97 protein-coding genes and 1 pseudogene (1 of these 98 running past the window's edge) are annotated in these 115,343 nt (G+C 60.4%); 36 read left to right on the top strand and 62 right to left on the bottom strand.

The genetic code is table 11. The features are described 5' to 3' along the window. The 6 genes from ACLBKR_RS23160 to ACLBKR_RS23135 all read left to right on the top strand — a co-directional run. Nucleotides 1-551, top strand: the final stretch of a protein-coding gene (locus tag ACLBKR_RS23160; RefSeq protein WP_113486001.1) for an isovaleryl-CoA dehydrogenase. Its footprint begins 1,114 nt before the window's first position; only the last 551 of its 1,665 coding nucleotides appear in the window; its start codon lies beyond the left edge, outside the window; its stop codon occupies nucleotides 549-551. Between the two features lie 279 nt (nucleotides 552-830). Then, nucleotides 831-1,877 (top strand): NAD-dependent epimerase, encoded by a 1,047-nt coding sequence (locus ACLBKR_RS23155; RefSeq protein ID WP_113448153.1) that lies wholly within the window; start codon nucleotides 831-833, stop codon nucleotides 1,875-1,877. Nucleotides 1,878-1,978: 101 nt separating this feature from the next. Beyond that, complete coding sequence (locus ACLBKR_RS23150; RefSeq protein ID WP_113448152.1) at nucleotides 1,979-4,702, top strand: ABC transporter ATP-binding protein; 2,724 nt, start codon at nucleotides 1,979-1,981, stop codon at nucleotides 4,700-4,702. A gap of 41 nt (nucleotides 4,703-4,743) precedes the next feature. Further along, the gene (locus ACLBKR_RS23145) at nucleotides 4,744-5,202 is read left to right on the top strand and encodes a cyclic nucleotide-binding domain-containing protein (protein WP_112827900.1); all 459 of its coding nucleotides are present in this window, start codon (nucleotides 4,744-4,746) and stop codon (nucleotides 5,200-5,202) included. Between the two features lie 284 nt (nucleotides 5,203-5,486). After that, nucleotides 5,487-7,190: an adenylate/guanylate cyclase domain-containing protein gene (locus ACLBKR_RS23140; protein ID WP_113448151.1), complete on the top strand. Its 1,704-nt coding sequence runs from the start codon at nucleotides 5,487-5,489 to the stop codon at nucleotides 7,188-7,190. Between the two features lie 168 nt (nucleotides 7,191-7,358). Then, nucleotides 7,359-8,327 carry a polysaccharide lyase gene (locus tag ACLBKR_RS23135; protein WP_414902260.1) on the top strand — a complete coding sequence of 323 codons (969 nt, stop codon included), beginning with the start codon at nucleotides 7,359-7,361 and terminating at the stop codon, nucleotides 8,325-8,327. An 11-nt stretch (nucleotides 8,328-8,338) separates the two neighbouring features. Here the strand turns inward: ACLBKR_RS23135 and ACLBKR_RS23130 are convergent, their stop codons facing one another. From ACLBKR_RS23130 to ACLBKR_RS23100, 7 genes are all read right to left on the bottom strand, one after another. Then, a complete protein-coding gene (locus ACLBKR_RS23130; protein ID WP_113448150.1) occupies nucleotides 8,339-9,478 on the bottom strand; it encodes a glycosyltransferase in 1,140 nt (379 codons plus the stop codon). 29 nt (nucleotides 9,479-9,507) lie between these two features. Beyond that, entirely contained in the window at nucleotides 9,508-10,758 is a 1,251-nt protein-coding gene (locus ACLBKR_RS23125; RefSeq protein WP_113448149.1) for a glycosyltransferase family 4 protein, read from the bottom strand. 3 nt (nucleotides 10,759-10,761) lie between these two features. Beyond that, nucleotides 10,762-11,961 carry a glycosyltransferase family protein gene (locus tag ACLBKR_RS23120; protein ID WP_113337957.1) on the bottom strand — a complete coding sequence of 400 codons (1,200 nt, stop codon included), beginning with the start codon at nucleotides 11,959-11,961 and terminating at the stop codon, nucleotides 10,762-10,764. A gap of 65 nt (nucleotides 11,962-12,026) precedes the next feature. Beyond that, on the bottom strand, nucleotides 12,027-13,193 hold the full coding sequence (locus ACLBKR_RS23115) for an ABC transporter permease (protein WP_113486005.1): 1,167 nt from the start codon (nucleotides 13,191-13,193) through the stop codon (nucleotides 12,027-12,029). Next, nucleotides 13,190-14,188, bottom strand: coding sequence for an ABC transporter permease (locus tag ACLBKR_RS23110; protein WP_112827905.1), 999 nt, complete (start codon nucleotides 14,186-14,188; stop codon nucleotides 13,190-13,192). Before ACLBKR_RS23110 ends, ACLBKR_RS23115 begins: the two co-directional genes overlap by 4 nt. 1 nt (nucleotide 14,189) lies before the next feature. After that, nucleotides 14,190-16,100 carry an ABC transporter substrate-binding protein gene (locus ACLBKR_RS23105; RefSeq protein WP_113448147.1) on the bottom strand — a complete coding sequence of 637 codons (1,911 nt, stop codon included), beginning with the start codon at nucleotides 16,098-16,100 and terminating at the stop codon, nucleotides 14,190-14,192. Then, entirely contained in the window at nucleotides 16,097-17,986 is a 1,890-nt protein-coding gene (locus ACLBKR_RS23100; protein WP_113448146.1) for an ABC transporter ATP-binding protein, read from the bottom strand. Before ACLBKR_RS23100 ends, ACLBKR_RS23105 begins: the two co-directional genes overlap by 4 nt. Nucleotides 17,987-18,180: 194 nt before the next feature. On the opposite strand from ACLBKR_RS23100, the gene ACLBKR_RS23095 reads away from it, so the two are divergent. Further along, nucleotides 18,181-19,164, top strand: coding sequence for a glycosyltransferase family 32 protein (locus tag ACLBKR_RS23095; protein WP_414902255.1), 984 nt, complete (start codon nucleotides 18,181-18,183; stop codon nucleotides 19,162-19,164). Nucleotides 19,165-19,167: 3 nt separating this feature from the next. Here the strand turns inward: ACLBKR_RS23095 and ACLBKR_RS23090 are convergent, their stop codons facing one another. Both ACLBKR_RS23090 and ACLBKR_RS23085 read right to left on the bottom strand, forming a co-directional pair. After that, nucleotides 19,168-19,896, bottom strand: coding sequence for a polysaccharide deacetylase family protein (locus tag ACLBKR_RS23090; RefSeq protein ID WP_113448145.1), 729 nt, complete (start codon nucleotides 19,894-19,896; stop codon nucleotides 19,168-19,170). Next, entirely contained in the window at nucleotides 19,893-20,984 is a 1,092-nt protein-coding gene (locus ACLBKR_RS23085; RefSeq protein WP_113448144.1) for a glycosyltransferase family 4 protein, read from the bottom strand. Before ACLBKR_RS23085 ends, ACLBKR_RS23090 begins: the two co-directional genes overlap by 4 nt. A gap of 184 nt (nucleotides 20,985-21,168) precedes the next feature. Between ACLBKR_RS23085 and ACLBKR_RS23080 the strand changes: the two genes are divergently transcribed. The 4 genes from ACLBKR_RS23080 to ACLBKR_RS23065 all read left to right on the top strand — a co-directional run bounded on the left by ACLBKR_RS23080 (nucleotide 21,169) and on the right by ACLBKR_RS23065 (nucleotide 25,076). Then, nucleotides 21,169-22,509, top strand: a complete 1,341-nt coding sequence (locus tag ACLBKR_RS23080) for a nucleotide sugar dehydrogenase (RefSeq protein ID WP_113448143.1) — start codon at nucleotides 21,169-21,171, stop codon at nucleotides 22,507-22,509. A 2-nt stretch (nucleotides 22,510-22,511) separates the two neighbouring features. Beyond that, the gene (locus ACLBKR_RS23075) at nucleotides 22,512-22,991 is read left to right on the top strand and encodes a class I SAM-dependent methyltransferase (RefSeq protein ID WP_113448142.1); all 480 of its coding nucleotides are present in this window, start codon (nucleotides 22,512-22,514) and stop codon (nucleotides 22,989-22,991) included. Between the two features lie 312 nt (nucleotides 22,992-23,303). After that, nucleotides 23,304-24,350, top strand: a complete 1,047-nt coding sequence (locus ACLBKR_RS23070; protein ID WP_113448141.1) for a four-carbon acid sugar kinase family protein — start codon at nucleotides 23,304-23,306, stop codon at nucleotides 24,348-24,350. Between the two features lie 9 nt (nucleotides 24,351-24,359). Then, a complete protein-coding gene (locus ACLBKR_RS23065) occupies nucleotides 24,360-25,076 on the top strand; it encodes a FadR/GntR family transcriptional regulator (protein ID WP_112827912.1) in 717 nt (238 codons plus the stop codon). 84 nt (nucleotides 25,077-25,160) lie between these two features. On the opposite strand, the gene ACLBKR_RS23060 is transcribed toward ACLBKR_RS23065, so the two are convergent. Genes ACLBKR_RS23060 through ACLBKR_RS23045 form a run of 4 tightly spaced genes read right to left on the bottom strand, consistent with a single transcriptional unit; the run spans nucleotide 25,161 to nucleotide 29,348 of the window. Then, a complete protein-coding gene (locus ACLBKR_RS23060) occupies nucleotides 25,161-26,282 on the bottom strand; it encodes an iron-containing alcohol dehydrogenase (RefSeq protein ID WP_113337949.1) in 1,122 nt (373 codons plus the stop codon). A 14-nt stretch (nucleotides 26,283-26,296) separates the two neighbouring features. Further along, nucleotides 26,297-27,205, bottom strand: a complete 909-nt coding sequence (locus ACLBKR_RS23055; RefSeq protein ID WP_113337948.1) for a dihydrodipicolinate synthase family protein — start codon at nucleotides 27,203-27,205, stop codon at nucleotides 26,297-26,299. Then, nucleotides 27,202-28,152 carry a 4-hydroxythreonine-4-phosphate dehydrogenase PdxA gene (pdxA, locus tag ACLBKR_RS23050; protein ID WP_113337947.1) on the bottom strand — a complete coding sequence of 317 codons (951 nt, stop codon included), beginning with the start codon at nucleotides 28,150-28,152 and terminating at the stop codon, nucleotides 27,202-27,204. The genes ACLBKR_RS23055 and pdxA overlap by 4 nt, the downstream gene beginning before the upstream one ends. A gap of 2 nt (nucleotides 28,153-28,154) precedes the next feature. Then, nucleotides 28,155-29,348 carry an exo-alpha-sialidase gene (locus ACLBKR_RS23045; RefSeq protein ID WP_113337946.1) on the bottom strand — a complete coding sequence of 398 codons (1,194 nt, stop codon included), beginning with the start codon at nucleotides 29,346-29,348 and terminating at the stop codon, nucleotides 28,155-28,157. 240 nt (nucleotides 29,349-29,588) lie between these two features. On the opposite strand from ACLBKR_RS23045, the gene ACLBKR_RS23040 reads away from it, so the two are divergent. The 6 genes from ACLBKR_RS23040 to ACLBKR_RS23015 all read left to right on the top strand — a co-directional run bounded on the left by ACLBKR_RS23040 (nucleotide 29,589) and on the right by ACLBKR_RS23015 (nucleotide 36,296). Next, entirely contained in the window at nucleotides 29,589-30,470 is an 882-nt protein-coding gene (locus ACLBKR_RS23040; protein WP_113337945.1) for a DMT family transporter, read from the top strand. Between the two features lie 32 nt (nucleotides 30,471-30,502). Beyond that, the gene (locus ACLBKR_RS23035) at nucleotides 30,503-32,005 is read left to right on the top strand and encodes an ABC transporter substrate-binding protein (RefSeq protein WP_414902249.1); all 1,503 of its coding nucleotides are present in this window, start codon (nucleotides 30,503-30,505) and stop codon (nucleotides 32,003-32,005) included. A gap of 59 nt (nucleotides 32,006-32,064) precedes the next feature. Further along, nucleotides 32,065-32,979 carry an ABC transporter permease gene (locus tag ACLBKR_RS23030; RefSeq protein WP_113486007.1) on the top strand — a complete coding sequence of 305 codons (915 nt, stop codon included), beginning with the start codon at nucleotides 32,065-32,067 and terminating at the stop codon, nucleotides 32,977-32,979. A 7-nt stretch (nucleotides 32,980-32,986) separates the two neighbouring features. Beyond that, a complete protein-coding gene (locus ACLBKR_RS23025) occupies nucleotides 32,987-33,901 on the top strand; it encodes an ABC transporter permease (RefSeq protein WP_113486009.1) in 915 nt (304 codons plus the stop codon). Further along, nucleotides 33,894-35,522 (top strand): ABC transporter ATP-binding protein, encoded by a 1,629-nt coding sequence (locus ACLBKR_RS23020; protein WP_113486011.1) that lies wholly within the window; start codon nucleotides 33,894-33,896, stop codon nucleotides 35,520-35,522. Before ACLBKR_RS23025 ends, ACLBKR_RS23020 begins: the two co-directional genes overlap by 8 nt. 207 nt (nucleotides 35,523-35,729) lie before the next feature. After that, nucleotides 35,730-36,296: an NADPH-dependent FMN reductase gene (locus ACLBKR_RS23015; RefSeq protein WP_113486013.1), complete on the top strand. Its 567-nt coding sequence runs from the start codon at nucleotides 35,730-35,732 to the stop codon at nucleotides 36,294-36,296. Nucleotides 36,297-36,324: 28 nt separating this feature from the next. Here the strand turns inward: ACLBKR_RS23015 and ACLBKR_RS23010 are convergent, their stop codons facing one another. Beyond that, a complete protein-coding gene (locus ACLBKR_RS23010) occupies nucleotides 36,325-37,083 on the bottom strand; it encodes a sulfite exporter TauE/SafE family protein (RefSeq protein ID WP_113448135.1) in 759 nt (252 codons plus the stop codon). A 46-nt stretch (nucleotides 37,084-37,129) separates the two neighbouring features. Beyond that, complete coding sequence (gene iolG, locus ACLBKR_RS23005) at nucleotides 37,130-38,122, bottom strand: inositol 2-dehydrogenase (protein WP_113448134.1); 993 nt, start codon at nucleotides 38,120-38,122, stop codon at nucleotides 37,130-37,132. A 155-nt stretch (nucleotides 38,123-38,277) separates the two neighbouring features. Here iolG and ACLBKR_RS23000 point away from each other — a divergent pair, with 155 nt between their 5' ends. The 8 genes from ACLBKR_RS23000 to ACLBKR_RS22965 all read left to right on the top strand — a co-directional run bounded on the left by ACLBKR_RS23000 (nucleotide 38,278) and on the right by ACLBKR_RS22965 (nucleotide 46,740). Further along, nucleotides 38,278-39,090, top strand: coding sequence for a MurR/RpiR family transcriptional regulator (locus ACLBKR_RS23000; protein ID WP_112827924.1), 813 nt, complete (start codon nucleotides 38,278-38,280; stop codon nucleotides 39,088-39,090). Nucleotides 39,091-39,280: 190 nt separating this feature from the next. Then, nucleotides 39,281-41,245, top strand: a complete 1,965-nt coding sequence (locus ACLBKR_RS22995) for a bifunctional 5-dehydro-2-deoxygluconokinase/5-dehydro-2-deoxyphosphogluconate aldolase (RefSeq protein ID WP_113448133.1) — start codon at nucleotides 39,281-39,283, stop codon at nucleotides 41,243-41,245. 50 nt (nucleotides 41,246-41,295) lie between these two features. Further along, complete coding sequence (gene iolD / locus ACLBKR_RS22990; protein ID WP_113448132.1) at nucleotides 41,296-43,116, top strand: 3D-(3,5/4)-trihydroxycyclohexane-1,2-dione acylhydrolase (decyclizing); 1,821 nt, start codon at nucleotides 41,296-41,298, stop codon at nucleotides 43,114-43,116. Between the two features lie 2 nt (nucleotides 43,117-43,118). Next, entirely contained in the window at nucleotides 43,119-44,027 is a 909-nt protein-coding gene (gene iolE, locus ACLBKR_RS22985) for a myo-inosose-2 dehydratase (protein ID WP_113448131.1), read from the top strand. Between the two features lie 75 nt (nucleotides 44,028-44,102). After that, on the top strand, nucleotides 44,103-44,912 hold the full coding sequence (gene iolB, locus ACLBKR_RS22980; protein WP_113448130.1) for a 5-deoxy-glucuronate isomerase: 810 nt from the start codon (nucleotides 44,103-44,105) through the stop codon (nucleotides 44,910-44,912). Between the two features lie 48 nt (nucleotides 44,913-44,960). Beyond that, entirely contained in the window at nucleotides 44,961-46,082 is a 1,122-nt protein-coding gene (locus ACLBKR_RS22975) for a Gfo/Idh/MocA family protein (protein ID WP_113448129.1), read from the top strand. An 87-nt stretch (nucleotides 46,083-46,169) separates the two neighbouring features. Beyond that, on the top strand, nucleotides 46,170-46,466 hold the full coding sequence (locus ACLBKR_RS22970) for a type II toxin-antitoxin system RelB/DinJ family antitoxin (protein ID WP_113443680.1): 297 nt from the start codon (nucleotides 46,170-46,172) through the stop codon (nucleotides 46,464-46,466). After that, nucleotides 46,453-46,740, top strand: coding sequence for a type II toxin-antitoxin system RelE/ParE family toxin (locus ACLBKR_RS22965; RefSeq protein ID WP_113448128.1), 288 nt, complete (start codon nucleotides 46,453-46,455; stop codon nucleotides 46,738-46,740). Before ACLBKR_RS22970 ends, ACLBKR_RS22965 begins: the two co-directional genes overlap by 14 nt. Nucleotides 46,741-46,746: 6 nt before the next feature. On the opposite strand, the gene ACLBKR_RS22960 is transcribed toward ACLBKR_RS22965, so the two are convergent. The 7 genes from ACLBKR_RS22960 to ACLBKR_RS22930 all read right to left on the bottom strand — a co-directional run bounded on the left by ACLBKR_RS22960 (nucleotide 46,747) and on the right by ACLBKR_RS22930 (nucleotide 55,152). Then, nucleotides 46,747-47,559, bottom strand: coding sequence for a TIM barrel protein (locus tag ACLBKR_RS22960; RefSeq protein WP_113448127.1), 813 nt, complete (start codon nucleotides 47,557-47,559; stop codon nucleotides 46,747-46,749). Nucleotides 47,560-47,621: 62 nt separating this feature from the next. Then, the gene (locus tag ACLBKR_RS22955; RefSeq protein ID WP_113338007.1) at nucleotides 47,622-48,653 is read right to left on the bottom strand and encodes an ABC transporter permease; all 1,032 of its coding nucleotides are present in this window, start codon (nucleotides 48,651-48,653) and stop codon (nucleotides 47,622-47,624) included. Between the two features lie 30 nt (nucleotides 48,654-48,683). Further along, nucleotides 48,684-50,222, bottom strand: coding sequence for a sugar ABC transporter ATP-binding protein (locus tag ACLBKR_RS22950; protein WP_113448126.1), 1,539 nt, complete (start codon nucleotides 50,220-50,222; stop codon nucleotides 48,684-48,686). An 80-nt stretch (nucleotides 50,223-50,302) separates the two neighbouring features. Continuing rightward, entirely contained in the window at nucleotides 50,303-51,232 is a 930-nt protein-coding gene (locus ACLBKR_RS22945; RefSeq protein ID WP_113438195.1) for a sugar ABC transporter substrate-binding protein, read from the bottom strand. 407 nt (nucleotides 51,233-51,639) lie between these two features. Continuing rightward, on the bottom strand, nucleotides 51,640-53,142 hold the full coding sequence (locus ACLBKR_RS22940) for an HAL/PAL/TAL family ammonia-lyase (protein ID WP_113448125.1): 1,503 nt from the start codon (nucleotides 53,140-53,142) through the stop codon (nucleotides 51,640-51,642). 80 nt (nucleotides 53,143-53,222) lie between these two features. Further along, nucleotides 53,223-54,149 carry a fatty acid desaturase gene (locus ACLBKR_RS22935; protein WP_113448124.1) on the bottom strand — a complete coding sequence of 309 codons (927 nt, stop codon included), beginning with the start codon at nucleotides 54,147-54,149 and terminating at the stop codon, nucleotides 53,223-53,225. Nucleotides 54,150-54,234: 85 nt separating this feature from the next. Beyond that, complete coding sequence (locus tag ACLBKR_RS22930) at nucleotides 54,235-55,152, bottom strand: phosphate/phosphite/phosphonate ABC transporter substrate-binding protein (protein ID WP_414902297.1); 918 nt, start codon at nucleotides 55,150-55,152, stop codon at nucleotides 54,235-54,237. Between the two features lie 191 nt (nucleotides 55,153-55,343). On the opposite strand from ACLBKR_RS22930, the gene ppaT reads away from it, so the two are divergent. Further along, nucleotides 55,344-56,522: a pyridoxamine--pyruvate transaminase gene (gene ppaT, locus ACLBKR_RS22925; RefSeq protein WP_113337927.1), complete on the top strand. Its 1,179-nt coding sequence runs from the start codon at nucleotides 55,344-55,346 to the stop codon at nucleotides 56,520-56,522. Between the two features lie 230 nt (nucleotides 56,523-56,752). Here ppaT and scpB read toward each other — a convergent pair whose 3' ends face one another. Both scpB and ACLBKR_RS22915 read right to left on the bottom strand, forming a co-directional pair. Further along, entirely contained in the window at nucleotides 56,753-57,463 is a 711-nt protein-coding gene (gene scpB, locus ACLBKR_RS22920; protein WP_414901964.1) for an SMC-Scp complex subunit ScpB, read from the bottom strand. Nucleotides 57,464-57,492: 29 nt separating this feature from the next. Further along, nucleotides 57,493-58,446 (bottom strand): DUF1403 family protein, encoded by a 954-nt coding sequence (locus tag ACLBKR_RS22915; protein ID WP_113448914.1) that lies wholly within the window; start codon nucleotides 58,444-58,446, stop codon nucleotides 57,493-57,495. Nucleotides 58,447-59,160: 714 nt separating this feature from the next. On the opposite strand from ACLBKR_RS22915, the gene ACLBKR_RS22910 reads away from it, so the two are divergent. Further along, nucleotides 59,161-60,270, top strand: coding sequence for a tyrosine-type recombinase/integrase (locus tag ACLBKR_RS22910; RefSeq protein WP_113488182.1), 1,110 nt, complete (start codon nucleotides 59,161-59,163; stop codon nucleotides 60,268-60,270). A 44-nt stretch (nucleotides 60,271-60,314) separates the two neighbouring features. Here ACLBKR_RS22910 and repC read toward each other — a convergent pair whose 3' ends face one another. From repC to ACLBKR_RS22890, 4 genes are all read right to left on the bottom strand, one after another. Beyond that, nucleotides 60,315-61,529, bottom strand: coding sequence for a plasmid replication protein RepC (repC, locus tag ACLBKR_RS22905; protein ID WP_414902294.1), 1,215 nt, complete (start codon nucleotides 61,527-61,529; stop codon nucleotides 60,315-60,317). A 151-nt stretch (nucleotides 61,530-61,680) separates the two neighbouring features. Next, nucleotides 61,681-62,661, bottom strand: a complete 981-nt coding sequence (gene repB / locus ACLBKR_RS22900; RefSeq protein WP_113448179.1) for a plasmid partitioning protein RepB — start codon at nucleotides 62,659-62,661, stop codon at nucleotides 61,681-61,683. Nucleotides 62,662-62,717: 56 nt separating this feature from the next. Next, nucleotides 62,718-63,938 carry a plasmid partitioning protein RepA gene (repA, locus tag ACLBKR_RS22895; protein WP_113338003.1) on the bottom strand — a complete coding sequence of 407 codons (1,221 nt, stop codon included), beginning with the start codon at nucleotides 63,936-63,938 and terminating at the stop codon, nucleotides 62,718-62,720. A 450-nt stretch (nucleotides 63,939-64,388) separates the two neighbouring features. Continuing rightward, on the bottom strand, nucleotides 64,389-65,348 hold the full coding sequence (locus ACLBKR_RS22890) for a LysR family transcriptional regulator (protein ID WP_112827849.1): 960 nt from the start codon (nucleotides 65,346-65,348) through the stop codon (nucleotides 64,389-64,391). 155 nt (nucleotides 65,349-65,503) lie between these two features. Between ACLBKR_RS22890 and ACLBKR_RS22885 the strand changes: the two genes are divergently transcribed. The 3 genes from ACLBKR_RS22885 to ACLBKR_RS22875 all read left to right on the top strand — a co-directional run bounded on the left by ACLBKR_RS22885 (nucleotide 65,504) and on the right by ACLBKR_RS22875 (nucleotide 70,857). Further along, on the top strand, nucleotides 65,504-66,301 hold the full coding sequence (locus ACLBKR_RS22885; RefSeq protein WP_112827850.1) for an alpha/beta hydrolase: 798 nt from the start codon (nucleotides 65,504-65,506) through the stop codon (nucleotides 66,299-66,301). Between the two features lie 49 nt (nucleotides 66,302-66,350). Continuing rightward, nucleotides 66,351-67,532 carry an efflux RND transporter periplasmic adaptor subunit gene (locus tag ACLBKR_RS22880; RefSeq protein WP_112827851.1) on the top strand — a complete coding sequence of 394 codons (1,182 nt, stop codon included), beginning with the start codon at nucleotides 66,351-66,353 and terminating at the stop codon, nucleotides 67,530-67,532. Between the two features lie 118 nt (nucleotides 67,533-67,650). Continuing rightward, entirely contained in the window at nucleotides 67,651-70,857 is a 3,207-nt protein-coding gene (locus tag ACLBKR_RS22875) for an efflux RND transporter permease subunit (protein WP_113438171.1), read from the top strand. 62 nt (nucleotides 70,858-70,919) lie between these two features. On the opposite strand, the gene ACLBKR_RS22870 is transcribed toward ACLBKR_RS22875, so the two are convergent. From ACLBKR_RS22870 to ACLBKR_RS22830, 9 genes are all read right to left on the bottom strand, one after another. Further along, on the bottom strand, nucleotides 70,920-72,209 hold the full coding sequence (locus ACLBKR_RS22870; protein ID WP_414902290.1) for a glycerate kinase type-2 family protein: 1,290 nt from the start codon (nucleotides 72,207-72,209) through the stop codon (nucleotides 70,920-70,922). Next, a complete protein-coding gene (locus ACLBKR_RS22865) occupies nucleotides 72,184-72,504 on the bottom strand; it encodes a Dabb family protein (protein WP_113467584.1) in 321 nt (106 codons plus the stop codon). Before ACLBKR_RS22865 ends, ACLBKR_RS22870 begins: the two co-directional genes overlap by 26 nt. Before the next feature lies 1 nt (nucleotide 72,505). Beyond that, nucleotides 72,506-74,161 carry a GMC family oxidoreductase gene (locus ACLBKR_RS22860; protein ID WP_414902287.1) on the bottom strand — a complete coding sequence of 552 codons (1,656 nt, stop codon included), beginning with the start codon at nucleotides 74,159-74,161 and terminating at the stop codon, nucleotides 72,506-72,508. Nucleotides 74,162-74,211: 50 nt separating this feature from the next. Next, nucleotides 74,212-74,985 (bottom strand): 3-ketoacyl-ACP reductase, encoded by a 774-nt coding sequence (locus ACLBKR_RS22855; protein ID WP_112827856.1) that lies wholly within the window; start codon nucleotides 74,983-74,985, stop codon nucleotides 74,212-74,214. Then, the gene (locus tag ACLBKR_RS22850; protein WP_113448174.1) at nucleotides 74,982-76,490 is read right to left on the bottom strand and encodes a GMC family oxidoreductase; all 1,509 of its coding nucleotides are present in this window, start codon (nucleotides 76,488-76,490) and stop codon (nucleotides 74,982-74,984) included. Before ACLBKR_RS22850 ends, ACLBKR_RS22855 begins: the two co-directional genes overlap by 4 nt. Before the next feature lie 22 nt (nucleotides 76,491-76,512). Next, nucleotides 76,513-77,628, bottom strand: coding sequence for an ABC transporter ATP-binding protein (locus tag ACLBKR_RS22845; RefSeq protein ID WP_113448173.1), 1,116 nt, complete (start codon nucleotides 77,626-77,628; stop codon nucleotides 76,513-76,515). Nucleotides 77,629-77,633: 5 nt separating this feature from the next. After that, on the bottom strand, nucleotides 77,634-78,518 hold the full coding sequence (locus ACLBKR_RS22840; protein WP_113426549.1) for a carbohydrate ABC transporter permease: 885 nt from the start codon (nucleotides 78,516-78,518) through the stop codon (nucleotides 77,634-77,636). Continuing rightward, entirely contained in the window at nucleotides 78,518-79,396 is an 879-nt protein-coding gene (locus ACLBKR_RS22835) for a carbohydrate ABC transporter permease (RefSeq protein ID WP_113448172.1), read from the bottom strand. Before ACLBKR_RS22835 ends, ACLBKR_RS22840 begins: the two co-directional genes overlap by 1 nt. Before the next feature lie 156 nt (nucleotides 79,397-79,552). Next, nucleotides 79,553-80,794 (bottom strand): ABC transporter substrate-binding protein, encoded by a 1,242-nt coding sequence (locus ACLBKR_RS22830; protein WP_113337991.1) that lies wholly within the window; start codon nucleotides 80,792-80,794, stop codon nucleotides 79,553-79,555. A 323-nt stretch (nucleotides 80,795-81,117) separates the two neighbouring features. On the opposite strand from ACLBKR_RS22830, the gene ACLBKR_RS22825 reads away from it, so the two are divergent. Then, nucleotides 81,118-82,170 (top strand): LacI family transcriptional regulator, encoded by a 1,053-nt coding sequence (locus tag ACLBKR_RS22825; RefSeq protein WP_112827862.1) that lies wholly within the window; start codon nucleotides 81,118-81,120, stop codon nucleotides 82,168-82,170. A 58-nt stretch (nucleotides 82,171-82,228) separates the two neighbouring features. Here ACLBKR_RS22825 and ACLBKR_RS22820 read toward each other — a convergent pair whose 3' ends face one another. Genes ACLBKR_RS22820 through ACLBKR_RS22800 form a run of 5 tightly spaced genes read right to left on the bottom strand, consistent with a single transcriptional unit; the run spans nucleotide 82,229 to nucleotide 88,174 of the window. Continuing rightward, nucleotides 82,229-83,737: an aldehyde dehydrogenase family protein gene (locus ACLBKR_RS22820; RefSeq protein WP_113448171.1), complete on the bottom strand. Its 1,509-nt coding sequence runs from the start codon at nucleotides 83,735-83,737 to the stop codon at nucleotides 82,229-82,231. Next, nucleotides 83,737-84,510 carry an enoyl-CoA hydratase/isomerase family protein gene (locus ACLBKR_RS22815; protein WP_113448170.1) on the bottom strand — a complete coding sequence of 258 codons (774 nt, stop codon included), beginning with the start codon at nucleotides 84,508-84,510 and terminating at the stop codon, nucleotides 83,737-83,739. Before ACLBKR_RS22815 ends, ACLBKR_RS22820 begins: the two co-directional genes overlap by 1 nt. Then, nucleotides 84,503-86,116, bottom strand: coding sequence for an acyl CoA:acetate/3-ketoacid CoA transferase (locus ACLBKR_RS22810; RefSeq protein WP_113448169.1), 1,614 nt, complete (start codon nucleotides 86,114-86,116; stop codon nucleotides 84,503-84,505). Before ACLBKR_RS22810 ends, ACLBKR_RS22815 begins: the two co-directional genes overlap by 8 nt. Before the next feature lie 10 nt (nucleotides 86,117-86,126). After that, nucleotides 86,127-87,131 carry a Gfo/Idh/MocA family protein gene (locus ACLBKR_RS22805; protein ID WP_113448168.1) on the bottom strand — a complete coding sequence of 335 codons (1,005 nt, stop codon included), beginning with the start codon at nucleotides 87,129-87,131 and terminating at the stop codon, nucleotides 86,127-86,129. Further along, a complete protein-coding gene (locus ACLBKR_RS22800; RefSeq protein ID WP_113337985.1) occupies nucleotides 87,128-88,174 on the bottom strand; it encodes a LacI family DNA-binding transcriptional regulator in 1,047 nt (348 codons plus the stop codon). Before ACLBKR_RS22800 ends, ACLBKR_RS22805 begins: the two co-directional genes overlap by 4 nt. A 248-nt stretch (nucleotides 88,175-88,422) precedes the next feature. On the opposite strand from ACLBKR_RS22800, the gene ACLBKR_RS22795 reads away from it, so the two are divergent. Beyond that, nucleotides 88,423-89,589, top strand: a complete 1,167-nt coding sequence (locus ACLBKR_RS22795) for a dihydrodipicolinate synthase family protein (protein WP_162748221.1) — start codon at nucleotides 88,423-88,425, stop codon at nucleotides 89,587-89,589. A gap of 52 nt (nucleotides 89,590-89,641) precedes the next feature. Here the strand turns inward: ACLBKR_RS22795 and ACLBKR_RS22790 are convergent, their stop codons facing one another. The 5 genes from ACLBKR_RS22790 to ACLBKR_RS22770 form a co-directional block, all read right to left on the bottom strand. Beyond that, nucleotides 89,642-90,394, bottom strand: a complete 753-nt coding sequence (locus tag ACLBKR_RS22790; RefSeq protein ID WP_113337983.1) for an ABC transporter ATP-binding protein — start codon at nucleotides 90,392-90,394, stop codon at nucleotides 89,642-89,644. After that, complete coding sequence (locus tag ACLBKR_RS22785) at nucleotides 90,391-91,200, bottom strand: ABC transporter ATP-binding protein (RefSeq protein ID WP_113337982.1); 810 nt, start codon at nucleotides 91,198-91,200, stop codon at nucleotides 90,391-90,393. Before ACLBKR_RS22785 ends, ACLBKR_RS22790 begins: the two co-directional genes overlap by 4 nt. Next, a complete protein-coding gene (locus ACLBKR_RS22780; protein WP_414902302.1) occupies nucleotides 91,197-91,991 on the bottom strand; it encodes an ABC transporter permease in 795 nt (264 codons plus the stop codon). Before ACLBKR_RS22780 ends, ACLBKR_RS22785 begins: the two co-directional genes overlap by 4 nt. A 65-nt stretch (nucleotides 91,992-92,056) precedes the next feature. Then, entirely contained in the window at nucleotides 92,057-93,022 is a 966-nt protein-coding gene (locus ACLBKR_RS22775; RefSeq protein WP_113338012.1) for an ABC transporter permease, read from the bottom strand. 205 nt (nucleotides 93,023-93,227) lie between these two features. Continuing rightward, nucleotides 93,228-94,754 (bottom strand): ABC transporter substrate-binding protein, encoded by a 1,527-nt coding sequence (locus ACLBKR_RS22770; RefSeq protein ID WP_113467575.1) that lies wholly within the window; start codon nucleotides 94,752-94,754, stop codon nucleotides 93,228-93,230. 253 nt (nucleotides 94,755-95,007) lie between these two features. Here ACLBKR_RS22770 and ACLBKR_RS22765 point away from each other — a divergent pair, with 253 nt between their 5' ends. Beyond that, nucleotides 95,008-96,234, top strand: a complete 1,227-nt coding sequence (locus ACLBKR_RS22765) for a M24 family metallopeptidase (RefSeq protein WP_112827873.1) — start codon at nucleotides 95,008-95,010, stop codon at nucleotides 96,232-96,234. A gap of 152 nt (nucleotides 96,235-96,386) precedes the next feature. Here ACLBKR_RS22765 and ACLBKR_RS22760 read toward each other — a convergent pair whose 3' ends face one another. From ACLBKR_RS22760 to ytfQ, 11 genes and pseudogenes are all read right to left on the bottom strand, one after another. Continuing rightward, nucleotides 96,387-97,466, bottom strand: coding sequence for a GH25 family lysozyme (locus ACLBKR_RS22760; RefSeq protein WP_112827874.1), 1,080 nt, complete (start codon nucleotides 97,464-97,466; stop codon nucleotides 96,387-96,389). A gap of 358 nt (nucleotides 97,467-97,824) precedes the next feature. Beyond that, nucleotides 97,825-98,358: a DUF992 domain-containing protein gene (locus ACLBKR_RS22755; RefSeq protein ID WP_414902275.1), complete on the bottom strand. Its 534-nt coding sequence runs from the start codon at nucleotides 98,356-98,358 to the stop codon at nucleotides 97,825-97,827. Between the two features lie 304 nt (nucleotides 98,359-98,662). Beyond that, nucleotides 98,663-99,345: pseudogene (locus ACLBKR_RS22750) on the bottom strand (IS6 family transposase); the annotation flags it as partial. 139 nt (nucleotides 99,346-99,484) lie between these two features. Continuing rightward, nucleotides 99,485-99,745 carry a cell division topological specificity factor MinE gene (gene minE, locus ACLBKR_RS22745; protein WP_112827876.1) on the bottom strand — a complete coding sequence of 87 codons (261 nt, stop codon included), beginning with the start codon at nucleotides 99,743-99,745 and terminating at the stop codon, nucleotides 99,485-99,487. Further along, on the bottom strand, nucleotides 99,742-100,557 hold the full coding sequence (gene minD / locus ACLBKR_RS22740) for a septum site-determining protein MinD (protein ID WP_112827877.1): 816 nt from the start codon (nucleotides 100,555-100,557) through the stop codon (nucleotides 99,742-99,744). The genes minE and minD overlap by 4 nt, the downstream gene beginning before the upstream one ends. Nucleotides 100,558-100,587: 30 nt before the next feature. Continuing rightward, nucleotides 100,588-101,340: a septum site-determining protein MinC gene (gene minC / locus ACLBKR_RS22735; protein ID WP_113337976.1), complete on the bottom strand. Its 753-nt coding sequence runs from the start codon at nucleotides 101,338-101,340 to the stop codon at nucleotides 100,588-100,590. Nucleotides 101,341-101,464: 124 nt separating this feature from the next. After that, nucleotides 101,465-102,229, bottom strand: a complete 765-nt coding sequence (locus ACLBKR_RS22730; RefSeq protein ID WP_113448164.1) for a FadR/GntR family transcriptional regulator — start codon at nucleotides 102,227-102,229, stop codon at nucleotides 101,465-101,467. Next, nucleotides 102,222-103,208: a galactofuranose ABC transporter, permease protein YjfF gene (gene yjfF / locus ACLBKR_RS22725; protein ID WP_113337974.1), complete on the bottom strand. Its 987-nt coding sequence runs from the start codon at nucleotides 103,206-103,208 to the stop codon at nucleotides 102,222-102,224. The genes ACLBKR_RS22730 and yjfF overlap by 8 nt, the downstream gene beginning before the upstream one ends. Beyond that, the gene (locus ACLBKR_RS22720) at nucleotides 103,205-104,212 is read right to left on the bottom strand and encodes an ABC transporter permease (protein WP_112827881.1); all 1,008 of its coding nucleotides are present in this window, start codon (nucleotides 104,210-104,212) and stop codon (nucleotides 103,205-103,207) included. Before ACLBKR_RS22720 ends, yjfF begins: the two co-directional genes overlap by 4 nt. Next, nucleotides 104,209-105,738: a sugar ABC transporter ATP-binding protein gene (locus ACLBKR_RS22715; protein WP_414902270.1), complete on the bottom strand. Its 1,530-nt coding sequence runs from the start codon at nucleotides 105,736-105,738 to the stop codon at nucleotides 104,209-104,211. Before ACLBKR_RS22715 ends, ACLBKR_RS22720 begins: the two co-directional genes overlap by 4 nt. A 96-nt stretch (nucleotides 105,739-105,834) precedes the next feature. Next, complete coding sequence (ytfQ, locus tag ACLBKR_RS22710) at nucleotides 105,835-106,797, bottom strand: galactofuranose ABC transporter, galactofuranose-binding protein YtfQ (RefSeq protein WP_112827883.1); 963 nt, start codon at nucleotides 106,795-106,797, stop codon at nucleotides 105,835-105,837. A gap of 419 nt (nucleotides 106,798-107,216) precedes the next feature. Between ytfQ and ACLBKR_RS22705 the strand changes: the two genes are divergently transcribed. Next, a complete protein-coding gene (locus tag ACLBKR_RS22705; protein ID WP_414902299.1) occupies nucleotides 107,217-108,413 on the top strand; it encodes an AI-2E family transporter in 1,197 nt (398 codons plus the stop codon). Between the two features lie 13 nt (nucleotides 108,414-108,426). Here the strand turns inward: ACLBKR_RS22705 and ACLBKR_RS22700 are convergent, their stop codons facing one another. Next, nucleotides 108,427-108,912, bottom strand: coding sequence for an Lrp/AsnC family transcriptional regulator (locus ACLBKR_RS22700; protein ID WP_113448163.1), 486 nt, complete (start codon nucleotides 108,910-108,912; stop codon nucleotides 108,427-108,429). A 126-nt stretch (nucleotides 108,913-109,038) separates the two neighbouring features. Here ACLBKR_RS22700 and alr point away from each other — a divergent pair, with 126 nt between their 5' ends. Continuing rightward, on the top strand, nucleotides 109,039-110,172 hold the full coding sequence (alr, locus tag ACLBKR_RS22695; protein ID WP_113448162.1) for an alanine racemase: 1,134 nt from the start codon (nucleotides 109,039-109,041) through the stop codon (nucleotides 110,170-110,172). A 27-nt stretch (nucleotides 110,173-110,199) separates the two neighbouring features. Further along, nucleotides 110,200-111,450 carry a D-amino acid dehydrogenase gene (locus ACLBKR_RS22690; protein ID WP_113448161.1) on the top strand — a complete coding sequence of 417 codons (1,251 nt, stop codon included), beginning with the start codon at nucleotides 110,200-110,202 and terminating at the stop codon, nucleotides 111,448-111,450. A 3-nt stretch (nucleotides 111,451-111,453) separates the two neighbouring features. Here ACLBKR_RS22690 and ACLBKR_RS22685 read toward each other — a convergent pair whose 3' ends face one another. The 3 genes from ACLBKR_RS22685 to ACLBKR_RS22675 are packed head-to-tail and all read right to left on the bottom strand — an operon-like array spanning nucleotide 111,454 to nucleotide 115,343. Further along, a complete protein-coding gene (locus ACLBKR_RS22685; protein ID WP_162757814.1) occupies nucleotides 111,454-111,918 on the bottom strand; it encodes a PTS sugar transporter subunit IIA in 465 nt (154 codons plus the stop codon). Nucleotides 111,919-111,948: 30 nt separating this feature from the next. Then, nucleotides 111,949-112,641 (bottom strand): response regulator transcription factor, encoded by a 693-nt coding sequence (locus tag ACLBKR_RS22680; protein ID WP_113448159.1) that lies wholly within the window; start codon nucleotides 112,639-112,641, stop codon nucleotides 111,949-111,951. Beyond that, nucleotides 112,638-115,343 (bottom strand): sensor histidine kinase, encoded by a 2,706-nt coding sequence (locus ACLBKR_RS22675; protein WP_113485989.1) that lies wholly within the window; start codon nucleotides 115,341-115,343, stop codon nucleotides 112,638-112,640. The genes ACLBKR_RS22680 and ACLBKR_RS22675 overlap by 4 nt, the downstream gene beginning before the upstream one ends.

Raw genomic sequence — 115,343 nt, 5'->3', positions numbered from 1 at the left:
GCGAGGCCGTCTTTGCCCGCATCGCCACGGCGATCGGCAAATACTGGATCTGCAAGCGCGCTCCTCCACACATCAATGAAGCGCAGGAATGCCTCGGTGGCATCGGTTACGTGGAAGAGACAATGATGCCACGTCTTTACCGGCAGGCTCCGCTGAACTCGATCTGGGAAGGCAGCGGCAATGTCCAGTGCCTCGACGTGCTGAGAGCCTTGCGCAAGGAACCCGCGTCGCGCGACGCCCTCTTCGGCGAACTTGCCGGCGCAAAAGGTCTCGACCGTAGCTACGATGCCGAGTTCGATGCGCTCGCCGGCTCTTTCGCCGATGCGGAAACACTCGAATATCGCAGCCGCGCGGTCGTGGAACGCGTCGCACTCCTGCTGCAGGCTTCCCTTCTTCTGAAATCGGCGGACCAGGCCATCGCAGCATGTTTCTGCCGCTCCCGTCTCGCAAAGGAACACGGGCTCGCCTTCGGCACACTTGGCCCCGATGCCCCGGTCGCTACGCTCATCGAGCGTGCAATGGTGAAGACCTCAGTCGCACCGATTTCCTGAACATGAAATCCTCCCAGACAATGCCATCGCCGAAGACCTCGGGTTAGGGAAGCTATCCGGGAGGCCCGACATCCTGACCGCAGATCCGAACTGCACCGGTGCCCATCACTCTCCGATCACGCCAATTCATGTCTATTCTCACGGAATTGACCGGAATTTACGAGAGAATCCGGTTGTCGTCCTTCGCTGGAAGCTCTAGGACCGCGACATGGCGACGGCAACGAGCCGCGCCCAGGAGACTTCGAACATCGAAGTAACGACGCGGAACGAAGGCAGACCATGCGTTATCTGATTACCGGGACGGCAGGCTTCATCGGCTTTCATCTGGCCCGAAGGCTTCTGGAGGCCGGCCACAGCGTGACCGGCTTCGACGGCATGACACCTTATTACGACGTCTCCCTGAAACGTCGGCGTCATGGAATCCTCGAAAGCTATCCGAATTTCGATCCGATCATCGGCATGCTCGAGGATACGGCAGCGCTCGACCGCGCAGCCGCCATAGAACAACCCGACGCGATCGTTCATCTCGCGGCCCAGGCCGGCGTGCGCTACAGCCTCGAAAATCCGCAGGCCTATGTAACCTCCAACCTCACCGGCTCCTGGACCGTGCTGGAACTGGCGAAACGCATCCGGCCGAAGCATCTCCTGCTCGCCTCCAGTTCCTCGATCTACGGCGCGAACGAGAAGGTGCCATTCGCCGAAACCGACCATGCTGACGAGCCGCTCACGCTTTATGCCGCGACCAAGAAGGCGATGGAGGCCATGGGCCATTCCTATGCCCATCTTTACAAGATACCGACCACCGCTTTCCGTTTCTTCACCGTGTACGGTCCATGGGGACGTCCCGACATGGCCCTTTTCAAATTCACCGACGCCATACTCAACGGCCGTCCCTTGGATATTTACGGCGAAGGGAAGATGAGCCGCGACTTCACCTATATCGACGATCTGGTGGAAGCTATCATACGGTTGATCGCTGTCGTTCCGGATGAGGAAAACCGTGTCACGGCGCCTGGAGTGGAAGATACACTTTCCCGGCATGCCCCTTTCCGCATCGTCAATATCGGCGGCGGCCAGCCGGTGGAACTGATCCGCTTCGTGGAAACGGTCGAGGCCGCTATCGGACAACCGGCCATTCGTCGCATGTTGCCGATGCAGAAGGGCGACGTGCCGCGCACCTACGCACTTCCCGATCTCCTTCAGGCGCTAACGGGCTTCGTACCGCAGATGCCCGTCGAACGCGGCGTTCTCGAATTCGTCGAATGGTACAAGACGTGGAAACGGGAAGAGGCGCCGCAAAAACTCGTCACTAGCGCAGTCTCCTGATCCCCCGACATATGCCGGCGAGCCGCTTGCAGCGGCTTTTGACAATACATAAGTACGGGGCTAAAAATCCGATTTGTGCTCGATCAGGCCAGTCCCGCCCCATGGAAAAAAGTCTTTCCCGCTACATCTGGAAGCACACCTGGCGTCAGCAAGTCATCATTCTCATGATCGTCGCTTTGTCGATGATCCCGTATTTCATATCGCTGGATCTGCCCAAGCAGATCATCAACGGCCCCATCCAGGGTGAGGGTTTTTCGACGCCGGAAGCCTTGCAGCCTTTTTTCGAACTCGGCTTCGACATGCCGCTCGTCGGCTATGTGCAGATCTACGCGGGATATCCGCTCGATCGCCTGTCCATGCTGATGGCGCTCAGTGTCGAGTTCCTGGCGCTGGTTGTTATCAACAACGCCTTCAAATATGTCATCAATACCTACAAAGGCCGCCTGGGCGAGCGGTTGCTGCGTCGCATCCGTTTCCAGCTCATCGACCACCTTCTCCGTTTCCCGCCGGCCTACTTCAAACGAACCAAGGGCGCGGAAATCGCCAGCATGATTAAGGACGAGGTGGAGCCGCTGGGCGGCTTTGCCGGCGATTCCTTCGTTCAGCCGGCATTGCTTGGCGGTCAGGTGATCGCAGCGCTGTCGTTCATCCTGGCGCAGAACTTCTGGCTCGGTCTGATAGCAGCCTTCATGGCGCTTCTGCAGATAGGGATCATTCCCAGAATGCGTCGACGACTGATCCGTCTCGGTCGGGAACGGCAGATCACCGCACGTCGGCTTGCAGGTCGGGTAAGCGAAATGGTCGAGGGCATGCCGACGATCCATGCCTATGATACTTCAAACTACGAGCGCGCCGACATGGCCCGTCGGCTGGGGGAGATCTTCGCGATCCGCTACGATCTCTACCAATGGAAGTTCATGGTGAAGTTCATCAACAACTTCCTGGCCCAGGTCACGCCGTTCCTCTTCTACAGTATCGGCGGCTATTTGACCCTGCGCGGCAATCTCGACGTTGGCCAGCTGGTCGCCGTCATCAACGCTTACAAGGAGTTGCCGAGCCCGCTCAAGGATCTGATCGACTGGGATCAGGCGCGGCAGGATGTGCAGGTAAAGTTCGAGCAGGTGGTCGAGCAGTTCCAGTCCGACAGCATACTTCAGCCGGAAATCCAGTCTATTTACACCGGCGTACCCGCACCGCTGCCCGGCCCCCTCGCCGCCGTCAATCTCGCGATAGACGACGACAGCGGCGGCCGTATGGTCGACCACGTCTCCCTGCATGTCGAGCCTGGCCAGACCATTGCGTTCCTCGATGCAAACGGCAGCGCCGGCAGCCTCATCGCCGATGCCATAGGTCGCGCGGTCTGGCCGAGCGCCGGCAGGGTCGCCGCAGGCGATATCGACATTCGCGATCTGCCGGAATCCATCACCGGTCGCCGCATCAGCTATGTCTCGGCGGAAACCTATTTCTTCCACGGGAGCCTGAAAGACAACCTGCTTTACGGCCTGAAACACGCCCCGCTGCAGCCTATGGAGAGGGAAGGCAACGCGGCTATCCGACGAAAATGGGAAATCAAGGAAGCCCGGCTGGCCGGAAACGTCGATTTCGATATCGAAGGGGAGTGGATCAGCACCGGGGCGGCGCCAGACAATGCCATAACCAGGGAAACGCTCGACGCCTGGATGCTCGGCGTTCTCGACACCGTGTTGCTCACCGAAGACGTTCTCGACCTCGCCTTGCGCAGCCCGGTCGATCCGCAAACGAACGAGGATATAGCCCGCTTCGCCATCGCTGCCCGACAGACATTGCGCGACGAACTGGCCAGCCTCAACCTGCCGGAACTCGTCGTACCCTTCGATTTCGAGGCTTACAATACCGAGGCGACCGTAGCCGAAAACCTGCTGTTCGGGTCTCTTGTCGACGGAGAAACCGCGGCCCAGCGGATCATTGCCAGCAACTACTTCCGGTCGGTTATCCGGCAGGACGGATTGGCCGATCTACTGTTTGAAATGGGGCGTTCGGTCGCGAGCACAATCGTTGAACTGTTCGGCGACATGCAGCAGAACAACCCGCTATTGCCCGAACTTCCCTTCATGGAAGGTCATGAAATCCCCGATTACGCCCGCATCCTGAAAGAGATCGAGGGGCGGGGCATCGACGAAACGAACGACGAGCAGCGTCGTGTCATCTTCCTGACCGCCTTCGCCTACGTCGAAAGCCGCTATCGCTTCGGCCTGCTGACCGATGAAATCATGCGCAAGATCGTGGCCGCGCGCCAGAAGTTCCATGCCAATCTACCGGCGGAACTCGGAGGTCTCATTGCGCGTTACGAACCAGACAAGTTCCAGCCATCGTCCTCGTTGATCGAGAACATTTTGTTCGGCAAGATCAGCCGAGGCCATGCGGATGCCCAAAACCGCATCGCCCCATTGATCAGGCAACTGGCCGAGAAGGAGGGAGTGTATACGGAAATGCTCGCAGTCGGTCTCGATTACGATCTTGGTCCGGGCGGCAAGCGGCTGACGCTGTTGCAGCGCCAGAAACTCAACGTTGCGCGCGCACTGATCCGCGGTACGGAATATTGCATCCTCAACCAGCCGCTGCCGGGCCTTAATCCGCGCCTGCAGACCCAGTTGGTGAAGAATGTCATCTCCTTCTTGCGCAGCAAGTCCGAAAAGTGCACTATTATATGGGTTCTATCCAATCCGCGGCTGTGCAAGCTCTTCGAACGGATCATGGTATTCGACAAAGGCGGGCTGGTCGCTGATGGAACCTACGAGACTCTGGTGGAAGAAAACGGTATGGTGAAAGAGCTGGTAACGAGGTAGTTTCAGGAGAGACCCTCTCCGGCTCAGTTTGGAGGTATGCGATGGTCCTTATGGATGAGGTTCAATGCCTGCGTGCCCTGCCGTTCTTCGCGTCTGCGGATCCGGCCAAGCTGAAGTTGCTGGCTTTTACATCCGACCGTATGAAATTCGCGCCGGGTCAGGAATTGTTCCATGAGGGCGATGTAGGCGATTCCGCCTTTGTTATCCTCGGGGGTACCGCGGATATAGTCGTGGATACTCCCGCCGGCGAGATCAAGGTTGCAGAGGCCGGAAAGAACTCCATCGTCGGCGAAATCGCTATACTCTGCGACGGCTACCGCACTGCTACCGTCCGGGCAAGCACGCCAATGGACACCTTGCGCATCAGCAAGGAGGCTTTCCGCAAGCTGATGGCCGATTGCCCGTCGATGATGCTTGGCGTGATGCGTGTGCTCGCCACCCGTCTCCAAACAACGACATCAGAGCTTGCAGCCCAGAAGAGCCACGAGGAATACGCCTGAGGCTAGCGGTTCCGAGCTACACCCGCGCCGTAAATGTGTCTCAGGTGACGATCGAGTCGCATATTTTGGCGATTGTCGATTTCCTCGATCCATAATTCCCTCTATGAACCGGACCACTGACGGGATGCCCCGCGCGACCATTCGTTTTCCGGTTGGTCCATGCGACGACATCCAAACAAAGCTGGAATTTTGACGACGACGCTGCAGAATGGTGGGGCCTCTTTTTGGCCGCTTTCATGCCCCAGAGGCACTGCGCCGCGTTCATTCCCACAGGGTCGCTCTTGATGCTGCAGCCTGCACGCCCTTTCTTGCCAGACAAGGCCGCACATCAACTGGGTATCGCATCCGGAGTGATCCTCTTTGCGTTCATTTCGACGCATCTTCTCAATCACGCGCTGACACTGGTATCGATTGCCTTTGCTGACGAGGTCCTGAAGATCTTCAAGATCCTCTGGCGCAATCCGCTCGGAACCCTCCTCCTGTACGGTTCGTTTCTGGTTCATTTCCTGCTCGCGCTTCGAACGCTTTACCTGCGTCGGCACATGCGCCTGCCGGCCCGTATGATGATCCAGGTCATCTTCGGTCTTTCCATCCCCGTCCTCATCGCCCAGCATGTGGTCTCCGCGCGGGTACCCGCCCTCTATGGCGGCTTCGACAGCACCTATGAGAGCGTCATAAGAGCCATATGGAACGGCAGCGGTCTGTTCGGACTGAAAATGGCTCTGGCCGTCATCGTGGTCTGGGTGCACGGCTGCATCGGCCTTTATGCCGCCCTTCGCTTCAGGGAGTGGTTTCCGCGCGTGTCGCAGTGGCTCTTCGCATTTGCGATCCTGCTGCCGACGCTTGCGCTCGTCGGCATACTGACCAGTGGCCGACAGATGGAGGCTTCGGCCACGACCAGGGGATCTGTTCAATCATCCGGCTCGGGCGCCGAGATGTTGCGGCTGCAAGCCGCGAGACCCCAACTCGACCTCGCTGCGATCGAGCAACGTATCTACGTCGCCTTCGGTCTGGGGCTGGGACTTGTCGTGATGCTGCGCTCCGTCCGTTCATTGCGTCGCAACGTCCCCGAAATCAGCATTACCTACGCACATGGTGCACAGGTTCGCGTGCCGCGAGGAACATCGATCCTTGAAGCCAGCCGGATGGGCCGGATCGATCACTATTCGATCTGCGGCGGCAAAGGACGCTGTTCGACCTGTCGTGTACGCATCGTCGACAGCGCCGGTCCGCTGCCACCCGCAACCGCCATGGAACAGGCGACGTTATCGCGAATCCGAGCGGCCCCCGATACGCGGCTAAGCTGCCAGACCCGGCCTGATTACGACCTGACCGTCGCACTATTGCTGGAGCCGCCGGCCGGCGGCGATGTCTATTCCGCCAGGCCGCTTAGACAAGCCGGCCGGGAAAAGGAAATCGTCGTGCTTTTCTGCGATATCCGCAATTTCACCACCATTTCGGAAAGCAGGCTGCCCTATGACATCGTCTTCCTTCTGAACCGTTATTTCGCGGTCGTCGGTCGAGCGGTAGAAGAAGCCAAGGGACAGGTGGACAAGTTCATCGGCGACGGCGTGATGGCGCTCTTCGGTATCGATGCCACCGAACCGAGCGAGGCGTGCCGACAGGCGCTGAAAGCTGCAGCAACGATCGTCGCGGAGACAGAGAAGCTCAACCAGGAAATGATGCAGGAATTCGGTGTCGACCTCAGGATCGCAATCGGCATTCACTTCGGCCCTGCGATCGTCGGCGTGATCGGTTACGGCAAGGTGTCGGGCCTCACCGCGATCGGCGACACCGTCAACGTGGCAAGCCGGCTCGAGGCGGTCGCAAAGCAGTTCAACGTCGCGATTGCCGCGTCCGAACCCATCATGCTGCTTGCTCACCTGCCCTATGACGGGCTTTCCAACCGCTCCGTCTCGCTGAAGGGGCGCCGGACGGACATGCGTGTCTATCTGCTCTCGACAGAGGACGCCAGACGCTACGCTTGATCTCGACGCGCGCCTCTCTTTCCGAGGAACCGGAAAACGGCAGGGATCTCCTCGCGAGGAATTGACCCGCTCCGTCTTCTGCCTACTAGCCTGCGACATTCTGTGAAGGTAAATCTAGACTGCAGAAAGCCGTCACCAGCCATTCGCATATGCAACGGGAGGATATCGTTGAAACCCTATCGTCTTTTGGGCATTGCTCTTCTTGCCGGCTGTTTTATTGCAGCACCGGCGCTCGGCAATAGGCCGACCAGCCAGAAATTGTTCGACGGTTTCGACGGCCAGGACTTTTCCCCCGAAGGCGGACTTTACTACCGCATGAACGAGGAGCAGAAAGCTGGCAGCTATGTGTTTCAGAGCGAGGTTAAACGTAACGGCGCAGGCGCGCTGAAACTCAGCGTGCGGAGCCAATGTCCGGCCACCGACGATCTGTGCAGTGAACGCGCCGAGATCTGGGAAAAGACCCCGCTGCGCGTCCCCTATGACGAACCGGTCTGGTTCGGTTTCGCCATGAAACTTGCCGATCCCGTTCCACAGGACGACCATCGCTACCTGATGGCCCAGTGGAAACGGGAAATCGGGCCTGAGGCCGAGGGGGATTTCAGCCCCTTCCTCGCGCTCCGGCTCGACCGTGGCAAGATGTTCTTCTCGGTGGAAACCAATTATGTCGAAGGTGGCCCTCAGCCGATCGATGGCGTTGCCGGTCGTTGCCCGGAAGGCAGCACACCCGTCTGGTTCCGCCCTGAAGTCAACCAGATGCGCGCCCTTGCCGCTTCAGGCCCCGACTGGAGCGCCGAGGATGCTGCTACATTCCCATCCTGCACGGACAAGATTTCCGTCGTGCAGCACAATCCGCTACCCAAAGCATCAACGGACTGGATCGACTTTGCGATTTTCTCCCGTCCGGACCCTAATGGAGACGGCCGGATCGAAATCTTCGCCGACCGCGTCTGGGTCGCTACCGTGACGGGATATGTGGGCCACGGCGATGCGGGCCTCGGAAAGAATCAGTATTTCAAATTCGGCCCCTACCGGGCCGGAGCTGAGGATATATGGACCGTCTATTATGACGATTTCCGGCGCTCTCCCGATTGCATCGATGTGCTGGAAGACTCGAAGGCCTGTTCTGTCCTGCAGTAAGTCGCGAGGTCTCAGCACCGATAGGGCTGAGCGCCAAGCATTCCCGCAATCACCCGGGCCGTTCCGGCGGCGCCGTCAAGTGAAATCGGAAGCTCCGGCGGGAAACTGAGCTCGCGTGCGGCGGTGATTGCCTCGGCCATCGCCGTCCCAGTCAGACCTTGCTCGGTGACGACCTTCGCCAGGCCCAGCGCGACCAGCTTTTCGGCCCGGACGGATTGCTCTGTCTCACCACCGGCAGCAAAGGGTACGAACAGGGCGCGGCAACGCGCCCGCAAGAGATCGCAGACCGTGTTGTAGCCCGCCTGAGAAATCGACAGGCCGGCCTGCGGCAAGAGGCTCGGGAAGTCCGGACGAAAGCGAAAGAGGGAAACACCCCTCGAAACGCGGGCCGCGAAACGATCGTAATCCGTCTGCGCCAAGTTGGGACCGGTAATCACACACCATTCCTCGCGATCATCGAGAATATCGCGGGCGTCGAGTGCAGCCTCGATCAGCGCTCCACCCACGGCACCACCGCCGGCGGAAATCACCACGCCAAAACGATCAGCGGATGGCGGAGCTTCAACCGGCGCAACAAGGCCGGTGTAATGAATCTTGTCCGCAAGCTCACCCGCGAGCGGAAACGTCTCTTCGAGCCGCACGAAATGCGGATCACCGTGCACGAGGATACCGTCGAAATAACGGGCGACGAGATCGGCAGTCTCGCGGTCTCGCCCAGGCTTGCGGTTCTCCTGCAGGATGTCCCTGATCGAGCTGAAGAGCAGCGGACGGTTGTTGGCATTCTCGATGGCCTCGAGCAAGGGCAGAAGCTCGAAGCGCATCTGACGTCGGCCGAAGGGGAAAGCCTCTATGATGACGACATGCGGTTCGACTCTCGCAAAAGTCTCAAGAAGAATAGCCGTCCGTCTCTGCTCGAAGTCCGTATCGACAGGATTACCCTCAATATCGGCAAGGCTTGAGAATCCGCTCTTGGCCGCAACGACGGCCGGAAGCTGGACGTGTTCGACGCCCTTTCCCGGAAAACCGTTCACAGTCGCCCCGCCTGTCACCAGCGTCACCGAGAAGCCGGCCTCGACCAGAGCCTCAGCGATCCGGCTGGCACGCGCCAGATGCCCGATACCAAGCAGGTGCTGGACATAGAAAAGAACCATTCTCTTCGAGGGGGACGCTTGCGGCGTACTCAAATCCCTCTCCTCTCCCACGCTTCTGTAAAGAGCCGGTCAAGATCGTGAATACTGTTATGGTGGTCGAAGTCCTTCCGCACCCTCGCCTCAGCAGCGACTCCGAGCCTCTCCCGCAGATCGGGATCGGTCATCACGCGCTGCAGTGTGATCGAGAGAGCCTCCGCGTCTTCGGACTCGACCAGCAATGCGTTTTCGCCGTCGACAAACAGTTCCGAGATGCCTGAAACGGTCGTGGAGACGGCCATGAGCCGCTGGCTTGCCGCCTCGACGAGGACGTTCGGCAGACCGTCGCGGTCACCATCCGCTGTAATCCGGCAGGCGAGTGCGAAGAGATCGCTATCGCGATAATGAGCGAGCACATCGCGCTGGTCCATCGAGCCCTTCCAGACAATCCGGTCGGAAATACCAAGTTCGCCGGCGAGCGCTTTCAGACTGCCCAGTTCATCGCCACCGCCAATGTGAGTAAACTGCCAGTGAAGGTTCGCCGGAAGCTTGGCGAACGCCTTCAGCAGCACGTCATACCCCTTCTTCTTGACGGCGCGGCCAACGCTCAACACACGGAGAGGATCAGTTGGATCGGATCCGTCACGGCGAGGCCGCTGACCGTCGAAGTGCGGGAACCGCTCGAGGTCGAGACCGTGATAGCTGAGATGCATGACATCGCGTCCACCTGAAAGCGATGACAGCTTTTCATAGCCCACCCGCGTGCAGGTCACGCCCCAGTCGGCACTCTGGAGCTTTTCTGCCAGATCCCAGTCCTCGGAAGTCCAGATGTCCTTGGCGTGAGCGGAAATCGACCACGGGATACCGCTGATCTCGCTGGCGTAGCGCGCGACCGACGCGGGCGTATGGATGAAATGCGCATGCAGCCATTTGCCTCCCTGCGGCCATTCCGCAACGAGCACCGCCGCCTGACCGAAGCGGCGAAACCGGTTGCGCGAAAAATCCCGTTTCAAATCCTTCCAGAAGGACGAAAGCGCTTTGCCGAACCCCGGCAGAAGGCACGTCTTCCGTAACGCTCTCAGGACGCGAAGCGGCTCCTCATGCAGGTATTCCGGCAGATAGCTGACGCGGGCGCGGATCTCGTCATGCACCGGGTGACGCTTCTTGTCCGTCGGGCGACGCATGGCGACGATTTCTAGCTCGAAGCCGGCACGTTCCAGACCCAGCAGTTCCTGTGCGATGAAAGTCTCCGAGAGGCGCGGATAGCCCTTCAGGAGGACGACAATCTTTCCGGTCCTGTCCATTAATTATCCCTGGGCGGCAAAACGCGGTGACCTGGCGTCTTCGCTCAGATACCCGCCAACGATCTGCGAGATGGTTTGCAATCCCTCAAGGTGGAGGCCGGCGGCGCTGGCAGAGGGAGGATCTCGTTTCAGCACGTCCTTGATCGCCTGCGCGAAACGCAGGCTATCGGAGGCCTCCTGGCCGGAGAGCATGCTGACGAGGCCGAGTTCGGAGGCCCTGCGGGCACGGATCAACTGTTCCAGCCGCGGCTGGGTACGCGGAACCACCAGAGCCGGTTTATCGAAGGACAGGATTTCGCAGTAGGTGTTGTAACCACCCATGGCGACAACCGCCTTCGCACCCGCAATCCGGTCTTCCATCCGGTTGTCGAATTCGATCATTTCCAGGTGAGGGTTATTGCCCGCCTGCTCCACGAAGTGCTGTCGCTGTTCAGCCGGCATATAGGGACCGAGCACAATCACCGCCTTGTGGGTGAGCGTCGAATCGGCCTGGTAGGCCGCGATCACGTCCCGCACCAGATCGGCCCCGTCACCACCACCGCCGGTCGTTACGAGCAGATAGTCCTCGGCAGGTTCCTCACGTTCAACCGACGCCTTGCGTTGCAGAAAACCAACAAAGCTCATTTTCTCCCGAACGCTCGACGGCACATCGAGGCCGGTCAGTGGATCGTAGAAATCCGGTGGACCATAGACCCAGATGTTGTCGTAGAGCGAGCCGATCTTGTGCATCACGTCATTACGCTTCCATTCCGCGTCCAGCAGATGCGGGGCATCCATGACCTCACGGAGGCCGAGGATCAGCGTGGTACCGCGTTCCTTCAGAAAGCGCAGCGTTTCCTCTACCTCGCCACGCAGCCCAAGAGGCTCCTTGTCGATAATGAAGATGTCCGGCTGAAACGTCTCGGCGGTGTGCAGGATGATCGATTGCCGCATCCTGATGGTCGCCTTGACGTCAATGTGCTGGTCCATCGACGTATATTCGCCGTTGCGCAGCTTGATGACGCTCGGAATCTTCACGAAATCCACGCGGGCGCGATAATCGAAGGCACCGGCGATCGTGGCGCCGGAAATAATCAGCACCTGCAGGCCGCGATAGTCTTCGACAAGCGAATGGGCAATCGTACGGCAGCGCCGCAGGTGCCCAAGGCCGAATGTATCATGACTGTACATGAGAATTCGTGCCTTGCGCGACTGTCCAGTCATGCAGTTGTTCTCCTATGGGTCAGAAGCATTGATCCGCGGCAAGTCGCATGTTGATCTTGAGGGGGTCAGTTGTAGGGGTCTGCGGCATCTCTAAGACCATCGCCGAGAAAATTGAAGGCAAGAATGATCACAATAACCGGAACCACCGGGAAGAGAAGCCACGGATAGAGGGCGATGACGTTGACGGTGCGTGCTTCCGTCAGCAACACCCCCCAACTCGTGATTGGCGGGCGCAACCCGAGTCCCAGGAAGCTCAGCGTCGTCTCGCCGAGGATCATGCCGGGGATGGTCAGCGTAGCGCTTGCGATCAGGTGAGACATGAAGCCAGGGATGAGATGCCGTCCGATGATCCGGGCGCTACCCGCGCCCATCATCTGCGCGGCAAGCACATAATCCTCTTCGCGAAGCGCCAGAAGCTTGGAACGCACCGCGCGAGCAAGCCCGGTCCAGTCCAGAAGCCCGAGAATGAACGTAATCCCGAGATAGACGAAAAGCGGCGACCAATCTGCCGGCATGATGGCTGCCATGGCCAGCCACAGCGGTATGCTGGGGATCGAATGCAGGACTTCCGTGATCCGCTGGACCGCAAGATCAAACCAGCCGCCCCAGTATCCCGCGAGACCACCGATGACGATGCCGAGCACGAAACTTGTCATCACGCCAAGAAGACCGATAGTGAGCGAGACACGCGCACCGTAGAGAATGCGCGACAGCACATCCCGGCCGAGACGGTCCGTGCCGAGCAGGAACATGTCGCCACCCTCAGCCGGGCAAGCCAGATGCACATTGCCGTCGATGAAGCCCCAGAAGCGATAACTGTCGCCCCGGCAGAAAAAGCGCAGTCGCTGAACCTCGTTTTTTTTCTCGCTATAGACCCGGCGCAGCGTTTCCATATCCAGTTCCATCGTCCGGCCATATACGAACGGGCCAACAAAAGAACCCTCATGAAAGAAATGCACCTGCTGTGGCGGCGCATAGATTCGGTCCACGTTCCGCGTATGGACATTATAGGGCGCCAGGAATTCCACGATAGCGACCGTGCAATAAGCGATCAGCAACAGGATGCCGGAAACAAGCGCAAGGCGGTGGCGGCGAAACCGCCACCATGTGAGCTTCAATTGAGAGGCATGGCCAACCGTCGGATCGGCGTCGGCTTCCACGGCATAGGGATCGAACGGAGCCTTTGAGACATAGTGCACCGGCGGCGGCAGGCTTGCCACATCCTCACTCATTTCGTGTGCCCTCCCTGCAACCGGATGCGCGGATCGAGGATGGCCAGCGCGATGTCGGACACCAGCACGCCGATGACAGTCAGGATAGCGAGAAACATCAGGAAGGAGCCTGCCAGATACATGTCCTGATTCTGAAGCGCCCTGATCAACATCGGGCCCGTCGTTTCCAGGGACAGGACAACGGCAGTGATTTCAGCTCCAGAAATGATGGTCGGCAGGATGGAGCCGATGTCCGAAATGAAGAAATTCAGCGACATGCGCAGCGGATACTTGATGAGCAGGCGGAAAGGATGAAGGCCCTTGGCCCGCGCCGTCATCACATATTGCTTGTGCAGTTCATCGAGCAGGTTTGCCCTGACCCGACGGACCATCCCGGCGGTTCCGGCCGTTCCGATGATGATGACGGGAATCCAGATATGCTCGAGAATGGATTTCGCCTTGGCCCAACTCATGGGTTGGCCGAGAAAATCCTGATCCATCAGGTGGCCAATCGAAATGCCGAACCAGATATTGGCAAAATACATCATGATAAGCGCGAGAATGAAATTCGGCACCGCAATGCCGATAAGGCCGAGCAGCGTCAACCCATAGTCGCCCCAGCTATACTTGTGGGTAGCGGAATAGATGCCGATCGGAAAGGCGATGAGCCAGGTCACAATGATGGTAACCGTTGAGACGAGAACAGTAAGCCAGACCCTGTCCCCCACGACATCGGCGACAGGCATGCGGTATTCGAAGGAATAGCCGAAATCGCCTTGGACGAAGCCGGCAACCCAATCCAGATAGCGCAAAGGTGCGGGCTGGTCGAAGCCGTAACGCGCCTTGAGATCCTCGATCTCCTGCATATCGGCCTTCTCGCCCATGGCCTTAAGTTCCTCGACATAGCTTTCGAAGAAATCGCCGGGCGGCAGTTCGATGATCGTGAAGACCAGCATGGAGATCATGATTAGCGTCGGGATCATCATGGCGACACGCCAGAGAATATAGCGGATCATCTCATGCGCCTCCCTCTAGCCAGAAAGTATCCGGCATATAGACCCCGAGATAGGAGGTTGGATCGAAGCCATAGAGGCCTTCACTCGGCAGGTTGCGCAGCCGGTTTGCCCGCACGATCGGCTGCGGCACGGCATTGACGATCCCTATGGTAAAAACCTGCTGGGTGAAGATCGACAGCATCCGGTGCCAGATCACCTCGCGCTCCTCAAGCGTATCGGCCTCCCGCCACTGGTGGAAAAGGTCGAGCAGTTCCTGCGCCTCCGGAATTTCCGGCGGACGCCCCTCGCCTCCCCCCGACAACTGATGCAACCCCCAAAGCGGCCACTGGATCTGGTCATTGTTGGTCGGGGCCAGTTCGCGCGGCGACATGTCGGCGGTCGGTACGCCATTGTCGAGGCCCGGGGAAAGCGCCAGAACCGTTTCACCGCTGGTGATGCGTTGCCGAAAAAGCTCGCGGTGCGATACATGCGTGAAGATGCGGAAACCGATACGGCGCCAATGATCGGTCACAAGTTCCAGCACATCGGTGTCGAACGTTGTTTCCGCTGTTGTCTCGATGATGAGCTTGCAGGGTCGCCCGTCAGACAAGTACCGAAGTCCATATTTGCCGTCCCGCAGAAGACCCGCCTCGTCGAGCAGGGCATTGGCTCGGTCGGGATCGAACTCAGCCCACGCATCCCGGTACTCGGGCCGGAAAAGCGGACTGTCCGGTAGCACCGCGTTGGCGCTGGGACTGCCAAGACCGAAGAATACCGCCTTGTTGATCTCGTCACGGTTGATTGCAAGGGACAAAGCCCGACGAACGCGGACATCCCGCATCGTCTGCCGCCAGATCAAATCCGTGCAATTGAGATTGGGAATTAGCGCAACCCGCGAGCCCTGGATACGCTTCCACAGGCTGACCTTGATGGCGCCGCGTTTTTCCGCGCTCTTCAGAAAAGTATAGTCAGCGAAATCGATATTGGTGAATTGCAGATCGCTTTCGCCGGATGCCGCCTTTGCCGCGACGAGATCGCCGGACCCGACATTCAACACCACATGGTCGATATAAGGCAATTGCAATCCGTTGCCGTCGACTCGATGGAAATAGGCGTTTCGCTCGAAGACGAACTGGCCGGCAGGCGGAAGAGTCGTGGCCCGCCAGGGATCGAGCGTCGGCAGATCCGGATTTTCAGGGCGGGCAGTGCGCGACATCTTCTGATGTAGGGACACCCAATCATCCACCCGCTGCTGTTCGATCAGCGCGGCAAGCCGTTCCGGTGTCTGATACTTGTGATGAAACTGCTTGAGATACGCCGCCGGCAGCATCAGGCGGGTCGCAACCGGCGAAGCCAGTTCCGCGAGGAAGTCCGGGTTCGGATCTTCCCAACTGTAGCGGACCGTAACCTCGTCGATGACCTCGAAGACGGGCTCCTTTCCCTTCACCCTCAGAACGGTCGGAATCCCACCCTTGTGAAGTTCCTTGTCATGGAACATATCTTCCCAGACGTAGCGGAAATCCTCCGTCGTAAAGGGACTGCCGTCCGACCAGCGATGACCGGGGCGCAGGTGAAAGGTGAAGATCCGCTCTCCTTCAACCTCATAGCGCTCAAGCAGGTCAGGATGGAAATTGAAGTGACGGTCAAACCCGATGAGGCGGCTGTAGCCATTGATCGGCATGTAACGGATATCGCGTTGACTGGCGATCAGCATCTTGACCGTGCCGCCATGACGTCCCGCAACACCGCCGTCCGTACCGTCGAGGGGCACCACACGCGGTACTTTCGGCAGTCGCTCGGCCAAGGGCGGCAAGACACCTTCGGCGACCCTGGTCTTCAACGGGTCCGGATCGACGACTTCTGCTGCCACCGCTGAAATCCGCGGCAACATGATAGAGCCCATCAATGCCAGAAGCGTACGCCGCGTAATCATACCCGCAGATCCTTCGCATCGACGCCTCGCCGGGCCAGTACCCAATGGCCGTTGCCAAGATCGACATGCGCCAGATTGTCGGGATCGCCCTCATCGAGGAAATGCCGCTTCCACGCACGCCGGGCTATTGTGGAGGATTCTCCTGCAAGGTTGAAATCGATGCGGCAATCGAGATCCGGGGCGGGAACCGCGGCAATGAGCTTGCGCGTATAGGGATGAACCGCCTGGTTCATGATGATGTCGCATGGCGCGATTTCCACAATCCGGCCCGCATACATGACCGCCACACGGTCGGCCATGTAGTTCACGACAGCAAGATTGTGGGAAATGAAGAGGTAGGTGAGACAGAGTTCGGCCTTCAAATCCTTCATGAGATTGAGGACCTGCGCCTGCACCGAGACATCGAGAGCGGAGACGGGCTCATCGCAGATGACGAGGCCTGGGCCCAGCGCCAGCGCACGCGCAATTCCGATACGCTGTCGCTGTCCGCCCGAGAAACTATGGGGATACCGCCCTCCGGCCGATGAGGGCAGACCGACTGCGTGAAGGAGACGCCTGACGAGTTCGATCCGTTCAGCGGAATCGCCCTTATCGTGGATTTCCAGGGGCTCGCTAATGATGCCACGCACCGTCATGCGGGGGGAAAGTGATGATACCGGATCCTGAAAGACCATCTGGATGGAGGACCGCAGATGCCGCAGGTTCTCCCCCTCAGCGGAAAGTACATCGATCGGTTCGTCCGCGCCGTTATAAACGACCGCACCGGCATCAGCCCTTACACCGCGCATCAGGATCTTGCTGAGCGTAGTCTTGCCGCAGCCGCTTTCGCCGACAAGGCCAAGTGTCTCCCCCCGCTTTATGTCAAAGGAGACATCATTTACTGCGCGGATCGGCGGCGAGGGCTTGGCAAAGAAACCCGACGAGTGCTTCGGCCGGAAGATCTTGCTGACATTGCGGACGGAAAGGAGAACATCGTCTTCTTCAACCACCGGTCTTGCGCAACTGCCGAGCAGTCCCGCTGTATCGACACGGATTTCACGCAGGGGCTTGAGACGTTCGTGACGCGCCATCTCAAAGGTCGGCACCGCAGCCATCAAACCCTTGGTATAGGGATGCTGCGCATTGAGGAAAATATCCCCGACGCTTCCCGCCTCCATAACCTCGCCGCGATACATCACCACCACCTCGTCCGCCATGCTAGCGACAACGCCGAGATCGTGGGTAATCAACAGAACCGCCATACCGAGCCGGACCTGCATGTCCTTGAGCAGCTTGAGGATCTGCGCCTGGATCGTGACATCGAGCGCCGTCGTCGGTTCGTCCGCGATGAGGAGCGACGGTCGTCCCACCAGCGCCATGGCGATCATCGCGCGCTGACGCATGCCGCCCGACAACTCGAAGGGATACATGTTGAAAACGTGATCCGGCTTGTCGAATCCTACGAGACCGAGCATTTCCTCCGATCGTGCACGTCGCTCTCTCGGCGATAGAACGGTATGGATACGCAGCACCTCCTCGATCTGGTTACCGATCGTGTGCACGGCCGAAAACGAGGTCATCGGCTCCTGGAAGATCATGCCGATGCGATTGCCGCGAATGTTGCGGATCTGACGACCATCACGCGGCAGCGCTATGAGGTCGACCGGTCCATCGCCTGCCGGATCGTGAAAAACCGCGCGGCCGGATACGCGCGCGCTGGGCGTCTCGATGCCCATGATTGCCCGACCGAGTGCCGATTTCCCGGAACCGGACTCGCCGACAAGCGCCGTTACCCGACCCGGCCGAATGGTCATCGACAAGGAACGAACTGCCTCCACGCTGCCACGAAGCAGCGGGAAGGACACACTGAGCTTTTCCACTGAAAGCAGATCAGCGCCGACGACCATGCGATTTATAGAGCCCCCGGATACGCTACCCATCACAAGCTGACGCAGATTGATATTATTGAAGTTACCGTAGCCCACGGGCCCGGTCCCTGTCTATCGGGAAGATACCGGTATTGTGACGGGTTTCAAAGGCTTGCGGCCCGATCCGCTTTGCCGATACATCAGGGACGGGAAAGATCGTCCGGAGACAATCAGTGAACAGCAAAAGCGACGCCAGAAGCCTTGCCCGCGAGACCATCATCGAGAGCCTGGAACTGGCCCGCAGCGGCGAATTGGAACGCGCCCGCCTTGCGCTCGATGCGCTTTCAAGCAACCCAACACTGCTGGAGGCAGCGGAACTCGGCCCGGCCACCATGATCGGCCTGCCGCGCAAGCTGCATTCCGCTTATCTTAAGCTTGCCAAGATCGCGAAAGACCCTGTGCGCATTGCCGGCCTGCAAGCGATGCTGGCGCCGCCGACGGACCTGCTCGCAGACCTCTTCGCCTTCGACGGCGACCAGCGCCGTAAGATGACGCGGCTTGGCGGCGAGAAGACACCACTCGTCCTGCATCAGATATGGCTCGGCACCCTGCCCGTACCGCCCGCAACGAAGGCCTGGCGGCGGCACTGCGAGACTCACGGCATGGAATATCGCCTGTGGCGGGAAGCCGATCTTGCCGCGGCGGGCTTCGATGAACATCCGAGCTTTCACGCCATGCTGAAACAGGGCGACTATCCCGGCGCCGTCGATGTCGCACGCTACATGATCCTGGAGAAAATCGGCGGCATCTATCTCGACTGCGACTGGTATCCCGCCCGTGACGATCTGAGTTTTGGCGACTACCTGCCGCTTTTGGGCATCTCCGTGCTGGCCGAGGATATCCCGCGCAAGACGAGCACAGGCAGCCTGCTTCTGGCCAATTCCTTCATCGCAGCGCCGGCAGGACACCCGGTTTTTTCACGGATCGTCGATACAATACCGTCCGTCATGGAACGACTTCCCAAGGCGCCGGCCTGGTGGTCGACAGGTCCGCTGATCTTTTCGTTGGCCTGCCGCGGCACCAGCGTCTGTGTTGTGGAAGCCGGTTTCGTGGCCGCCAGCCTGCCACGACAGGCTCCCTTCGAAACGGTGGAGATGGCCCGTCGAAGTGCATCCGACCGGGATGGCGGCCTGCTGATTGCCTGGAAATCCTGGTAGACGTTAACTGGCAGCAGCGGGATCGATCCAGGCACAGCCCGGATGCCGGCTCGTTGCCTCGAAAAGCTGGTCGAGAAACGACCACACCGCCTCGTCATGCACGAGATGATGGGTGAGCACCCCGATGACCGGTGGCCGGTTGTCCCGAACGATCCAGTCGGCGAGCTCACCGAACAGAACTTCTGCCGGCCGACAGCCCCGCGTCCCGCGCCAGTCCATGAGATCGACATGCGTGTTGACCAGATGAATCGGAGAAGCCGAACGCTCCAAGCCGAAGACCGACAGCGACGCGAACCCGAGGGACCCGAGGGAGGGCAAGAGGTCATCGTTGATGCGGTTCCACGGCGGCACGAGCATCGGCCTGAAGCGCGACCCATGCAGCCAGGACAGCTTGGCGAATCCAGCCTGCAACTCTCCGAGCACCGTCTCTGCGGGACGATGGCGTCCGAGTTCCCGCTTCTTCTCGCCCGGCGGAGCGTAGTTGCGATGCGACCAGCCATGAACCGCCACCCTGGCATACGGCTCATCTGCAAGCCGTTCGGACAATGAGGTTCCGGTGTCCTCCGGAATGACGGCAAGCATCACCGGCACGGAATATGCCTTCGTCAGGGCAAGCAGGTTATCGAGCGCTGGTGTTGGCTCGACGGCATCGTCGTCGCGCAGCCAGAACTGCACCCGGTTTCCTGCGGTCGCTGCCTTATCCAACGCTTCGAGCAAGCGGGATTTCGTCATAGCGGATACTCCAGCGCCGGAACGAGTGCTTCCGACAGACGGCGGGCCATGACCGTCACAGAACGCTCCTCAGACACGAAACGGCGCGCGGCTTCAGCCAAAAGCCGGCGTCGAGGTTCATCGGCAAGCAGCGAAGCGACCGCATCGGCAAAAGCTTGAGGTTCACCGGCTGGTACGAGCAGGCCGGTGCGACCGTGCTCCACGACCTCCGGCACGCCGGCAACCCGTTCTGCGACCACCGGAAGACCCGCTGCCTGGGCTTCGAGATAGGCAAGCCCATAGGCCTCGCCGTGACCCGGCCAGACAAAGATAGAACCGCCCGACAGGACCTCGGCCACCTCTTTGCGTGAGAGCTGGCCGAACCATTCGACCCGTCCGGGCGCAAAACCAGAGAAGAGAGCTTCCACGGCTGTCCGTTCGGGACCGTCCCCAACGATTGCGAGGCTCCAGTCGAGGTCCGCGATCAGGGCCAGCGCTTCGGCGAGTGCCACATAACTGCCCGTCTTGTCGCCGGGACGCATCATAGCGACGGTCACCAGCCGGCTTTGTCGCGGAACGGAAAGCCGCTCAAGAAAGGGCGAAGCATCGATGAAGGGAGCGATGCGCGCCAGCCTTGCACCCGGTACCGCTTGCGCAAGGCCCAACCGATCGCGTTCCGTGAAATAAAGGTTGACCCCGGCCAGATTGACCATTTCCTTCAACAATTCCTGATGGCGTGTCCAGCAACCAAGGTTTCGGCGATGGGAATAAGAGGCCTCGGCGGTGACATACGGCAGGCGGAAGCGCCGGCAGAGATCGGGACCGATGAGATCCGGCGCCTTGTAATAGGGGTGATAACAAAACCAAAGATCCGGCGGGCCATCCTGCTCCCACAGCCTGGAAAGCCGCTTTCTCTCCGCCTGCGCCGTTTCCTCCAGCCCCGGGAGTACCGTTTCCGGCGTGGCATGGAAGCTACGCAGACCGGAGGCCAAAGTAACCTCGTTACCGCCCTTTTCCAGCGCGCGCAGGAGTTGGCGCGCCATCAGCCTATCGCCCGAGGGAACGGGATGGTCGGGCGATTTCAGGGGGGCATAGAAGGCAATCCTCATACCTGCCATAGAGCCTGACGGAACGCCCAACGCAAGAGGCGACGACGAGAACCGGCACGCTTTCCGGCGTCAGACCGTCGCATCACATGATTGCGAACACCGGTGAAGAGCGCGCGCCCTTGACAGGGGGACAGCGGGAACGCAAGTGACTGGCTGACTTTCCTTCCACGGAGATCTCCCACCGATGTCCACCTCTCCCGTTGCGGCCGAACTCCTCCAGGCCATCCAGTCGAGACGCGCCAGAGCCGCCGTCATCGGTCTCGGCTATGTCGGCCTGCCGCTTGCGATGAGCATGGCGCGAGCAGGCTTTTCGGTCACGGGCTTCGACATCGATCCGGGCAAAATGATAGCGATCGAAGCCGGCAAGAGCTATATCGAGGCCGTGCCGGATCATTTCCTGCAGAAGGAATGTGCCGAAGGCCGATTTTCCGCGACCTGTGAGTTTTCCCGCCTTGCCAAATGCGACGTGATCGCGATCTGCGTACCAACGCCGCTTACACGCCATCGCGACCCCGATCTCTCCTTCATTGAGAATACCTGCCGGCAGATCGCCGCCGCGCTCAGGCCCGGCCAGTTGATCTCGCTGGAATCGACCACCTATCCCGGCACCACCGAGGAGGTCGTGAAACCCATTCTCGAGACAACCGGCCTCAAGGCCGGAGCTGATTTCTTTCTCGGGTTTTCGCCCGAGCGGGAAGATCCGGGTAATCGCGACTTCGACACATCGACCATTCCGAAAGTGGTAGCAGGCGACGGCGAAGATGCACGCGAACTGATGACGGCTTTTTACGGTGCCGTGGTCAAGACGATAGTACCGGTCTCGACAACGGCAACGGCCGAGGCAGTGAAGCTAACCGAAAACATCTTCCGCGCCGTCAACATCGCTCTCGTCAATGAGTTGAAGCTGGTTTACGACGCCATGGGCATCGACGTCTGGGAAGTCATCGACGCGGCAAAGACGAAACCCTTCGGCTATATGCCCTTTTACCCGGGACCCGGGCTCGGTGGCCATTGCATTCCGATCGACCCGTTCTACCTCACCTGGAAGTCACGAGAATACGACACGCCGACCCGCTTCATCGAACTTGCCGGCGAGGTCAATACGGCCATGCCTCATCACGTCGTGGAAAAGGTCGCCGAAGCGCTCGACCGCAAGGCCGGCAAGGCGCTCAGTCGCTCGCGCGTTCTCGTCATCGGTCTCGCCTACAAGAAAAACGTGCCGGATATTCGTGAAAGCCCTTCGCTTCGGCTGATGGAACTGCTGGTCGAACGCGGCGCCGACGTCGCCTATCACGACCCCTTCATCCCGGAAGTGCCGAAAACGCGCGAATATGCAGACCTGATGGGCCGCCGCAGCGTCGACTGGAACCGGGAGACGATCGAAGGCTTCGACGTGGTCCTGATTTCCACCGATCACGATTCCATCGACTATCAGGCGCTGGCCGACTGGTGCCCGCTGATTGTCGATACCCGCAACGCACTCGCCCGCCGAAGGGTCGAAGGCGGCGTCATCGTAAAGGCCTGAGCATGAGCCGTCTCGACATCTTCATCAATCGCATGACCGCCCAGCGCGATCTGCTCAATCTGTTGCGCGACCAGAACCTTCTGCCGGACGGTCCCATCATGGAGGTGGGGCTTGGTAACGGGCGCACCTATAGTCACCTGATCGAGACCTTTCCGGATCGTCGCTTCATCGTGTTCGACCGGCATGTCGCCGCGCACAAGACATCCATTCCGCCAGAAGAAGACCTCGTTATCGGCGAGATCCGCGAAACCGCACGGGCCTATATCGGCAGCGAGGCCGCGCTGGTGCATGCCGATATCGGTACCGGCTATCCGGAGAAGGATGCCATCGTGATGTCCTGGCTGCCGGAACTGGCGGCGGGAATGCTGCGCAGCGGCGGCTATGCCGTCAGTGGACTTGCGCTCGATCATCCCCAACTCGAAATGCTGCCCATACCGGATCATCTCGAACCGGGGCGTTATTACTTATACCGGAAGATCTGAACAGCCGGGCAAGCTCCCCCAGGCAGATCGAACGGGCGATGCCTGCAACGATATCAGCCTTAAGGCGGCCGATCTTCCAGGGCGCGAGGCCGCCGGAAGAAGCCCTATTTAAGGCCTTTGCCAACTCCAAGCCCGACGGCATGGGGCTTTGTCTCGCCATATGCAGATCGATAGTGGCCGCGCATAACGGCACAATTTCGATCAGCGACCGCTGACGACATACGGAACGTGTAAAATCTCCAGAAAATTTGTTTGCCAACTCAAAATATATAATTCAGAATAACGTATTAAATGGGAGAATAAGTTTACGACATGCCTTCATTCAAGCCGGTGGGAGCGCCGAAGCTCTGCATTATTGCCGACGACCTGACGGGGGCTCTCGACAGTGCCGCCCCATTCGCCGGCCGTGGCATGCAGACGGCAGTGGCCTTCGAACCGGAAGCCGTGGACGAAGCGCTCGCAACCGGCGCAGAAATCATAGCAGTCAGCACCCGTTCGCGCGAGGTCGCGTCCGAAAAGGCTGTCGCAGCGGTCGGCGCGGTGCTGAAACAGTTGCCAAAGGGTACGCGCCTTTTCAAGAAGATCGACTCCCGACTGAAAGGCCATGTTGCTGAGGAACTCGCCGCCCTCAATCCGGCGCTCATGCTTGTCGCGCCAGCTATCCCCAAATTCCGCCGCAACGTCCGGCTGGGCATGGTAACCGGCTTCGGCGTAGCGGAGCCGATCGCAATCCGGCCTCGCCTTGGCGCGCTTGCGGACCGCGCCGTCATTCCTGATACGGACAGCCTGGACGATCTGCGGCAGGCGCTTCAAACGGCTCCCGACGCCCTGCCCGTTGGCGCCCGAGGGCTCGCGGAGGCAATGGCCGAGATGATGACCGGTCGCAGGGAGGCAGCAGCGCCAAAGCCTTCCGGAAATCGTGTTGTTTTCGTCGTCGGTTCCCGCGACCCGATCACGCTGGCTCAGGTTGACGCCTTGAAACGAAAGAGGGAAGTTTTGTGCTACGATGCGCCAAACGGCATCCTCTCGGAAACCGGCGGTAGCGCAGGATTGACGCTGGTGCAGGCGCTGCCGGGAGAAACCGAGCTTTCCGGCGCGGACGTGTCTATGAATCTTGCCCGCGGCATCCATCCCGATCTGACCTCCGGCTGTGATCTGCTGTTCATGACCGGCGGTGCGACGGCCGAGGCCATTCTTGCGCATATGGGCATCCGGTCGGCCACGCTCTTGGGCGAATGTCTTCCCGGGTTGCCGCTTGCACGCGCAGGACACTTGACGATCATTGCTAAATCGGGCGGATTCGGAGACAAGAACACGCTGGCGGTCCTGGCGGAACTGACCGCGAAAAGAGCAGCTTGAGGGACAGCGATGGCTGGAGAAACAGGACGTAAGAGCCTTGCGGATGTTGTCTTCGAACGCATGCAGAAGGCGATCAAATCTGGCGCCTATCGCCCCGATGAACGTCTGCCGACGGAACACGATCTTGCTGCTGAATTTGAGGTTTCACGCCCCGTAGTGCGCGAAGCGCTCCGGCGGCTGCGCGATCAGGGCCTGATCTATTCACGCCAGGGAGCCGGAAGCTTCGTACGCTCCATCGGGCTGAAGGAGCCTCTTGGCTTCGGCCAGCTGCAGAACGTGTCGGATCTACTCAATTGCTACGAATTCCGCCTGACTATGGAACCTGAGGCAGCCGCCTGCGCCGCCGAGCGTCACGGACCGGAAACGCTTGGTGCCATTGCCAACGCACTGGAACTGATGCGGGACGCCACCAATCGCCTGTCGCACCGCGAAGACGCGGACTTCCAGTTTCACCTCGCGATCGCCAAGGCATCCGAGAACCCGTATTTTTCCACCGCAATGGAAGCGCTCAAGGACCACATCGCGGCGGGCATGCGCTTCCACGGCGTTTCTGTGAAACGCGAGGCCTCCGGCCTCACTCGGGTCTTCGGCGAGCATGCCGCCATTTTCGAAGCGATCCGCAATCGCGACACCGACAAGGCGCGCGACCTGATGCGCCATCACCTTCTCGGCTCCCGCGAACGCCTGTTCGAACGTCGTCGCCCCGATCAGGAAAGCGTGGCCTAAGACCACCCTTCTTCGAAATGAAAAAACCGGCGTCCCGTTCGGAACGCCGGAGGCTGGGGTGGAGGAGAAGTCCGCTACACCGTTTCAGAAAGCGGCACGATAGATCGCGAGCACGTCTTCGACGCTCATGTCCCGCGGATTGTTGTCCATCAGGCGACGGATGGCATGGGCATCTTCGGCAAATCGCCGCAGATCCTCTTCACCGGCACCATGCCGGGAAAGCTGCATCTCAAGGCCGAGATCCGCGCAGAAGCCACGCGCAGCAGTCAGAAGACCTTCCTCCCGCGCCCGATCGGCAATGCCGAGCGCTGATACGACTTCGGCCGTCTTTGCCGGCGCCACCTGCTCGTTATAGGCAAGCACATGCGGAAAGATGATGGCGTTGGCAAGTCCGTGCGGCAGATGCAGCAGCGTGCCAAGAGGATAGGCGAGCGCATGGCCTGCCGCCGTATTGACCGGCCCGAGGCAGATGCCACCGTAGAAGGACGCGATCATCATGCCTTCCCGCGCTTCCGTATCCGAGCCATCCTTGACGGCGCGGGCCAGATAACGACCAACGAGATCGATACCGATCCTTGCGTAGTAGTCGATCACCGGATGAGCCTTGCGGTTGGTGAAAGCCTCGACGCAATGCGCCATGGCGTCCACACCGGTCGCGGCCGTGACCGCCGCCGGCACACTGTAGGTCAGTTCCGGATCGAGGACAGCGAGATCGGCGATCAGGTGCGGGCTTTCGACCGCAATCTTGTTGCCCTTGCCCGGGTCGGTAATCAATGCGCGAATGCCTGCTTCCGAACCGGTTCCGGCGGTCGTGGCGATCTGCACGAGGCGGGTGCGCCGCCCGTCGACCTTGTCCGGTCCGGCGACATCGGCAAGCGTCTGGCTTCCATCCCAAAGCGCTGCCACCAGCTTGGCCACGTCCATGACGGAGCCGCCGCCAAGACCGATGACCAGATCGGGATTGGCGCGGCGAGCCGCCTCCATTGCCGCATCGAAGGTCGCAGTATCAGGTTCGCCGGGAATGGCATCGAAAATGGTGATCGTGCCATTGAGGCCGAGACGATTGACAAAACCCGCCGTATACGGCGTCGCAAGCACGAAGATGCGGCCAGCATCGCTCGCCCAGGTGCCAACGCGGGCAGCAGATCCCGCGCCGATTTCCAGCCGGCGCGGCTGGTGCAGTGTAATGATCCGGTTTGCCGTCATGGCCGCCTCCTCCCTCAGAGCGCTTCGAGGCGAGCCATTTCGGCCCAGACCTTCTGTTGCTCGTCTTCGGAGAGCGGCGAGAAGGGCGGATGGACATTCAGCCAGCCCAGATCGTTGCGCCGGCGGGCAAGCATGGTCTTCACCGTGGGAAGCTGGACGTAGGCATTGGTAAGTGTGCGCCAGGCGACGATGACGTCCTGCGCTGCTTTCACCTCGTCAGCCTTGGTCGGATCGTTCCAGTGGTCGTAGACGATACGCAATTCCTTCGCGACCAGATTGGAGGACGCCGTGATGCAGCCGGCGCCGCCGCCCTCAAGAACCGGCAGAAGCAACGGGTCCGCCCCCGCCAACACGCCGAAACCGGGAAATTTCTCCGAGATCGCATGCATGTTCTCGATCTTGCCGTCGCTGTCCTTGATACCGACGACGGTATCGGGGAAGGCTTCGCGCAACATGGCGATCAGCGTGTGGGAGATCGGAACGCCCGTCAGCATTGGGATGTGGTAGAGGATGACCTTCAGCCGGTCGTCCGCCACCCGTTCGATGATACTGGCATAGAAGCGGAACAGGCTCTCGTCAGAAAACGCCGTATAATAGAACGGCGGCAGCAGGACGACGCCGCGCACCCCGGCCTGAACCGCATGGCGCGTCATTTCCACGGCATCCGCCACCGCGCAGGAGGACGTCCCGGGCAAGAGGCCATCGGCAGGCACGCCTGCCTTCAGGGCAGCCTCGACCAGATCCATGCGCTCCCGCACGCCGAAGCTGTTTGCTTCACCGGTCGAACCGAGCATGGCAACGCCGTGGCAACCTTCGTCGAGCAACGCGCGAGCATGCGCACCGAACAATTCGAGATCGGGTGTTCCGTCAGGTTTCAGCGGGGTCGCCGCAGCACAATAGACACCCTCGATAGAAAAACTCATTTGCGTCCTCCCGCGACCAGCTTGCGCGCATAGGCGATAGCCGCATTCATGTTGCCGTGATTGGCGATACCCTTGCCGGCGATGTCGAAAGCCGTTCCGTGGTCAACGGACGTGCGGTCAATCGGCAACTCGACGGAAACGTTGACCGCCGTGTCGAAGGCCACCAGCTTGATCGGGATGTGACCCTGGTCGTGATATTGGGCGACCACGAGATCGAACGCGCCGCTATAGGCCCTGTAGAACACGGTATCGGCCGAGATCGGGCCATAGGCATCGATGCCCTCGGCGCGGGCAGCAGCGACTGCCGGTGCGATCTGCTCGTCATCTTCACTGCCGAACAGTCCGTTTTCTCCGCAATGGGGGTTAAGGCCGGCCACCGCAATGCGTGGCTTTTCGATGCCGATGCGTTTCAGATGGGCGTCGCCGGCACGAATTGTCGCAAGCACCCGTTCCGTCGTGGACCGACGGATCGCCTCCTGGAGCGCGACATGGGTCGAGACATGGATGACCTTCAGCCGATCAGACGCGAGCAGCATGTAGGCGGCCTTGGAACCGGTGAGATGACGCAGCATGCCGGTATGACCGTCATAATGGTGCCCGGCGGCGTTCAGGGCTTCCTTGTTGATCGGCGCGGTGACGATGCAGCCGATCTTGCCAGCTTCGGCATCGCGGACGGCCTTTTCGATGAAACTGAATGCCGCGTCGCCTGCGACCGCCGACAGTTTGCCAAAGGGAAGCGGAGCGCCTTCGATCGGAAGATCGACCACGCGGTCCGTAAGGTCCACGTCGATACCGATGGCAGCCTTCGCCGCCTCAAGCGTCGCAAGGTTGCCATAGATCAGCGTGCAGCTACGGTCGGCCTCGCTCATCTCCGCCAGCGCCTTGAGGCTGATCTCCGGGCCGACGCCCGCCGGATCGCCCATGGTAATGCCGATGATGTCGCTCATCCTCAATTCTCCGCTTCGAGTTTCGCCAGCGCCTCGGGGGCAAGCCGGACATATTTGATCGCCCGACGATGATAGGTGTAGGCGATATGCAGGGTTCCATCCGCGTCCTGAAGTATCCACGGATAAGACATTTCCTTGTTGCGACCGTCGGTGGAATCGTTCGACGTGCAGGTGCCGGGACCATCCTCGATGACGATCCGCTTCGGGAAGGTCAACCCGCCGTCCTTGGAGAAGCAGACGACGACGGGCGCCCGCGGAACGCCCCAGACAGGCACGCAACCACCGGAGGGATCGGCGTCCGGACGGGCATCATCCTCACCGAGTTCGTCATAGAGGGATGCGCGTCGGTCGCTGGACATGGCGGCATTCACCGGATTGGCGATCATGGCTACCCGACCATCGACAAGGCGGATAGCCGCAATCGAGGAATTGTTGTTGGGAACATCCGTCGCCTGCGGCGCCGACCATGAGCGGCCGCCATCGACGCTTTCCGAACGATGGACGAAATCGGCCTGGCGACGGCGATAGAAGGCTGCGAGACGATTGTCGCCGAGGAAGACGGGGCTCATATGCACCGATCCGATAGAACCCGGCACTTCTTCCAGCCGCCATGTCGCGCCTGCATCCGTTGAAACGCCTATCGCGGCGACGTCGTGGCTGCCGTTCCACTTCTGGCCCGGCCGCTGAATGCAGCGAAAGATCGGCAGAACCCATGCCCCATCGTCCCGAACGACAAGGGGTGCGCGAATGAAGCAGCCGCGCGGCAGATCGAGAAACCGCCCGTCCCCGCTCGATATCATCGTGGGATCGGCCGCATCCCTGGAGAGCGGCGCCATGCGGATCCGGCATTCGTCCTGATTGCCGGATGGCTGGGCCGTGTGAAACAGCCAGAGCTGGCCATCCGGCGCGGTGAAGATCACCGGGTTCTGCTCCGAATGTGCGGGATCGCCGCTGAGCGCTCGCGCGGGGCCCCAGACGGAAGCACCCGGCAGCAGGATCGAGGCATGAATGGAAATGTCCGACTTACCTTCCAGAGTACCACCGAACCATGCGCAGATCAGTGCGCCATCCGGCAGCCTTGAAAGAAAGGCTGCGTGGTTCTGGATTTTTGGCGATGGCAGAAATGCCTCCTCCCGACCGGGAACTGTCGGCGACAGCACACCCGTCATGGCGGCGGCAATGGTTTCCGGCTGCATAGTCTCCTCCCGGATCGAAACTGTGGTGAAAATCGGCCTCAAATCATCTGTTGTCAAGTTGATTGGTATTCGATAACAACCAGAAACAGCACAATAATAAACAATTAAATATGTAAAATCATATAGATAAAAAAATGCTAAAAAATTCTTTCAGCCAGATTTGCGAGAAATGTTGACAAAAATGATATCGCCCATCATGGTTTATGGGTGACATGGAGGATGTCCTTGACGGAGGAGAGCATGAGCGGCCCCGCTGCCAGAAAACGGTCCACTGGCCTTGCCGTGACGCTGGCCGCAACAGGCGCATGCCTGTCGGCTGTGGATGCCGTGCTGGTGCGCAGCCTCAATGGCGAGGTTCACCCTTTTGTCATTGCCTTCTTTCGTGCGGCTTTCGGCGCGCTCACCATCCTGCCGATCGTTGTGAGAAATCCTCACGTTCTGGTTTCGGTCTATCCGCTGCATCAGCACACGGTGCGGGCTGGTCTCAAGCTTTTGGCTTTGGCGGCCTTTTTTGCAGCCTTTGCCAAAGGTCCACTGACAGACGTCACTGCCGTCGCCTTCACCTCGCCGATCTTCGTCCTGGTAGGCGCCGCGCTGGCGTTCGGTGAAAAACTCGGCCCCACGCGGATTGCGGCATTGCTGTTCGGTTTCGCCGGCGCCATGCTGGTGGTCAGCCCCGTCGGTTCCGGCCTATCCCTTGCGATCGGCTTCGCCTTTGCCGGCGCACTGCTGCAGGCGCTGATCCAGCTCATGCTGAAATCAATGTCCTCGGGCGATCGCACCGACACCTTGGTCTGCCTGAACCTGCTTTTGACCGTTCCGATGGCCGCCGTGCTCGCAGCAATGTTCTGGACGACGCCCACCTGGCACCAGTTCGGCCTACTCACCCTTCAGGGGGTGCTTGGTGCCATCTGCATGTCCGCCATGACGCACGCCTTCAGTCTGGCGGATGCCTCGGTCGTGGCGCCCGTCGATTTTGCCCGGCTGCCGATGGTCGCGGCTTTCGCCTATGCCGTGTTCGGGGAAGTGGCCGGCATCGCCACCTGGATCGGCGGCACAATGATCTGTTTCGCGGTGCTACTTGCCGCACGTCCGCTCCGGCGGACAACTAAGCAGCCATGAATGGTTCGTGGCCGTATTCTGGGAGGAAAGAAATGATTAGAAAGACATTGCTCGCCGGCGGGCTGCTGCTCGCCGCCAGCGTCGCACCGGTCTTCGCCGCCGATACCGACGTGAAGATCGTGCTTAACGAAGAAGCCGATCTGCTCGAGCCCTGCATGGCGACACGCTCCAATATCGGCCGCATCATTCTCGAAAACATCAGCGAGACGTTGACGGAACTCGACGTGCGCGGCGGCAAGGGCCTGCAGCCACGTCTCGCCGAAAGCTGGGCACAGCAGCCTGACGGCAGTTGGCGCTTCACGCTCCGCAAGGGCGTGAAATTCTCCGACGGCTCGGATTTCGATGCCAAGGACGTGAAGTTCTCCTTCGACCGCGCCATGGACAAGTCGATCACCTGCGAAACGCCGCGCTATTTCGGCGGCATGACGGTCACGGCGAAAGTGGTCGACGACCAGACGATCGACTTCTCAGCCGATCCGGTCCAGCCAATCCTGCCGCTCCTGATTTCGCTTGTGACGATCGTGCCGGAAGGCACGCCGGTCTCATTCATCCGCGAGCCGGTCGGCACCGGCCCCTACAAGCTTACCGACTGGACGCCCGGCCAACAGATCGTTCTCGAACGCCGCGACGACTACTGGGGTGCGAAGCCGGCCGTCACGAAGGCCACCTATCTCTTCCGTTCCGATCCGGCCGTTCGTGCCGCCATGGTGCAGACGGGCGAAGCCGACATCGCTCCGTCGATCTCGCAGCTCGACGCGACCAATCCGGCGACCGACTTCTCCTATCTCGATTCCGAGACGGTCTATATCCGCCTCGACCACTCCATGGCACCGATCAACGATCTGCGCGTCCGCAAGGCCCTGAACATGGCGATAGACCGCGAAGCTTTCGTCGGCACGCTGGTACCGAAGGGCACGCTTCTTGCGACCTCCGTCTTCCCGCCGCCGACCCTCGGCTGGAACAAGGACGTGAAGGTGCCGGCATACGATCCGGAGGGAGCCAAGAAGCTCCTCGATGAAGCCAAGGCAGATGGCGTTCCGGTCGACACCAAGTTGACGCTCGTTGCCCGCACCGCCAACTTCCCGAACGTTACCGAGATCATGGAGGCGATCCAGCAGCAACTGCAGGAAGTCGGCTTCAACGTCGATCTGAAGTTCTACGAAGTCGCGGAATTCGAGAAGCTCTATTCCAAGCCCTATCCGACGGATCGCGGCCCGATGCTGGTGACGGCCATGCACGACAACTCGAAGGGTGATCCGGTCTTCTCGATGTTCTTCAAATATGCGAGCGACGGCCGCCAGTCGGGCATTAGCGACCCCAAGGTCGACGGCCTGATCAAGCGCGCATCAGCCGCAACGGGCGATGACCGCGCAAAGCTCTGGTCGGAACTCGTCGCCTATCTGCACGACGATCTGGCCGCAGACGTCCTGCTGTTCCACATGGTGGGCTACAGCCGCGTTTCCGAACGGGTCGACTTCAAGCCGACCATGGCAACAAATTCGCAGCTCCAGCTCTCTGAAATCGGCTTCAAGTGAAACCGGGTGGGCGGGGATAACACCCCGCCCTTACCTCCTCGCAATGAAAGCGAACTGCCATGCTAACCTTTATCCGCAAACGCGCGCTTGCCTCGCTGATATCGCTGGTCGGCCTCGTCGTGCTGGTCTTCTTCCTGTCGCGCCTGACCGGTGACCCGGCGGCTCTTTTCCTCCCGGAAGATGCAACAGAGGCGATGCGGGTGCAGTTCCGTGAACTCCACGGCCTGAACGATCCCGTGCTCGTGCAGTTCGGCCGCTATGTCTGGGACCTCTTCCACCTCGACTTCGGGGACTCGATCCGCAAGGCCCGACCGGCAATCGATGTCGTGCTCGAAGCCTTCACCTGGACGCTGCAGCTTGCCATCATCACCATGGTCCTAGTGACTGCCGCGGCCATCGTCGTTGGCTCGCTTGCCGCATTCCGCGCCGGCGGTTTCTTCGATCGCATCGCCTCGCTCGTCTCGCTGATCGGTGCTTCCGCGCCCGACTTCTGGATCGCCATTGTCGCGATCGTCGTCTTCTCGATCAGTCTTGGCTGGGTGCCTACATCCGGCACGGGCACTGTCCTGCACTGGATCCTGCCAATCGCCGTTCTCTTCATCCGCCCCTTTGGCCTGATCGTTCAGGTGGTGCGGGGTTCGATGATCTCCGCGCTCTCTTCCGCCTATGTGAAGACGGCCCGCGCAAAAGGCGTACGCGCCCGCCCGATTATCTTCGTGCATGCCCTTCGCAACGCCATGCTGCCGGTAATTACCGTCATCGGCGATCAGGCCGCCTCTCTGCTCAACGGCGCGGTCGTGATCGAGACGATTTTCGGCTTCCCCGGCGTAGGTAAGCTGATGATCGATTCGATCCTGCAGCGCGACTTCAACGTGGTGCTGGCCGCCATCCTCGTGACCGCACTCGCAATCTTTCTCATGAACCTTCTGATCGATATCGCCTATGCCGTACTCGACCCCCGCATCCGCTACTGAGGGCATCATGACACACAACGAGGCCATGCCCGAAACGCCCGGACCGATCACCCGCTTCGCCCGCATGCTGTGGGCGGACAAGTTCGCGCTAGCCGCCGCGATTTTTCTTCTTGTCGTTCTGGTGATGGCCCTGATCGGCCCCGCCTGGCTCGACGCTGCAGCGCAGAAGCAGAACCTGCGCGGACGCAACGCGCCGCCGTTCCAGCTCGATTTCGGCTGGCTCTGGTTCCTCGGCGCCGACGCACTCGGCCGACCGCTTATGGCCCGCATCATCGTCGCCACACAGAACACCATGATGGTCGCAGCCGGCGCCGTGGTGGTTTCCGCCATTGCCGGCTCGATGCTCGGCCTGATCGCGGGTTATGCCGGCGACAAGGTGAGCCAGGTCATCATGCGGGTCGCCGACGTCATCATGTCCTTCCCTTCGCTGTTGATCGCCGTCATCGTGCTCTATGTGTTCGGTCCGTCCGTCACCAATCTTATCCTCATCCTTTCGATTACACGCATCCCCGTCTATCTGCGCACAACACGGGCCGAGGTGCTGGAAATCCGCGAACGCATGTTCGTTTCTGCCGCACGGGTGATGGGCGCCTCGCAAAAACGGATCATCTTCCGCCACATCCTGCCGGTCGTCCTGCCGACGTTGACCACCATCGCGACCCTAGACTTCGCCTATGTCATGCTGGCGGAAAGTTCGCTCTCCTTTCTGGGCATCGGTATCCAGCCGCCTGAAATCACTTGGGGGCTGATGATCGCGCAAGGCAGGCAGTATCTGACGAATGCATGGTGGCTCTCCTTCTGGCCAGGTCTTGCCATCATTCTCACGACACTTTCCCTGAACCTTCTTTCGAATTGGCTGCGTATCGCGCTCGATCCCGTCCAGCGCTGGCGCCTGGAAATGAGAGGTCACAAGAATGGCTGAGCATCTTCTCGAAGTCAGGAATCTCTCGGTCGAGTTCCACACCGCAGCCGGCGTGGTCAAGGCGGTCAAGGACATCTCCTGGTATCTCGACCGCGGCGAAACGCTTGCAATCCTCGGTGAATCGGGATCGGGCAAGTCGGTCTCCGCCTCGGCGATCCTCGACCTAATCGATATGCCGCCGGGTCGCATCACCAGCGGCGAGATCCGGTTCGACGGCAAGGATCTCCTCAAGCTCTCCGCCTCCCAGCGCCGGGACATCAACGGCCGGAAGATCGCCATGATCTTCCAGGATCCGCTCAGCCATCTGAACCCGGTCTATCCGGTCGGCTGGCAGATCGTCGAGGCGCTCACCACCCACGGCGTCGACCGGGTGGCGGCCCATGCCGAAGCGCTGAGGCTCGTGACCCGCGTGGGTATTCCCGAGCTTGAAAACGCGCTGAAGAAATATCCGCACCAGTTTTCCGGTGGCCAGCGCCAGCGCCTGATGATCGCCATGGCGCTTGCCATGAAGCCTGACGTGATTATCGCCGACGAACCGACGACGGCGCTCGACGTAACCGTGCAGGCCGAAGTGCTGCGCCTGCTCGACGAGTTGCAGCAGGAAACCGGCATGGGTGTGCTCATCATCACCCACGACCTCGGTGTCGTCGCCGAAATCGCCGACCGCGTCGTGGTGATGAATGCCGGCGAAATCGTGGAAACCGGCAGCACGCGCGAGGTCTACAAGAACCCGCAGCATCCCTATACGCGCAAGCTGATCGGCGCTGCCCCCGGGCGCGGCGAGATGCATCCGCCACTGGAAACTCGCGAACCTGTGCTGAAGGTCAGGGACCTGCAGAAATACTACAGCGCCTTCCACGCGCTGGACGGAGTTTCCTTCGATCTCATGCCAGGCGAAACGCTGGCCGTCGTCGGCGAAAGCGGTTCCGGCAAGTCGACGCTCGCCCGCATCCTGCTGCGTCTGGACGAGCCGAGCGGTGGAAAGGCCTTCTGGAAAGGCCGGGATCTCTTCACCCTTTTGCCGGCCGAACTTTTCAAGCTTCGCCGCGAGTTGCAGATGGTCTTCCAGGACCCGACCCAGTCGCTCAATCCGCGCATGACGGTATACGATTTGATTTCTGAAGCCTGGGTCATTCATCCCGAAATCCTGCCGAGAAAACAGTGGCGCAGCCGCGTCGCCGAACTGCTGGTGCAGGTTGGCCTGAGGCCTGAGCATGCGGTGCGTTACCCGCATCAGTTTTCCGGCGGGCAGCGCCAGCGTATCGCCATTGCCCGGGCGTTGGCGCTCGAGCCGCAACTGATCGTCTGTGACGAGGCCGTTTCCGCCCTCGACGTCTCGGTTCAGGCGCAGGTGATCGACCTTCTCGACAAGCTGCGAAAGGAGATGGGCATCGCCTTCATCTTCATCGCTCACGACCTGCCGGTGGTCCGCGATTTCGCCGATCACGTGATGGTCATGCAAAAGGGTAAGGTGGTGGAACTCGGCACGGTGCGTCAGATCTTCGAGGCTCCGAAAATGCCCTATACTCAGGCGTTGCTGGCCGCAGGTCTCGACCCCGATCCGGATGTGCAGGCAGAGCGCCGCGAAGCACGGCTCAAGCTGGCGCGGGCCGCAGGCTGAGCCCATCAACACACGGAAAAGAATACGGATATCAGGCGGCTGAAGCCGCCTGATTGTTTTCACCCTCCAGCATCGGACATCTTCCCGCCTATCCTACCGCCAGCAGATAACAGCTTGACGTCGGGCCGTGCTGCCCTTCTTGTCCTTCTCCGGAATGTCGCGTTGGCAATCCGGAACCATGAAGCCCGAACCAAGAGGAATGAGGATATGGCGAAGCTGATCGGTATCTCTGGCAGCCTGAGACGAGGATCCTACAACACCGCTTTACTGCGTGCAGCCGCAAAGCTCACGCCGGCAGGGTCGAAACTTTCCATCGGCTCCATTCATGGAATTCCGCTCTATGACGGCGATCTCGAGGCTGAACAAGGCATTCCGGAACCGGTGCAGACCCTTAAAGACGCAATTGCGACAGCCGACGGCCTGATCCTCGTGACGCCGGAATACAACAATTCCATTCCCGGTGTCTTCAAGAACGCTCTCGACTGGCTTACGCGCCCTTCGAATGACATCAAACGGGTCTTCGGCGGCAAACCCGTCGCGCTGATGGGAGCTTCGCCGGGCGGCTTCGGCACGATCCTTTCTCAGAATGCCTGGCTGCCGATCCTGCGAACGCTAGGGGTGGAATTCTGGTCGGAAGGCCGTCTGCTGGTGTCGCGCGCCTCGGGTGTCTTTGATGGGGATGGCAATCTCGCGGACGCCAAGATCGAGGAACAGCTTAAGGCCTACCTTGAAGGCTTCGTCGAGGTGGTCACATCCGCCCGCAACGGCCGATGACAATTCCGTACTCTCTGACGCTGGGTGGTCAGATCAGCGATGCGACGTAATCCCATATGAGCTTCAGAGAGAGAAGCAGCAGGGTTATCTGGACCAATCTGAAGAACAGCCCATCCGGAATCATCCGGGTGAGCTGTCGACCGGCGATGGTGCCGATGATCGCGGGTGCGGCGAGGCCGAGAACGAGCGGCACGTCGAAATGCGCGAACTGATTGAGTTGCCAGTAGGGAACGAGCTTTACCGCATTGATGATGGCAAAGAGGATCGTCGAGGTGCCGGCAAAGGTCATCTTTTGCAGACGTTGCGGCAGCACATACATCTGGAACGGCGGCGCGCCGGAATGGGAAACGAAGCTCGTAAGCCCCGTCAGTACGCCCCAGAAGATTCCGCCCGGAACATCCGCTGAGCGCACGCGCGCGGCGCGATAACGCTCGCCGAACCATGCATTCAGGCAGAAAAGCACACCGACGGCCCCCACCAGCATGCCGATGAAGACGCTCGAAAGCGAAGCGCTGAAATACCAGCCGATGGTAACGCCTGCGATGGCGGCGGGGGTCAGGATGGCAAGATTCCTCGCGGAATAGTCGCGGCGGTACAGATAGAGGCCAACCATGTCGCTGGCGACGAAGATCGGCAGCAGCAACGCTGCTGCCGTCACCGGCGAAATCACGAGGGCGAGGAGCGGCACCGCCAGCGTGCCGACTGACGGCAATCCGCCCTTGGATAAGCCGACCAGAAAGGCCGAGGCGACAGCGATCGCAAGGATAAGTGGCGTATGTTCGATCAACGGCCCTGCCCTTCGTTCAAAATCGCCCCGCTGCGGGTCTTGGCCTTCAGGCGAGTGAGACCGTCACACGCTCCGAGGCGGATCTAAGCGCCGCGTCGGCAAGCTGAAGGGCAATCAGCCCGTCTTCCGCCGAAGGCGATGGCGGGGTTCCCTCCACGATCGAATCGATGAAGGCGGAGATTTCCGCCGCATAGGCAGCCGTATAGCGCGTCATGAAGAAGTCGTGCAATGGCGGGCGGGTATAGCCGTTTCCGGTCGCGATCTCGATCGAGACCGGCCGCTGGTTTTCGGCGGAGACAGCACCAAGCGACCCATGAACCTCGATACGCTGATCGTAGCCATAAGACGCCCGGCGCGAATTGGAAATCATTGCCTGACGACCGCTTGCCGTCGTGAGGATGATGCTGGCACTGTCGTAGTCGCCAAGCTTGCCGATTTCCGGATCGACCAGCACAGAGCCGAATGCGGTGACGCTGACGATTTCCTCGCTGAGGAGGAAACGGGCCATGTCGAAATCATGAATGGTCATGTCGCGGAAAATGCCGCCCGAAACCTTGATGTAGGACGCCGGCGGCGGGCCGGGATCGCGGCTGGTGATCGTCACCATTTCGACCTTGCCGATCGCGCCGTCATCGATCGCCTTGCGCACTGCACGGAAGTGCGGGTCGAAGCGACGATTGAATCCGAGCATGACGCGTGCGCCGGTCTGGCGAACGACCTCAACGCAGGCTTTCGCGCGGGCTACGTCCAGATCGATCGGCTTCTCGCAGAAAATAGCCTTGCCGGCCTTGGCGAAACGCTCGATAAGATCGGCATGGGTGTTGGTCGGCGTGCAGATGACAACGGCATCCACCTCGGGATCGGCGAGAACCGCATCGATCGTGCTGACCTTGCAGCCGGCCTGATCGGCAATGGCCTGCGCTGCTTCGGCGACGGCATCTACCACCGCTACCAGTTTGGCCCGGCTGTCGCTGGCGATTGCCTGTGCATGAACCTTGCCGATGCGTCCTGCTCCCAGAAGCGCAAGCTTCGTCACCATGATATCTCCTCCTTTGGGTGTTGCTGCTGTGCACCGGGCCCGCCCTTCTTCTCCTATCCGGAAGAGCAACCATATCGGCACAAAACACGTTTGGAATATATATTCTATTTTGCTAGAGTGCCGACAGATGGCTGTCAAGCGGGAAAGGAAAACGCATGAATGAAAGCGCAGTGCCCACCACGGTGAAAGCCTTCGAGGAGCGCCTGCTGGAAGTTTCTGGCAGCCTGCCGAAAAGGCTTCGGCAATGCGCCGACTACGTTGCCGCCAACCAGGATCGCATAGCGGTTTCCACCGTTGCGGAAATGGCGGAGGGGGCCGGCGTTCAGCCCTCGGCCTTCATGCGCTTCTGTCAGATCATGGGTTTTTCCGGCTTCTCCGAGATGCAGCGACTGTTTCGCGATTCCTATGTTGGGGGATGGCCGGACTATGCGACCCGTCTCGACCATCTGCGCGAAAAGGGGAAAGAAAGCGGCGGCGGCCTCTTGGCCGAGTTCGTCGAAGCAGGTCGCGCCTCGTTGGAAAGCCTGCTGAAAACTGTCGATCCGCACGAACTTGACGAAGCCGTCTCCATTCTTGCCAAGGCCGACATCATTCATATTATCGGCCTTCGCCGTTCCTTCCCGGTCGCAAGCTATCTCGCCTATGCCTTCGAGAAGATGAAGGTACCGGCCATGCTCCACAGTGCTGTCGGCAAACTCGACAACCAGAGCGCCATCAGACCGGGAGACGCCGTCCTCGCCATCACCTTTTCTCCCTATTCCGCGGAAACGATCGACCTCGTGACCGCGGCGAGGAGTCGTGACATCCCGGTTGTCGCTCTCACCGATACGGCCGTCAGTTCGCTCCGCAAGTCGGGCGCCAGACTGATCTCTGTTACGGAAGTGGATTTCGGCGCCTTTCGCTCTCTGTCGGCCACCCTCTGCGTGGCGATCACCCTGGCCGTCGCGGTCGGAACACAGCGAGACTGAATATTTTTGTTGAAATTGCAAAAAATAGAATTTAAAATCCAAATTGAGAATAGACGGCGCTTGGGAGTGCGACCGTCCGAGAATGCCGGCTGCGCCGTAAGGCCTGAAGAGGGCTTCGCGGGCCGGCAAACGCGATACGAATAAGAAGCCCACCGCATAGTGCGGAAGGGCTAAGCCAGGGAGGAGGCTCGTGAAAACACTCGATCTCATTACGATCGGCCGATCGTCTGTCGACCTCTACGGCGTCCAGGTCGGAGGCAGGCTCGAAGACATGGCCTCCTTCAACAAGTATATCGGCGGTTCCCCGACAAACATCGCAGCCGGCACCGCCCGCCTGGGACTGAAGTCGGCGCTGATTACCCGCGTCGGCGACGAACATATGGGCCGCTTCATCCGCGAACAGCTGGAGCGCGAAGGCGTCGACGTACGCGGCGTGAAGACCGACCCTGAGCGACTGACTGCGCTCGTGCTTTTGGGCATCCGCGACGAGCACCAATTCCCGCTGATCTTCTACCGGGAAAACTGCGCTGACATGGCCCTGTCGGAAGAAGACATCGATCCGGCCTTCATCGCCGAAGCCGCATGCATCTGCGCGACGGGAACGCATCTTTCCCATCCACGGACGGAAGCCGCAATGCTGAAAGCGCTGAAACTCGCCCGCGAAAGCGGCGCCAGAACCGCGCTCGATATCGACTACCGCCCGAACTTGTGGGGTCTCGCCGGTCATGGCGCCGGGGAAAGCCGCTATATCGGCTCCGACAAGGTGACGGCCAAGCTGCAATCAACGCTGCACCTGTTCGATCTCATTGTCGGAACGGAAGAAGAATTCCATATCGCCGGCGGTTCCACGGATACGGTCGAGGCGCTGAAGGCGGTCCGCCGCATCTCGCAGGCAGCCCTCGTATGCAAACGCGGACCGCTCGGTGCGGTCGTCTTCGACGGCAAAATTCCAGACAGTCTGGACCATGGACAGACAGGCGAGGGTTTCCCGATCGAGGTCTTCAACGTGCTGGGAGCCGGTGATGGCTTCATGTCCGGTCTGCTCAAGGGCTGGCTGACTGGCGAGGACTGGCCAACGTCGCTTAAATTCGCCAATGCCTGCGGCGCCTTTGCCGTATCGCGCCATGGCTGCACGCCGGCCTATCCGAGCTGGGAGGAATTGCAGTATTTCTTCCGCACCGGTATTCGCGACAAGGCCTTGCGCAAGGACGAGGCCCTGGAGCAGGTGCACTGGTCGACCAACCGCAAAATCGACCGGTCGACCATGCGTGTCTTCGCTTTTGACCACCGCATGCAGCTTGAGGCGATGGCAACCGAGGCCGGAGCCGATCTCGGAAAGATCGGTGCTTTCAAGAAGCTTTGCCTCAAAGCCGCGCTCGACGTCGCCGGCAAGGAGACCGGCTACGGCATCCTTTGCGACGGGCGATTAGGCCGAGACGCGCTCCATGCGGCCAGCGGTTCCGGTCTCTGGATCGGCCGCCCGGTCGAATGGCCCGGTTCGCGACCGTTGACACTGGAACAGGAAATAGGTCCCGACTATGGGGGGCTTTGCGAGTGGCCCCTGGAAAACGTGGTCAAGGTTCTCTGTTTCTACCATCCGGATGACCCGCCGGAGATGCGCAGGGAGCAGGAGGCGACTGTCATTCGTCTGTTCCACGCCGCACGCCGCAACCGTCTTGAGATGCTGTTGGAGGTCATTCCCTCCAAGGTCGCCCCGACGGACGACCTGACGGTCGCCCGCATCATCGATCGTTTCTACGAGATCGGCGTCTACCCGGACTGGTGGAAGCTTGAACCGATGCGATCCCATGCATCGTGGAAAAATGCCTGCGACGCCGTGGCCCGCCACGATCCCTATACACGCGGTATCGTCGTGCTCGGTCTCGACGCTCCGGAGGCAGAGCTTGCCGAAAGCTTCCGCCTGGCGGCCCGTTTCGATCTGGTGAAAGGTTTTGCCGTAGGCCGCACCATCTTCGGGGAAGCCGCGCGCAAATGGCTCGCGGGGACTATCAATGACAGCGAAGCGGTGGAGGAAATGACCCAGCGCTTTCGCAATCTTTGCCGCATCTGGGACAAGGCACGTGCCTCCGGTTCGCTGACGGCGGCCGACCGGAGCGGCATTTTATCCGCGATTGCAGCAGCACAGGGAAGATAAGGCGGTTCATCCGTAACATCGGGATCGAACCGACCGGGAGGAGAAGCGGCGTGAAAACGATCAGACTGACAGCCGCCCAGGCAATGGTGCGCTATCTGGCGAACCAGATGAACGAGCACGGCGAACCCTACATCGCCGGCGTCTGGGCCATCTTCGGCCACGGCAACGTCGCCGGGATCGGCGAAGCTCTCTACGGAATTCGCGATGAACTGCCGACACTGCGCGGACAGAACGAGCAATCCATGGCTCATGCCGCAATCGCCTATACGAAACAACTTCGCCGCCGCCACGCGATGGCGGTCACCTCGTCGATCGGCCCCGGCGCGCTCAACATGGTGACAGCGGCCGCCCTTGCCCATGTAAACCGCCTGCCGGTGCTCTTCATTCCCGGCGATGTCTTTGCCAATCGCGGCCCCGACCCGGTTTTGCAGCAGATCGAGGATTTCGGTGACGGCACGGTTTCGGTCAACGACTGCTTCCGTCCTGTCAGCCGCTATTTCGACCGGATCATGCGGCCCGAGCATCTTCTGACGGCCCTGCCCCGCGCCATGCGTACGATGACGGACCCCGCCGATTGCGGCCCTGTGACCCTCGCCTTCTGCCAGGACGTTCAGGCAGAAGCCTATGACTATCCGGAAAGCTTCTTCGAAAGGCGGGTCTGGCGCATGCGTCGTCCCGAGCCGGACAGGGGTGAATTCGAAGCTGCGGTTGCGGTATTGAAGGCCGCAAAGAACCCGGTCATCGTCGCCGGCGGGGGTGTACATTTCTCGGGCGCCACCGAAACGCTCAGAGCTTTTGCAGAAAAGCACAGGATTCCCGTCGTCGAAACGCAGGCCGGCAAATCCGTCATGGCATGGGATCACCCGCTGAACTTCGGCGCGGTCGGCGTCACGGGAACGGAATGCGCGAATATCGTTTCCGAAAAAGCCGATCTCGTATTCGGTGTCGGTACGCGCTTCCAGGATTTCACCACCGGTTCCTGGGCTTTGTTCAAGAACCCGGCGCGCAAGATCCTCGCGCTCAACGTTCAGGCCTATGACAGCGCCAAGCACGACGCGATCCCGCTGACTGCAGATGCGAGAATTGGACTTGAACAGCTCTCAGCCGCCCTCGGTGACAAGACGTTCCAGGCACCCGATCCGGCGATCAAGATCGGCTGGTTCGCCAAGGCGGATGCGGTGACGAACGCGCCCAAGGACAGCAACAGCCTGCCGACCGACATGCAGGTGATCGGCGCCGTTCAGCGGTCCTCACGTGACAACACCGTCGTCATGTGCGCTGCCGGCACCATGCCGGGCGAACTGCACCAACTCTGGAAGGCGAAACTGCCGCTCTCCTATCACATGGAATACGGCTTTTCCTGCATGGGCTACGAGGTCGCGGGCGGGCTCGGCATCAAAATGGCGGAACCCGACCGCGACGTCATCGTCATGGTCGGCGACGGCTCCTACATGATGATGAATTCAGAGCTTGCGACCGCGGTCGCCATGGGTGTGAAGATCACCCTCGTGATTACCGACAATCGCGGTTACGGATGCATCAACCGGCTACAGATGGGCACCGGGGGAGCCGAGTTCAACAATCTCTACGCCCATACCAACGTCAATCCGATCGCAATCGATTTTGCCGCCCATGCGGCATCGATGGGCGCGGTCGCCAGCAAGGTCGCCAGCATCGCGGAACTGGAATCGGCTCTCGCGGCCGCCCGTGAATCGACCGTGACGACGGTGATCGTGATCGACACCGACCCTTATCCCACGCCAGAGGCCGGCGGTCATTTCTGGGACGTCGCGGTTCCCGAAGTTTCGCCCCGCGCCGAAGTCAACCAAGCCCGCGCCCGTTACGAGGCCGCACTCAAGGAAAGATACTGACCATGATCCTCTACGGCACAAACCCGATTGCCTGGTCCAATGACGACGACCGCACGCTCGGCGCTCATATCAGCCTTGACCAGTGCCTCGACGAAACAGCGAAGATCGGTTTCGATGGTATCGAGAAGGGCCACAAGTTCCCGGAAAATCCGGCCGGACTCAAGGCCGTTCTTGAACCCCGCGGCTTGCGCTACGTATCCGGCTGGCATTCGCTGAACCTGCTCACCCATTCGATCGAGGACGAAAAGATGGCCATGCAGCCGGCGCTCGATCTTCTGAAAGCCATGGGCTCCAAGGTCATCATCGTCTGCGAAACCTCAAACGCCATTCACGGTAACGACGCCGTCGCAGTCAACGCGCGCCCGAAGCTTGCCGAAGGGGACTGGGCGAAGTTCGGTGCTGGCGTCGAAGCACTCGCCGAATATGCCGCAGCCCAGGGAATTGCTCTCGTCTATCATCATCACATGGGGACCATCGTCGAGAGCGAGGACGAGATCGACCAACTGATGAAAAATACCGGACCGCATGCCAAGCTGCTGCTCGATACCGGCCATTGCCTGTTCGGCGGCGGCGATCCGGAACGGGTAGCCCGCAAGTATATGAACAGGGTCGGCCATATCCACGCAAAGAACGTCCGCCCGGTCATCGCCAGACAGGTGCGTGAGGAGAACCTATCCTTCCTTGAAGGCGTGCGTCGTGGCGTCTTTACCGTACCGGGCGATACCGAGGGCGGCGTCGATTTCCCGTCAGTCCTCGGCGTTGCGGCAGCACACGGCTATCAGGGCTGGCTGGTCATCGAGGCCGAACAGGATCCGGATGTCCGCAATCCCTTCCAGTACCAGAGCCTCGGCCTGAAATCGCTGAAAGCCATGGCTCGGGAGGCTGGGCTGGACAAGGCAGCGGCAGCCTGACAGAGCGACCGCGCCCCTTATGAACCCTACGACACGCTCGATCCCGGAAAACATGGATCGGCAGGGAGATGATAGATGAGTTCGCTCTTGCGCAAGCCGTCGGGAACGTCCGGCAAGGTTCATGACATCACCCCGGCCAGCGCCGGCTGGGGCTATGTCGGCTTCGGCCTTTATCGACTGAAGGCCGGCGAAAGGGCCGCCGAACAGACCGGCGATACGGAAGTCATTCTCGTGCTTGTCGAAGGCAAGGCGGAAATCACCGGCAGCGGCAAGGCTTTCGGGGAGCTCGGAGACCGTATGAGCGTCTTCGAACGCACTCCGCCGCACTGTGTCTACGTTCCTGCAGAGAATGAGTGGTCGGCGGTCGCCACGACGGACTGCACGCTCGCCGTCTGCACTGCTCCCGCAACAGCGGGTCGCGAGGCGCAGGTGATCGGCCCTGCAGGCATTTCGCTCAGCGAACGCGGCAAGGGCGCCAATACGCGTTACGTCCATGCCATCGCCATGGAGGACCGCGACGTCGCCGAGGCATTGCTGGTGACCGAGGTCTTCACTCCCCAGGGCAACTGGTCATCCTACCCGCCGCACCGGCATGACCAGGACAATTATCCTGACATGACCTATCTCGAGGAGACCTATTACCACCGGCTGAACCCGGCGCAAGGTTTCGGCTTCCAGCGGGTCTTCACCGAGGACGGATCGCTGGACGAGACGATGGCCGTCTCCGATGGCGATGTCGTGCTCGTGCCAAAGGGTCATCACCCCTGTGGCACGCCCTACGGCTACGAGATGTATTACCTCAACGTCATGGCTGGCCCCCTGCGCAAGTGGCGCTTCAAGAACCATCCGGACCACGACTGGATCTTCCGGCGCGACAAACCCTGACGCGCCGCCCCAACACCATCCTTTCAACGAAGCTCCCGGGAGGAGAACATGAGCGGTCTCGGTATCGGCCTGATCGGCACGGGTTATATGGGCAAATGCCATGCGCTGGCATGGAACAGCGTCGCCAGCGTCTTCGGCGACGTGGCCCGGCCCCGCCTCGTGACGGTCGCCGAAGTGAATGCGGATCTGGCGTCGAGGAAAGCAGCGGAACTCGGGTTCGCCCAGTCAACCGGCAACTGGCAAGACCTGCTTTCCGATCCGGAAATCGACGTCATCTCGGTGACAACACCCAATGCTTTCCACCCCGAAATGGCAATCGCGGCTCTTGAGGCCGGCAAGCATGTCTGGTGCGAGAAGCCCATGGCGCCGGCCCTGCAGGACGCAATACGCATGCGCGATGTGGCGAAGAAATCCGGCCGCGCCGCCGTGATGGGTTACAACTACATCCAGAACCCGATGATCCGCCACATCCGCCGTCTGATCGACGAAGGCGCGATCGGAAGCGTCAACCACGTCCGTGTCGAGATGGACGAGGACTTCATGGCCGATCCCGAAACGCCATTCTACTGGAAGAGTGAGATCACCTCCGGCTATGGTGCGCTCGACGACTTCGCCGTTCATCCGCTCTCCCTGCTCTTCAAGCTTTTCGGCCATGTGGAAAGCGTGGTCACCGACATGGTGAAACCCTATCCGACCCGGCCGCTGAAGGATGGCGGCGACCGCGAGGTCGAGAACCACGACATCGCAAGTGTATTGATGAAGCTGGAAGGCGGAATTTCCGCCGTGCTTATGGCAAACCGCTCCGCCTGGGGGCGCAAGGGCCGCATTGCCGTGCAGATCTTCGGCTCGAAAGGCTCCATCCTCTACGATCAGGAGCGAATGAACGAGTTCCAGCTCTACCAGGCCTTCGGCCGACCGGAGGAGCAGGGTTTCCGCACGATCCTCGCCGCCCCGCACCACAAGCCCTACGACCGGTTCATTCCCGCCCCCGGCCACGGCCTCGGCTTCAACGATTTGAAGATCATCGAATGCGGCGAACTGATCGCCGCAATCGGCGGTGAAGAAGCGTATGTCATCGATTTCGAGGAAGGGCTGAAGATCGAGCGTTCCGTGCACGCCATGGCTCGGGCCTTTACCGAAAAACGCTGGATCAGTACCGGCGAAGCGTGACGGTCGAGGAGACAAAACGCGGGATCACCCCTTGCTCGTCACTCATTTGAGATACATAATTCGTTCTTGAATACTCAGGAGCGAACTATGTCCAAGACCTCGATGCTTCATATACGTGTCGACGAGAAGCTGAAGAGCGAAGCCTCCGAGACCCTGGCTATCGTGGGCCTCACAGTCTCCGACGCCGTGAGAATTCTTCTGACCCGCATAACGCGGGAAGGCGGGCTTCCAGCCGGCCTCACTGTCGATCCCGCGGCACATGATGCCTGGTTTCGTGAAAAGGTACGCGAAGCCTTGGCTGATGACCGACCACCGGCCTCGCACGATGTCGTTATGGATGAAGTTCAGGCATTGATCGACAGGAAACGCCGTGCTCAGGATTGAATGGCGCCAGACGGCCCGCGAGGACCTTCTTGCCATCATCGGCTTTATTGCGGATCACAATCCCGGCGCCGCTCAACGACTCAAAGACGAAATCCTTTCCAAGGTGTCGATACTGGCGGAGTATCCCCAACTCCATCGGACGGGGAGGGTCTCCGGAACGCGGGAAATGATTGTTCACGCCAACTATATCGTTGTCTACACCGAGAACAGGACGACCATCTCAATTCTGCGCGTATTGCACGGCGCCCAGCAGTGGCCGCCGCACGATACCTAATATCATCTAAATTCCAGCTCTGATGAACTCGATCGACCGCGCCACAGCCTCGGCCGGGTCCGACAATTCGTGCACCGAAGAGGCAAAAGGCTCAAACGAGAAGAATCCGGAATAGCCTTGCTCGCGCAGTGTCCGAATCTGGCCGATATTGCCGAGCCGATCTTCGCTATCGACCAACACGCGATGGGCGTCGAGCATGTCATCGACGCCAACGGCCTTGGCGGTGACGCCGGAAATATGCACGAGGCCGGTCTGTGCCGGGTAGAATTCGGGTTCGCCGGCCAGATAGTGGTGGAAGGTATCATGCACAAGCCGAAAGCTTGCGCCAAAGCCGAGTTCGTTGATGGCTTCGACGGCTTCCCTTTTGGAGCGGAGCGAACAGATCGGAAAGCCCAGCGGCTCGACTAGCCCGCCGATCCCGGCATCTGCGAGAATGGGCTTCAGGCCTTTCAGGGCCTTGCGCAAATTCGCCTGCCGTTCGCCATCGGCACGACCGCTGCCATCATTGACAGGTACGAGAACAAGGGCGCGCGCACCGCAATCGCGAGCGCAGTCCGCGAGCGCCTTCGCTTCCTCCTCGCGTTCCGGTGTCCATTCGTTGAACCGCTGCAGCGCGTTGATCGAGAGGATCGTGAGCCCCCGATCTTCCGCCAGCTTCCGGATATCGACTGCCGGCGTTCCGTCGAGGATGGCGTTGCCTTCAAGATCGTTACGGATCTCGATTGCCCTTGTTCCGAGCTTTCGCGCGAGGTCGAAGAAGGCCGGCAGCAGCAGTTGCGGCGCTGACATATGGTTCAGCGCGAAAGAGATATCGGCCATGGAAATTCCTACTCCGAATGGAAAAAGGGCCGGCATAGCCGGCCCGGAGGTTGAGGAGGAGATCAGCGTTTCGCGCGCTTCTTCTGGCGGTAGACGTCTGCAACCACGGCGGCCACGATAATCATGCCCTTGATGATTTCCTGGTAGTAGGCATCGACGCGCAGGAAGGTGAAGCCCGAAGTCATGACACCAAGAATGATCGTGCCAATGACTGTGCCGGTAATGCGGCCCGCACCTCCCGAAAGCGATGTACCGCCGATGACGGCTGCGGCGATCGCATCGAGTTCGTACATCACGCCCATGCCGGCCTGTGCGGTCTGTGCGCGGGCTGCGGTGACGATGCCTGCAAGGCCGGCCAGCATGCCGGCGATGGCATAGACCTTGACCAAGTGCTTTTCGACATTGATACCGGAAACCCGAGCCGCCTGCACATTGGCGCCAATCGCATAGGTGAACTTGCCGTAGCGGGTGTAACGCAATGCGATGTGGAAGATCACAGCGACGAGGAGGAACACCACCACGGGCCAGATGCCGGTACCGATGAAGGTGAACTGCTCGGTCAGGCCGGAAACGGGCTGACCCTTAGTGTACCACTTGGAGATACCGCGCGCCGTCACCATCATGCCCAATGTGGCAATGAAAGGCGGGATCTTGGTTCTGGCGATCAACTGGCCGTTGATATAGCCCGCGAGCAGACCGATCAGAATGCCGATGGCGATCGGAACGAAGAACGGCATGTCCGTGAGACCCGGATAGAGTGCGCGCGACCAAGTCGAGGACTGGGCGAAACTTGCCGAGATCATCGCCGTCATGCCAACGACGGAGCCCGAAGACAGATCGATGCCGCCGGTGATGATGACCTGTGTCACACCGACGGAGATGATGCCGATCACCGCGACCTGCAGGATCATGATCGTCAGGCGCTGCGGGTTCATCAAAAAGCTCTGGCCGACGAACAGCCAGCCGAGCAGTTCGAATATCAGGGCAATGCCGATGAGCACCAGCAGGATATTGGCTTCCGGCGGAATGCGATGGCTGTTGGGCCGGCCTGTCTTCAGATCGACATCGGCCTTGGTGGCAGTTGGATGGTTCATCATCTCCTCCCTTAGGTCATCGGGACGGCGTCAGCGCGACGCCAGGTCCATGACCTTGATCTGTGTGGCTTCCGAACGGTCGAGGAAGCCGGTGACGCGGCCTTCATGCATGACCATGACGCGATCGCTCATGCCGAGAACTTCCGGCATTTCGGACGAAATCATGATGACGGCGACGCCGTTCCTGGTCATTTCGGTGACCAGCCGATGAATTTCCGCCTTGGCGCCGACATCGATGCCGCGGGTTGGTTCGTCGAGAATGAGTATCCTCGGATTGGTCAGCATCCAGCGGCCGATCAGCACTTTCTGCTGGTTACCGCCGGAAAGATTCTCGATGCGTTCGTTGAGGCTCGGCGTCTTGACACGCAGCTTGCGGCACATGTCCTCACATGCCGTGTTGAGGCTCTTCTGTTCGACAAAGCCTTTGTCGACATAACGATCCTGCAGCACGGCAAGCTGCATGTTTTCCAGTACCGAGAGGATCAGCAGACAACCGGTATCCTTTCGGTCCTCCGTGAGGAAAGCCATGCGATTGCGGATCGCCTCGGTCGGGCTGTCGATCGCAACCGGCTTGCCATCGATCTCGATGGAACCTGATGACGCCGGCGTGACACCGAACAGGGTTTCCGCCACGTTCGAACGCCCGGAGCCGACGAGACCCGCCACGCCGAGAATCTCACCGGCCCGTACATCGAAGGAGACATCGTGGAAGACACCATCGAGCGTCAGGTTCTTCACGGAAAGAACGACATCCCCCAGCGGAACATCCTCCTTGGGAAACATCTGGGTGATCTCGCGGCCAACCATCATGCGGATGATGTCATCGCGGGTAACATCGCTCGACGCATGGGTGCCGATGTACTTGCCGTCGCGGAAAACCGAGAACTCGTCGGCGATCTCGAACAGCTCGTTCATCTTGTGGGTGATGTAGACGATGCCGATACCCTGGCCGCGCAGATCGCGAATGATCCGAAACAGATGCTCCACCTCGCGCTCCGTCAGCGCCGAGGTTGGCTCATCCATGATGAGGACGTCGGACTCATAGGAAACCGCCTTGGCGATTTCGACCATCTGCCGGTTCGCGACTGAGAGATCACCGACCTTTGTTTCAGGGTGAATCGCGATATTCAGACGATTGAAGAGAGCGGCCGTCTTTCGGTTCATCTCCTTGTGATCGACGAGACCGAGACGGTTCAGCGGCTCGCGGCGTATCCAGATGTTTTCCGCAACCGTCATATAGGACATCAGGTTGAGTTCCTGATGGATCATGGCGATGCCGTTTTCGAGCGCGTCTAGAGGCGATTGAAGCCGGATTTCGACACCCTTCATCCGCACGCTGCCCTGATCGGGCTGATAGATGCCGGCAAGGATCTTCATCAGCGTGGATTTGCCGGCGCCGTTCTCCCCCATCAGGGCGTGCACGCTGCCACGTTTTAGCTGGAAGCTGACGTCATCGAGCGCCACAACACCTGGAAATTCCTTGCGGATACCTTCTGCTACCAGGAGAAATTCGGCATTCGGGATTGCGCCGCTCTTGCGGACAGCAGCCATCGTCGTCGGGCTGACCATATCGATGTCTCCTCGCTCATCATGCGGGGTGGAATGCGGGCCAAAGCCCGCATTCCTTTCGGTCTTTCCTGAAGGAAAGATCAGTTCTTGGCCTGGTAATCCTTGAGGTTTGCCGGCGTCACGAGCTCGAAGGGAATGTAGACCTTCTTGTCGACGGCTTCACCCTTGGCAAGCTTCAGGGCCGCATCGAGAGCCCCCTTGCCCTGACCCGCAGCGTTCTGGAACACGGTGACGTCAAGATCGCCGGCTTCCATGGCAGCCAGTGCGTCCTGGGTCGCATCGACACCGGCCACGACATAATCCTTCATGTCCTTGCCAGCAGCCTTCAGCGCCTGGATCGCGCCGATCGCCATTTCGTCGTTGTTGGCGATGACAGCATTGAATTCGAGACCGCTCGACAGCCAGTTGGTCACGAGGTCGGCCCCCTGGGTGCGTTGCCAGTTGGCGGTCTGCTCCTCGACGATCTCGATGCCCTTGCACTCATCGGTCGCAACGACTTCGCGAACGGCCTGGGTGCGCATGCGAGCGCCCTGGTTGGAGAGTTCGCCCATCATCACAACGGCCTTGCCCTTGCCTCCGAGAAGACGGCAAACTTCCTTGGCTTCAAGGGTGCCGGCAACGATCTCTTCCGATGCGACGAAGGACTGCTTATCCGGCAGTTCGTTGACGTTGACCGGCTCGCGATTGACGTAGACCAGCGGAATGCCGGCGTCTGCTGCGAGTTTCGACATTGCAACCGTGGCATCGGTATCGACCGGATTGACGATAATGGCATCGACGCCTGCAGCAATGAAATTCTGGATCTGGCTCTGCTGCTTTGCAACGTCGTTCTGTGCGTCCTCGACCTGCAGCGAAACGCCGTCCATGCCCTTGGCATAATCCTGCATGCCGTTGCGCAGGACGGTCAGGAAGTTATCGTCGAACAACGCCATGGAAACACCGACGGTTTCCGCATGCGCAACAGTGCTCAGGAGCACGGAAACGGCCGCGCCCAGTACGAGCTTCTTCATCATGATCTTCTCCTCCCAGTGTGTCCGGCGCCACTCGTTCATGCCGGAAACCGGCCTCCCCGACCGGTCGCATATCCTCAAATGTTCGATGATAAAAACGGAATAAAGAAACCGTATTTGCCATCTCGCAAACTATTTATTCCATTTTTTGGAATGCACGTCAATCACCCCTATGGAAATTGAGCAAGTGTAATTCTTCCCTCCTGGTCGGGTGCACGAGCCTGCCAAAGAGCGGCTTGATGCTGCGATCAATCGCCTTGTTTATCGGGCGTTCAAACGCGCCATCGCCCGTTCGCGAAGATCTCCAGTATAGGGTCGCGTCATCCCCGCCGGCCCGGCAGGAATAGGGAATGACATGTATACTGACTGGCAGATCCGCGATGCAGCCGGATCGCCGGACCCCATGCTCAACCGAGATCGATCCTGGGCAGGCTGGCGCTGACCAGTTCTTTCACGTCGAGCACAAGAGCATTCAAGGGGCGATCGTCCCTGTAATAAGGAGCACGGGAGCGTATCCGGTCCTGAAGAACGCTCGTCGCCGCGGCAGCCGGGAGCGTTTGCGGCTGCATGTCGAAGGCCTGCGCCGCGGCAAGAAGCTCTATCGCAAGCACGGTGGCGAGATTGTCGATGATGGAGAGGGCCTTGTCGGCCGCCGGCGTTGCATGGGTGAGGATATCCTCCTGAAGAGCAGAGGTGATGCCACCATCGAGGCTCGCAGGCGCAGCAAGCCGTCGGTTCTCCGCCACAAGCGCGGCCGCTGTGTACTGGACGATCATGAAACCGGAGCAAACGCCGTTTTCGGCAGCGAGAAAGGCCGGAAGGCCACTGACGAGGGGATTTACCAACCGATCTATCCGTCGCTCGGAAATGGCCGCAAGCTCGGCCGCCGCAACAGCCAGCGAGTCCATGGCGAGGCCGAGCGCGGCTCCCACGGCATGGGCCTGAGAATGGACCTCCGGAGCCGACGCCGTTCCGGCGACCACCGGATTGTCCGTGACACTGGAGAGCTCGCGGTCCACGACTTCGGCAACCTGCGTGAAGGCATCACGCACGGCACCGTGTATCTGCGGCACCGCGCGCAGGCTCAAGGGATCCTGGGTGCGGCTGCCGGCCGATTGCTTCAACCGTTCGCTACCTTCCAGCCAGCGCCGCAGATTTGTGCCAACCGTCTGCAGACCGGATGATTTGCGAAGGGCGAGAGGCATTGCGGCGAATGGATCGACCTGCGCGCCAAGGCTCTCATACGTCAGCGCCGCGGCCGCATCCGCCCATTCCAGCAGCCCCGCCATACGGGCGAGCGCCAGAGATGCGAGCCCAGTCGCACACGGTGTACCGTTGACCAGGCTAAGTCCTTCCTTGGCGAGCGGTACAAGGGACTGCAATCCCACCCGATGGAGAGCGTCCTTGCCGGACATGGTCGTCCCGGCATGCCGAACCTTCCCCTCGCCAATTAACACTGTGCCGATTGCAGCGGCATGGGTGAGGTAGCCGACCGAACCTCTCGACGGAATGACCGGCAGGAGGTCCGCATTCAACAAGGCCAGCAGACCTTCAACCGTCTCTCGGCGAACTCCGGAGTAACCATGGGCGAAATTGGCAATCTGCGCCGCCATGACGGCGCGAGTTTCGGCGCGACCGAGCGGTTCCCCAACGCCGCATGCATGGCTGAGCAGGATATTGCGCGACAGAGCCTTCTGCTGGCTTTCATCAATGACGACATCGCACAGGGCGCCAACACCGGTGTTGATGCCGTAGCCACGAATGCCGTTTGCAACCAGTGCTTCGGTGATTTCGCGTGCGCGCTCGATCCGGCACCAGGCGTCATCGGACAGCTGCAATTTTGCGCCACCGGCGACGGCCGCGATCTCCGGCCATGTCAGGGAACCATCGAGAATGACCGGGTTACTCATGGCTATCTTCCTTTCGCCTGCTTGGGCACGACAGGCATCCCGGTCGGCGGCCCTCGGGATGAAGCAGGCGTTGCGCAGTTTCAGGAATGTTGCGGATGCCGCGGATCATGATGTGGTTTCAATAGATAACGGCGAGCGACGTCGAGATAACCATCATAAAGCAGCCCGCCATTGAGCGCGACCAGAGCATCCCGCTCACGGCGATAGAGAGCCGGAATCTGATACCAGGGAACACCGGGGCGTTCATGATGCAGAACATGCAGGTTGTTATGGAGGAACAACAATCCAAACAGCGGGCTGTTCTCCACGATCGCGGTACGCTCCTCATAGCTGTCGGCATAACGATGCTCGGCATAGGAACGCAGCCGGCTCAAGGCCGCACCGGCATAGACAAAACCCAGAAAATAGAGCCAGAAGGGCATGCTACAGATGTGGAGCACCCAAAAAAGCAACACCCCCACGCCAAGACCGTGGCGAACCCATATCATTGCGCGCCGTCGGTCACCACGCAGGATCGTCAGCGCTTCCCGCCCTAAGAAGACGAACAGCATGACGGCGGGACCGATGGTCAGACGACCGAGAAGCGTCGTGTTCCAGCGCGAAAGCGTCTGGCCAATCGAACCCATCGCGTTCCATGCGACCCATGTGAAATAGTAGGACTCCGGATCTTCGATAGGATCCGTCAAGTGCTCGTCGCGATGATGGATGAGATGACTTTCCTTGTAGATCGCATAGGGAAGCCAAAGCGAAATAGGCGGCCAGCCGATCGCATCGTTTATCCATTGATTGCGCGTCGGATGCCCGTGGATCACCTCATGCTGCAACGATCCGTGCCAGGCGATCAGCCAAGCACCGATGACGGCAACCACAAGGATCGGCAAGGCTTCCCACCACCATGTCACGGCGAGGAACCCGCCATAGATGACGATCGCCAGCACGACCGTTTGCCACTCGATACGACGAACCTGCGGGAGGGATTGAATGGGTGATCTTCTATTGGCCGACATGAACGGGCTCCAGAAAACGTGCCGCATGGAGAGTTTTTTTACATATATTCCATGTTAAATATAGACAATCGAGCAAAGACACTCCTCAGGCAAGCGTCGGATATCCCATCGCGAGGGCCTCCCTTTCGAGCACAAGGAGCTGGTCGTAATCGACGTCGGAAAGTTCCACGACATCGCAAAGCGAAAGAGTGTCCCGAACCTCCCCCATCATAGGATCTGCAAGCGCCGCTCGCAGGACATGTCGAAGAACCTCAACGTCACCGTCGGGCATGGTTTTCCGCGCTATGAACGGCAGACCAGGACCTGACGGCGTAGCGGCGAGAATACGGACATTTGCCAGACGATCCGGATCGAAACGAAGAAAGTTGCCATAGGTGACACAATCGATGGCGGCCACATCGGCGACCCCGGCGGTAACAGCGTCGACGCTCGCGATATGGCTGCCCGTTTCAACCACTGCCGAGAAGAAACGACCATTCCGGGCAAAGGGCGCAACAGCCCGCCGAAACAGGTTCATTCCGGAATTGCTGTCACGACCATTGATCGCCGCGGTCGCACCGTAAAATTCGTCCAAAGAACATGCGGCGCTATCGACGCGGACCACAATGAAACTGCAGGAGTTAGGGCCGTCGCAGCCAGGATAGGCGTAACACGGCGTAGCTACGAGACGTACATGGTTGCGCAAGCGGTAGAGATAGGGATATCCGCAGGTCTGGGCAAATACGAGAGCAGGATGAAGCCATGCCCGGTCATAAGCCAGTTGGTCATCCAATCCGCCGGGGACCGGACTTATCCCTTCCTGCCGCAGTCCGTCACGCAGGAAATGCCAAAGCGCCTCATTCGCTGCCGCGATCTGAGCCGGGCCGGAATACATCGCGAGACTGGCAATCCCGGCGCCGCCATTGTCCCCGGTCGGCGAAAAATGCCGCTCATCTCGCATGCCAGACGTTTTCCACCATAATCGCCCCTCATTATGTCTATACAAGCTGACATAACTTGCCATCGTAGCAAAGCGGGATTTCCGGTTTTCCTTAGATTTCCGGGGTTTTGAAACACACCAGCGAACCTGTCTCCGCGTGTTCGCAGTTTATCGCGGCGACTGGTCCTTTCTTGAAACCCGCCTCCCTGAAGACAAACTATCTTTGGTAATGTGCCGGATGTTCCCCGCGTCGAAACCGTACGAGGCCGCGTGCAATGACCACAAGAATTCCGGATCCCGTCTTCACTCTCACCACCGGCCCTGTGAACTGCTATCCCGAAGTCCTCCAAGCGCTCGGAAAACCCGTGCTCTACGATCAGGATCCCGCTTTTCTGCAAACTTACGAACGCGTCAACCTCAAGGCTCAGGCTGCATTCGCTTCGGCCAATGTTCCGGTCATTCTGCAGGGAGAGCCGGTCCTTGCCCTGGAAGCAGTGGGGGCTTCAGCCTTGTCCAAGGAGGATGTCGTCCTCAACCTCGCCTCCGGCGTCTATGGCGACGGTTACCGCTCCTGGCTGGAGCCTCATGCCAGGGAATATCTCGAGATCCGCGTTCCCTTCAACGAGGTCATCGACCCGGCATCGGTCGCAGCAATGCTGGCTGCTCGTCCCGAGATCGCTGTGGTCACGGTCTGCCATCACGATACACCTTCCGGCACCATCAATCCGGTCAAAGAGATCGGCGAGATCGTCGCCAGTGGCAAAGCGATCTTCGTGATCGACGCCGTTTCTTCCTTTGGGGGCATGGAGATCATGCCCGAAGACGTCAAGGCCGACATATTCGTCGCCGGGCCGAATAAATGCCTCGGCTGCCCGCCTGGGCTATCGCTGCTAGCTGTCAGCGATAAAGGCTGGGCCAAGATGAAGCGCAATCCAAACGCGCCACGCGGTTCGATCCTCAGCATACTCGATTGGGAAGACGCCTGGAAAAGGGAAAAGCCTTTCCCTTTCACGCCATCCGTTGCCGAGATCAATGCTCTCGAAGCAGCCCTCGATCTTTATCTCGCGGAAGGTCCCGGGACGGTGTGGGCTCGTCATGCCCTGACAGCAAGAGCCTGCCGCGCAGGGATAAAGGCGATGGGCCTCGAGCTTTGGGCCGCATCCGAAGACTTCGCCTCGCCGACCACAACGGCCATCCGTCTGCCGGAAGGGATCGACGAAACCGCCCTTCGCCAGACCATGCGGGAAGTCTATGGCGTTGTGATCTCCGCAGGACGTGGCGCAACCTTCAACAGGCTGGTGCGTATCGGACACATGGGACCAACGGCGAGGCCCATCTACGCCTTGATCGCCGTAACAGCCCTTGGCAGCGCAATTGCACGGATGTCGGGCAAGCCCTGCGACGTCGGGGCTGGCGCTGCGGCCGTCATGGCTGTGATTGACAGCATGACATGAACCAAAGACTGCTGCATGAATGCCGAACGGAGCGCTGCCGCATCGTTTGATCTGTTCCGGGCCCGCGGCCCTAAATGCTGGATACACACACCCCGATTATGGCGCCGGCCATTCAAGTGCCGGGGTCACGATGAACGGCTCTACTGATTGCGTATCTTTTCAATGATTCCGCAAAAGATAAAGGATCGAGGGTCCCATCCAGAGTCTCGAGCGCGTCCCGGACGGACAATCTAGGACGTTGTCCTGAACGTGTCGTCGTCCCAGTCATGATCCTCCTCCGGCGCCCCCTCTTCTTCGCCTTGGCTTTGATCCTCATCTGTATCCACCGCGGAGTCCGCTTTCCGGCTGAGCAGCCCCGCATCCTCGAGTGCCTCGATATCCGGAAGGTCGCGGAGCGTCTCGAAGCCGAAAGCAGAGAGGAATTGCTTTGTCGTGACATAGGTGTAAGGAGCTCCGGGCGAGGGACTGCGCGGACCGGAGGCGAGAAAACCCGCAGAACGGAGATCGGCAATCGTGTCGCGGGAAATCTCCTTGCCGAAGACCTTCATCAGTTCCGCCCGGGTCACGGGCTGAAAGTAAGCGATCGCCATCAAGACGGCAGCCTCGTGCTCCGAAAGGTTCGCGGAAATCGAGCGCGTCGGTGCGAACGAGGCACGGATGATCGGCCCATAACTGGCGCGTGTCCGATGCTGCCAGCCGCCTGCGACGGAAACGATATCGTATGGTCTGCCGACGAGATCTTCGCGCAGGTCCTCCACCAACAGGTCGATACTGCAGTCCCGCCCCACCACCCGGGCCAGCGTCTCGCGATCGACTGGCTCGATCGAGGCAAAGATCACCGCCTCGACCCGCAGCATCCATTCGCGCCAGCGTAGTTCCGGGGGCAGATCCTGAAGTTCACGATCGATGAGGACCTCGCTTCGGGTTTTGGTCTTCCTCATCGCTCTTTCCAAATGCGGTTCCCCCATGGTTACACCCCGTAAATCCGGAAGCTCGTTCGACCCGACAGTTCACGCACGGCACCAAAACCCTGAAGCCGTTCGAACATGCGGCTGCTGGCCCAACGCGACAGGTTGGTTCCGGGAGCAGATGCCGCGATAGCATCGTCATCGAGCAGTTTGCGGATGACCGCCTCCGCCCCCTTGGTGCGCACCTTCGGCGCGACCAGGAGGAGGCTTTCGGCGCGGCGTCCAATATCGCCGGCACTCCGTAGCGCCGCATCGATGGCCTCAACGAGCGCCAGACATACCGCCCGCCCGAATACGTCATCGCCAGGACGAATACGCCCCCTGCCCCCGAGCGTGCGGAAGGCCGGACCGTAACGCTCGGCCATCAGCAGCGGCACGGGCCGTTCCCATTTGAGTTTCGCGGCGATCAGGATATCGGCGAGCGCCCATGCCAGCGGCTCGGCGTCCGGGCGGACGGCGACAATTGCCGTCACCAGGTCCGCAGCGGCGAAGAGCGCCGGCCGGCCCGACTGCAGCGCCACATCGGCAAGATCGACGGCGGTGGCCAGCCGCCCGTCCCATGCCAAGCCCAACAAATCGGCGAGTTCGGCCAGGGCCTTCGAGGAAAAGCCGGGTTTTCGGGTTGCAAGCCCTTTATAGGCGAGAAACACCTTGCCGGCCGGTCCTGGATCGTCGCCAACTGCGGTGAGCAGAACGGCGTCGCGCAGCGCGTTTTCGTCTTCGTTCCGGCCCATCAATCGCACCGCTGCCGCGGCGCATTTGAGGGCCTGACGGGCGCGCCAGCAGCCGGCCCAGGCTGGGCTTGACCGCACCAGATCATCGAGTGATTTCAAGGCAACGCCGGCGGCGAAGGCGGCGTCTGCGTTGTCGGGATTTGGGCGGGGCTGCCTCGCCCAACTTGGCAGGCGGGAGAGAACCGGGGTCAGAATATCGGTCGGGCGCGTGGTCGAATCCATGGGAGAGAGGATAGCAGAGGCGAGCGATTATTCCAGCAGTTTTGCCGACAAACCGCACAGCTCGTCTCGATTCTATAACGACAGATAATCTTGCATTATCGTTCCTTGTTCTCTTTTATGAAAACCGCGCGCGCAAGCGCGGCAAAACGACCGCTGTCGTGGCGCAGACGGCGGTAAGAGACACGGGCGATGCGTTTGCTGGCCGTCGGAACGACACGGGATGCCTCCTTCCCCGGCCGCGCGGGCGACCACGCCTTGGCGACCCCGGTCGGTCGCCGGGCTCTTGGTGTGGTCTGGTGCGCTTGTGGAGCTTGCCCGATGCCATTCCGGATTTCTCCGCCTTCCCCCTCCACGCAAGCCATGGCATTGGCGAACGCCGGCCTGTGACGACTGCGGCTGCGGCACCTGCCGGTCTTGACGCCGGAGCGGCTGTCTCTGCGCCCGCAATCCCGTCGATCCTTCCTGTCATCGAACCGCGGTTTGCGCGGCAGCTGCGGGTGGACGTTCCATGGCCCTCCCGCCCTACCCCGGTATTCCCTATCGCACCGGGAAACCAAGCAGGCGAACGCCGGTCGGCTCCCCCGAAGCGCAACCGGCTTGTCACGCTCTCCGTCGCCCCGTAATCTGCGGCAAATCACCTGTTTGCGCGTGCCCCGTGAACCCCCATTGTGGCGGTTGCCGCCGATTTCGCGGCAAGCGCCGAACCCTTTCGATATGGCCGGCATGGAAGAACCAGACAAGAACCACCTCACGCTGCCCCTGCCGCCGCCTGCTCCGGATGCCGCCGGCGGCCTTTCCGATCCCGCTTCCTCCGCTGAAGACGGGCCGTTGCCTCTTTCGCAGCATCTCGAACATCTCGCCGACCGCGCCCGCACCTATGTCGAAGCCGCCAGTTCGGCCAATACGCGTCGCGCCTATGCGGCGGACTGGAAGCACTTTTCCGCCTGGTGCCGGCGGCAGGGTCTCGCGCTGCTGCCGCCGAGCCCCCAGGTCGTCGGCCTCTATATCACCGCCTGCGCCTCCGGAACGGTCGAGCGCGGCGCCAGGCCGAATTCCGTCGCAACCATCGAGCGGCGTCTCTCCTCCCTGTCCTGGAACTATGCCCAGCGCGGCCTTGTCCTCGAGCGCAGGGACCGGCATATCGCCACCGTCATGGCCGGCATCCGCAACACCCATGCCGCGCCGCCGCGCCAGAAGGAAGCGATCCTTCCCGAAGACATCATCGCCATGCTGGAAACCCTCGATCGCGGGACGCTGCGGGGGCTGCGCGACCGGGCCATGCTGCTCGTCGGCTTTGCCGGCGGCCTGCGCCGCTCCGAAATCACCGGTCTCGATCTCGGCCGCGACCAGACCGAAGACGGCCGCGGCTGGATCGAAATCCACGACAAGGGCGCCCTCGTCACCCTGCGCGGCAAGACCGGCTGGCGCGAGGTCGAGATCGGCCGGGGATCGGCCGACACCACCTGCCCCGTCGCGGCGCTCGAAGCCTGGATCCGCTTTGCCCGGCTGGCCAGGGGACCGCTCTTCCGTCGCGTGACCGGAAAGGGCAAATCCGTCGGCGCCGAGCGTCTCAACGACCAGGAGGTGGCGCGCCTCGTCAAGAAGACGGCGATGGCAGCGGGCATACGCGGCGATCTCTCCGAGGTCGAACGCGGCCAGAAATTCGCCGGCCACTCGCTGCGCGCCGGCCTTGCCTCCTCGGCGGAAGTCGACGAGCGCTACGTGCAAAAGCAGCTCGGTCACGCCTCCGCCGAAATGACCCGCCGCTATCAGCGCCGCCGCGACCGTTTCCGCATCAACCTGACCAAGGCCGCGGGGCTTTGATCCGGCGGATCCGCATCGTCCGCTTTCCCTTTCCCGCCATGCCGCTACGATGCCCTTTGGCCGGGGGTCGGATGGGCCCGGGCGAGCGCCATGATCATCGGGCCGAGCGAGAATTCGCCGCGGGCGCTTTTGCGCGTGAGATCCCGCAGATAGCCGCCGGGCGAGTTGATATGCCCCGCCCTTTCGAGAATGCAGGCCATGGCGACGGCGGCGTTTTCCGGCCCCATGACCTCGCAGGCCTCCTGATAGGCCGAGGGGCTGACCCCCAGCATCGATCGGACCACCACCGCCGCGGCCATCATCTCGCGCCAGCTCGAAATCGCGCCGCCGGGACCATAGGCGGCCATGTCCGGGCAGGCCCTCAGCACCATTCCCAGGGGGAAGGTCTTGATCGGCTCGCGCCGGGGTGCGGGAATACCCGCCGGCGGTTCGTCCTGCTCTTGTTCAGAGCGAGGTTCAAGTTCATTGATGGATTCGGTATTTGAATTCTGTATGTGCTGACGGCATTCGTCACCATTGCCGTCGCTTTTTTGTGTTTTAAGCTGCATTTCCATGATGTTGACGATTTCCTCGCGCAACAGCGCCAGATCCGCATGCACGGCCTCCAGTTCGTCGACGCTCCGTGCACGCCCGATGCCGGCGACCATGCCGATATAGCCGGCCTCGATCGTCGCCCAGTCGCCGGCAGCCCCCTCCTCCATCGCCGCCGTGATCAATTTGCGGATGTCCCGCCGCAAGATGGTGATCTTCTCCCGGTGGATCCGCACCCTGCGGCGCTCGGCGGCAACCTGCTGGGCAAGCTGCGCCAGTTCTTCCGCCCGCGCCAGAAGCGGCGCCAGATTGAAGCCGTAGGCGTCTTCGATCGCGCCCCCCTCGCCCTTGCGCGCATAACGCTTGCCGTTCGGACTGTCCTTGCGGTGAATGAGCCCGGCCTTGACCAGAAGCGCCAGGTTCTCCCGCAGCGTCGTGCCGGCAATGCCGTTCGCCCGCGCGCTCAGTTGCGCATTCGACGGAAACACGATCAGGCCGTCTTCCGCAGAAAGCCGGCTTTCCGGATAAAACGACAAAAGCGCGTTCAAAACCGCAAGCGCACGGTCCCGCAAACCAAGCAGCCCCCGCGCATCGCAGACATCGCGATAAACACGCCACTTGTCCACGCTCTTGCCCGGCGCAACAGAACCGCTCTCAAGCTGGCCCCTAATCAGCGCAAGCGTAACACCTCGACCACCAAACGGTGTCGTTATATTTTGACCTGGCATTTTTCTTCACCTTCTTGCAGGCAAAAGAAATTTGTTCACCTAAACGGCGCCAAGACTCTTGACTATGATTCGCGGAAATGGGATTCTCAGGCTGCTACACAAGAGAAGGGCTTCCGCTACGGCAACGTTCGGGGGCCTTTTTCTTTTGCTGTCAATCTCCTTCGTTCAAACCCTGCGCCTGGAATTCGGCATAAAGCCGATCCAGATTGTCCGAAAGAAACCGACCGAAATCGCCCGCAGCTTTTGCTTTGAGTGACAGGGTACATTTTCTCCCGGTATTGATGATCTCGGCCGAAAGTCGCTGATCCTTCGCCTGCCAGGATTGCTTGAGGGCAGGGACGACCTTCTTTATCTGCTTTCCAGGCCTGTTAAGCGCTCCGACAAGTGCATTGAAGCGGTCGTCGGATCCGAGCGCTGCGAATTCTTCGCTTTCGACCAGAGCGTCGATCTTTTCCTTGCTGCCGCTCTTTCCGATCAGCAGCGATAGCTCGACCCATCGTTCGCGACCGATCGACGGCGCTGCGCCGATTCGGACAATCAAAACCTCAGGTATCCGCTCGGTAACCGATGCCATTTTCGAAACCGATGCCGCATTCGCAGCAAGGGCGGAACAAATGACCGAGCGATCATATCCGAGTTCGATAAGACGTCTCGCAAACGACGCCCGTTCGATGAAGGAAAGATTGGCACGGGCAGAATTCTCCTGCCCCTGAGCAATCACATGGGTGCGGTCATCCAGTGGCTTGATGACGGCCTTGACCTTGCGGCCGAGTTCCCGCGCTACACGAAGACGTCGATGGCCGAAGACGACCTGATAGCGACCACTCGCGGTGGGGTGGGGCCGCACCAGAATAGGGGTATCTTGGCCACGTTCCTCGATTGCGATTTTCAGTTCAGCGAACTGTTCGTTATCGTCATCAAGGCGATCGGAGACGAATGACCCCTCGACGGTTTCCGGATCGAGCTCGACAACGGCATCCCCTTCCAGAAACTTCTCAGCTTGCTTGGCGAGCTCGTCCAAGGAGCGGATCATGTTTTTGGAGGCTCCGCGCATGGGATAACCACCAGCCGTCGGCGAAGCAGCCTGCTCTTCCGTATCGGCAAGGCCCGCCAATAAATTCTTCCGTGCCATCCGTTAGTCCAATCCGAGATAGATAACTGAAAACAAAAGCGAAATCTCCGTTTTTGTCAGCTGACAACCGCTCTGCCCCAGGCCGCATGAATAAGCTGTGCGATCTCCGCATTGACCGAATCCAGCGACTCCAGCGCCCGATCATAGGTCGAACGGGTCATTTGGTTTTTGTCGACTTCATAGAGCGTTTGCTTAGTGATCCCGGCATCCGAGATCGCCGTTGACTTTAGCATCGGGTTTTTCAGCACATATTGATGGAAGAGGGTTTGCATGAAGCCCACCATCTGCGCCTGCGGCACATCCGTGGGTTCGTAACGGGTGATGAGATAGCGATACCAGGAAAGATTGACCTCGGCACCCGCCTCTCGGATCGGCTTCAATATACCGCCAAGCATCAGGAGAAATTGACCCATGGACATGACATCGAGCATTTGCGGATGAATGGTAATCAGAACACTCGTCGCAGCGGTCAGCGCCGTAATCGTCAGATAACCGAGCTGGGGAGGGCAGTCGATGACGACAACGTCATACCGGTCATCGACATCGGCGAGTGCGCGTGAAATCCGCGTAAAGAAGGTCTTTCCCTCGTTGGTCGATTTGTTCGCCATGGCAAGCGGCGTGTCATATTCGAACTCTTGCAGTTCAAGATTGGCCGGCACGATGTCCAACCCCGGGAAATTCGTCGGCTGAATAATGTCCAGAAGGGATCGCCGCTCTTCATCGTAGCGGATCGCTTCATAGAGAGAAGGCGACTGGTCGAGCTCCGGCTGGAAGCCATGCAGTGACGAAAGGGAGGCCTGCGGGTCGAGGTCGACCGCCAGCACACGATGTCCCGTCAAAGCGAGATACTGCGCCAGATGTGCGGCCGTCGTCGTCTTGCCGGATCCACCCTTGAAGTTCACCACAGCGATGACCTGCAGTTTTTCGTGCGCCCGGCGATGGGGAACATAGTTCCGGGTATCCGAACGTCCATGCTCGTCCAGATAACGGCGAAGTTCCAGCATCTGCTCGGCGGTATAAAAACGCCGACCCGAGGAAGATGTATCCGGCGAGGGCCCTTTTCCCTCGAGATGCAGCTTCTTCAGAGTGCTCTGGGACACCCGGAGATAGTTCGCCACCTCCGCCATAGTGAATTGCCGAAGCGTCTTCTTGGCATTCGGAGGAAAACGCTGCATGCTTAAAAGATGTAGCTTCTTCGAAATCAGATCTCCCTGCTCGAGGATCTCGTCTTCGAAATGCACGGGCTGGCTCGCGGTCGTTGACGGTTTCGCGTTCATTGGGGTGGTCGCTCTCAAATAACGATATTCAGGCCTATGCCCGCAGTTAATCGTTATTATCCGCGATTCTCGAAGGCAAACAAGGAAAATAGCGTTAACAAAATCCTAATGGACCCAGAAGGTGATATCGCACCGCCACAACGGAATGGAGATATTTTTCATAAAAATCAAATGTTTACGGCCTTTACTCACGACAGACCGACGCTTCCGTTCTTCGGCTCTCCGCAGTGGAAAGTGTTTGAACACCACCGCGAATGAGAGTCCATTCCATGGGAAAAGCGGCCCGCGACGGAGAAGATCGAGCGACTCACTTGTCTCGACCGGGCACATCCCACCCGTTCTGGCGGCATCTCCAAACCATCGAAAATCCCTATCCGGCTTTTCACCGGTGCCATGATTCTGCGACATCCGCCGGTCGCGGAAAAGCGGAGAAGGGTGCCAGACGGCTGGTCAGGACTTGCCTGTAGCGAGTTCGGCCGCCCGTGCCCGGCCGGGGCGGGCGGCCGGGCCACGCGCAATCCCCTGCAACTGCTTGGCAAGCCAGTCCACGAACACCCGTACCCTGTTGCTTAGATGCCTGGTCTGCGGATAGACCACGTAGAGCGGGAAGGGGTCTCGGGTCCATTCGGGCAGCACCGGCACTAACTCACCCTTCTTCACCGCTTCCTCGACAACGAAAAAGGGCGTCTGCACAATCCCAAGGCCGGAAACGGCAGCTCTCACATAGGAGCGGCTGTCATTGACCGACAGGATGTAACGGGGTGACACTTCGAGCAACTCGTCCCCGCGGCGAAACTCCATGGGCAAGACGCGACCCGCCTGTGCCTTCAAATATCCGACACAGAAATGATCGACTTCGAGATCCGTCGGATGCTGTGGCATGCCAAAGTTTTCGATATAGAAGGGAGCCGCGTAAGTCTGCATATGCAGTTCGCCGACCTTGCGCGCAATCAGCGACTGGTCAGACAGAACGCCGGCCCTCAGCGCACAATCGACATTCTCTGCGATATAATCCACCAAACGGTCACCGACACCGATGTCGAGCTGTATCTGCGGATAGCGCATGTAGAAATCGCAAAGGGCCGGAATGACGACGGAATCGGCGAAAACGCTTGCCATCTCAACGCGCAAGCGCCCAGCCGGCAGAGATTGCGACTTTGAAAAACTGCCATCGAGTTCGTCAAGCTCGGAGAGGATCTGCGTCGCTCGCTCGTAATAGAGGGCACCATCGGTGGTAACCGTAACACGGCGAGTCGTACGGTTGAGGAGAGTTGTACTGAGATGCGCCTCCAGTCCCTGCACGAGATTGGTGACCGATGTCTTCGGCATTTCCAGGCTCTTCGCGGCACGGGTGAAATTCCCGGTTTCCACGACCCGCACGAAAACCCGCATTGCGGAAATCTGATCCATGCGCTAGTCCTTGCTGCACGGCAGCATTGTCCTGAAATTTGGAACAGTGTTGCCAGATTTTGCTACCTTGTGCATTTTCTCGCGAACAATAATATCAGTTTCATATCTGGCAGCAAGCTCCGCTCCTCCACATGGGAACGGTTGAGGATTTTTCAATGACGGCGCAATGGGGAAATATAGCGTTTGACAGGTCGGCTAAGCCGCCTGTTCCCATGCGCCTGTATGAGGGCAAGAGCAAGAGCCAAACCCCGCCGCTGGTGCTTTATCTGCGGGGAGGCGCCTTTCTATCGCAAGCTCGCGACAGAGATGAACAACCCGCAGCAAGGGCGATCGCTGATACGGGAGCAGCAGTTCTGGAGGCAGACTACGGAAGCGCCTCTCAGAACCTGTTTCCGCAGGCCCTGGAATATGCGTTTGCCGCGTTGCAGTGCCTGAGCCGGCACCGTAAACAGTTCGGTGCCGCTAAATCGCTCCTTCTGGTGGCTGGCGATGAGGCTGGAGGCAATGTCGCGGCCGGCGTTGCCCTCAAGGCACGAGACCAGATGCCGGGCGAGCTCGATGGCCAGATCCTGCTATCGCCGATGATCGATCCGCTGATGGCAACGGCTTCCTTTCAAAAAGCCGATGAGATCGGTATGCGGGAGCGCTGGTCCGATGGCTGGAGCCATTACCTGAGCTCCCGTTGCGGCTTCCAGCACCCTTATGCGGCACCTTGCCTGTGCTCGCGCCTCGCCGGCGTTGCCCCGGCACTGGTGGTCACGGCCGATGACGATCCGCTTCGCGACGAGGCGCTTGGCTATGCCGAAAGGCTCCGCGCGGCTGGCGTCTCGGTGCGCAAACATGTGTTTCCCGCCGGCTCTGGCTGGACAGGGATCTACAAGGACGGCGACGGTGAATGGCTGACAGCGCTCGGCACCGAGTTCACCGGCTTCGTCAAACAATTAAGTTCATAAGACATTTGAATACTGACAGCAGCCGTAGTTAGACTGCAAGGAGACTATCATGACAGCGAAAGGCAAGCGCTGGGCCCTGTGGGGTGCCAGCATCGGAACCGCCGCGTCCATCGCAGGAGCGGCCATCTATCTCGACCAGCCGCGGGGAGCCAATGCAGCATCCGACACGGCGGCTGCCGCACCGGCACCGGCGATTCCGGTAACCGTTGCAACCGTCGAGCCACGCAGCGTCAGCACCTGGCAGGAATTTTCCGGCCGGCTGGAAGCTGTAGACCGGGTGCAGGTTCGTCCACGTGTCGCCGGAATGGTCCAGTCGGTTCACTTCCGTGAGGGGGGACTGGTAAAGGCGGGCGACCTGCTCGTCACCATCGACCCGGAACCCTATCAGGCGGCCGTTGCCCAGGCCGAAGGTCAGGTCGCCTCGGCGCAAGCCCGGGTCGAGCTGGCTTCGACGGAATTCGAACGTGGCAAGAACCTTGCCGCGAAGAACACCATCTCCCAGAGCGATCTCACACAGCGGCAAAGCGCCCGCAACGAAGCCTTGGCCAATCTTCAATCCGCCAAGGCAGCTTTGAAGTCGGCGCAATTGGACCTGGACTACACCCAGATCAAGGCGCCGATCTCGGGCCGTGTCGGCAAGATCGAAGTTACGGTCGGTAATCTCGTGGCAGCCGGTTCGTCTTCCACTCCGCTGACCACATTGGTTTCAGCCGACCCGATCTACGCAAGCTTCGATGCCAGCGAGGAGCTGGTCAGCCGCACGCTTGCCGAGCTTCCCGTTGCGAACGGTTCGCCTGCAATCGAACAGGTTCCCGTCGAGATCGGAACCCTCGCTGACAACGGCACTCCCATCCGCGGCAAGCTCCAGTTGATCGACAACGAGGTCAACGAATCGAGCGGTACGATCCGCGTACGGGCTGTCTTCGACAATCCCGATGGACGTCTGATCCCGGGTCAGTTCGTTCGGGTCCGCATGGGGCAACCCAAGGCAGAAGAACACCTTCTCGTGAGCGAGCGCGCCATCGGCACCGACCAGGACAAGAAGTTCGTTTTCGTGGTGGACGCCTCCAACACGGTCGCAACCCGTCAGGTCCGCCTGGGCACCAGCGTCGACGGCCAGCGTATCGTGGAGGAAGGCCTGAATGCCGGCGACCGGATCGTGGTGAATGGCCTGCAGCGGATCCGACCCGGCGCAGTGGTCGATCCGCAGGCGGAAGTGGCCCAGCAGTAATAACAAAGGCCGGCGTCTTCCGTCGGCCAACCATTCCAACCCGTTTTCAGGCTTGCGATCTCAGGATCACAGGCAGCGGGGTCGTTTAGACTATGTTCAACCCGGAGAGGGCTTTGACATGAACATATCCAGATTTTTCGTCGACAGGCCCGTCTTCGCGGCCGTGCTGTCGATACTCATCGTGGTCGCGGGCCTTATCGGCATGCGCGCCCTGCCAATTTCCGAGTATCCCGAAGTAGTGCCGCCTTCAGTGGTCGTGCGTGCCAGCTATCCGGGGGCCAACCCGACGGTCATAGCCGAGACGGTGGCGACACCGCTTGAAGAGCAGATCAACGGCGTGGAAGACATGCTCTATATGTCGAGCCAGGCGACCTCTGACGGTGTTTTGACATTGACCGTCACCTTCAAGCTCGGGACCGACCCCGACAAGGCGCAGCAGCTTGTGCAGAACCGCGTTTCGCAGGCCGAGCCGCGCCTTCCGGCCGAAGTACGCGCGCTCGGGATCACCACGGTCAAGAGCTCGCCCGACTTCATCATGGTGGTGAATCTGGTCTCGACGGTCGACAACTACGACATCACTTACCTGCGTAACTACGCAACGCTCAACATCAAGGATCGGCTGGCCCGCATCGAGGGTGTGGGTCAGGTTCAGGTCTTCGGCGCCGGCGACTATTCCATGCGCGTCTGGATCGATCCGCAGAAGGCGGCCGAGCACTCGCTTGCCGCAAGCGACATCACCAACGCGATCCGCTCGCAGAACGTTCAGGCCGCGGCTGGTATCATCGGCGCGTCGCCCAGCCTGCCAGGCGTCAATCTGCAGCTCAACGTCAACGCTCAGGGCCGCCTACAGACACCCGAGGAATTCGGAAGCATCATCGTCAAGACCGGCGAGAATGGCGAAATCACCCGCCTTCGTGATGTAGCCCGCATCGAACTCGGCGCAGCGGACTACACGCTTCGATCTTTGCTTGATGGCAAGCCTGCCGTTGCCGTTGCCGTTCTTCAGGCTCCCGGCTCGAATGCGATTGAGATTTCCGACAGCGTCCGGGCAACCATGGACGAGCTTCAGCTCGCCATGCCCACCGGCGTGAAATACGAAATCGTCTACGACACGACCAAGTTCGTGCGTTCCTCCATCGAAAAGGTGGTTGATACGCTGCTCGAAGCCATCGCACTCGTCGTGCTCGTCGTCATCCTGTTCCTGCAAACCTGGCGCGCATCGATCATTCCGCTGATCGCGGTTCCCGTGTCCATCATCGGCACGTTTGCGGTGATGTATGCGTTCGGGTTCTCAATCAATGCGCTGACATTGTTCGGGCTTGTATTGGCGATCGGGATCGTGGTCGATGACGCGATCGTCGTGGTGGAAAACGTAGAGCGCAATATCGAGAACGGCTTAAGTCCGCGCGACGCGACCTATCGCGCCATGCGAGAAGTTTCCGGACCGATCATTGCTATCGCCCTCGTACTGGTCGCTGTTTTCGTGCCGCTCGCCTTCATCTCGGGCCTGTCGGGACAATTCTATCGCCAGTTCGCCCTGACGATCGCGATCTCGACGGTGATCTCGGCTATCAACTCGCTGACGCTCTCGCCGGCGCTTTCGGCACTCCTGCTGAAGGATCACCATGCACCGAAAGACTGGCTGACACGCTTCATGGACGCCATCTTCGGCTGGTTCTTCCGTGGCTTCAACCGCGCCTTCGGGGCTGCCTCCAATGGCTATGGCCGCACGGTCGGCGGTCTCCTGTCGCGCAAAAGCCTGGTGATGGTGATTTATCTCGCGCTGGTCGGGGCCACCTACAGCATGTTCAACACGGTGCCCGGCGGCTTCGTGCCGGCCCAGGATAAACAATACCTGATCGGCTTTGCCCAGCTTCCCGACGGGGCGACCCTCGACCGCACGGAAAGCGTCATCAAGCAGATGAGCGACATAGCCCTGGCACATCCTGGCGTCAGCAACGCGATCGCCTTCCCGGGCTTGTCGATCAACGGTTTCACCATCGGCTCCAATGCCGGCATCGTCTTCGCCGTTCTCGACGACTTCGAGAACCGCAAGTCGCCCGAACTTTCGGGCGGCGCCATTGCCATGGCGCTGAACCAGAAATATGCGGGCATTCAGGATGCGTTCATCGCGATGTTCCCGCCGCCGCCAGTCAACGGTCTCGGCACGACGGGTGGCTTTAAGCTGCAGATCGAAGATCGCGCCGGCCTTGGCAACAAGGTCCTTGACGAAGCCACCAAGGCGGTGATCGCCAAGGCCTACCAAACGCCTGAACTTGCCGGCATCTTCTCGAGCTTCCAGATCAACGTGCCACAGCTATACGCCGATCTCGACCGCGCCAAGGCCGAACAGCTCGGCGTCTCGGTGACTGACGTCTTCGAAACGCTGCAGATCTATCTCGGTTCGCTCTATGTAAACGACTTCAACGCATTCGGCCGCACATACAGCGTCCGGGTCCAGGCCGACGCCCAGTTCCGCGCCAAGGCAGAGGATATCGGCCAGTTGAAAGTTCGCTCGCAATCCGGCCAGATGATCCCGCTCTCGGCTCTCTTGAAGGTGGATGCAACGACGGGACCGGAACGCACCACGCGTTATAACGGCTTCCTCGCCGCGGATATCAACGGCGGACCCGCACCGGGATTTTCGTCCGGTCAGGCACAGGCAGCGATCGAGAAGATCCTCAACGAGACACTGCCCCCCGGCATCGACTTCGAGTGGACCGACCTGACCTACCAACAGATCCTTGCCGGCAATTCGAGTATTGTCGTCTTCCCGCTCGCTCTGCTGCTCGTCTATCTGGTACTTGCGGCGCAGTATGAAAGCCTCACCCTGCCGATTGCGATCATCATGATCGTGCCGATGGGTGTACTGGCCGCATTGACCGGGGTCTGGCTCACAGGTGGCGACAACAACATCTTCACCCAGATCGGTCTCGTGGTGCTTGTGGGACTATCGGCAAAGAACGCCATCCTGATTGTCGAATTCGCGCGTGAGCTGGAATTCGAAGGACGAACGCCGATGCAGGCAGCAATCGAGGCAAGCCGCCTGCGCCTGCGCCCGATTCTGATGACCTCCATGGCCTTCATCATGGGTGTCGTGCCGCTGGTCGTTTCCACCGGCGCCGGTGCGGAAATGCGCGCCGCCATGGGTGTTGCGGTGTTCTCCGGCATGATCGGTGTGACCTTCTTCGGCATCTTCATGACGCCGGTGTTCTACGTGCTGGTGCGTCTGCTGACCGGAAACAGGCCGCTCATCCACCATGAGCGGCAGGCAGCGAACAGCCAGGCCGCCGATGGGGACGCACATCAGATCGCCGCGGAATAACGTGAAAAAAGAAAGGGCGGGATCCGAAGATCCCGCCCTTTTCCTTTAAGCGAGCCTTCCCCTCAAACGATCAGGAACGCCCGGAAGTCATTCACATTGGTTCCCGTCGGGCCGGGAACGAACAGGTCTCCGGCAAGATCGAAGGCCGACCAAGCGTCGTGGCCGGCAAGATAGGTTCGCGCATCGCCACCAGCGGCCCTGATCCTCGCAACCGTCCCACCGTCGCAAAACGCACCCGCATTGTCTTCCGAACCATCGATCCCGTCTGTATCGGCCGCAAGCGCAGTAATTCCCTCCGCACCTTGAAGATCGATGGCGGCCGACAGCAACAGTTCCGAATTCCGGCCGCCCTTGCCATATTTTCCGCCCCCAATCGTCACCGTCGTCTCGCCGCCGGAAAGAAAAACCATCGGTTTGGACAGGCCTTGTGCATTGGCCGAAAACTCCAGCGCCAGCGCAGCATGCATGCGGCCGATATCCTTTGCCTCGCCTTCGATGCTGTCCGAAAGGATCAACGGTTGAAATCCGAGCTTGCGGGCGTGAGCGGCAGCAGCCTCGAGCGAGACACGCGCGGACGCGATGACATGCACCTCATTGCGGGCAAATGCTTCATCGCCCGGCAAGGGCACGCGTTCCCTGCCGATGAACTCGATCACGGAAGCGGGAAGATCGATCCGGTAATCGCGAATGATACGGAGCGCCTCTTCGGCATTGCCCGATCCCGCAACAGTTGGACCTGATGCGACAAGCGCCGGGCTATCTCCCGGAACGTCGGAAACGACCAGACTGACCACCTTCGCCGGATAGGCCCGCGCGGCCAGACGTCCGCCTTTGATACGCGAGAAATGTTTTCTCACGACATTCATCGCCGAGATCGGCGCACCCGAGGCGAGCAGCACTTCGTTCAACGCCTTTTCATCCGCCAGAGCGAAACCTTGCGGCGGAGCGGGAAGAAGCGCCGACCCGCCTCCCGAGATCAACGCGACGACGAGATCATCGGAGGTGAGCCCCTCGACATGCCGCAGCAGAGCCTCGGCCCCGACAATTCCGGCCTCGTCAGGTACGGGGTGGGCCGCTGTCAGCACCTGCGTATATCGGCAGGTCTCGACAGGTCCATGACGGGCAACGACCAGTCCCTCGACCCGCTCTCCCCAGGCGCGCTCGAAGGCTGCAGCCATCTGACTGGCTGCCTTGCCAGCGCCAACAACGATGGTGCGACCTCTCGGCCTTGCCGGCAGGTGCCGGACGATCGCCTCATAAGGGTCGGCGGCGGCAACCGCTACACGGAAAAGGTCAGAAAGGAAGGCACGCGGCTCGAACGTCAAATCATTCTCCGGCGATTTCGATGTCATAGACAAAAATACCGTCGATGCCGCCAATGGCCGCCGCCACGATCTTTGCGCCGGTCTGGCGATGTTCGGGATCTTCAAGGTAAAGATCCCGGGCCGCAGCGTCCCGGAAGTCGACTATAAAGCCCTCCGAGTATCCTTTGTCCATGTCATGTTCGGGGCTGACATTGTCTCCGACATGAACCGCCAGCAAACCGTCGAGTCGAGGCACCAGACCACGGATTTCCGAATAGATCTCAAGCTTCGTCTCAGCCGAAACCTCCGGCCGAAAGCGGATGAAAACGCAATGGCGGATCATCTCAGAAGACCTCCGCCCGCGCACGGGGCCGCGTGTCGTTGCGTTCATTGGCAAAGATCGCCGGGGGGAGGGGAGGCCGCTCCCGAATGATATCCGCACCCTTTTCGCCCACCATGATCGTCGGTGCATTGGTATTGCAGGAAGGAACCCGCGGCATCACCGAACTGTCGCAGACTCGCAATCCATCGAGGCCATGAACTTTGAGATCCAGTCCGACGACGGCGTCCGGTCCGGTGCCCATCCTGCAGGTCCCGACCGGATGATGATCCGTCTTGGCGTTGGCGCAGCCATAGTCGAATAGTTCTTCGTCGGTTATCGCTTTCGGTCCCGGCAAGCGCTCGGCCAGCACGAAAGGCTTCAGCGCCGCTTGTTGCATGATCTCGCGTGCAAGCTTCAGTCCCTCGATCGACATCTTTCTGTCGTGCGGATCTTCCCAGTAGTTCGGATCGATCAGCGGAGCCGCTGCCGGATCGGAGGAGGAAAGGCGCACGGTCCCGCGCGAGCGCGGATGCAGATAGGCCGAATTCAAGGTCACACCGGCATTCCTCAGCTTTTCCACGCCTGCTTCGATACCGGAGCCCAGGCCGAGATGGAACTGAATATCCGGCGAGCGGGCATCCGGATCGGCATACCAGAAGCCACCGGTTTCGAAGAGTGAGGAGGCAACCGGTCCCGTCTGGAACAGGACATACTGGACGCCGGCCCACAGCGTGCGATGGAGTTTCGCCACCCCGTCATAGGTGTGATCGCCGGTGCATTCGGAAATCACGAACAGGTCGAGATGGTCCTGCATGTTGCCGCCGACGCCGGGCAAATCATGTTTCACCTCGACGCCAACGGAGCGAAGATGATCGGCAGGCCCGATGCCGGATTGCAGGAGAAGCTTCGGCGAGCCGATTGCGCCCGATGACACTAGCACTTCGCGCTCCGCCCGGATAATCTCGCGGCCATTGTTGCTGGCGATCTCGACGCCGACGGCGCGGCTGCCGTCGATCACGATCCTCGCGACGCGGGCATTCATCTTTACCGTCAGGTTTTTCCGATCCCTGATTGGCGAGAGATAAGCCAGAGACGCCGACGAGCGGCGGCGGTTGCGCTGGGTGAGTTGGTAGAAGCCAACGCCGGCCTGCTGCCTGCCATTGAAATCGTGATTATAGGGAATGCCGAGTTCCTGGCCGGCGCGGATATAGGCATCGCAGATCGGCAAGGGCGAGACCGGCATGGAAACTCCGAGCGGCCCGCCATAGGAATGATAATCGTCGGCGAAGCGCTGGTTGTCCTCGGCACGCTTGAAATAGGGCAGGACCGAGCGATAGTCCCAGCCTTCGCAGCCTTCCTCCCGTGCCCAGAGATCGTAGTCCCTTGCGTTACCCCGGGTATAGAGCTGGGCATTGATCGAGGAGCCGCCACCGATCACCTTGGCCTGTGTATAGCGCAGCACGCGACCTTTCATGTGCTTCTGCGGCACAGTCTGCCAGCCCCAGCTAGCAACACCCTTGGTCATCTTGGCAAAACCGGCTGGCATGTGAAACAGCGGGTTCCAGTCGCCACCGCCGGCCTCGAGCAGCAGCACACGGACATCGGGGTCCTCACTCAGCCGGTTGGCGAGCACGCATCCCGCGGGTCCGGCGCCGGTGATGATGTAATCATAGGTCATGACGTCTTCCTCAAGCCGTTCGTCCCCTTTCCCTCAAGGGGGAGGGGAAATCACAATCTTCCAATCGACAGCCCGCCATCGAGGTCGATCACTGAGCCGGTCGCGAAGGCAAACCGCCCGGAGGCAAGCGCGGAAACCACCCCGCCAATGTCATCCGGCTCGCCCCAGCGCCGCATCGGAACCAGTCCCCCGGCAATCAGGGCGTCATATTTCCCCGCAACGCCGGCCGTCATGTCGGTCCTGATAATGCCCGGACGGATCTCGAAAACGGCGATGTCCTTCTCGGCCAGATAGAGTGCCAACCCCTTGCTGAAGGAGGAAAGCCCCGCCTTGCTCATGCAGTAATCGAGCCTTTCAGGTGAGCTCAGTTCTGCCGAAACGGAGGTGATGTTGACGATGCTCCTCTTGCCCGCCGGTGAGCGCGAGGCCAGCATCGCGCGAAGTACTGCCTGCGTGAAAAACACCGTGCCACGCAGGTTGGTGGCGATGATCCGGTCGAAATTCTCCGGCGTCAGGCCAAGGAAATCGCCCCGGACCACCGACCCCATCCCGGCGTTGTTGACGAGACAATCGATCCGTCCGAAGCAGGTCATGATCTTTCCGATGGTCGCGTCATGATCCGTGACATCGGCAAGATCTGCTTCGAAATAGGCGGCTTTAACGCCGCGTGCATCGAGATCCGCCAGTACGGTTTCCTCTGCGCCATATGGCCCGAGACCGGTTATGGCAAGGTCGAACCCATCGGCGGCAAGCGCCCTGGCGATGCCGAGGCCAATGCCGCGCCGGCCGCCGGTGACAATTGCAAGCGGGCGGGAACCGGTCATGACCTCAGATCCTCCGATGCAATGTGATCGGCAACACGCAGCGCCTGAGCCGCCACCGTCAGCGCCGGATTGACCGCCGCCGAGGTGGGCAGGAAACCGGCATCGACCACGAACAGGTTCGGATGGTCATGGGCGCGGCAATAGACATCGAGCGGCGATGTTGCCGGATCATGCCCCATCCTCACCGTGCCGCACTGATGGGATGGCGTGCGCTTGTCGAACGGGCGCGACAACACGATCGGGAAACCCGCCTTATTCAACACGCCTTTCAGCTTGCGCACGAGATCGAGATGAGCATCCCAATTGGTGCGGTGCCATTTGAGAACGATCCGGTCGCCATTGACCATGATGCGACTTTCGGGATGCGGGATATCCTCGCTCATCGCGTAGAAATCGATAGCATGGGCGGAAATCTGGCCCAGAAGCCATTCCGGCACCTTCGGCATGTTCGCTTTCAGGATCGCAGCTGAAATCCGGCCCAGAAGCTGAACGTTGCCGAGCGGCGGGCCGCCCTCGCCATCCGAGAGATAGAAATCGTTGAAACCGAAGGTCTTCTGGTAAACGCTATCGTTTCGGTAGGTGGGCGAGATCGCCAGCACCGCGCTCGAATTGTGGTTCATGAAATTGCGGCCGACCTGATCCGACCTGTTGGCCAGTCCGCCGGGATGGCGTTCATCGGCCGAACGCAGCAACAGCACTGCCGACTGGACCGCTCCGGCCGACAGGATCACCAGCTTCGGCGACACTTTGCGCTGCTCACCGTCCTTTACGTAATGAACGGTTTCAACTCGCTTACCGTCTGGCCCAACTTCGAGACGGGTAACACGCGAGCCCGTCTGCAGCGTGATCTGTTCATGCTTCAGGGCATAGGCAAGCGCCGCCGTCTCGGCATCCATCTTCCCGTCATTCGCATTCGGATGGGCGTCCCACGGCGTCTTCGCTTTTGCCAGCCAACGTTCGATATCGATGCCCAGCGGCAGCGAATACGGATGCATGCCGATGGATTTCAGCTGCTTGCGAACCCTGGCGATTGCCGGTTCGTCCGGAACCGGCGGAAAGGGGTAGGGGAGGGAGTGCTTCGGCTCCGTCGGATCCTCACCCAGACTTCCCCGCACCATGAAAAGTTGCTCGGCCCGGGAATACCAGGGTTCCAGTTCCTCATAGGGGAAGGGCCATGCGGGCGAGACACCTTCGCGATGGGCCATCTCCTCGAAATCCTCGCGGCGGTAGCGCACCAGCACCGCCCCGTAGAATTTCGAGTTGCCTCCGACATAGTAGTAATTGCCGGGATTGAAAGCCTGGCCACCGTCCTCGTACCACATCTCCTTCGGACGGAAGTAGCCGCGCTGAAAGATGGCTCGCTGGTCCCGGTTTTCCGGGCGGTCGGCGATGTGGTCGCCCGCTTCCAGGATCAGGATAGAGGCGCCGGTCGCCGCCAGTCCGGCTGCGGCGGTCGATCCGCCGATGCCGGAGCCGATGATGACGATATCCGGGTTACTGGTCATCTTGCTGTCTCCCGCATCCGTATCAGGCAATCCGCGCCTGCGTCTGCGGGTCGAAGTAGACGGCCTTGTCGAGATTGAAGGCGAGGCGAGCCGTCTGACCGGCATGGATGTGAGCGTCCGCCCTCAGCCGTGCGACGATCTCCTTGCCGCCGAGATGGGTGACGGCGAAAGTGTCGGCACCGGCGGGTTCCACCACTTCGATCAGGCAATCGCCCTCGGCGAGCAGCTTGGCGTTGCGGTCGGCCCCGTCCGGATCGGTCAGCGCCTCCGGCCGGATGCCGAACATCACCTGCCGCCCGGCATGGGCAGCCAGTGCCTGTTTATCGGTCGCAACGGGAAGTCGCAGCGGCTCTCCACCACCGCGATTGAGAAGCACCGCCAGCCCGGCATCGCTCTTCTCGACGGTCGCCTCAAGCAGGTTCATCGCCGGAGATCCCATGAAATCGGCCACGAACATGTTGGCCGGATTGTTGTAGATCTCGGTCGGGGAGCCGAACTGCTGCAAAACACCCTCCTTCAGCACCGCGATCTTGGTGGCGAGCGTCATCGCCTCGATCTGGTCGTGGGTGACGTAGACGATCGTCGTCTTCATCCGGTGATGCAGACGCTTGATTTCCGTGCGCATGTCGACGCGCAACTTGGCGTCGAGGTTGGAGAGCGGTTCATCGAACAGGAAGACCTGCGGATTGCGCACCAGCGCGCGGCCCATCGCGACGCGCTGGCGCTGGCCCCCGGAAAGCTGGCTCGGCTTGCGGTCAAGCAGATGGCCGATCTGCAGCATGTCAGCCACCTGATGGATGGCTTTTTCGCGCTCTTCCTTCGGCACGCCACGGATTTCCATGCCGAAGGCGATGTTCCCTGCGACCGTCATGTTCGGGTAGAGCGCGTAAGACTGGAACACCATGGCGATGTCGCGCTTGGAAGGATGAAGGTCGGCAACGGAGCGTCCGTTGATCTCAATGTCGCCGGATGTGATCGGCTCAAGCCCGGCAATGGTGTTGAGAAGCGTGGACTTGCCGCAGCCTGAAGGGCCGACAAGCACGAGAAAGCCGCCTTCCTCGATCTCGATATTGATGTCCTTCAGGATTTCCAGCGCGCCGTAGGACTTGCGCAGATGGCTGATCTTGAGAAACGACATGGGTCTTATCCTTTCACGGCGCCGGACATCAGGCCGCGGACGAAGTAGCGGCCGGAAACGATGTAGACGATGAGGGTTGGCAGGGCGGCGAGGATCGCGCCGGCAAAGTGGACGTTATATTCCTTCACGCCCGTCGAGGAGGACACGAGGTTGTTGAGCGCGACCGTCATCGGTGTCGTCGCCGCACCCGAGAACGAAGCCCCGAACAGGAAGTCGTTCCAGATGTTGGTGAACTGCCAGATGACGGAAACGACGATGATCGGACCGGACGAGGGCAGGAGAATGCGCCAGAAGATCTGGAAGAAGCTTGCGCCGTCGATCTGCGCGGCCCGGACGAGCTCGGTCGGGAACGCCTCGTAGTAGTTGCGGAAATAGAGCGTGGTAAAGCCCAGCCCATAGACCACATGCACGAGGATCAGGCCCCAGATCGATCCGGCAAGGCCGATTACACCAAGCACGCGGGCCATGGGGATCAGCACGATCTGGAACGGGATGAAGCAGGACAAAAGCAGCATGCCGAAGAAGATGTTGGAGCCGCGAAACTGCCACTTGGTCAGCACATAACCGTTGAGCGCGCCGACAAAAGTGGAAATGACGACTGCCGGCACCACCATCAGGATCGAATTGATGAAGAACGGCCTGAGGCCCGTCGGCTGGACCCCGATCTGCGCCGTCGACCAGGCAGAAATCCAGGGTTCGAAGGTCCATGTCTGCGGCAGATTCAGCATTCCGCCCTGACGGATCTCGTCCAGTGGCTTCAGCGAATTCACCACCATGACGTAGAGCGGTAGCATGTAGTAGACCGCAAAGAGGATCAGCGCGGCATAGATCAGGGCGCGTGTCAGATGTCCGTGCGAGATGGCATTCTGGGGATTGGCGGCGCCGCTCATCAGCGTTTTCCTCCGCGAACTTCCGAGTAGAGATAGGGGATGATGATGGAGAAAATCATGATCAGCATGATGATCGCCGACGATGCGCCGATCCCCATCTGGTTGCGGGTGAAGGTGTAGGAATACATGAAGGTCGCCGGCAACTGCGTCGCCTGGCCGGGGCCACCGCCGGTGAGGGCGATAATCAGGTCGTAGGCCTTGATCGCAAGATGGGCGAGCACGACGAAGGCTGACAGGAAGACAGGACGCATCAGTGGAATGATGATGCGGCGGTAGATCGTGATGCTTGAGGCGCCATCGACCTGTGCGGCTTTTATCATCTCGTTGTCTACGCCTCGGAGCCCCGCAAGAAACATCGCCATGACGAAGCCCGAGGACTGCCACACTGCAGCGATGACAACGCAGTAAATGGCAAGCTTGTTGTCCTTGATCCAGGTGAAGGTGAAGCTTTCCCAGCCCCAGAGGTGCATGGTGTTTTCAAGCCCGATGCCCGGATCGAGGAACCATTTCCAGGCCGTGCCGGTCACGATGAAGGAAAGCGCCATCGGATAGAGATAGATCGGCCGGAGAAAGCCTTCGCCACGGATCTTCTGATCGAGCAGGATCGCGAGAAACAACCCCAGCGCCGAGCAAATCAGGATATAGAGCGAGGCGAAGATCGCCAGGTTCGAGATCGAGCGCCACCAGTGGGGCAGGGCCCAGAGCTTGTAATAGTTCTCCAAGCCGATGAAATTGTAGGACGGCAGCATCTTGCTGTCTGTCAGCGACAGATAGCCGGTATAGGCGATGAAGCCGTAGACGAAGAGAAGAATGACGACGAAGCTGGGCGCCAGCACAAGCTTGGGCAATAGCTCCTGAAGTCGGCTGCGGCTATCCATGATCGCGACACCGTTCGATAGTGAGTTTTGTTTTCTCGAGCCCGGCCCCTTTTTGGGCGCGCGCGCACCTCTTACGCGAAGAGCGGGGCAGGACCGGAGCCCTTGGCAAATTCTCTCCCCGGAAACCGGGGAGAGAGACCGGGAGATTTCTCCGGCTTATTTCGCGCCTTCGACAGCGGAGACGAGTTCCTTTACGGCATCCTCGGAAGAAAGCTCGCCGTTGAACTGCCGAGTCACAACGTCGTAGATCGCATTCTTCACAGCCGCCGGGTTGGCATGGCCGTGGGCCATCGAACCATAGAGGCGGCCGTTCTTGTCAGCGTCGGCGAGGTCGGCGATCGCCTTCTTGCCGCAGGCGTCAAAGGCCGTATCCGGAACATCCGTACGGGCCGGGGCCGAACCCTTGACCACGTTGAAGGCCGACTGGAAGGTCGGGCTTTCGATTGCCGAGGCCATGGCGAGCTGTGCCGGAACCTTGTCGGCGGCAACCTTGAACATGGCGAACTGGTCGGAGTTGAAGGTTACTGCGCCTTGGGTACCCGGGAAGCGCATGCAGACGAAATCTTCGCCCGGCTTCTTGCCGGCCTTGATGAATTCACCCTTGGCCCAGTCGCCCATGAACTGCACGCCAGCCTTGCCTTCGATCACCATGGCGGAAGCAAGGTTCCAGTCCCGGCCCGAGAAGTTGTCATCGACATAGGAGCGCAGCTTCGTCATGCGGTCGAAGGCTTCCTTCATCTTGTCGGAACCTAGCGTTTCCGGGTCAAGGTCGATGAAGGCCTTCTTGTAGAAATCGTCGCCGAGCGAAAGCACGACGCCATCGAAGATGGTCGCATCCTGCCAGGGCTGGCCACCGTGCGCGACGGGGGTGATGCCCTGTTCCTTGAACTTGTCGAGGAGCGCGATCAGTTCGTCCCAGTTCGCCGGTTCCGTGCCGCCAGCCTTGTCGAGAGCGGCTTTGTTGATCCACAGCCAATTGGTCGAGTGAACGTTCACCGGCGCAGCGATCCAGTGACCGTCATACTTGGAGAACTTCTGCAGCGCAGCCGGGATCACCTTGTCCCAGCCCTCCTTGGAAGCGGTTTCGTCGAGATTGCCGAGCGCGCCTTCCTTGGCCCAGTCGAGAATGTCGAAGCCGAGCATCTGCACGGCAGTCGGCGCATTGCCGGCCGTAACACGGGCGCGCAATACGGTCATCGCCTCAGTGCCGCCGCCGCCGGCGACCGGCATGTCGGTCCAGCTGATACCCTTGGCTTCCAGATCCTTCTTGAGAACGTCGAGGGCAGCAGCCTCGCCGCCCGAAGTCCACCAATGCAGCACTTCGACGCTTTCGGCGGCCTGGGCAATCCCGGCCATCATCGTCAATGCCACTGCAGTCGTCGTCAGAAACTTGCGCATCGTAATCCTCCCGTTTGCAAGTTCAAATGCGGATGTTCCGCCGATGCCCGCCTCGCTCCTCGCCTGCGGGCATATTCATGGACGTCCTTCTCGCCCACCAATTTGAAACGTTATAAATTCCTGCGAGTCAATAGCCCTTTCAGCAACTCCATCACTCCCGATATTTATTTGTGCAGCGCAACAAAATAAAGGACATCAGGATCAACATGCTGCACGCGACATCCCGCGATCGGAAATTTGTAACGTTTCACTTTCCGATTGAACACAACGGCCGTCCGGAGTAGGCTCCGACCTCCGAACACAGAGATACCAGTGCCAAGATCGTGCCGAAAACCGATACTCCGACGAGCCAGGAAGGACGAAGACGCAAATCCGCAAAGCCGACGCTGCGAACCATTGCAGAGCTGACCGGACTTGCCGTAACCACCGTCTCCCGAGCGCTTGCCGATGATCCTCTGATAAACATCGATACGCGCCGCCGCATCCATCAGGCTGCTGCGGATGTCGGCTATATGCCCGACCGTGCAGCCCAGAGGCTGAAGACCGGCCGGACGAATGTCGTAGGCGTCCTGCTCGACCCGCATGAGGAAATCCTCGGCTTCGGCACTTCGCTGATGCTTGGTCTGACGCAGGCGCTCGCCGGCACGCCCTATCATCTGATCGTCATGCCGAGCTTCGTGAAGTCCTCGAATGCGGAAGCCGTCGACTACATCATTCGCAACAATCTGGCGGATGGGCTGATCTTCACCCGCACCGAACCGCTCGACCCTCGCGTCCGGTTGCTGATCGAAAAGGACTTCCCCTTCGTCACCCATGGGCGCAGCGAATTCTCGACACCCCATCCCTATGTTGATTTCGATAGTTTCGCCTTTGCCTACGAAGCCGCCCGACGGCTTCTGGCCAAGGGAAGGTCGCGCCTTACCATCATCCTGCCGCCGCGCAACCTGACCTTCAGCCAGCATATGCGCCACGGCTTCATGACCGCTATTCGCGAGGCCGGCGCATCCTTCGAGATCCCCGAGGATCTCGACCTCGATTCTCCGGCCGGCGCAATCCGCAACCACTTCCGCGAACGAGCGGCACTCAGCGATCCGCCAGACGGACTGATCTGTCCCGGCGAAGTCTCTGCTCTTGCGGCCCTTGCCGGGCTTGGCGAGGCCGGTTTGACCCTTGGCCGGGAGTTCGACATGGTGGCGAAGCAGACCTCGCGCCTGCTCAGCGACATCCAACCCGGCATCGAAACCATCTACGAAGACCTGACCGCTGCCGGCGAGGAGCTCGGCAAGCTGCTGCTGCGACGCATCAGAGGCGAGGCGGCCGACACGCTGCAGATCCTGCAGCCGCCGCAGCCAAGCTTCGAAACCATCGCAGACTGAACTGCCGGCATCCCGTCGCATTCTTCGATGTTGGGTCCAGGGCTTCATCATGACGACCTCAGCGCGGCATCCACCAACCGGTACGGGCACCGATATGCATGTTGAGCGTCTTGCTTTCGGTATAATCCTCCACCGCATGACGGCCGAGTTCGCGACCGAGTCCGGACTGCTTGTAGCCGCCGAAGGGAAGCTCGGACGCTCCGTCCATGAAGGTGTTCATCCAGATCGTGCCGGCTCGAACCTTCCGCCCGATCGTCAGGCAGGTATCGAAATCCTGGCTCCAGACGCCGGCTGACAGGCCATAGTCGACCGCATTGGCAATCTCGATCGCCTCTTCGACGGTTTCGAATGTCAGGACGGAAAGAACCGGCCCGAAAACCTCCTCGCGGGCGACGGCCATGGCCGGTGTTACCTCGGAGAGGATGGTCGGTGCCATGAACTGGCCGACGCCGAACTCAAGCGCTTCTCCGCCATAAGCGACCTTCGCGCCACCGCTTTTCGCCCCCGAAACATAGCCGGCAATCTTTTCCATGTGCTGCGGCGTGATGATCGCGCCGACCTGGGTCGTCGGGTCGAGCGGATCGCCGACACGCACTTTTTTCGCCAGTTCGGCGATACGCTCAATCGCATCGCTCGCTATGCTCTTATGCAGAATGAGGCGGGAACCGGCATTGCAGCATTCGCCGGCGTTGAAATAGGCGCCGAACACCGCGGCGTCGATAAAGGCGTCGAGATCGGCATCCGGGAAGACGATTTGCGGGTTCTTGCCGCCGAGTTCCAGCGATACTTTCTTCAGGGTCTGGGCGGCATTGGCCATGGTCAGCTTGCCGACACCGGTAGAACCGGTAAACGACACCATGTCGACCTCGGCATGGGTCGTCATGACCGCGCCGACCTCGGGGCCGGTTCCCGTGACAATGTTGACCACGCCAGCCGGGACGCCTGCTTCAGCCAGAATTTCGCCCAGCACCAGCGTCGAACCCGAGGTCAGTTCCGACGGTTTGACCACCGTCGTGCAGCCGGCAGCCAGTGCGAAGGGGAGCTTCTGACCGACGATCAGGAAGGGGAAATTCCACGGCGTGATGATCGAGACGACACCGATGGCTTCCCGCAGTACGACGCCAAGCGTCCCGTCGCCAAGCGTGTTGTAGCTTTCGCCATGCAGATCGCGCGCAAGCGCTGCGGCATAGCGCCAGATATCGACGGCACCGGCGATTTCACCACGCACCTGCGTAATCGGCTTGCCGGCCTCGATGGCATCGAGATAGGCGATTTCCTCCAGCCGAGCAGCAATCAGATCAGCGGCTTTCAGCAGGATGGCGGAACGCTCGGATGCCGTCATGCGCGGCCAGGGTCCCTTGTCGAAGGCACGACGGGCGGCGGCAATCGCCTTTTCCGCATCGGCCTTGGTGCCGGCCTGAAAACGGCTGACGACCACGCCATGGCTCGGTGCGGTGCGTTCGATTGTGCCGCCATCGGCGGAAGACACCCACGCGCCATCGACCAGCATCCTGAAATCACGGACCTTGAGGTCGGGAAGCGCCTTCGGGCTCACCAGAATTGTCATCACCACTCTCCCTTGAATACAGCGGGGCGCTTTTCGCCAAATGCGGCGACGCCCTCTTTCAGATCTGCAGTCTTGGCAACGAGGATCGAGCCAAGCGCCTCCACGGCAGAACCGTCGTCTTCTCCATTGGCGACAGCGATCATCAGCTTCGCCACCTCAAGCGCCGCCGGCCCGCGCCGCGCAACGCGTTCGGCATAGCTCCTCGCGGCATCGAGGACCGTTCCGGTGTCCACCACGGCATCTATGATACCGAGCGACTGCGCTTCTTCCGCGCTGAACATCTCGCCGCCCAGCACCATTCGCCTGACGACCTGAGCGCCAAACCGATGCACCAACCGCTGCGTTCCCGACCATCCCGGCACCATGGCGAGGCTCGTTTCAGGCAAACCGATCTTCACTTGCCGCTCGGCAATCCTGATATCCGCAACGCCGGCGAGTTCGAGCCCGCCACCCAGCGCATGTCCGTTGATCGCGGCGATCAGCGGCACCCGAAGCGTTGCCAGACGCTCGAAAACGCGATGGCCGAAGCGCACCCATGCATGACCGAATTCATTGGCCGTCATGCCACTCCACGCCTTGATATCTCCGCCTGCGGAAAAGGCCTTGCCATCGCCGGTCAGGATAGCCACCCGGACACAACCGTCAGCTTCTACCGTGTCGCAGGCCGCAGCAAGTGCCTTCAGCATGTCGATATCGAGCGCATTTAGCTTCTCGGGGCGGGAAACGGTGAGGATCGCCACCGCACCTTCAACGTCGATGCGAACCTCAGCCATGGAAGACACCCTCCAAAACCCGCTGCGGCTTTGTTGGCAGTGAGAGGCCGATCGGCGCTTCCGCGAAGAGAGCGGCGTCCATCACTTTCAGATCATCCGCGACGATCAGCGGGAATTCCGACTGGTCGAGAATGTGGGCCTGAAGATCGACGCCCGGAGCAATCTCCGTCACGACGATACCGGCGGGCGTCAGCTCCATCACGCAACGCTCGGTGACATAGGTGATGTCCTGCCCCTGCTCGATGGCTCGCTTGCCGGAGAAGGTCACATGCTCCACCTCATTGACGAGCTTGCGGAGCTTGCCTTCCTTCTCGATGACCAGCCGGCCGCTTTCCATGCCAAGCCTGGCGCCGGCGTTGAACATGCCGGAGAAGACGATCTTCCGCGCCCGTGCCGTGATATCGACGAAACCGCCGGCCCCTGCCGTCACATGCGGCCGGAAAGCGAGCTTCGACACATTGACCGAACCGTCGCGACCGATTTCCAGGAAAGAAAGCAGCGAGGCATCGAAGCCCGCCCCCTGAAAATAGGTGAACTGATAGGGAGAGGGCATGAAGGCATCGGCATTCGAGGCGCAGCCGAAGGCGAAGTCGAGAAGCGGAACGCCGCCGACAGCGCCCTGTTCAATGGCCCAGGTCACCGCGCCGTGCAGGCCTTCTTCCAGCAGGACACGCGGCACGTTTGCCGAGATACCGAAGCCGAGATTGACCACACTGCCGGCCTCAAGCTCCTGCGCGACCCGGCGGGCAATCACCTTCTGGATATTGAATTCCGGTACACGGAAGCTGTCCAGCGGGCGGAAGATTTCGCCCGAGATCGCAGGATCGTAAAGCGTCTGGGTCGTCTGCTTCTGGTCGGGATCGACCACGACATAATCGACCAGCATCCCCGGCACCCGGACATCATGGGGCTTCAGAGAGCCTTCCTTGGTGATCCGCTTGACCTGCGCGATGACGATGCCGCCGTTGTTGCGGGCGGCGAGCGCCTGATCGAGACCACCGAGATAGGCGCCCTCGTGTTCATAGGTGAGATTGCCGCGCTCGTCGGCGGTCGTTGCCCTGATGATTGCGACCTTCGGCACGATGGCCGGGAAATAAAGCCATTCCTCGCCTTCGAACGGCAGCTTTTTTACCACCGGTTCGCGGCTTGCGGCCTCGTTCATGGCGCAGCCCTGACGCGCGGGATCGACGAAGGTTTCGAGGCCCACCTTGGTCAGGACGCCCGGCCGTTTCGCAGCGGCTTCGCGATGCATGTCGAACAGGATGCCCGAGGGAATGTTGTAGGCCGGAATTTCGTTGTTGGTAATCATCTGCCAGATCAGCGGTGGCTCTGCCGTCGAAGGTCCGGAAGGGTAGGACCCGCCGATGATACGCGCGAGCAGGCCCTTGCGGGCGATATGGTCGACACCCTTGATGCCGCTCATGTCGCCGGCCGCAATCGGATGCAGTGTGGTAATCTCGCGTGGATGGCCGGTCGCCTCGAAGCGCTCGCCGATGGCTTTCAGCATGAGATCAGGGCAACCGAGACCGCTCGACGAGGAAACGGTGACGATGGCGCCATCGGGGATCAGAGCAGCGGCTTCTGCCGGAGTAATATGCTTGCTCATGGACGTGAACTCAAAATCCCGTTTCGACCTTGACTGCGTGGCCAGCCTTCGCTGCCTCGACGACCGCAAGCCCCGTAGCCAGCGACCAGATGCCATCCTCGGCCGTTGCCGACGGCTTGCCTTCACCGACGACAGCGGCATGGAAAGCCTTGAGCGCCGTCTCATAGAGATTGTGCTGATCGAGAGGCAGCTCGTGCTCTCCGGACGCGTCGCGCAGAACGACGGTACCCACCGGCTTCTGGGTCATCACATTGCGAGCGATCAGTGAGCCCTCGGTGCCATGCACCTCGAAACCGGTTTCCGCGAACTTCGTGGTAAAGCCGTCATGGAATTGGGCGATCAGTCCGGACTCGAAGCGCATGACGCCCATCACGGCGTCTTCCAGACCCGCCTTGCCCATGCCGCCAGTCTGCGCAAAGGCGATCACCTCGACCGGATTTTCGCCGAGCACGAAACGAAGCGTATCGGCATCGTGCACGGTGATATCGAGGATCACACCGCCGCCGGCCTGCGGTTTGTCCAGTCGCCAGCCCTGCAAATGCGGCGGCAGATAAACAGCATGGAAAACGCGCGCGGAAAGCGGCTTGCCGATCTGGCCATCGGCAATCGCCTGATACATGGCCCTGTGACTGGCGGCATTGCGCAGATGATGATTGGTCGCGAGGATCACGCCGGCATCGGTCGCGGCCTTTGCCATGGCATGCGCATCCTCCAGCGAAAGAGCGAGCGGCTTTTCGCAGAGGACATGTTTGCCGGCCTTGGCGGCAGCGATCGCCTGTGGCGCATGAAGCTCGTTGGTGGTGGAAATGTAGACGGCATCGACCGAGGCATCGCCCAGAAGTTCATCGACACTGGTAACGGCCTTGGGAATACCGTTTTCCGCCGCATAGGCGCGACCGCGCTCGGCATTCGTGCTCATCACCGAGACGACGTCGCCTCCGGCCGCGCGGATCGCATCGATCACCCACTCACGGGCGATCGTGCTTGCGCCGATCAATCCCCATCGCACTGTCATGCCGTCTTCCTCCCGAATATTCCCTGTCCGGCGCCGCAGCTCTCCCTGACCACGAGGCGCACAGCGCCCGTGATTGCTTCCGCATCCGCCTTGTCTGCATTGATCTGCTTCAGCAGAAGCTGGGCAGCGCGCCGGCCCATGCCCTGCGGATCGACCGCAATCGTCGTCAGCGCCGGCACTGCCGTCTGCGCCTCGATCACATCGTCGAAACCGACGACGGCGAAGTCGCGGCCGGGCTCCAACCCCCGCGCCCGAAGACCATCGCAGACGCCAAAAGCAGCTGCATCATTGAAACAGACTGCACCCGTTGGCTTTTCCGCCAGCAGCATCGCCCGGCCGATCGCCTCCACGCCACCGGCCCGCGACGGCGCGGACGGCACGACCAGATCCTCGCTGAATTCCAGTCCCGCAGCAGCCATGGCCGCGCGATAGCCTTCCAGGCGCTCGGCAAAGACCACGGTATCGGCAAAGCCGCCGATAAAGGCGATGCGACGATGGCCAAGCGAAACCAGATGCTCGACCGCAGCCTCCGTTCCCGCCCGGTTGTCGGACACGAGAGACGACACCTTGGCGCCCGGCACATTGCGCACCACAAGCACAACCGGAATGCCGGCGGACACCAGCGGCTTCAGATCCTTCGCTGCCGTTCCACGCGCAGGCGAGACGATCAGGCCCGATACCCCATGCTCGCGCATCGAGGCGATCACCTCGCTCTGCCGGTCGATGCTCTCTCCGGTATTGGCGAGAAACTGCACGAAGCCGGCCGATTGCACGACCATGTCGACGCCGACCGCAAGCTCGGCAAAGAAGCTGTTGGTCAGATCGTTGACGACAACGCCGACGATCTTCGACTTGGCATTCGACTGGCGCAGGTTGGCCGCACCGCGATTGTAGACATAACCGAGATCCCGCATTGCGGAGTTGACCTTTGCCCGGGTCGCCTCCCCTACGAGAGGAGAACCCTGCAGGACGAGCGATACCGTCGACTTCGACACACCGGCCGCCTTCGCGATATCGACGACGGTGACCCGTCCCTTGCTCATCCGTTCTCCTTCCGGGACTTTCGTCCGTTCTTGGCGCTAGATAATTGGAACGTTCTAAATATGTCAAGCGCCAATCCATGGAATCTCTGCGCCAGGTCGCTAGATCGCTAAAAACGAAGAAATCTTTCTAATTTTTCCACAAATCATCCGCCACAACGCCACTTAACCATCATTGATTGATCGAAAGAAATTTCTTGAATTTTGGAACGTTCCAAATTATTCAGCAAAAACTTCAGAGGAGGATGAAGATGACCGAGAGCCTGAAACTGCCCGATGAAGGCGAAACCGTTCGCGAGTATCAGCTGGTTGGGACGCCGATTGCCCGCCCCGCCTCGCCGCCGGTTTTCAATCGCATTGCCTATGCGGCGGCTCATGTCGTCTCCGATCCGTTTCGTGACGCAGATCCCTGGAACCGGCCTCAAGTCGACTGGGAAACCACCATGGCTTTCCGCCACCATCTATGGAGCCTCGGCTTCAAGATCGCCGAGGCGATGGACACCTCCCAGCGGGGCATGGGCCTCGACTGGGCAGGCGCGCAGGAACTCATCCGCCGCTCGCTCGCCGAGGCACGGTCGGTGAAAGGCGCCGATCTCGCCTGCGGCGCGGGCACCGATCAGCTCGCGCCCGCTGACACCCGCTCGCTCGACGATGTCATCGCCGCCTATGAGGAACAGATCGGCTTCATCGAAAAACACAGCGGCCGCGCCATCATGATGGCGAGTCGTGCATTGGCACGCGTTGCCAAGTCGCCGGAAGATTATGCTTACGTCTACGGACGCATCCTGTCCCAGACCAGGGACAAGGTCGTTCTCCACTGGCTGGGAGAGATGTTCGACCCGCAGCTAGCCGGCTACTGGGGCTCGCAGAGCTTCGAGGCGGCACTCGATTGCGTGATCGATATCATCGAGGCGAACAGGGACAAGGTCGAGGGTATCAAGATCTCCCTGCTGGATAACGCCAAGGAGATCGAACTGCGCCGCCGCCTGCCGGAAGGCGTGCTCTGCTTCACCGGCGACGATTTCAACTATGCCGAACTGATCGAGGGAGACGGCACGCGCTACAGCCATGCGCTGCTCGGCATCTTCGACGCCGTCGCCCCCTCCGCCTCAAAGGCGCTTGCGGCTCTGGCAGCCGGCGATACCTTAACCTTCCGCGCGGTGATCGAACCGACCGTACCCCTCTCCCGCAAGATCTTCGAAAGCCCGACCCAATATTACAAGGCAGGCGTCGTTTTCCTTGCGTGGCTGAACGGGCATCAATCGCATTTCAGCCTGCCGGCCGGCATGCAGTCGGCACGCGGCATCCTGCACTATGCCGATATCTTCCGGCTGGCCGACCGGGCGAACGTGCTCGACAAGCCGGAGCTTGCGGCAAAACGCATGAAGAGCCTGCTCGGCGTTTACGGCATCGAGTGAGGCCCGCCGGGCCTCTCTCACCGTTTTCGATCACACCGGAACGGATGAAATCTCAACCGTATTCCGGAAAGCGCGGTGTGCTGGCCAGCAGCTTCTTTGTATAGGCGTTCTTCGGGTTTGCGAGGATCTCCCGGGTCGGGCCGCTTTCCACGATCCGACCCCGCTCGAGAATGACCAGTTCCTCGCAGAGCAGCGCGACGAGGCTGATGTCGTGAGATACCAGCACCAGCGTCACGGTGTTCGACAACTCTTTCAGGAGCTCGACGATCCGCACGCGAGTGGAAAGATCGAGCGCGCTGACCACCTCGTCCGCAAGGATGATTTCCGGCCGGGAAACGATAGCGCGGGCGATCGCGATGCGCTGGCGCTGTCCGCCGGAAAATTCGTGCGGATAGCGGGATGCCGCGTCGGCAGGCAGCCCGACGGAAGCCAGCGCCTCGGCAACCGCCTGTTTCGGATCGAAACCCGTCTTCAGCGACCGGATCGGCTCGGCGATGATATCGAAGACCGACTGACGCGGATCGAGCGAGGAATAAGGATCCTGAAACACCGCCTGCATCGAGCGCCGGAAATCCCGCATGTACGCGCGGTTTGCAAGATCGACCGCCCCGCCCTTCAGTGCGATCTCGCCTGCGACAGGGCTCGCCAGCCCCAACAGCAGGCGCAGCATGGTCGTCTTGCCGGAACCGGATTCACCGACAATGCCGAGATTGCGGCCGGCCTCGACCTTAAGGCTCACACCGTCAAGCACGCGCTGTCCGCGCCCGTAGCCGAAGGTGACGTTCTTCATCTCGAGCAGGGTCATAGCGCTCTCCTGAGGGCCTGATCGAAGGAGCGCGCGGCAGCGAGAAGACCTTGCGTGTAAGCGTGCTGCGGACGGCGGAACACTTCTCCAACCGGTCCCTGCTCGACGAGCCTACCCTGCTGCAGCACCACGACACGCTCTGCGGCCATCGCCACCACCGGTAGGTCATGGCTGATGAACAGTAACGCCATTCCGCTTTCCCGGACGAGGCTTTCGAGCAGTTTCAGGATTTCCGCCTGGGTGGTCACGTCGAGCGCGGTGGTCGGCTCATCCGCGATCAGGAGCCTGGGCCGGCAGGCAAGCGCCATGGCGATGGCCGCGCGCTGGCGCTGGCCGCCGGAAATCTCATGCGGCCAGGAATTTGCGATGCGCGCCGGATCCGGCAGAAGCACGCGCTCCAGCAGGCCGATCACTTCACCATCGACGGCCGACCTGTCGAGGCTCAAGCCATCCCGGCGACGGCGGCGGCGCACCACTTCCGCCACCTGCCGCCCGATCTTCATCAGCGGATCGAGCGCGGTCAACGGCTCCTGAAACACGGTTGCGGCGACATCCCCCCGAAGCGGAACGAGTTCGCGGTCAGACGCGCCGATGACCTCTCTGTCACCGAGACGAACCGAACCTTCAGCAGACATGCCATCCGCGAGAAGACCGATGGCGGCGAGCGCGGTTAGCGACTTTCCCGAACCGGATTCTCCGATCAGGCCAACGCGTTCGCCGGCCGAAACGGAGAACGACACGTCGGAGACGAGCACACGCCCGCCTGCCCTGATCGTCAGGTTTTCGACCTTGAGGATATCGCTCATCGGCGCCTCCTGCGGGTTGGATCTCCGAAATCGCGCAGGCCGTCCGCGAGCAGGTTAAGGCCGATGACCAGCGAGACCAGTGCAATGCCTGGAGCGACCGCGCCGAAGGGCGCGGTATAAACTGTCCCCTGTGCTTCCTGCAGAAGACGTCCCCAGGACGAATTCGGCGGCGGCGCGCCAAGCCCGAGATAGGAAAGCGAGGCTTCCGCGATGACGGCAAGACCGAACTGCAGCGCCAGATTGACGATCAGCGTCGGCCAGATGTTCGGCAGCACATGAATGAAGACGACGGCCGGCCACGAGGTCCCCGAAACGCGCGAAGCGGTGATGTAGTCCATGGCCAGCACGCGCTTGGCAAGGATGCGGGTCAGCCGGGCGATGATCGCAGAACTGGCGATCCCGATGGCAAGGATCGCCGTCCAGAGGCTCGCGCCGTCGCTTGAAGCCACGATCAGCATGGCGACCAGCAGGGTCGGGAATGCGATCAGGATATCGAAGGTGGCGGCGAAGACATCATCAAGGGTTCTCGTCGCAAAGGCGGAAATCACCCCGATCGTTACGCCGATCAGCGCGCCGATGGTAACCGCTCCCGCGCCGACCACCAGCGCGATGCGCGAACCGATCATGATCTGGGTCATCAGGTCACGGCCGAGCCGGTCCGTTCCCGCCCAATGGAGGAGCGATGGCGCTTCGAGGCGCCCGCCGACCATGCCTGTCGGATCGTAGGGGGTCCAGAACAGGCTAACGAGCCCGAGAAGGACGTGAAGCCCGACGACAAGGCTCCCGAGCATGAAGTTCGCGGAAACCCTGAAACGTTCGTGAGGAAGAGAGACCGGCAATTCCGGATTGTCGAACGTCATGCCTTTGCCCCCGTCGCTCTGGCACGCAGCCGCGGGTCGATCAGACGCTGCGCGATATCGGCGGCGAAGCCGACAAGGAGCACGAGAAGCGTGGAGACGAACAACACGCCCTGCACATTCGGATAATCGCGCTGCTCGATGCCCAGCAGAAGCATCGACCCAAGCCCCGGCAGCGAAAAGACGCGCTCGACCACGACCGCGCCGAGAAGGGTCGAGGCGAGTTCTATGCCGAGGATCGAAATCACCGGCACCGCGCCATTGCGGATACCGTGACGGATCAGTGCTTCCGAAAATCCGGAACCGAGCGCCCGCGCCGTCCTGAGATAGTCGCTGCCCAGCACATCCTGCGTGGCGGAGCGCACGTAGCGGATCAGCGACGAAGACATCACCAGGGCGATGGTAATCACCGGCAGCACAAGCGCATGAAACGCCGCCGGCGCATTCGTCCAGCCGCGAGACGTAAAGCCGCCGGAGGGAAAGAGCCGCAGATTGACCGCGAAAACGGCGACAAGAAGAATGCCGATCCAGAACACCGGCACGGCGATGCCGAGCTGCGAAACGACCGAAAGCAGAACGCCATACCAGCGATCCTGCTTGACCGCCGCAATGATGCCGAGCGGCAGGGCGATCACGATCGCCAGAACGAAGGCCAGCAGCGTCAGCGGGACGGTGACCGTGAGTCGCTTGCCGATCTCCGCCAGCACGGGCGCGCCGCTGATGAACGAGTTGCCGAAATCGAAGCGCGCAAGGCTCGATACGAAACGGACGAACTGTTCCGAAACAGGCAGGTCGGAACCGACCTGCCGGCGCGCAGCCTCGATCTGCTCAGGGTCCGCACCAACGGAAACCAGGGCATTCGCGGGATCACCGGGAAGCAGGCGCAGCAGCAGGAACAGAACGGCCGCGGCGATCAGGACCGACAGGACGAGGATCACCGAACGGCGTATGAGATAGGCAAGAATGGTCGCCACCTTTCTTAGAGCATTTCCGGCAAAAACGGTTGCGCCTTCAATGCTCTTCTCTCTGTTTTCACGCAATTCCGGACGCAAAAACGGTTCCCGCTTTTTGCTGGAATTGCTTCAGACGCAAAATGCCGCCCGAAAATAGTTCGGGCGGCCCTTGCTGTCGAGCGTACTGCAGGGCGATGCCCGCGGCTTGAACAGTTTGCTATTCGGCGGCCTTCTGGATGCCGTAAGCGAAAAACTGCGAGTTGAGGCCGTTCACCGGATAGCCGGTTACTGTCTTCTTCGAAACCACGATCTGCGGATAGAGATAGAGCCAATTGCTGGCGGCATCCTCGGCGATCACCGTGTTGGCTTCCTTGAGCTTCGCGGTCTGCTCGTCCGTGGTAACGCTCGCTTCGGCTTCCTTGATCAGGTCGACGACCTTCGGGTTATTGTAGCCCCAGTAGAAGTCCGGATTGCCGTAGAAGACGATATCGCGGTGGTTCACATGCTCCTGCAAGGTCGCCTGGAAATCGTGAGCCTTGTAGACCTTGGTGTACCATTCGTTGGCCGTGATGACGTTGATGTTCACCTTCACGCCGACCTTGGCAAGTTCGGTTTGCAGGAACTGCGCGACGATGGGATGCGGATCGTAGTTCGGCGTGTCGAGCGTGAAGGTGAAGCCATCAGGATAACCGGCTTCCGCCAGCAGCGCCTTGGCGCTGCCCACGTCATAGGCGTCGACATTGGTGAGGTCGACATACCAAGGGTCGGTCGGCGGCACGAAGGAGCCGATGACCATGCCATAATCACCCCAGATGGCGTTGAGGAGCTTCTTCTTGTCGACGGCGCGGGCCAGAGCCTTGCGCACCTTGACGTTGTCGAAGGGCTTCACCCGGTCGTTATAGGCGAGCAGCAGCTTGGTGGTGGACTGGCCCTCGGCCACCGTGAAATCCGGATTGTCCTTGAACTGGGCAAGAGAATCCGGGCTCTGGACGGAGGTGACGATATCGACCGAACCGGTCAGCAGCGCATTGTTGAGCGCGGTCGCCTCGGTGAAATACTGGTAGACGACTTCGCCATTGCTCGGCTTCGTACCCCAATAGCCATCGAAACGCTGGAGCGAGATGGAGGAACCGCGACGCCATTCCTCGAGCTTGTAGGGACCCGTGCCGTCTTCAGAAGACTGCAGGTCCTTGGCGGCGTCATTGACCACCCAGACATAGCTCAGATTGTAGGGCAGCGAGATCGAGCGGGCAGAGAGCTTCACGACGACCGTCTGGTCGTCGGGCGTCTCGACAGCGCTGATGGTCTTGAGGCTGTTCTTGCGCGAGCTCTTGGATTCGGCCGCCGTGACGCGCTCGATCGAGAACTTGACGTCCTTTGCCGTAAGAGGCTCGCCGGAATGGAAGGTAACACCCGGCTGCAGGGTGAAGGTATAGGTCAGACCGTCATCGCTGACCTTGAAGTCCTTAGCCAGAACCGGCTCGACAGCACCTGCATCGCTCAGACGGAAAAGAGCTTCGTAGACATTGCCGTTGAAGGCTTCGTTGATGCCCTGCCCCGCGCCCGCGGTGTTGTCGAGGTTCTGCGGCTCGTAGAGAGAACCGATGTTGACGGTCGCATCGGCATCGAAGTCCGCAGCCGCAAGCGGCGTTGCGAACGAAAGGGCGACGAGTGCGGCCGCAGCCGTCGTCGCGCGCCATTCGGACAGGAAACCCTGCCTGTTTTTATTGGCAAAACCGCTCATGGATGTGCTCCTCGTATCGTCAGTGTTTTTGGTCGTTGATCTCGATTGGTGTTATATCCTACCAGACTTGTGGGGTATTGGATCCTTCGCCTGATTTGTCGTTGCGGAGGAAAATGCTCACAGGCAATTCCACCGCATGAAGAGAATTATTTTCCACTCCGATGAAGAGCTATCGCGACACTCACGAAGTTCAAGTACGCCATCGACAATGCATCCCACACAAGAAGCATCGGAAAACTGAAAGGCTGAGGACATGAGCGACCTGGACCGAGTTCGCGCGGAAAGTTTGATGGGAGCAGCCGGCATCGATGCCCTCGTCTTTTTCCAGCCGGAGGCTTTCCGCTATGCGATAGGCGCTCATGCCGGCGTGGCGACGATGTGGGGGCGGGCAGGTTCCGCGATCGCTGTCGTTCCGTCTGATACCACCGCCTCGCTGGCCGCCGTCATCAGCGATCATGCCGCCGCCGGCATGGCGAGGCTGTACCAATCCGTGGATATCCGCACGCACCGCATATGGATCGACGGCGTCGCCCTGACCGGACAGGAAACCATCGCCGATATCGACGCAGCCTATCGCCATATGGAAAACACCGGTCCGCGACCGGAGACCTTCGATCAGGAAGCATGCTTCCGTCTGCTCGCCGACATTCTCACCGAGCGCGGACTGGACAAGGCAGTGCTGGGGGCCGATTTCTCCTTCCTCCCTGCCGCAGACTTCGAAAGGCTGAAGAAGGCCCTCCCCCATGTCACATGGAAAGACGCCTCGGACATTCTGCTGAGGTTGAGGGTGATCAAAAATCCACGTGAAATCGGGCGCCTGCGCCGAGCCGCGCGCGCTGCCGAAGCCGGCCTGCGGTCGCTGGCATCGGCGGTGAGGCCTGGCACCTCTTTGCGTTTGCTGGCATCCGCATGGCTTGAGGGCGCACAAGACGAGGCCACAACCGGAGGTTTCGGGCTCTCAGGACATTGGGACTACATCTCAGTGGGTCCCGACCTCACGAACGCCGGCGCCACGGTAAAACCAGGCTTCCTCATAAAGGCGGATGTCGGAACACTGGTCGAGGGTTATTCCTCCGACGGCGCGCGGACGTTCGTGCTCGGACAACCGGATGCCCTCGCCACGGATCTTCATGCCATCCTGCATGAGGCCTTTCTCGCCGGTCTCGAACAGATCCGTCCCGGCCGCCGTTTCGGGGACGTTCACGCCGCGATGCTCGCCCGGTTCAGGAAGAACGGCCTCACGGAATATTATCGCGGACATTTCGGCCATTCGGTCGGCGGCAATGCCGGCATCGAGGAATGGCCTTTCTTTTCGAACGGCAATGACGAGTTGATCGAACAGAACATGGTCGTCGCGCTTGAAACGCCGTTCTATGCACAGGGTTTCGGCGCGCTGATGATTGAGGATCAGTTTCTGGTGACGGAAACCGGCACCGAATGCATGAACAACCTGCCGCGCGAGCTGATCCGAATAACCTGAAGGCTATGACACGATAGCTATCAGCGGAATGAGGAGGTTGAAAAGCCGACGAAGGCAGCCTTTTCACATCGCTCCTATCATGACGCCCCCCCGATAGCATGGCAACGGTGTCGCGGGGGCTTGCCACCGGTACTAGCGGGAGGCGATCCGGGTCAGGCCCCGCCACGCGCCGTCCAGTTATGCCATTGCTCCTCGCTGCCATAGAAGGCGTTGAGGTCGATCTTGCCGCTGACGCCCTGTGACAGGCCCGAACCGGAATACTGCCAGAACAGCCACTTGCGACCGGGATAGACCTTGGAAGGATGCGCGGCTACCGAACGCAGCCAGAAGGGATATTCCAGGAAATGTCCCTCGAGATGGTCGTCGTAAAAGTCGGGCGCTGTATAGATGACCGGCCGCTTGCCATAGTGACGTTCCAGCATGTCCATAAAGACCTGCATCTTCTCACGCACCTTGGTCGATGAGAGACGTCGCTTGCAGCTCGATTCGGCATTGTACTCCACGTCAATCACCGGCGGCAGGGCGTCAGGATCGCGCGGCACGTTGCGGATGAACCATTCAGCCTGCTCACCCGCGGTGCGGCACCAATAGAAGAAGTGGTAGGCACCGCGCTTCAGTCCGGCGTCCTTCGCGCGCTTCCAGTTCTTCCGGAACATCGGATCGAGATGATCTCCGCCGTCCGTGGCCTTGATGTAGGCGAAATTGGCGCCCTGCGTGCGCAGCTTTTCCCAATCGATATCACCCTGCCAGCGGGAAACGTCGACACCATGCACTGCGTGTTTCTTCGGTGAGGCCTTGCCGAAGTTGATCGGTTTGGCATCCCGGAAGCGGTGACCGTAGATCCGAGACCGGCCCTGCGGGGCCTGCTCGAGCTGAGGAGCGGATGGAACCAGCATCGCCACCGGTTTTTCGACCGGAACTGGCATACCCGCGGAAAGCGTCGCCGGCTGAAGGGCTCTCGGTTCCGGCACTGTACCGGCCCATGCCAGGACTGGAGAAGGCGGAATTTGCGGCTGGGCGGTGGCGACCTGCTGCTGCGGCACGACCAGCGCGCTGACCTGCCCTACCGGCTGCACGGCCGGGACAGGAGGCGGAGCCGGAGCCGCGCTGACAGCGCTCGTAATGTCCTGGGAAGGCGCGATGTTCAATGCCTCCTCGGGACCTGACGTCGATCTGCACCCGGCAACGACAAGGCACCCAAACACGATCGAGGACAGGGTAGAAAGACGCATGGCACCGATACTCTATACATGCGGCGGGCGGTATCATGCCGCCCGGCCGGGACCACTGACTGGAATTGCTAACAGAGTTTTACCGGCAAAAGTTAAATGCAATCTTTACCGATCGCGGCAAAGCCGGAGCGGATGCTCGGCAGCGAACACAAAACCGTGAAGCTGCGAGGGTCGAAGTGGATTTTTGCGAGGGAAGAGGCTGGTCTGGCGGCCAGTTTCGGCCCGGCGCCTCATCGGCAAGCTGGACAAACGGATTGTCGGTTTGCGGGGGCTGCCGGACGACAAGGCCGGCGGACGATGAGCTGAAAAAGAAGCCCCGCCATATCGGGTGGAAAATGGCGGGGCATGGATCGATGGATCAGCTTTCCGGCGTCAGGGTCACCGAGGTGCCGGTCGCAGCCAGGTTCAGACCAAGCTGTCCGGTCACACTGATTGTCTGCAAATGGATGGAGCCGGAGGTGCCGCCGACCAGCACATTGGCGCCAACGCCTGCACCCACTGTGGCTTCTGCACTGGCGCCCTGATAAAGGCCGCCGAGCGAACCATGATGATAGCCGGCAGTGGGAGCGAAGACGGCCCATACCAGCCGGCTGCGGGTCGTAAAGCCGACGTCTACGCCCATCTTACGGACGACACCGGTATAGCGGTCGAGCGGCTCGCTGCCGATTGCGGACGTGAAAACGCAATCGGCCTCCTTGGCGGAACCGAGCATATAGCCGACGCCGCCACCGATCGAGCAATCGAGATAGCCGATCCGGACGCCACCGCGGCTATCCTGTTGCTTGAAATCCGGAATCGGTTCCTGACGGGAGATGGCATCGGCCGAAAAGGCCGCTCCGGCGCCCGCCAGAACCGGCAGGGCGGCGAGCGCCACGGCAAGAATCTTCTTCATCCCTGTACTCCTTCAAAGCTGTTGCGACCGCTTAGGGGGAAATCATGCGGCCGACGGGACAGAATTACTTTTGGTCAACGCATATGGCGAAAGAATGGTCCGTTTCCCAACTCCAGGATCGTGTCCGAATGTCGAGAGCAAGCCTTTCGCAAGGAAATCGAAAAACTGCGAAGGCACACCTCGGGCCTGTCGCAAACACTCCAGCAGGTTGAGACTTCCCTTGAGCGGCTGCATCTTCAGACTCTATTAACTTCTGAAGTTCGAAGAGGCGCGCGAGCAGATCGTTCTGATTATTGACGGTTCAATCGCCGGTGAAGCCGAAGCCCTTCTTCAGCCACGGCATCGCTTCGAAACCCGCGATCGTTCGACATGCCATCTGGCAGGATTGGAAGCCCCCGATTTTGGGCATGTTTTTCTTCACCCGGAAATGGTCGCCCTCGACACCTTGCTGAAGATGCTTGGTAAAATAGTGAACCGGGCCAAGGCGCAGGAGGCCATCGTCGACGACCGTCTTGATCGTTGAAGGAAAGGTATTGGCCCCATCAGGGCCGATCTTTTCCGGCGAGAGCAGCGGCTCACCTTGAGCATCTTACGAAAGAAGCGCTTGACCGCATCAAGGTCGCGCTTTGCGGTCAAAGCGAGATCGATCGGGTTTCCGTGCTTGTCTATCGCGCAGTACAGGTAGCACCACGTGCCCCGGCTTTTGACGTAGGTCTCGTCGATCCCGACTGAACCACAATGCGGTGGGCGAAACTGGCGCTGTCGCTTCTCGATGACAAGTGCATAGGCGAGGACCCGACGATTGATGGTGCTGTGGTCGACCTCGAAGCCACGCTCCAGCACCATTTCTTCCAGGTCTCGGCAACTGAGCGGATAGCGGAGATATCAGGTCACCGCCTGCACGATCAGCCAGGCTTCGAAATGACGCCTTTTGAAATCATCCTTAGACCAGCGCTTCAGCCTCTCGGCAATGGCATTCAGAACCATCGGCACGCTCCACTCCTTTGGAAGCGGAGTTTCCACCGTCGAGGTCAACCGCGCGTTGACCAAGAAAATTGGCGACAGGCCCCGTTCAGGCCGCTGGGCGCTCAGCGGCCTGAATGGAAGAAACGGCTTGATTGGACGCTCAAGCTGCCTGCATGGTCGCTTCGAGCGGGATTTCGACGTCGATCTCCAGGATCGAATAGTGCTCATCGCGGTCCATCTTCACCTGCACGCGGTCGCTGTCGAGTTCCACATGCCTCGCAATGACCGCGAGGATTTCCTCGCGCAGCGTTGCAACGAGATCCGAACCTGCCGAAGCGCGTTCATGGGCTAGCAGGACCTGCAGGCGCTCCCGCGCCATCGGAGCAGACCTCTGCCGGTTGAAAAGCCGGAAAATACTCATGCTGCCCTCCGGGCGAAGATCTTACCGAAGATCCCACGCTTTTCTCCTGGAACGGTGATCGGCAGGGTTTCGCCGGCAAGACGCCGTGCGGCGTCGAAATAGGCCATGGCCGGCGCGCTGCGGACATCGGCGAGCGTGACCGGCGCACCGATATTGGAGGCACGCAGCACATCCATGCTTTCCGGGATAATGCCGAGCAGCGGAATGGAGAGGATTTCCAGGACATCATCCACCTTCAGCATGTCGCCACGCTCGGCGCGGGCGGGGTCGTAACGGGTCAACAGCAAGTGCTTTTCCATGCGCTCCCCGCGTTCGGCCTTGAGGGTCTTGGCGTCCAGAAGACCGATGATGCGATCGCTGTCGCGAACCGAGGAGACTTCGGGATTGGTCACAACGACGGCCACGTCGGCATGCCGCATGGCAAGCGTCGCACCGCGCTCGATCCCGGCCGGGCTGTCGCAGATGATCCAGTCGAAATAGCGCCGCAGTTCGTTGATGACCCACTCGACACCCTCGGGCGTCAGGTTGTCCTTGTCGCGCGTCTGGGAGGCCGGCAGCAGGAACAGCGTTTCGAGCCGCTTGTCGCGGATCAGAGCCTGCTGCAGCTTGGCATCGCCCTGGATCACGTTGACCAAATCGTAAACCACGCGGCGTTCGGCGCCCATGACGAGGTCGAGGTTGCGCAGGCCGACATCGAAGTCCACGACTGCGACCTTTTCATTCCGCTGCGCCAGGGCCGCGCCGAGTGCGGCAGTCGTGGTCGTCTTGCCGACCCCGCCCTTGCCTGAAGTGACGACGATTACCTTCCCCATTTTGCTCTCCTGTTTTCGGCCGGCATCGGCTCAGATAACTTTTGCTGCCATGATCGAATCGTTTTCGAGCCACAGCTGTACAGGTTGTCCGCGAAGCGCGGCGGGCAGGTCCTCGGCCATCTTGTAGATGCCGTCGATGGCGACCAGCTCCGCTTCAAGCTTGCGACAGAAAATTCGTGCTTCGGCGTTTCCGAGCGACCCCGCCATGGCGCGGCCGCGCAACGCGCCGTAGATATGAACCGATCCGCCGGCTATGACCTCGGCGCCCGAGGCGACCGATCCGATGATGGTCACATCGCCCTCCGGGAAGATCACCGATTGTCCCGAGCGCACCGGCTCGCGGATGACCAGCGACTGCAACACCGGGCGCACCTCCGGCACCGGCGCGGGCGCGGCTTCAGAGGCGCTCGCCTGTTTCTTCTCTTCCTGCTCGGCTGACGGCTCGGAGGGTGCGATCTCGAAATCAGAGGCCGGGCGGCCACCCTTCAGCGCCGGCGGCATTCCCGGGCCGATGGCGGAGGGACGCGCACCTTCGATACCCATGATGGCGACATTGCGCGTGGCGAGTTCGGCAAGAAGATCCTTGATCTGCGCCTTGTCCAGAGACAACTCGCTGACGTCGAGAACGACGGGTCGGGACAGGAAGAACCCTGCCGAGCGTGCGGCAAGGTCGTCCAGCCTTTCCAGCCACTGGTCGAGTGGCAGGTCCGGCGACAATACGACCGCCAGGAAGGAGCGACCTTTTATTCGGATCGAGCGGGCGTCTGTTAGCACTTTGGTCATCTACGTAAACAAATCGTTGACCTTAAGTACCCTCGCCATGGTTAACAAATGGTTAATATCGGCATTCGCTTGTAAAGCTTTTCACGCCGCACGCGGCACGCGAGCCGAGCGGAAACCACTGAAATCAATGATCGTTCTGCAATATGCCGGCGGCGCTGCGAGCTTGGGATCCGGCAAGATCCGCCTCGATCGCCTGCAAGATGCTCGCCTCCGCCTCGGCGACATTTCCTGCCTCCACGGCCTGCACGAGATTGCGCCGCCTGTTGATCGCGGTTTCGTAAAAAACGCTGTTATCGCGGCTGTCGCCCAGGGGCATCGCGGCCGCAAGCGTGAATTCGGTGACACCCAGCGCCGCCCTCAGCATGGGGTTCTGCGAGGTATCCGCGAGGATGCGATGAAGTTCCAGGGTGGCAAGGGCGAAGGAATCGGCCATGCCGCGGGACACGCTCATCTGCTGGAGCCAGTAATAGAGCATGCGGATGTGATCGGCGGTGCGCAACTTTGCAGCAAGGCGCACCGTTTCGAGTTCCAGCAGGCGGCGGACATCGAAGAGATAACCGACAAATTGCGGATCGAGCCCCGCCTCGAAATGCCAGAGCAGCACCTGCTGGTCAAAGAGTTGCCATCGGCTTTTCGGCGAGACCCGCGTTCCGACCTTCGGCCGTGCCTCAACCAGCCCTTTGGCCTCGAGCGTCTTCAGCGCCTCGCGCAACACTGTTCGGGAGACGCCGTAGGTGTCCATAAGCTCGGCATCCCTGGGCAGGATGGAGCCCACGGGAAAGCGGCCGGAAACAATGCCGGCCCCGATCTCATTGATGATGAACGAATGAAAATTGGGTGCAGCCGACCGCCCGGAACGCGAGCGGATCAGGCTACCGGGTTCACTCATGTTTCAATTTCCAAAAGCCTCTTGTTCGTACCGAGGAAGCCGAGAAGACCAGCCGCTGCAATACGATGAAGACGAATAGCAGTCCGCCGATGACGATCTTCGTCCACCAACTCGAAAGCGTACCGTCGAAGATGATGTAGGTCTGCACGAGCCCCTGCAGCATGACGCCGATGAAGGTTCCGAAGACGAAGCCGTACCCGCCGGTCAGCAGAGTGCCCCCGATGACCACGGCCCCGATCGCATCAAGCTCGACACCTACCGCCGCCAACGGATAACCGGCGGAGGTATATAGCGAAAAAACAATGCCTGCGAGACCCGATAAAGTCGCAGAGAGCGTATAGACGAGGATTGTCGTGCGCGCCACCGGAACGCCCATCAGCTGCGCCGACGTGGTGTTGCCCCCGAGCGCATAGACGTAGGAGCCGAAGCGCGTGCGGTGCGCAAGTAGTGCCCCGACGATAAAGACTGTAATCATCAGTCCGCCGATCAAGCTGATCCGCCCGCCCCCCGGAAGAAGGAAGTAAGTGGAGGAAACACTCGAATAGAACGCATGGGTGACCGGAATGGAATCCTGCGTGATGACCGAGGCCACGCCTCGAGCTAGAAACATCCCGGCGAGCGTGACGATAAAGGACGGCACCTGAAGATAGTGGATGGCAGTACCCATCGCCGCCCCGAACCCTGCGGAAAGCCCGAGCGCAACGGCAAAGGCGACGAGCGGGTGATAGCCATACCAAGACACCAGAACCGCGATCATGACCCCGGTGAAGCCGATCACCGCGCCGACCGAAAGATCGATGCCGCCGGAGAGGATCACGAAGGTCATGCCAACTGCCGCGATGCCGAGAAACGCATTGTCGGTCAGGAAGTTGCCGAGGACGCGCGTCGAGAACATTCCCGGATATTGCAGGACGCTTGCGGCATAGGCGAGCGCAAAGATGAGGGCGGTGGCCGCCAGGGGGCGAAGACTGCGGTTCATGAGGATTTTCCGGAAAGAAGGCGACGGTTGCGCCGGGCTTCAACGAGCCGCCCTGCGAGCGGAGACTGCATCAGCAGGATTAGGATGATGACGCCGGCCTTGACCACGAGATTGAACTCGGGCGGGAAGCCCGACACGAGAATGCCTGTATTCATCGCCTGGATGATGATCGCGCCGATCACCGACATGGCGATCGAGAAGCGCCCGCCGAGAAGCGACGTACCGCCGATCACCACGGCAAGGATCGCATCCAGTTCAAGCCAGAGACCGGCATTGTTGGCATCCGCCCCCCGGATATCCCCGGCAACGATGATGCCGGAGATAGCCGCGCAAAAGCCGGAGAATGTGTAGATCGCCAGCAACAGCAGCCGGCTGTGAATACCCGCCAGGCTGGCTGCAGTCCGGTTAACCCCGACGGCCTCGATGAAAAGACCGATCGCGGTGGAACGCACCGCCAAGACGCTGATGACCAGTAGGCAGGCGGCAATCGGCACGGGCATAGGAAGGCCGAAGAAGGAACCCGTGCCGATGAAGATCAGGACCGGGTCAGAGAAGGTGACGATGGACCCCTCTGTGATGAGCTGCGCGATGCCTCGCCCCGCAACCATCAGCACCAGCGTCGCGACGATCGGCTGAATCTCAAGGAAGGTAACGAGAATGCCATTCCACAGTCCGCAGGCAAGGCCGGCGGCGAGTGCGGCCGGCACTGCAATATAGCCTGGATAACCCGCCGTCACCATGGTCGCGGCAACCGCGCCAGAGATGGCCATCACCGCGCCGACGGAAAGATCCACGCCCTTGGTCGCGATGACCGCAGTCATGCCGATGGCGAGGATTGCCACGGGCACGCCACGGTTCAGCACGTCGATCAGGCTGCCGAAGAGGCGTCCGTCCTGCCAGGTTACATCGAAGAATCCCGGAAACAGCAGCCAGTTGATGAACAACACACCAAGCAGGGCGATGGTTTGCGGATTGATAGCCCGCGTCAGCCGGCCTGCGATCATGCTGTCTCTCCTTCGGGCTGGGCGGCGATCGCCTGGACGATGACTGACGGCGTTATCTGGTCGCCATGCAGCTCCGCTACCATCTCGCGGTCGCGCATGACCACGACACGGGACGAATAGGCGACGATTTCATCGAGTTCGGAAGAAATCACCATCAGGGCCAGACCGTCTTCACGCAGGCGATTGATGGTCCGGACGATTTCTGCATGGGCGCCGACATCGATGCCGCGCGTCGGCTCATCAAGGATGAGGAAGTCCGGATCCGTCGCCAGCCAGCGGGCGAGGATCACCTTCTGCTGGTTTCCACCGGACAGAAGCTTGACCGGCATATCGTGAGAGGCGGCGCGAATATCGAGTTCCTCGGCGAACCTGCCGGCGATCTCCATCTGTTCGTCGCGGTTGAGCGCACGAAACCAACCCAGCTTGCCCTGCAGCGCGATGACAATGTTTTCCCGCACCGAGAGATCCCCGAGAATGCCCTCCGCCTTGCGGTCCTCCGGGCAGAAGCCGAAGCCATGCGCGATGGCCTGCACCGGGTTCTTCAGATCGATACGCTTCTTGCCAATGCGGATTTCCCCGCTGTCGGACGGATCGACACCGAACATGACACGCGCCATTTCGGTGCGCCCGGATCCGAGCAGTCCCGCCACGCCGACCACCTCCCCTTTGTGGATACGCACCGAGAAGGGCTTCACCTTGCCGGTCTTGCCGCAATTGTCGAATTCGACCATGGCAGGTCCGGCCTCTCGCTCCTCGATGCCGGTCACGGCAGGAACGAAACTGACATCCTTGCCCAGCATCATGCGGACGACATCCGTGCGGGTCAGACCGGCAAGCGGGCGGGTGCCAATGAGCCGGCCGTTGCGCAGGATCGTCACTCGGTCGGAAATCGCAAAGACCTGATCCAGAAAATGGGTGATGAAAACGATCGCAAGACCCTCGGCCTTCAGTGCGGCGATCACTTCGAACAGCCTGTCGACCTCATGCCGGTCGAGGCTTGCCGTAGGTTCATCGAGCACCAGCACCTTGCCGGAAAGCTCCACGGCCCGGCAGATGGCGACGATCTGCTGCACGGCGACCGAATAGCTGCCGAGCTCAGCTTCGACATCGATATCGAGACCATAACGCGCAAGGAGCGCACGGGCATTGCGCGCAATCAGGGACTTGCGCACGAAGCCGAAGCGCGTCGGCTGATGACCGAGATAGAGGTTTTCCGCGACGGAGCGGTTCGGCAGAAGATTGACTTCCTGGTAGACGGTTCCGATGCCATGGGACTGGGCATCGAGCGGATCACGGAACTGTACCGCCCTGCCATCGAGCACGACTTCGCCGGCATCCGGCTGATAGGCTCCGGTCAGGATCTTGATCAACGTGGACTTGCCGGCGCCGTTTTCCCCCAGAAGGGCATGCACCTCACCCGGTCGCAAACCGAAGTTTACGTCGTTCAATGCCCGGTTCTGGCCGAAAATCTTGCCGACACCACGCGCCTCCAGCACGAAATTCGTGTCCGGGCCATCTGTCTCCATAGTCTTCCCCACTCACTCCGCGACGATATTTCGCCGACCTCATCTGCAATGCAAGAGGCGCCGAGAAATCCCGGCGCCCCTGTGTGAGCAAGGAGATCAGTAACCGAGGCCCTTGCGAGCTTCGTATTCACCCTTGGGATTGTCGGCAGGCGTATAGAGCTTCGATTCGGTGATGATGAATTTCTCCGGTTCCTTGCCGTCCTTCAGATAAGCTTCCAGGGCATCGAAGGCGGGACCGGCCATGTTCGGCGTCAGTTCGACAGTGGCATTGGCTTCGCCGGCGGCCATGGCCGCGAAGATATCCGGGACGGCATCGATCGAAACGACGAGAATATCGGAACCGGGCTTGAGACCGGCATCCTTGATGGCCTGGATCGCGCCAACGGCCATGTCGTCGTTATGGGCGTAGACTGCGCAGATGCCCTTGCCGCCATTCTCGGCCTTGATAAATCCTTCCATCACTTCCTTGCCCTTCGAGCGGGTGAAGTCACCGGTCTGGCTACGAACGATCGAGATATTCTTGTGATCGGCAATGGCCTCCTCGAAGCCCTTCTTGCGGTTGATCGCCGGCGTGGAGCCGACGGTGCCCTGCAACTCGACGACCTTGCAGTCCTTGTCCTTCACAGTTTCCGTCAGCCAGCGTCCGGCAACACGACCCTCCTCGACCTGGTCGGAGGCGATCGACGTCAGGTAGAGGTCCTGCGGCGCATCGACCCCGCGGTCGAGCAGGATCACAGGGATCTTTGCGTCCTTGGCTTCCCCAAGCACCGCTTCCCAACCGGTCGCAACAACAGGTGCCACGAGGATCGCGTCGACGCCCTGAGCGATGAAACCGCGGATCGCCTTGATCTGATTTTCCTGCTTCTGCTGGGCATCGGCGAATTTGAGATCGATGCCGCGTTTTTCGGCCTCGGCCTTGGTGACGGACGTTTCGGCCGCACGCCAGCCGGACTCCGAACCGATTTGCGAGAAACCAACCGTCAGATCGGCTGCGAGCGCTGTCGTGGACAAAAGGATAGACACACCCGCGCCAAGCGCGAGTCTGGATAGAACAGACATGATTTCCTCCCCAAAATTACCGTACCCGCCCTCCGCAGGTTCGGCATGTCGCGACGCTAGCAATAGTACTATTATATGTAAATATAAACTCGCAGAAAGTGTATATGCAATGCACATACACTTTCTTTGATAACGACTCGCGAAATCGACCCGACCATAAGATAGTCTTCATGGTCAGCAGATAGAATTACCCAAAATGCCGGAAGAGCGCCTCTGACACGAGACAAGGCGCTCATTCCAACGGTCGGCCTCTCCCGGGCGAGGATTGCTTGCGAACTTCTAATCCAATCTGCCAACTGCTACTCAAGCAAGCCTCAAGCGCAGGCGGGCGAAGATTCACCGCATCTGAGAAACTGAAGAAAGCCTGTTGCGCCCCGAGTCCGGATAAGATCAACTGAAAGCGACACGCATACGTGACCATGCATAAAGGTGAAAAGGCCGTGAAACCGCCCAGCCCGTCCGATAACTCCCGCGAAGACCTGGCGTTTCTCGTGGGACCGCGATCGGCGGCGCGCTGGCTTATCGTTTTCGTGCTGCTGGCCGGCGTCTACTTTTTCCATGGCTTCGTCGTCCCCGTATTGGCGGCCCTCGTGATCGGCTTCGCAAGCTGGCCCCTTTACCGCCGCTTGCTGAAAAGCATTGGCGGCAATCGCACGCTCGGCGCCACGATCGCGATCGTTCTGGTGATATCCTTCATCGTCGTGCCCATTTCGGTCGCTGCATTCTATGCCGTTCAGGAAATCAAGATCTGGGCCGCATGGGCAGTCCAGGCCAACGCAACCGGGGCACCTGCGCCACAGTGGCTCGGCGGCATCCCGATCGTCGGAACATCCCTGCTGGAACAATGGGAGTTGCATCTCTCTCATCCGGGCGGTCTCGGCGAACTGGTGCAGATCACCAGCGGTGCGAACATCGGCAGCATCTACAGAGGGCTGCTGGTTTTTGGGACATCGGCCTTCCAGTGGTTCCTGACGCTTCTGTTCATGCTGATCACGCTCTTCTTCGTCTATCGCGACGGCAGATATCTCGCCGGACAACTCGACCGACTGGGCGAACGCATATTGCCTAATCGCTGGGAACGGGTGTCGCGGGTTGTTCCGATGACCATCAGTTCGACGGTAACGGGTATGACGATCATCGCGATCGGAGAAGGCGTCGTGCTCGGGATCGCCTATTGGCTGGCGGGTGTGCCGTCCGCCGTCACGCTCGGCCTCATAACGGGTGTCATGGCACTCATTCCAGGCGGCGCACCACTTAGTTTTACTCTGGTGTCGATCTATCTCGTCGCCAGCGGCTCGGTCGGTCCCGGCATCGCCCTTTTTGTCTGGGGCACGACGGAACTCTTCATCGTCGACAAGACGCTGCGCCCGCATCTCGTCGGCGGGCCAATCAAGCTTCCCTTCCTGCCAACGTTTTTCGGCCTGATCGGCGGTGTGAAGACCATGGGATTCCTCGGGCTTTTCGTCGGTCCCGTGCTGATGGCCCTGCTCGTCGCCATCCTTCGCGAATGGATCCGCGAAGTAGCCAACGAGCCTGCGTCCGTATCTCCGAAAATCGTCACATCGGCTCAAGGAGCCGATCACCCGAAGACAGCGCCAAAGGCCTCCTCGTCGTAAGGCGCTCCCCTCGCTATCGTGCCGGCGATTGTTTGCTGCGTGAAACCCTGGCGCGTGTCGCCAGGACGTCCCGGATCGAAAAGCTGGAATGGATTCGCAGGACACCCGGCATGGTGGAGAGAACCTCCTTGTGGATCCGTTCGAATTCGCCGGCGTTGGCCACTTCCACTTTCAGCAGGTAATCCGATCCCCCCGTCATCAGAAAGCATTCCTGGATTTCCGGATGCTTCCTCACCGCCGCCTCGAAGCGGTTGAGATAGTCCTCCGTCTGGCGCTCCAGCGTGATGTTGACGATTACCGCGATGGAATTCTCCATGTGGCCGCTGTCGACAATCGCTGTATATCCCCGGATGACGCCTGATTTCTCCAGAAGCTTGATCCGCCTCAGGCAGGCCGATGGAGACAGCCCGACCTCGGTCGCGAGAGCGGCATTCCTCATGCGGGCATCCAGCCTCAGCAGGCGCAGGATATTGCGGTCGATGGCGTCCAGAGCGCTCATGCAGTTTATTCCAACATTTCACAGATTATTTCACAATGAGTTATTTCACAGAACAATGAAGCGTAAATCAACGGGAAATTCTCCGATCGTTTCAATATCCTTGCCCGATAAAAAGAGGGGCAAGACGTGGATAACGGCATCCGGAACAATCGCATTCGGGAATGGACAAGCAATGAAGGCGCGTCCGGCTATCTCACCATCGATCTCGGCGCCATCCGGCGCAATTATGAGAAGCTTTCCGCAGCCGTTTCGCCGGCAAAGGCCGCGGCCGTGGTCAAGGCCGACTCCTATGGACTGGGCGCCACGAAAATTGCCCCGGTGCTTCTCTCCGCCGGCTGCCGCCATTTCTTTGTCGCCCACTTCTGCGAGGCGATCGAGATCAGTCCGCACCTGTCCGACGAAGCCCGTATCTTCGTTCTGAACGGTTTGCAGCCCGGAAACGAAACACCGGCCGCCGAAGCCGACATCATCCCGGTGCTGAACTCGATGGAACAATTGCGCCGCTGGTCTGCGACCGCACGCGCGATCCATCGGCGCCTGCCCGCCGTGCTGCAATTCGACACCGGAATGTCTCGGCTCGGCTTCCCGCCGGAAGAACGATCCTTCTTGGTCGAGGAACTGCGAAGCAACCAGGACCTCGACATCCTGTTCATCATGAGCCATCTGGCCTCGGCCGATGACGAGGACAGCCAGCAGAACGGCGACCAGCTCTCGGAGATGCGTCGGATAGCAGAAGAGTTTCCTGCATTCGGCGTCTGCTTTGCCAATTCCGGCGGCGTCTTCCTCAGCAACGAATATCACGGCGTGCTCGCCCGCCCCGGCATCGCCCTTTATGGCGGCACGCCGAACAACGGCGGAAGCAATCCGATGGAACCGGTCGTCAGCCTTGATGTGGCGGTGATCCAGACGCGAACCGTTCCTGCCGGCGCCCGTGTCGGCTATGGCGCAACTTTTGTCACGAAGACCGAGACGCGGCTTGCGACGATTGCCGCCGGCTATGCCGACGGGCTGCCCCGCAGTCTCAGCGACAGCGGCGCCGTCTATTACAACGGCGTGCGACTGCCTATCGTCGGCCGCGTATCCATGGACAGTATCACGATCGATGTCTCCGCCCTGCCGGCAGGCACGCTCTCCCTCGGCAGTCTGGTCGAAGTCATCGGCCCGAACCAGACTCTGGAAATGCTTGCGGCAGATGCTGGAACCATCTCCTATGAGATACTGACCAGTCTCGGCCACCGTTACCGCCGCCAATACCGCTAACAATTCTCTCCTGTCATCGAGGCAATCATGAAAGTCATCGTTCTCGGCGCCGGCGTAGTCGGCGTGACATCCGCCTATCAACTCGCCAAAGCCGGACATGAGGTCGTCGTCATCGACCGCCAGCCCGGCCCCGCCCTGGAAACAAGCTTCGCCAATGCCGGCGAAGTATCGTTCGGCTATTGCTCGCCCTGGGCAGCGCCCGGAATTCCGCTGAAAGCCATGAAATGGCTGTTCATGGAACATGCGCCGCTCATTCTGCGCCCAAGGCTGGACACGGCCATGCTGTCCTGGATGTTCAGGATGCTGGCGAATTGCACCGCGGAACGCTATGCCATCAACAAGAGCCGCATGCTTCGTCTCGCCGATTACAGCAGAACATCGCTTGCCGCCGTACGCGAGGAAACCGGCCTCGCCTATGATGAGCGCATGCAGGGAACGCTGCAGCTTTTTCGTACCCCGGGACAACTTGATGCCTCGGCCAAGGACGTGAAGGCGCTCGCCGCCGATGGCATTCCCTACGAAGTCCTGGATCCTGAGGGATGTATCCGGGTCGAGCCGGCTCTCCGGCACGTCCGCGAAAAAATCGTCGGCGGCCTGCTGACACCGAAGGACGAAACCGGTGACTGCTTCAAGTTCACCAATGCGCTGGCCGAAAAGGTCGCAGCACTCGGCGTTCGCTTCCAGTACGGCACGAACATCAAGGGTCTAGACGTTGAAGGCGGCCGTGTGCGCGGCATTGTGACGGACGGAGCGCCGGTTCTTGGCGACGCTGTCGTCGTGGCGCTCGGCAGCTATTCGCCGCTACTGCTCAAGCAGGTCGGCATCAGCCTGCCGGTCTATCCGGTCAAGGGTTACTCCCTCACAATCCCAATCACGGATGCCAGCCGCGCTCCGGAATCGACCGTCATGGACGAAACCTACAAGATCGCCATCACCCGCCTCGGCGACCGCATCCGCGTCGGCGGCATGGCGGAAATTTCCGGCTATACCAACGATCTCGGGCTTGCCCGCCGCCGCACGCTCGAACATTCCGTCACCGATCTCTTCCCTGGCGGGGACGTATCGCAAGCGCTCTTCTGGTCGGGCCTTCGTCCGATGACACCGGACGGCACCCCGGTCATCGGCCCGACAAAGATCCAGGGTCTTTTCCTCAACACCGGTCACGGAACACTTGGCTGGACGATGAGTTGTGGCTCCGCCCGTGTGATCAGCGATCTGGTCAGCGGTCGAAAGGCCGAAATCGACGCCACCGACCTCGCGATCAGCCGCTACGCCTGACGGTCAAAGCGACGTCGACGGGAAATCCGGCGGACATAATTCGCGATATATGTCCGCCGGCGATATCGCCATGCGAACAGCCTGGGCAACCTTGTCCTCCCGCATTCTACGGGCAATGCAGGAAAGGATATTGAGGTGGCTAGGCCCGTTCTCTGGATTGAGAAGCACGAACACAAGATCGACGGGCAATTCGTCTACCGCCTCGAAATCGACCGCTTTTGCAAGACGGACAAACAGGCAGAAATGTTTCTCTATGCCCGTCACGCCAGCATGAGGTACCGCGATGCCGCCGCCGATCCCGGTGGAGCCCAGGCTTTCCCGAGCGATCAGCGGCCGGACGATTTCTTCGACACCGATTTTCAGCCTCTCGGCTGACAGTTCGGCAAGCTGTCTGATCAGACCGGCCTTTGTGGTTGCCTGCAGGCCAACCACGACATTATCCGCCGGAAGATAATCTCGGAGCTTCATGATTCTATCCATGTTCGAGAAAGAAAGGTCCTACTGGCTTTCGTGCAACCGATAACCGACCCCGGTTTCGGTGAGAATGTAACGGGGCTGGTCAGGTGTCTTTTCAATTTTCTGCCGAAGCTGGCGAACGTAGACACGCAGATATTGGACATCGGTCAGGCTATCCCAGACCTGTTCCAGAAGGAAGCGGTGGGTCAGCACCTTGCCGGCATGCTGCACCAGAATGCGCAGGATGTCGTATTCCTTGGGCGAGAGCTTCACTTCCTTGCCCGCCACCTTGACGATGCGCTTGACAAGATCAACCGAAAGCTCTCCCGTCTGGAAGATCGGTTTTTCTCCGTGGCTCTGCAGCCGATGGCGAAGAGCGACGCGAATCCGTGCGACAAGTTCGTTCATCCCGAACGGTTTGGTGACATAATCGTCGGCGCCTAGTTCCAGAGCCTTGACGATGCCGGCCTCGTCGGTGCGGCTCGACAGGATAACGATAGGCAGATCCAGTCCCTCGCCCCGCCATCTGGCCAGAAGATCGAGACCAGGAATGTCCGGCAGGCCAAGGTCTAGGATGATGAGGTTCGGCTTTTCCGTCTTCACCGCCTCGATGGCCACCTTGGCGTTCATCGCCTCGCTGATCGCGTAATCCTGTGTGGACAGACCGACCCGCAGCAGCTTTCTGATCGGTGGTTCGTCGTCGACGATGAGAATCCTGACAGCGGAATTGGTCATTCGCTTTCTCCCAGAACGGGCGGTTCGGCGGGCACCGGCATGCGGATGGTGAAGATGGCACCGGAACGGTCTGAGCGGTTGTCGGCGCGGATGGTCCCCCCCATGGCTTCCACGAAACCTCGACAAATCGCAAGTCCGAGCCCGGTGCCGGCGCGCACATGGTCACCTTTCCTGACGCGGTAGAAATTGTCGAAGACCCGTTCGATGTCCTCGGCCGGAATTCCCGGTCCCTCGTCCTTTACCGAAAGTAGGACCGCGCCACCGTCCTGCAAGCCCCGGATCTCGATCACCGTTTCATCCGGCGCATATTTCGCGGCATTGTCGATCAGGTTGAAAAGGACCTGCTCGAACAGAACCGCATCGACCTTCAGCATGGGGAGATCGGCTGGAATGCTGACGACAACCTTATGCCTGGAGCTGATCTTCGCGGCCCTGTTCAGCGCCGTCCCGACGATATCGCCGACGAAATGAAAGGCATAGTTCGGCTCCATGGCGCCCGACCCAATGCGCGTCATGTCCAACAGATTGGAAATGAAGCGGCTTAGCCGTTCGGATTCGTCAATGACAGTCGCAAGCATATCGGCACGCGCCTCCTCGGTCAGGCTGGCCCCGAAGTCCTTGAGCGTGCCGGCCGAGCCCATGATGGCGGCAAGCGGCGTCTTGAGATCATGCGAGATGGAGGTGAGAAGAGCAGTGCGCAGGCGGTCCGTTTCAGCGGCAAGCCGTGCCTTGTCGACATCGGAAACAAGCTGGATACGCTCAATCGCAAGCGCCGCCTGGTCAGCCAGTGCATCGAAGAGCCGTTGCTGTTCCGGCGTCAAAAGCGGCCCCTGCTTGTCGTTGTCGAGCCCGACGACGCCGATTGCCTCACGTCCGGTTCGTAGCGGCAGGTAAAGCCTCTTGGCGCCCGGAAGAGTGTCGGCTGCCCGACCGGCGGGACGATTATGCTCCCAGGCCCATTTTGCAGCGGCTATGTCTGCGTCAACGAGCGTATCGTCGGGCGGATATCCTGCTTTGACGGCGATGGTCCCCTTCTCCGGTAGGAGAATGACGACCCTTACCTTCAGCATCGAAGCGATTTGGAAGGCGGTCGCCCACAAAACGTCATCGAGTGTGCCCGTGCCCGCGAGCTTCTTCGAAAAGAGATAGAGGTCTTCGGTTGTTCTCGCCCTTTGACGCGCAGCGACCGCCTGCCGCTGGACGGCGGCAGCCAGGTTCGAGGCGACCAGCGCTACCCCAAGATAAAAAAACAGTGCAACAAGACTTTCCGCATCCCGCACGGTGAAGGTGTATCTGGGTTCCAGGAAAAAGAAATTGAAAGACAGCGCACCAATCACCGAGGCATAGAGCCCTGCTCCGAGGCCGCCGCGTATCGCAGCAGCCAGCACGGCCATCAGGAAGACCAGCGCAAGGTTCTGCACGGCAAGCGTCTGATCGAGCAGAACCCCGGCACCAATCGCAAGCGCGATAAAGATCGTGCTTTTAACATAGGGCTTGATACGGAACGGCTTCGGCTGCGACGCCTGCTTCACGCCGCGCCGCAGTTCGTTTTCCTTCGCGTCATTGGAAATAACATGGACGCTGATGTCGCCTGCATAGCGGATCAGATCGTATGTAACCGAGCCCTGCCACAGCTGTCTCCAGCGTGGCTTCGTCGGACGACCGACGACGATGTGGGTGAAATTGTTGGCATGGGCATAAGCGATGACCTCCCGTGAGACCCGAAGTCCCGGCAAGGTCACGGTCTCGGCGCCGAGCTGTTCGGCAAGCCGCATATTGGCCGCCAGACGATCCTTGTCCTCTTCCGACAGATTGATCGATTGCGGCGTTTCGAGATGCAGAGCTGCCCAGGGCGCACGCAGGCGATCCGCCTGCCGGCGGGCATATCGGACCAGGCTCGCGCCGTTGCGACTGTGATCGAGGCAGACGAGTATTCGTTCTCCCGCGGCCCAGGGACCGGAAATCGCATGCGCCTGCATGTGATTGAGAAGCTGTTCGTCCACCCGTTGTGCCGTGCGCCGCAGGGCAAGCTCGCGAAGGGCGGTCAGATTACCCGGAGAGAAATAGTTCTCCATCGCCCGGCGAGCCGTCGTCGGTAGATAAACCTTGCCGTCCTTCAGCCGCTTGATGAGGTCGTCGGGCGTGAGGTCGATGATTTCCACGTCATCGGCCCGGTCGATGATCGAATCCGGCACCGTCTCGCGCACGCGGATACGGGTGATCTGGGCAACGACGTCATTCAGGCTCTCGACATGCTGGATGTTCAGCGTCGAATAGACGTCGATGCCTTGCGAAAGGATCTCCTGCACATCCATGTAACGTTTGGGATGGCGGCTGCCGGCGGCATTCGTATGCGCCAGTTCATCGACGAGCACGAGTGTCGGACGCCGCGCGAGAATGGCGTCGATGTCCATTTCTTCGAGATACTGTCCGCGATAATCGATCCGCTTGCGCGGGATGATTTCAAACCCGTCGAGAAGTGCCTGAGTTTCCTTGCGACCGTGGGTCTCAACGACGCCGACCACCACATCGACGCCATCGACCTTCTGGGCGCGGCCGGACATCAGCATCTCATAGGTTTTGCCAACGCCGGGAGCAGCACCGAGGAAGATTTTCAACTTCCCGCGCGTCTCCCGCTCGGCGTGCTCCAGCAATGCATCCGGCGATGGCCTGCTCAGCATTTCGCGTGTGTCGTCCGGCAT

It is taken from the genome of Paenirhizobium cremeum (assembly GCF_047553425.1).
Classification (GTDB): Bacteria; Pseudomonadota; Alphaproteobacteria; order Rhizobiales; family Rhizobiaceae; genus Allorhizobium; species Allorhizobium cremeum.
Note: the sequence above shows the minus strand (reverse complement) of the source record. Positions and strands in the feature narration are given on the sequence as shown.

Excerpts from the sequence above, each read along its gene's own strand:
- ACLBKR_RS23155 (WP_113448153.1), top strand. The coding sequence starts at position 831 with ATGCGTTATCTGATTACCGGGACGGCAGGCTTCATCGGCTTTCATCTG.
- ACLBKR_RS23150 (WP_113448152.1), top strand. The coding sequence starts at position 1,979 with ATGGAAAAAAGTCTTTCCCGCTACATCTGGAAGCACACCTGGCGTCAG.
- ACLBKR_RS23145 (WP_112827900.1), top strand. The coding sequence starts at position 4,744 with ATGGTCCTTATGGATGAGGTTCAATGCCTGCGTGCCCTGCCGTTCTTC.
- ACLBKR_RS23140 (WP_113448151.1), top strand. The coding sequence starts at position 5,487 with ATGCTGCAGCCTGCACGCCCTTTCTTGCCAGACAAGGCCGCACATCAA.
- ACLBKR_RS23130 (WP_113448150.1), bottom strand. The coding sequence starts at position 9,478 with ATGGTTCTTTTCTATGTCCAGCACCTGCTTGGTATCGGGCATCTGGCG.
- ACLBKR_RS23125 (WP_113448149.1), bottom strand. The coding sequence starts at position 10,758 with ATGGACAGGACCGGAAAGATTGTCGTCCTCCTGAAGGGCTATCCGCGC.
- ACLBKR_RS23120 (WP_113337957.1), bottom strand. The coding sequence starts at position 11,961 with ATGACTGGACAGTCGCGCAAGGCACGAATTCTCATGTACAGTCATGAT.
- ACLBKR_RS23115 (WP_113486005.1), bottom strand. The coding sequence starts at position 13,193 with ATGAGTGAGGATGTGGCAAGCCTGCCGCCGCCGGTGCACTATGTCTCA.
- ACLBKR_RS23110 (WP_112827905.1), bottom strand. The coding sequence starts at position 14,188 with ATGATCCGCTATATTCTCTGGCGTGTCGCCATGATGATCCCGACGCTA.
- ACLBKR_RS23105 (WP_113448147.1), bottom strand. The coding sequence starts at position 16,100 with ATGATTACGCGGCGTACGCTTCTGGCATTGATGGGCTCTATCATGTTG.
- ACLBKR_RS23100 (WP_113448146.1), bottom strand. The coding sequence starts at position 17,986 with ATGGTCGTCGGCGCTGATCTGCTTTCAGTGGAAAAGCTCAGTGTGTCC.
- ACLBKR_RS23090 (WP_113448145.1), bottom strand. The coding sequence starts at position 19,896 with ATGACGAAATCCCGCTTGCTCGAAGCGTTGGATAAGGCAGCGACCGCA.
- ACLBKR_RS23085 (WP_113448144.1), bottom strand. The coding sequence starts at position 20,984 with ATGAGGATTGCCTTCTATGCCCCCCTGAAATCGCCCGACCATCCCGTT.
- ACLBKR_RS23080 (WP_113448143.1), top strand. The coding sequence starts at position 21,169 with ATGTCCACCTCTCCCGTTGCGGCCGAACTCCTCCAGGCCATCCAGTCG.
- ACLBKR_RS23075 (WP_113448142.1), top strand. The coding sequence starts at position 22,512 with ATGAGCCGTCTCGACATCTTCATCAATCGCATGACCGCCCAGCGCGAT.
- ACLBKR_RS23070 (WP_113448141.1), top strand. The coding sequence starts at position 23,304 with ATGCCTTCATTCAAGCCGGTGGGAGCGCCGAAGCTCTGCATTATTGCC.
- ACLBKR_RS23065 (WP_112827912.1), top strand. The coding sequence starts at position 24,360 with ATGGCTGGAGAAACAGGACGTAAGAGCCTTGCGGATGTTGTCTTCGAA.
- ACLBKR_RS23060 (WP_113337949.1), bottom strand. The coding sequence starts at position 26,282 with ATGACGGCAAACCGGATCATTACACTGCACCAGCCGCGCCGGCTGGAA.
- ACLBKR_RS23055 (WP_113337948.1), bottom strand. The coding sequence starts at position 27,205 with ATGAGTTTTTCTATCGAGGGTGTCTATTGTGCTGCGGCGACCCCGCTG.
- pdxA (WP_113337947.1), bottom strand. The coding sequence starts at position 28,152 with ATGAGCGACATCATCGGCATTACCATGGGCGATCCGGCGGGCGTCGGC.
- ACLBKR_RS23045 (WP_113337946.1), bottom strand. The coding sequence starts at position 29,348 with ATGCAGCCGGAAACCATTGCCGCCGCCATGACGGGTGTGCTGTCGCCG.
- ACLBKR_RS23040 (WP_113337945.1), top strand. The coding sequence starts at position 29,589 with ATGAGCGGCCCCGCTGCCAGAAAACGGTCCACTGGCCTTGCCGTGACG.
- ACLBKR_RS23035 (WP_414902249.1), top strand. The coding sequence starts at position 30,503 with ATGATTAGAAAGACATTGCTCGCCGGCGGGCTGCTGCTCGCCGCCAGC.
- ACLBKR_RS23030 (WP_113486007.1), top strand. The coding sequence starts at position 32,065 with ATGCTAACCTTTATCCGCAAACGCGCGCTTGCCTCGCTGATATCGCTG.
- ACLBKR_RS23025 (WP_113486009.1), top strand. The coding sequence starts at position 32,987 with ATGACACACAACGAGGCCATGCCCGAAACGCCCGGACCGATCACCCGC.
- ACLBKR_RS23020 (WP_113486011.1), top strand. The coding sequence starts at position 33,894 with ATGGCTGAGCATCTTCTCGAAGTCAGGAATCTCTCGGTCGAGTTCCAC.
- ACLBKR_RS23015 (WP_113486013.1), top strand. The coding sequence starts at position 35,730 with ATGGCGAAGCTGATCGGTATCTCTGGCAGCCTGAGACGAGGATCCTAC.
- iolG (WP_113448134.1), bottom strand. The coding sequence starts at position 38,122 with ATGGTGACGAAGCTTGCGCTTCTGGGAGCAGGACGCATCGGCAAGGTT.
- ACLBKR_RS23000 (WP_112827924.1), top strand. The coding sequence starts at position 38,278 with ATGAATGAAAGCGCAGTGCCCACCACGGTGAAAGCCTTCGAGGAGCGC.
- iolE (WP_113448131.1), top strand. The coding sequence starts at position 43,119 with ATGATCCTCTACGGCACAAACCCGATTGCCTGGTCCAATGACGACGAC.
- iolB (WP_113448130.1), top strand. The coding sequence starts at position 44,103 with ATGAGTTCGCTCTTGCGCAAGCCGTCGGGAACGTCCGGCAAGGTTCAT.
- ACLBKR_RS22975 (WP_113448129.1), top strand. The coding sequence starts at position 44,961 with ATGAGCGGTCTCGGTATCGGCCTGATCGGCACGGGTTATATGGGCAAA.
- ACLBKR_RS22970 (WP_113443680.1), top strand. The coding sequence starts at position 46,170 with ATGTCCAAGACCTCGATGCTTCATATACGTGTCGACGAGAAGCTGAAG.
- ACLBKR_RS22960 (WP_113448127.1), bottom strand. The coding sequence starts at position 47,559 with ATGGCCGATATCTCTTTCGCGCTGAACCATATGTCAGCGCCGCAACTG.
- ACLBKR_RS22955 (WP_113338007.1), bottom strand. The coding sequence starts at position 48,653 with ATGAACCATCCAACTGCCACCAAGGCCGATGTCGATCTGAAGACAGGC.
- ACLBKR_RS22950 (WP_113448126.1), bottom strand. The coding sequence starts at position 50,222 with ATGGTCAGCCCGACGACGATGGCTGCTGTCCGCAAGAGCGGCGCAATC.
- ACLBKR_RS22945 (WP_113438195.1), bottom strand. The coding sequence starts at position 51,232 with ATGAAGAAGCTCGTACTGGGCGCGGCCGTTTCCGTGCTCCTGAGCACT.
- ACLBKR_RS22940 (WP_113448125.1), bottom strand. The coding sequence starts at position 53,142 with ATGAGTAACCCGGTCATTCTCGATGGTTCCCTGACATGGCCGGAGATC.
- ACLBKR_RS22935 (WP_113448124.1), bottom strand. The coding sequence starts at position 54,149 with ATGTCGGCCAATAGAAGATCACCCATTCAATCCCTCCCGCAGGTTCGT.
- ACLBKR_RS22930 (WP_414902297.1), bottom strand. The coding sequence starts at position 55,152 with ATGGCAAGTTATGTCAGCTTGTATAGACATAATGAGGGGCGATTATGG.
- ppaT (WP_113337927.1), top strand. The coding sequence starts at position 55,344 with ATGACCACAAGAATTCCGGATCCCGTCTTCACTCTCACCACCGGCCCT.
- scpB (WP_414901964.1), bottom strand. The coding sequence starts at position 57,463 with ATGAGGAAGACCAAAACCCGAAGCGAGGTCCTCATCGATCGTGAACTT.
- ACLBKR_RS22915 (WP_113448914.1), bottom strand. The coding sequence starts at position 58,446 with ATGGATTCGACCACGCGCCCGACCGATATTCTGACCCCGGTTCTCTCC.
- ACLBKR_RS22910 (WP_113488182.1), top strand. The coding sequence starts at position 59,161 with ATGGCCGGCATGGAAGAACCAGACAAGAACCACCTCACGCTGCCCCTG.
- repC (WP_414902294.1), bottom strand. The coding sequence starts at position 61,529 with ATGCCAGGTCAAAATATAACGACACCGTTTGGTGGTCGAGGTGTTACG.
- repB (WP_113448179.1), bottom strand. The coding sequence starts at position 62,661 with ATGGCACGGAAGAATTTATTGGCGGGCCTTGCCGATACGGAAGAGCAG.
- repA (WP_113338003.1), bottom strand. The coding sequence starts at position 63,938 with ATGAACGCGAAACCGTCAACGACCGCGAGCCAGCCCGTGCATTTCGAA.
- ACLBKR_RS22890 (WP_112827849.1), bottom strand. The coding sequence starts at position 65,348 with ATGGATCAGATTTCCGCAATGCGGGTTTTCGTGCGGGTCGTGGAAACC.
- ACLBKR_RS22885 (WP_112827850.1), top strand. The coding sequence starts at position 65,504 with ATGACGGCGCAATGGGGAAATATAGCGTTTGACAGGTCGGCTAAGCCG.
- ACLBKR_RS22880 (WP_112827851.1), top strand. The coding sequence starts at position 66,351 with ATGACAGCGAAAGGCAAGCGCTGGGCCCTGTGGGGTGCCAGCATCGGA.
- ACLBKR_RS22875 (WP_113438171.1), top strand. The coding sequence starts at position 67,651 with ATGAACATATCCAGATTTTTCGTCGACAGGCCCGTCTTCGCGGCCGTG.
- ACLBKR_RS22870 (WP_414902290.1), bottom strand. The coding sequence starts at position 72,209 with ATGACATCGAAATCGCCGGAGAATGATTTGACGTTCGAGCCGCGTGCC.
- ACLBKR_RS22865 (WP_113467584.1), bottom strand. The coding sequence starts at position 72,504 with ATGATCCGCCATTGCGTTTTCATCCGCTTTCGGCCGGAGGTTTCGGCT.
- ACLBKR_RS22860 (WP_414902287.1), bottom strand. The coding sequence starts at position 74,161 with ATGACCTATGATTACATCATCACCGGCGCCGGACCCGCGGGATGCGTG.
- ACLBKR_RS22855 (WP_112827856.1), bottom strand. The coding sequence starts at position 74,985 with ATGACCGGTTCCCGCCCGCTTGCAATTGTCACCGGCGGCCGGCGCGGC.
- ACLBKR_RS22850 (WP_113448174.1), bottom strand. The coding sequence starts at position 76,490 with ATGACCAGTAACCCGGATATCGTCATCATCGGCTCCGGCATCGGCGGA.
- ACLBKR_RS22845 (WP_113448173.1), bottom strand. The coding sequence starts at position 77,628 with ATGTCGTTTCTCAAGATCAGCCATCTGCGCAAGTCCTACGGCGCGCTG.
- ACLBKR_RS22840 (WP_113426549.1), bottom strand. The coding sequence starts at position 78,518 with ATGAGCGGCGCCGCCAATCCCCAGAATGCCATCTCGCACGGACATCTG.
- ACLBKR_RS22835 (WP_113448172.1), bottom strand. The coding sequence starts at position 79,396 with ATGGATAGCCGCAGCCGACTTCAGGAGCTATTGCCCAAGCTTGTGCTG.
- ACLBKR_RS22830 (WP_113337991.1), bottom strand. The coding sequence starts at position 80,794 with ATGCGCAAGTTTCTGACGACGACTGCAGTGGCATTGACGATGATGGCC.
- ACLBKR_RS22820 (WP_113448171.1), bottom strand. The coding sequence starts at position 83,737 with ATGACAATTCTGGTGAGCCCGAAGGCGCTTCCCGACCTCAAGGTCCGT.
- ACLBKR_RS22815 (WP_113448170.1), bottom strand. The coding sequence starts at position 84,510 with ATGGCTGAGGTTCGCATCGACGTTGAAGGTGCGGTGGCGATCCTCACC.
- ACLBKR_RS22810 (WP_113448169.1), bottom strand. The coding sequence starts at position 86,116 with ATGAGCAAGCATATTACTCCGGCAGAAGCCGCTGCTCTGATCCCCGAT.
- ACLBKR_RS22805 (WP_113448168.1), bottom strand. The coding sequence starts at position 87,131 with ATGACAGTGCGATGGGGATTGATCGGCGCAAGCACGATCGCCCGTGAG.
- ACLBKR_RS22800 (WP_113337985.1), bottom strand. The coding sequence starts at position 88,174 with ATGAGCAAGGGACGGGTCACCGTCGTCGATATCGCGAAGGCGGCCGGT.
- ACLBKR_RS22795 (WP_162748221.1), top strand. The coding sequence starts at position 88,423 with ATGACCGAGAGCCTGAAACTGCCCGATGAAGGCGAAACCGTTCGCGAG.
- ACLBKR_RS22790 (WP_113337983.1), bottom strand. The coding sequence starts at position 90,394 with ATGACCCTGCTCGAGATGAAGAACGTCACCTTCGGCTACGGGCGCGGA.
- ACLBKR_RS22785 (WP_113337982.1), bottom strand. The coding sequence starts at position 91,200 with ATGAGCGATATCCTCAAGGTCGAAAACCTGACGATCAGGGCAGGCGGG.
- ACLBKR_RS22780 (WP_414902302.1), bottom strand. The coding sequence starts at position 91,991 with ATGCTCGGGAGCCTTGTCGTCGGGCTTCACGTCCTTCTCGGGCTCGTT.
- ACLBKR_RS22770 (WP_113467575.1), bottom strand. The coding sequence starts at position 94,754 with ATGAGCGGTTTTGCCAATAAAAACAGGCAGGGTTTCCTGTCCGAATGG.
- ACLBKR_RS22765 (WP_112827873.1), top strand. The coding sequence starts at position 95,008 with ATGAGCGACCTGGACCGAGTTCGCGCGGAAAGTTTGATGGGAGCAGCC.
- ACLBKR_RS22760 (WP_112827874.1), bottom strand. The coding sequence starts at position 97,466 with ATGCGTCTTTCTACCCTGTCCTCGATCGTGTTTGGGTGCCTTGTCGTT.
- ACLBKR_RS22755 (WP_414902275.1), bottom strand. The coding sequence starts at position 98,358 with ATGAAGAAGATTCTTGCCGTGGCGCTCGCCGCCCTGCCGGTTCTGGCG.
- minE (WP_112827876.1), bottom strand. The coding sequence starts at position 99,745 with ATGAGTATTTTCCGGCTTTTCAACCGGCAGAGGTCTGCTCCGATGGCG.
- minD (WP_112827877.1), bottom strand. The coding sequence starts at position 100,557 with ATGGGGAAGGTAATCGTCGTCACTTCAGGCAAGGGCGGGGTCGGCAAG.
- minC (WP_113337976.1), bottom strand. The coding sequence starts at position 101,340 with ATGACCAAAGTGCTAACAGACGCCCGCTCGATCCGAATAAAAGGTCGC.
- ACLBKR_RS22730 (WP_113448164.1), bottom strand. The coding sequence starts at position 102,229 with ATGAGTGAACCCGGTAGCCTGATCCGCTCGCGTTCCGGGCGGTCGGCT.
- yjfF (WP_113337974.1), bottom strand. The coding sequence starts at position 103,208 with ATGAACCGCAGTCTTCGCCCCCTGGCGGCCACCGCCCTCATCTTTGCG.
- ACLBKR_RS22720 (WP_112827881.1), bottom strand. The coding sequence starts at position 104,212 with ATGATCGCAGGCCGGCTGACGCGGGCTATCAATCCGCAAACCATCGCC.
- ACLBKR_RS22715 (WP_414902270.1), bottom strand. The coding sequence starts at position 105,738 with ATGGAGACAGATGGCCCGGACACGAATTTCGTGCTGGAGGCGCGTGGT.
- ytfQ (WP_112827883.1), bottom strand. The coding sequence starts at position 106,797 with ATGTCTGTTCTATCCAGACTCGCGCTTGGCGCGGGTGTGTCTATCCTT.
- ACLBKR_RS22705 (WP_414902299.1), top strand. The coding sequence starts at position 107,217 with ATGCATAAAGGTGAAAAGGCCGTGAAACCGCCCAGCCCGTCCGATAAC.
- ACLBKR_RS22700 (WP_113448163.1), bottom strand. The coding sequence starts at position 108,912 with ATGAGCGCTCTGGACGCCATCGACCGCAATATCCTGCGCCTGCTGAGG.
- ACLBKR_RS22690 (WP_113448161.1), top strand. The coding sequence starts at position 110,200 with ATGAAAGTCATCGTTCTCGGCGCCGGCGTAGTCGGCGTGACATCCGCC.
- ACLBKR_RS22685 (WP_162757814.1), bottom strand. The coding sequence starts at position 111,918 with ATGAAGCTCCGAGATTATCTTCCGGCGGATAATGTCGTGGTTGGCCTG.
- ACLBKR_RS22680 (WP_113448159.1), bottom strand. The coding sequence starts at position 112,641 with ATGACCAATTCCGCTGTCAGGATTCTCATCGTCGACGACGAACCACCG.
- ACLBKR_RS22675 (WP_113485989.1), bottom strand. The coding sequence starts at position 115,343 with ATGCCGGACGACACACGCGAAATGCTGAGCAGGCCATCGCCGGATGCA.